The sequence below is a fragment of the Alcanivorax sp. REN37 genome (genome assembly GCF_041102775.1).
Classification (GTDB): domain Bacteria; phylum Pseudomonadota; class Gammaproteobacteria; order Pseudomonadales; family Alcanivoracaceae; genus Isoalcanivorax; species Isoalcanivorax beigongshangi.
The window spans coordinates 1,377,575-1,492,917 of sequence record NZ_JBGCUO010000001.1 but is presented as its reverse complement, the minus strand read 5'-3'; the positions used below and the strand labels follow the sequence as shown (position 1 = coordinate 1,492,917).

Annotated in this window: 102 protein-coding genes and 2 tRNA genes (1 of these 104 cut by a window edge); 29 read left to right on the top strand and 75 right to left on the bottom strand. The window is 62.8% G+C overall.

The window, feature by feature from the left end; translation table 11 throughout:
• The 6 genes from AB5I84_RS06695 to AB5I84_RS06670 form a co-directional block, all read right to left on the bottom strand.
• A protein-coding gene (locus AB5I84_RS06695) for a thioesterase family protein (protein ID WP_369455084.1) crosses the window boundary here: on the bottom strand, positions 1-33 show its 5' portion. It extends 738 nt beyond the left edge of the window; only the first 33 of its 771 coding nucleotides appear in the window; it begins with the start codon at positions 31-33; its stop codon lies off the left edge, out of view.
• 72 nt (positions 34-105) lie between these two features.
• Positions 106-369 carry an acyl-CoA-binding protein gene (locus AB5I84_RS06690; RefSeq protein WP_369455083.1) on the bottom strand — a complete coding sequence of 88 codons (264 nt, stop codon included), beginning with the start codon at positions 367-369 and terminating at the stop codon, positions 106-108.
• Positions 366-1,010 carry a lysophospholipid acyltransferase family protein gene (locus tag AB5I84_RS06685; RefSeq protein WP_369455082.1) on the bottom strand — a complete coding sequence of 215 codons (645 nt, stop codon included), beginning with the start codon at positions 1,008-1,010 and terminating at the stop codon, positions 366-368. The genes AB5I84_RS06690 and AB5I84_RS06685 overlap by 4 nt, the downstream gene beginning before the upstream one ends.
• Positions 1,011-1,134: 124 nt before the next feature.
• Entirely contained in the window at positions 1,135-3,609 is a 2,475-nt protein-coding gene (hrpB, locus tag AB5I84_RS06680) for an ATP-dependent helicase HrpB (RefSeq protein WP_369455081.1), read from the bottom strand.
• On the bottom strand, positions 3,599-4,861 hold the full coding sequence (locus AB5I84_RS06675) for a TIGR03862 family flavoprotein (RefSeq protein WP_369455080.1): 1,263 nt from the start codon (positions 4,859-4,861) through the stop codon (positions 3,599-3,601). The genes hrpB and AB5I84_RS06675 overlap by 11 nt, the downstream gene beginning before the upstream one ends.
• Positions 4,862-4,894: 33 nt before the next feature.
• Positions 4,895-5,824 carry a LysR family transcriptional regulator gene (locus tag AB5I84_RS06670; RefSeq protein WP_369455079.1) on the bottom strand — a complete coding sequence of 310 codons (930 nt, stop codon included), beginning with the start codon at positions 5,822-5,824 and terminating at the stop codon, positions 4,895-4,897.
• A gap of 112 nt (positions 5,825-5,936) precedes the next feature.
• Between AB5I84_RS06670 and AB5I84_RS06665 the strand changes: the two genes are divergently transcribed.
• Both AB5I84_RS06665 and ycaC read left to right on the top strand, forming a co-directional pair.
• Complete coding sequence (locus AB5I84_RS06665) at positions 5,937-6,872, top strand: pirin family protein (protein ID WP_369455078.1); 936 nt, start codon at positions 5,937-5,939, stop codon at positions 6,870-6,872.
• Entirely contained in the window at positions 6,869-7,489 is a 621-nt protein-coding gene (gene ycaC / locus AB5I84_RS06660) for an isochorismate family cysteine hydrolase YcaC (RefSeq protein WP_369455077.1), read from the top strand. Before AB5I84_RS06665 ends, ycaC begins: the two co-directional genes overlap by 4 nt.
• Before the next feature lie 14 nt (positions 7,490-7,503).
• On the opposite strand, the gene AB5I84_RS06655 is transcribed toward ycaC, so the two are convergent.
• The 13 genes from AB5I84_RS06655 to AB5I84_RS06595 all read right to left on the bottom strand — a co-directional run bounded on the left by AB5I84_RS06655 (position 7,504) and on the right by AB5I84_RS06595 (position 21,596).
• Positions 7,504-9,417 carry a transglutaminase TgpA family protein gene (locus AB5I84_RS06655; protein WP_369455076.1) on the bottom strand — a complete coding sequence of 638 codons (1,914 nt, stop codon included), beginning with the start codon at positions 9,415-9,417 and terminating at the stop codon, positions 7,504-7,506.
• Positions 9,414-10,379: a DUF58 domain-containing protein gene (locus tag AB5I84_RS06650; protein ID WP_369455075.1), complete on the bottom strand. Its 966-nt coding sequence runs from the start codon at positions 10,377-10,379 to the stop codon at positions 9,414-9,416. Before AB5I84_RS06650 ends, AB5I84_RS06655 begins: the two co-directional genes overlap by 4 nt.
• A complete protein-coding gene (locus AB5I84_RS06645) occupies positions 10,376-11,284 on the bottom strand; it encodes an AAA family ATPase (RefSeq protein ID WP_369455074.1) in 909 nt (302 codons plus the stop codon). The genes AB5I84_RS06650 and AB5I84_RS06645 overlap by 4 nt, the downstream gene beginning before the upstream one ends.
• 44 nt (positions 11,285-11,328) lie before the next feature.
• Complete coding sequence (locus AB5I84_RS06640; RefSeq protein WP_369455073.1) at positions 11,329-12,543, bottom strand: O-succinylhomoserine sulfhydrylase; 1,215 nt, start codon at positions 12,541-12,543, stop codon at positions 11,329-11,331.
• A gap of 33 nt (positions 12,544-12,576) precedes the next feature.
• Positions 12,577-14,106, bottom strand: a complete 1,530-nt coding sequence (purF, locus tag AB5I84_RS06635; protein ID WP_369455072.1) for an amidophosphoribosyltransferase — start codon at positions 14,104-14,106, stop codon at positions 12,577-12,579.
• A gap of 38 nt (positions 14,107-14,144) precedes the next feature.
• Entirely contained in the window at positions 14,145-14,645 is a 501-nt protein-coding gene (locus AB5I84_RS06630; protein ID WP_369455071.1) for a CvpA family protein, read from the bottom strand.
• 90 nt (positions 14,646-14,735) lie between these two features.
• Positions 14,736-15,368, bottom strand: a complete 633-nt coding sequence (locus AB5I84_RS06625; protein ID WP_369455070.1) for an SPOR domain-containing protein — start codon at positions 15,366-15,368, stop codon at positions 14,736-14,738.
• Positions 15,352-16,596: a bifunctional folylpolyglutamate synthase/dihydrofolate synthase gene (locus AB5I84_RS06620; RefSeq protein WP_369455069.1), complete on the bottom strand. Its 1,245-nt coding sequence runs from the start codon at positions 16,594-16,596 to the stop codon at positions 15,352-15,354. The genes AB5I84_RS06625 and AB5I84_RS06620 overlap by 17 nt, the downstream gene beginning before the upstream one ends.
• A gap of 77 nt (positions 16,597-16,673) precedes the next feature.
• On the bottom strand, positions 16,674-17,561 hold the full coding sequence (accD, locus tag AB5I84_RS06615) for an acetyl-CoA carboxylase, carboxyltransferase subunit beta (protein WP_369455068.1): 888 nt from the start codon (positions 17,559-17,561) through the stop codon (positions 16,674-16,676).
• Between the two features lie 2 nt (positions 17,562-17,563).
• Positions 17,564-18,373, bottom strand: coding sequence for a tryptophan synthase subunit alpha (gene trpA / locus AB5I84_RS06610; RefSeq protein ID WP_369455067.1), 810 nt, complete (start codon positions 18,371-18,373; stop codon positions 17,564-17,566).
• A gap of 9 nt (positions 18,374-18,382) precedes the next feature.
• Entirely contained in the window at positions 18,383-19,594 is a 1,212-nt protein-coding gene (gene trpB / locus AB5I84_RS06605; RefSeq protein ID WP_369455066.1) for a tryptophan synthase subunit beta, read from the bottom strand.
• A gap of 2 nt (positions 19,595-19,596) precedes the next feature.
• Entirely contained in the window at positions 19,597-20,241 is a 645-nt protein-coding gene (locus AB5I84_RS06600) for a phosphoribosylanthranilate isomerase (RefSeq protein WP_369455065.1), read from the bottom strand.
• Between the two features lie 221 nt (positions 20,242-20,462).
• Positions 20,463-21,596, bottom strand: a complete 1,134-nt coding sequence (locus tag AB5I84_RS06595) for an aminotransferase class V-fold PLP-dependent enzyme (RefSeq protein WP_369455064.1) — start codon at positions 21,594-21,596, stop codon at positions 20,463-20,465.
• 150 nt (positions 21,597-21,746) lie between these two features.
• On the opposite strand from AB5I84_RS06595, the gene AB5I84_RS06590 reads away from it, so the two are divergent.
• Positions 21,747-22,190: a YchJ family protein gene (locus AB5I84_RS06590; protein ID WP_369455063.1), complete on the top strand. Its 444-nt coding sequence runs from the start codon at positions 21,747-21,749 to the stop codon at positions 22,188-22,190.
• Positions 22,191-22,220: 30 nt separating this feature from the next.
• Here the strand turns inward: AB5I84_RS06590 and AB5I84_RS06585 are convergent, their stop codons facing one another.
• From AB5I84_RS06585 to AB5I84_RS06570, 4 genes are read right to left on the bottom strand one after another with little or no spacing between them, the layout of a single operon-like run.
• Positions 22,221-23,345 carry an acyl-CoA dehydrogenase family protein gene (locus AB5I84_RS06585; RefSeq protein ID WP_439650190.1) on the bottom strand — a complete coding sequence of 375 codons (1,125 nt, stop codon included), beginning with the start codon at positions 23,343-23,345 and terminating at the stop codon, positions 22,221-22,223.
• On the bottom strand, positions 23,345-24,523 hold the full coding sequence (locus AB5I84_RS06580) for an acetyl-CoA C-acyltransferase (protein WP_369455061.1): 1,179 nt from the start codon (positions 24,521-24,523) through the stop codon (positions 23,345-23,347). The genes AB5I84_RS06585 and AB5I84_RS06580 overlap by 1 nt, the downstream gene beginning before the upstream one ends.
• 10 nt (positions 24,524-24,533) lie before the next feature.
• Positions 24,534-25,301 (bottom strand): 3-hydroxyacyl-CoA dehydrogenase, encoded by a 768-nt coding sequence (locus AB5I84_RS06575; RefSeq protein ID WP_369455060.1) that lies wholly within the window; start codon positions 25,299-25,301, stop codon positions 24,534-24,536.
• Positions 25,302-25,309: 8 nt separating this feature from the next.
• The gene (locus AB5I84_RS06570; protein ID WP_369455059.1) at positions 25,310-26,977 is read right to left on the bottom strand and encodes an acyl-CoA synthetase; all 1,668 of its coding nucleotides are present in this window, start codon (positions 26,975-26,977) and stop codon (positions 25,310-25,312) included.
• A gap of 135 nt (positions 26,978-27,112) precedes the next feature.
• Here AB5I84_RS06570 and AB5I84_RS06565 point away from each other — a divergent pair, with 135 nt between their 5' ends.
• Positions 27,113-28,105 carry an AraC family transcriptional regulator gene (locus AB5I84_RS06565; RefSeq protein WP_369455058.1) on the top strand — a complete coding sequence of 331 codons (993 nt, stop codon included), beginning with the start codon at positions 27,113-27,115 and terminating at the stop codon, positions 28,103-28,105.
• Between the two features lie 718 nt (positions 28,106-28,823).
• Positions 28,824-29,765 (top strand): DMT family transporter, encoded by a 942-nt coding sequence (locus tag AB5I84_RS06560; protein ID WP_369455057.1) that lies wholly within the window; start codon positions 28,824-28,826, stop codon positions 29,763-29,765.
• Here AB5I84_RS06560 and murB read toward each other — a convergent pair.
• From murB to AB5I84_RS06520, 8 genes are all read right to left on the bottom strand, one after another.
• A complete protein-coding gene (murB, locus tag AB5I84_RS06555; protein ID WP_369455056.1) occupies positions 29,734-30,789 on the bottom strand; it encodes a UDP-N-acetylmuramate dehydrogenase in 1,056 nt (351 codons plus the stop codon). The genes AB5I84_RS06560 and murB overlap by 32 nt on opposite strands.
• Positions 30,786-31,289 (bottom strand): low molecular weight protein-tyrosine-phosphatase, encoded by a 504-nt coding sequence (locus AB5I84_RS06550; protein ID WP_369455055.1) that lies wholly within the window; start codon positions 31,287-31,289, stop codon positions 30,786-30,788. Before AB5I84_RS06550 ends, murB begins: the two co-directional genes overlap by 4 nt.
• Positions 31,286-32,056, bottom strand: coding sequence for a 3-deoxy-manno-octulosonate cytidylyltransferase (gene kdsB / locus AB5I84_RS06545; protein ID WP_369455054.1), 771 nt, complete (start codon positions 32,054-32,056; stop codon positions 31,286-31,288). The genes AB5I84_RS06550 and kdsB overlap by 4 nt, the downstream gene beginning before the upstream one ends.
• Before the next feature lie 28 nt (positions 32,057-32,084).
• Positions 32,085-33,080 (bottom strand): tetraacyldisaccharide 4'-kinase, encoded by a 996-nt coding sequence (gene lpxK / locus AB5I84_RS06540; RefSeq protein ID WP_369455053.1) that lies wholly within the window; start codon positions 33,078-33,080, stop codon positions 32,085-32,087.
• A gap of 2 nt (positions 33,081-33,082) precedes the next feature.
• A complete protein-coding gene (gene msbA / locus AB5I84_RS06535; RefSeq protein WP_369455052.1) occupies positions 33,083-34,822 on the bottom strand; it encodes a lipid A export permease/ATP-binding protein MsbA in 1,740 nt (579 codons plus the stop codon).
• A gap of 9 nt (positions 34,823-34,831) precedes the next feature.
• Entirely contained in the window at positions 34,832-35,254 is a 423-nt protein-coding gene (locus AB5I84_RS06530) for an ExbD/TolR family protein (protein ID WP_369455051.1), read from the bottom strand.
• The gene (locus tag AB5I84_RS06525; protein WP_439650189.1) at positions 35,251-35,880 is read right to left on the bottom strand and encodes a MotA/TolQ/ExbB proton channel family protein; all 630 of its coding nucleotides are present in this window, start codon (positions 35,878-35,880) and stop codon (positions 35,251-35,253) included. The genes AB5I84_RS06530 and AB5I84_RS06525 overlap by 4 nt, the downstream gene beginning before the upstream one ends.
• A gap of 63 nt (positions 35,881-35,943) precedes the next feature.
• Positions 35,944-38,163 (bottom strand): DNA internalization-related competence protein ComEC/Rec2, encoded by a 2,220-nt coding sequence (locus AB5I84_RS06520; RefSeq protein ID WP_369455049.1) that lies wholly within the window; start codon positions 38,161-38,163, stop codon positions 35,944-35,946.
• A gap of 158 nt (positions 38,164-38,321) precedes the next feature.
• On the opposite strand from AB5I84_RS06520, the gene AB5I84_RS06515 reads away from it, so the two are divergent.
• Complete coding sequence (locus AB5I84_RS06515; RefSeq protein WP_369455048.1) at positions 38,322-38,870, top strand: DUF2062 domain-containing protein; 549 nt, start codon at positions 38,322-38,324, stop codon at positions 38,868-38,870.
• 43 nt (positions 38,871-38,913) lie between these two features.
• On the opposite strand, the gene lolD is transcribed toward AB5I84_RS06515, so the two are convergent.
• A complete protein-coding gene (gene lolD / locus AB5I84_RS06510) occupies positions 38,914-39,606 on the bottom strand; it encodes a lipoprotein-releasing ABC transporter ATP-binding protein LolD (RefSeq protein ID WP_369455047.1) in 693 nt (230 codons plus the stop codon).
• Positions 39,599-40,834 carry a lipoprotein-releasing ABC transporter permease subunit gene (locus AB5I84_RS06505; protein ID WP_369455046.1) on the bottom strand — a complete coding sequence of 412 codons (1,236 nt, stop codon included), beginning with the start codon at positions 40,832-40,834 and terminating at the stop codon, positions 39,599-39,601. The genes lolD and AB5I84_RS06505 overlap by 8 nt, the downstream gene beginning before the upstream one ends.
• 151 nt (positions 40,835-40,985) lie before the next feature.
• Between AB5I84_RS06505 and AB5I84_RS06500 the strand changes: the two genes are divergently transcribed.
• The 3 genes from AB5I84_RS06500 to AB5I84_RS06490 all read left to right on the top strand — a co-directional run bounded on the left by AB5I84_RS06500 (position 40,986) and on the right by AB5I84_RS06490 (position 43,441).
• Entirely contained in the window at positions 40,986-41,426 is a 441-nt protein-coding gene (locus AB5I84_RS06500) for a hypothetical protein (RefSeq protein ID WP_369455045.1), read from the top strand.
• 83 nt (positions 41,427-41,509) lie between these two features.
• Positions 41,510-42,532, top strand: coding sequence for an agmatine deiminase family protein (locus tag AB5I84_RS06495; protein ID WP_369455044.1), 1,023 nt, complete (start codon positions 41,510-41,512; stop codon positions 42,530-42,532).
• Between the two features lie 15 nt (positions 42,533-42,547).
• A complete protein-coding gene (locus tag AB5I84_RS06490; RefSeq protein WP_369455043.1) occupies positions 42,548-43,441 on the top strand; it encodes a carbon-nitrogen hydrolase in 894 nt (297 codons plus the stop codon).
• A 75-nt stretch (positions 43,442-43,516) separates the two neighbouring features.
• On the opposite strand, the gene AB5I84_RS06485 is transcribed toward AB5I84_RS06490, so the two are convergent.
• Positions 43,517-43,927, bottom strand: a complete 411-nt coding sequence (locus AB5I84_RS06485) for a GreA/GreB family elongation factor (RefSeq protein ID WP_369455042.1) — start codon at positions 43,925-43,927, stop codon at positions 43,517-43,519.
• A 480-nt stretch (positions 43,928-44,407) separates the two neighbouring features.
• Between AB5I84_RS06485 and AB5I84_RS06480 the strand changes: the two genes are divergently transcribed.
• The 3 genes from AB5I84_RS06480 (at position 44,408) to AB5I84_RS06470 (ending at position 47,143) form a co-directional block, all read left to right on the top strand.
• Positions 44,408-44,764: a helix-turn-helix domain-containing protein gene (locus tag AB5I84_RS06480; RefSeq protein ID WP_369455041.1), complete on the top strand. Its 357-nt coding sequence runs from the start codon at positions 44,408-44,410 to the stop codon at positions 44,762-44,764.
• A 323-nt stretch (positions 44,765-45,087) separates the two neighbouring features.
• Positions 45,088-45,978 carry a LysR family transcriptional regulator gene (locus tag AB5I84_RS06475; RefSeq protein WP_369455040.1) on the top strand — a complete coding sequence of 297 codons (891 nt, stop codon included), beginning with the start codon at positions 45,088-45,090 and terminating at the stop codon, positions 45,976-45,978.
• Between the two features lie 403 nt (positions 45,979-46,381).
• Complete coding sequence (locus tag AB5I84_RS06470) at positions 46,382-47,143, top strand: glycerophosphodiester phosphodiesterase (protein WP_369455039.1); 762 nt, start codon at positions 46,382-46,384, stop codon at positions 47,141-47,143.
• Here the strand turns inward: AB5I84_RS06470 and AB5I84_RS06465 are convergent.
• The 12 genes from AB5I84_RS06465 to AB5I84_RS06410 form a co-directional block, all read right to left on the bottom strand.
• Positions 47,079-48,335, bottom strand: coding sequence for a patatin-like phospholipase family protein (locus AB5I84_RS06465; RefSeq protein WP_369455038.1), 1,257 nt, complete (start codon positions 48,333-48,335; stop codon positions 47,079-47,081). The two genes, AB5I84_RS06470 and AB5I84_RS06465, sit on opposite strands and share 65 nt — an antisense overlap.
• Before the next feature lie 7 nt (positions 48,336-48,342).
• Positions 48,343-48,579, bottom strand: coding sequence for a (Na+)-NQR maturation NqrM (gene nqrM, locus AB5I84_RS06460; protein ID WP_369455037.1), 237 nt, complete (start codon positions 48,577-48,579; stop codon positions 48,343-48,345).
• Positions 48,579-49,508 (bottom strand): FAD:protein FMN transferase, encoded by a 930-nt coding sequence (locus AB5I84_RS06455; RefSeq protein ID WP_369455036.1) that lies wholly within the window; start codon positions 49,506-49,508, stop codon positions 48,579-48,581. The genes nqrM and AB5I84_RS06455 overlap by 1 nt, the downstream gene beginning before the upstream one ends.
• 115 nt (positions 49,509-49,623) lie before the next feature.
• Positions 49,624-50,847 (bottom strand): NADH:ubiquinone reductase (Na(+)-transporting) subunit F, encoded by a 1,224-nt coding sequence (gene nqrF, locus AB5I84_RS06450; RefSeq protein WP_369455035.1) that lies wholly within the window; start codon positions 50,845-50,847, stop codon positions 49,624-49,626.
• 15 nt (positions 50,848-50,862) lie between these two features.
• On the bottom strand, positions 50,863-51,471 hold the full coding sequence (gene nqrE / locus AB5I84_RS06445; RefSeq protein WP_369455034.1) for an NADH:ubiquinone reductase (Na(+)-transporting) subunit E: 609 nt from the start codon (positions 51,469-51,471) through the stop codon (positions 50,863-50,865).
• A gap of 13 nt (positions 51,472-51,484) precedes the next feature.
• On the bottom strand, positions 51,485-52,153 hold the full coding sequence (locus AB5I84_RS06440; RefSeq protein WP_369455033.1) for an NADH:ubiquinone reductase (Na(+)-transporting) subunit D: 669 nt from the start codon (positions 52,151-52,153) through the stop codon (positions 51,485-51,487).
• Between the two features lie 11 nt (positions 52,154-52,164).
• The gene (locus tag AB5I84_RS06435; RefSeq protein WP_369455032.1) at positions 52,165-52,938 is read right to left on the bottom strand and encodes a Na(+)-translocating NADH-quinone reductase subunit C; all 774 of its coding nucleotides are present in this window, start codon (positions 52,936-52,938) and stop codon (positions 52,165-52,167) included.
• The gene (locus AB5I84_RS06430; protein WP_369455031.1) at positions 52,938-54,185 is read right to left on the bottom strand and encodes an NADH:ubiquinone reductase (Na(+)-transporting) subunit B; all 1,248 of its coding nucleotides are present in this window, start codon (positions 54,183-54,185) and stop codon (positions 52,938-52,940) included. The genes AB5I84_RS06435 and AB5I84_RS06430 overlap by 1 nt, the downstream gene beginning before the upstream one ends.
• Positions 54,186-54,187: 2 nt before the next feature.
• Positions 54,188-55,537 carry a Na(+)-translocating NADH-quinone reductase subunit A gene (locus AB5I84_RS06425; protein ID WP_369455030.1) on the bottom strand — a complete coding sequence of 450 codons (1,350 nt, stop codon included), beginning with the start codon at positions 55,535-55,537 and terminating at the stop codon, positions 54,188-54,190.
• Positions 55,538-55,744: 207 nt separating this feature from the next.
• Entirely contained in the window at positions 55,745-57,184 is a 1,440-nt protein-coding gene (locus AB5I84_RS06420) for a glyceraldehyde-3-phosphate dehydrogenase (RefSeq protein ID WP_369455029.1), read from the bottom strand.
• Between the two features lie 70 nt (positions 57,185-57,254).
• Complete coding sequence (locus AB5I84_RS06415) at positions 57,255-57,854, bottom strand: uracil-DNA glycosylase family protein (protein WP_369455028.1); 600 nt, start codon at positions 57,852-57,854, stop codon at positions 57,255-57,257.
• On the bottom strand, positions 57,799-59,016 hold the full coding sequence (locus AB5I84_RS06410; protein ID WP_369455027.1) for an aminotransferase-like domain-containing protein: 1,218 nt from the start codon (positions 59,014-59,016) through the stop codon (positions 57,799-57,801). Before AB5I84_RS06410 ends, AB5I84_RS06415 begins: the two co-directional genes overlap by 56 nt.
• An 81-nt stretch (positions 59,017-59,097) precedes the next feature.
• Here AB5I84_RS06410 and AB5I84_RS06405 point away from each other — a divergent pair, with 81 nt between their 5' ends.
• Positions 59,098-59,532, top strand: coding sequence for a MarR family winged helix-turn-helix transcriptional regulator (locus AB5I84_RS06405; protein WP_369455026.1), 435 nt, complete (start codon positions 59,098-59,100; stop codon positions 59,530-59,532).
• Positions 59,533-59,540: 8 nt separating this feature from the next.
• Here AB5I84_RS06405 and AB5I84_RS06400 read toward each other — a convergent pair whose 3' ends face one another.
• On the bottom strand, positions 59,541-60,410 hold the full coding sequence (locus AB5I84_RS06400) for an acyl-CoA thioesterase (protein ID WP_369455025.1): 870 nt from the start codon (positions 60,408-60,410) through the stop codon (positions 59,541-59,543).
• Between the two features lie 139 nt (positions 60,411-60,549).
• On the opposite strand from AB5I84_RS06400, the gene mfd reads away from it, so the two are divergent.
• Positions 60,550-63,987 (top strand): transcription-repair coupling factor, encoded by a 3,438-nt coding sequence (gene mfd, locus AB5I84_RS06395; RefSeq protein WP_369455024.1) that lies wholly within the window; start codon positions 60,550-60,552, stop codon positions 63,985-63,987.
• A gap of 49 nt (positions 63,988-64,036) precedes the next feature.
• Here mfd and AB5I84_RS06390 read toward each other — a convergent pair whose 3' ends face one another.
• From AB5I84_RS06390 to topA, 9 genes are all read right to left on the bottom strand, one after another.
• Complete coding sequence (locus tag AB5I84_RS06390; RefSeq protein WP_369455023.1) at positions 64,037-65,221, bottom strand: BaiN/RdsA family NAD(P)/FAD-dependent oxidoreductase; 1,185 nt, start codon at positions 65,219-65,221, stop codon at positions 64,037-64,039.
• 10 nt (positions 65,222-65,231) lie between these two features.
• The gene (locus tag AB5I84_RS06385) at positions 65,232-65,969 is read right to left on the bottom strand and encodes an S-methyl-5'-thioinosine phosphorylase (protein WP_369455022.1); all 738 of its coding nucleotides are present in this window, start codon (positions 65,967-65,969) and stop codon (positions 65,232-65,234) included.
• On the bottom strand, positions 65,966-66,529 hold the full coding sequence (locus AB5I84_RS06380; protein ID WP_369455021.1) for a hypoxanthine-guanine phosphoribosyltransferase: 564 nt from the start codon (positions 66,527-66,529) through the stop codon (positions 65,966-65,968). Before AB5I84_RS06380 ends, AB5I84_RS06385 begins: the two co-directional genes overlap by 4 nt.
• An 8-nt stretch (positions 66,530-66,537) precedes the next feature.
• A complete protein-coding gene (gene nagZ / locus AB5I84_RS06375; protein WP_369455020.1) occupies positions 66,538-67,548 on the bottom strand; it encodes a beta-N-acetylhexosaminidase in 1,011 nt (336 codons plus the stop codon).
• Between the two features lie 36 nt (positions 67,549-67,584).
• On the bottom strand, positions 67,585-68,061 hold the full coding sequence (locus tag AB5I84_RS06370) for a L,D-transpeptidase family protein (protein ID WP_369455019.1): 477 nt from the start codon (positions 68,059-68,061) through the stop codon (positions 67,585-67,587).
• Entirely contained in the window at positions 68,058-68,693 is a 636-nt protein-coding gene (locus AB5I84_RS06365; protein ID WP_369455018.1) for a TetR/AcrR family transcriptional regulator, read from the bottom strand. The genes AB5I84_RS06370 and AB5I84_RS06365 overlap by 4 nt, the downstream gene beginning before the upstream one ends.
• Positions 68,694-68,765: 72 nt before the next feature.
• Positions 68,766-69,437 (bottom strand): LOG family protein, encoded by a 672-nt coding sequence (locus tag AB5I84_RS06360; RefSeq protein WP_369455017.1) that lies wholly within the window; start codon positions 69,435-69,437, stop codon positions 68,766-68,768.
• A 28-nt stretch (positions 69,438-69,465) separates the two neighbouring features.
• Positions 69,466-69,885: a hypothetical protein gene (locus tag AB5I84_RS06355; protein WP_369455016.1), complete on the bottom strand. Its 420-nt coding sequence runs from the start codon at positions 69,883-69,885 to the stop codon at positions 69,466-69,468.
• Positions 69,886-69,887: 2 nt separating this feature from the next.
• A complete protein-coding gene (gene topA / locus AB5I84_RS06350; protein ID WP_369455015.1) occupies positions 69,888-72,653 on the bottom strand; it encodes a type I DNA topoisomerase in 2,766 nt (921 codons plus the stop codon).
• Positions 72,654-72,909: 256 nt separating this feature from the next.
• On the opposite strand from topA, the gene AB5I84_RS06345 reads away from it, so the two are divergent.
• Positions 72,910-73,356, top strand: a complete 447-nt coding sequence (locus AB5I84_RS06345; protein ID WP_369455014.1) for a universal stress protein — start codon at positions 72,910-72,912, stop codon at positions 73,354-73,356.
• Between the two features lies 1 nt (position 73,357).
• Here the strand turns inward: AB5I84_RS06345 and AB5I84_RS06340 are convergent, their stop codons facing one another.
• Positions 73,358-74,011 (bottom strand): cyclic nucleotide-binding domain-containing protein, encoded by a 654-nt coding sequence (locus AB5I84_RS06340; protein ID WP_369455013.1) that lies wholly within the window; start codon positions 74,009-74,011, stop codon positions 73,358-73,360.
• Between the two features lie 286 nt (positions 74,012-74,297).
• On the opposite strand from AB5I84_RS06340, the gene lexA reads away from it, so the two are divergent.
• Both lexA and AB5I84_RS06330 read left to right on the top strand, forming a co-directional pair.
• Positions 74,298-74,909 (top strand): transcriptional repressor LexA, encoded by a 612-nt coding sequence (gene lexA, locus AB5I84_RS06335; RefSeq protein WP_369455012.1) that lies wholly within the window; start codon positions 74,298-74,300, stop codon positions 74,907-74,909.
• A gap of 17 nt (positions 74,910-74,926) precedes the next feature.
• Entirely contained in the window at positions 74,927-75,790 is an 864-nt protein-coding gene (locus AB5I84_RS06330; RefSeq protein WP_369455011.1) for a TatD family hydrolase, read from the top strand.
• Here the strand turns inward: AB5I84_RS06330 and AB5I84_RS06325 are convergent.
• Positions 75,755-75,982 (bottom strand): glutaredoxin family protein, encoded by a 228-nt coding sequence (locus tag AB5I84_RS06325; RefSeq protein WP_369455010.1) that lies wholly within the window; start codon positions 75,980-75,982, stop codon positions 75,755-75,757. The two genes, AB5I84_RS06330 and AB5I84_RS06325, sit on opposite strands and share 36 nt — an antisense overlap.
• Positions 75,972-78,119, bottom strand: a complete 2,148-nt coding sequence (rlmKL, locus tag AB5I84_RS06320; protein ID WP_369455009.1) for a bifunctional 23S rRNA (guanine(2069)-N(7))-methyltransferase RlmK/23S rRNA (guanine(2445)-N(2))-methyltransferase RlmL — start codon at positions 78,117-78,119, stop codon at positions 75,972-75,974. Before rlmKL ends, AB5I84_RS06325 begins: the two co-directional genes overlap by 11 nt.
• A 462-nt stretch (positions 78,120-78,581) precedes the next feature.
• On the opposite strand from rlmKL, the gene rmf reads away from it, so the two are divergent.
• On the top strand, positions 78,582-78,782 hold the full coding sequence (gene rmf / locus AB5I84_RS06315) for a ribosome modulation factor (RefSeq protein ID WP_369455008.1): 201 nt from the start codon (positions 78,582-78,584) through the stop codon (positions 78,780-78,782).
• A gap of 138 nt (positions 78,783-78,920) precedes the next feature.
• Here rmf and AB5I84_RS06310 read toward each other — a convergent pair whose 3' ends face one another.
• The 14 genes from AB5I84_RS06310 to AB5I84_RS06245 all read right to left on the bottom strand — a co-directional run bounded on the left by AB5I84_RS06310 (position 78,921) and on the right by AB5I84_RS06245 (position 95,423).
• A complete protein-coding gene (locus tag AB5I84_RS06310) occupies positions 78,921-79,922 on the bottom strand; it encodes a quinone-dependent dihydroorotate dehydrogenase (protein ID WP_369455007.1) in 1,002 nt (333 codons plus the stop codon).
• A gap of 91 nt (positions 79,923-80,013) precedes the next feature.
• The gene (locus AB5I84_RS06305) at positions 80,014-82,380 is read right to left on the bottom strand and encodes an efflux RND transporter permease subunit (RefSeq protein ID WP_369455006.1); all 2,367 of its coding nucleotides are present in this window, start codon (positions 82,378-82,380) and stop codon (positions 80,014-80,016) included.
• A complete protein-coding gene (locus AB5I84_RS06300) occupies positions 82,377-83,408 on the bottom strand; it encodes a WD40/YVTN/BNR-like repeat-containing protein (protein WP_369455005.1) in 1,032 nt (343 codons plus the stop codon). The genes AB5I84_RS06305 and AB5I84_RS06300 overlap by 4 nt, the downstream gene beginning before the upstream one ends.
• Before the next feature lie 108 nt (positions 83,409-83,516).
• Positions 83,517-84,920: a DUF1329 domain-containing protein gene (locus tag AB5I84_RS06295; protein ID WP_369455004.1), complete on the bottom strand. Its 1,404-nt coding sequence runs from the start codon at positions 84,918-84,920 to the stop codon at positions 83,517-83,519.
• Between the two features lie 50 nt (positions 84,921-84,970).
• Positions 84,971-86,971, bottom strand: coding sequence for a DUF1302 domain-containing protein (locus tag AB5I84_RS06290; protein ID WP_369455003.1), 2,001 nt, complete (start codon positions 86,969-86,971; stop codon positions 84,971-84,973).
• 463 nt (positions 86,972-87,434) lie between these two features.
• The gene (gene pepN / locus AB5I84_RS06285) at positions 87,435-90,041 is read right to left on the bottom strand and encodes an aminopeptidase N (protein ID WP_369455002.1); all 2,607 of its coding nucleotides are present in this window, start codon (positions 90,039-90,041) and stop codon (positions 87,435-87,437) included.
• Complete coding sequence (locus tag AB5I84_RS06280) at positions 90,034-90,330, bottom strand: YeaC family protein (RefSeq protein ID WP_369455001.1); 297 nt, start codon at positions 90,328-90,330, stop codon at positions 90,034-90,036. Before AB5I84_RS06280 ends, pepN begins: the two co-directional genes overlap by 8 nt.
• Positions 90,331-90,364: 34 nt before the next feature.
• On the bottom strand, positions 90,365-91,252 hold the full coding sequence (locus AB5I84_RS06275) for an NAD(+) kinase (protein WP_369455000.1): 888 nt from the start codon (positions 91,250-91,252) through the stop codon (positions 90,365-90,367).
• A 104-nt stretch (positions 91,253-91,356) separates the two neighbouring features.
• Positions 91,357-92,307, bottom strand: coding sequence for a cyclic nucleotide-binding domain-containing protein (locus AB5I84_RS06270; protein ID WP_369454999.1), 951 nt, complete (start codon positions 92,305-92,307; stop codon positions 91,357-91,359).
• Positions 92,308-92,399: 92 nt separating this feature from the next.
• Entirely contained in the window at positions 92,400-93,620 is a 1,221-nt protein-coding gene (locus tag AB5I84_RS06265; protein ID WP_369454998.1) for a hypothetical protein, read from the bottom strand.
• Between the two features lie 607 nt (positions 93,621-94,227).
• Positions 94,228-94,304 (bottom strand) — tRNA-Asp (locus tag AB5I84_RS06260).
• A gap of 45 nt (positions 94,305-94,349) precedes the next feature.
• Positions 94,350-94,425: transfer RNA gene (locus tag AB5I84_RS06255), tRNA-Val, on the bottom strand.
• A 167-nt stretch (positions 94,426-94,592) separates the two neighbouring features.
• Positions 94,593-94,802 (bottom strand): hypothetical protein, encoded by a 210-nt coding sequence (locus AB5I84_RS06250; protein WP_369454997.1) that lies wholly within the window; start codon positions 94,800-94,802, stop codon positions 94,593-94,595.
• 24 nt (positions 94,803-94,826) lie between these two features.
• Complete coding sequence (locus AB5I84_RS06245) at positions 94,827-95,423, bottom strand: TetR/AcrR family transcriptional regulator (RefSeq protein ID WP_369454996.1); 597 nt, start codon at positions 95,421-95,423, stop codon at positions 94,827-94,829.
• 204 nt (positions 95,424-95,627) lie between these two features.
• Between AB5I84_RS06245 and AB5I84_RS06240 the strand changes: the two genes are divergently transcribed.
• The 11 genes from AB5I84_RS06240 (at position 95,628) to AB5I84_RS06190 (ending at position 113,271) form a co-directional block, all read left to right on the top strand.
• Positions 95,628-97,433 (top strand): acyclic terpene utilization AtuA family protein, encoded by a 1,806-nt coding sequence (locus AB5I84_RS06240; protein WP_369454995.1) that lies wholly within the window; start codon positions 95,628-95,630, stop codon positions 97,431-97,433.
• 1 nt (position 97,434) lies between these two features.
• The gene (locus tag AB5I84_RS06235) at positions 97,435-98,307 is read left to right on the top strand and encodes an SDR family oxidoreductase (protein WP_369454994.1); all 873 of its coding nucleotides are present in this window, start codon (positions 97,435-97,437) and stop codon (positions 98,305-98,307) included.
• Between the two features lie 11 nt (positions 98,308-98,318).
• Positions 98,319-99,935, top strand: a complete 1,617-nt coding sequence (locus AB5I84_RS06230) for an acyl-CoA carboxylase subunit beta (protein ID WP_369454993.1) — start codon at positions 98,319-98,321, stop codon at positions 99,933-99,935.
• Positions 99,936-99,952: 17 nt separating this feature from the next.
• On the top strand, positions 99,953-101,113 hold the full coding sequence (locus AB5I84_RS06225) for an acyl-CoA dehydrogenase family protein (RefSeq protein ID WP_369454992.1): 1,161 nt from the start codon (positions 99,953-99,955) through the stop codon (positions 101,111-101,113).
• A gap of 45 nt (positions 101,114-101,158) precedes the next feature.
• Positions 101,159-101,968 carry an enoyl-CoA hydratase/isomerase family protein gene (locus tag AB5I84_RS06220; protein WP_369454991.1) on the top strand — a complete coding sequence of 270 codons (810 nt, stop codon included), beginning with the start codon at positions 101,159-101,161 and terminating at the stop codon, positions 101,966-101,968.
• Entirely contained in the window at positions 101,968-103,923 is a 1,956-nt protein-coding gene (locus tag AB5I84_RS06215; protein WP_369454990.1) for an acetyl/propionyl/methylcrotonyl-CoA carboxylase subunit alpha, read from the top strand. The genes AB5I84_RS06220 and AB5I84_RS06215 overlap by 1 nt, the downstream gene beginning before the upstream one ends.
• 132 nt (positions 103,924-104,055) lie before the next feature.
• Positions 104,056-105,888: a long-chain-acyl-CoA synthetase gene (locus tag AB5I84_RS06210; RefSeq protein WP_369454989.1), complete on the top strand. Its 1,833-nt coding sequence runs from the start codon at positions 104,056-104,058 to the stop codon at positions 105,886-105,888.
• Between the two features lie 587 nt (positions 105,889-106,475).
• The gene (locus AB5I84_RS06205; RefSeq protein WP_369454988.1) at positions 106,476-107,000 is read left to right on the top strand and encodes a sigma-70 family RNA polymerase sigma factor; all 525 of its coding nucleotides are present in this window, start codon (positions 106,476-106,478) and stop codon (positions 106,998-107,000) included.
• The gene (locus AB5I84_RS06200) at positions 106,997-107,962 is read left to right on the top strand and encodes a FecR domain-containing protein (RefSeq protein WP_369454987.1); all 966 of its coding nucleotides are present in this window, start codon (positions 106,997-106,999) and stop codon (positions 107,960-107,962) included. The genes AB5I84_RS06205 and AB5I84_RS06200 overlap by 4 nt, the downstream gene beginning before the upstream one ends.
• 169 nt (positions 107,963-108,131) lie before the next feature.
• A complete protein-coding gene (locus AB5I84_RS06195; protein WP_369454986.1) occupies positions 108,132-110,816 on the top strand; it encodes a TonB-dependent receptor in 2,685 nt (894 codons plus the stop codon).
• Between the two features lie 31 nt (positions 110,817-110,847).
• The gene (locus AB5I84_RS06190) at positions 110,848-113,271 is read left to right on the top strand and encodes a PKD domain-containing protein (protein ID WP_369454985.1); all 2,424 of its coding nucleotides are present in this window, start codon (positions 110,848-110,850) and stop codon (positions 113,269-113,271) included.
• 162 nt (positions 113,272-113,433) lie between these two features.
• Here AB5I84_RS06190 and AB5I84_RS06185 read toward each other — a convergent pair whose 3' ends face one another.
• Both AB5I84_RS06185 and AB5I84_RS06180 read right to left on the bottom strand, forming a co-directional pair.
• Positions 113,434-113,883 (bottom strand): phasin family protein, encoded by a 450-nt coding sequence (locus AB5I84_RS06185; protein ID WP_369454984.1) that lies wholly within the window; start codon positions 113,881-113,883, stop codon positions 113,434-113,436.
• Between the two features lie 190 nt (positions 113,884-114,073).
• The gene (locus AB5I84_RS06180) at positions 114,074-115,303 is read right to left on the bottom strand and encodes a DUF445 domain-containing protein (RefSeq protein ID WP_369454983.1); all 1,230 of its coding nucleotides are present in this window, start codon (positions 115,301-115,303) and stop codon (positions 114,074-114,076) included.
• Between the last annotated feature and the right edge of the window lie 40 nt (positions 115,304-115,343).

Below are 115,343 nucleotides of genomic sequence, written 5' to 3'. Positions count from 1 at the left end.
CTGCACCGTGGCGAGAATCTCATCGAAGGTCATCGGGTTGTGCTCTCTCGGGGCCGCCGGGCGGCAGCGGGGAAGCCGGCGAGCAACGCCCGCCGGCGGCAACCATCAGCGGTGGCTGGCGAGCAGCGCGCTGACTTTGGCAATGTAGCGCTGGCGCGCGTCTTGCTGGCCAACACCCTTGAGCTTGGCCCAGGCGTCGTACATGGCACGGCCTTTCACATCCAACATGCCCGGGCGCTTGCCCTGCACGTCGCCGACACTGCCTTGCTTGTAGTGGGCGTAGAGATACAGCAGGTCGTCATTGCTAGGACGTTTGGTCAGGGTGCCCACATCCTGTTTCGCCTGTTCGAAAGCTTGTATGTCACTCATGGCTGATTCCTTGTGGCAGTGTTGATGTCGGTCTCACTCAGCGCTTTCAAGGGCGCGGACAAGCGTGCCGGGTGACGGGGTGTCACATGGCGATAATGCTCAAAAATGCGTACGAAGTCGGCCTGTTGATCGCCGCTGGGCACGAAGCAATCGGCAAACCGCAGCTCTTTGCGCCCGTAATCGATCACCGCCACCACGATTGGCAGCTGGCCCTGTTCGGCAATGTGATAGAAACCCGAGCGGAAAGCCGTGGCAGCATGGCGGGTACCCTCCGGCGCCAGGCCCAAAAACAATTGCGGGTGGGCATCGAACGCCGCCAGTGTCTGCGCCACCACCCCTTCGCGGCTGTCGCGCCGGATCGGAATGCAACCAAGCCAGCGCACCAGCGGCCCCAGCGGCCCGCGGAACAGGCTGCTCTTGGCCATCAAGGTAATGCGCACCTGCAGGGCCAGAATCACCCCGGCCGCCACTATGCCGTCGTAGTTGGACGTATGCGGCGCCCCGATCACCACCGCCTTGGGCACATTGGGCAACTGCCCGACAATGCGCCATCCGATCAATTTAAGCAGCCAGATCCCTAGCCAGCGTGTCAGTCCGTTGCCACGGCGCGGCACCTGCGCGCCGATTACAGGCTCGGTCATAAAAGCATCTCGTTGTTCTTGTCTGGTGCGGACGACAGCGTCCGCGCGCCGCGCATCATAGCAGCGTTGGCGAGCAACTTATTTACCATCTGACTGAATGGTCAGGGCATTGCGGCCACTGTGCTCACGCGCGTGGCCGTGCCCGTGCTGTGGCCTGCGCGGTAAGCGGATCCTCGGGCCACGGATGACGTGGGTAACGCCCCCGCAGGTCCTTGCGCACGGCGAAGTAACCGTCACGCCAGAAGCCAGCCAGATCCTGGGTGATCGCCACCGGACGCCCAGCCGGCGATAACAGATGCAGCGTCACCGGCAGCCGACCCTGCGCCAGCACCGGCGTCTGTTGAAGGCCGAACAACTCCTGCAGTTTGGCCGCCAGTACCGGTCCTGCCGCGGGCCGATAATCGATGGCGGCAGTGCGGCCACTGGGCAACGGCCAGCGCTCTGGCAACCATTGCTGCAACTGCTGTTGCTGCGTCCAATCAAGCCGCGCCGCCAGTGCTTGGGCCACTGGCAGCGCCTGTACTTGCGCCCAGCGCTGGGCACTGCCAAGCCAGTTTCCGAGCCAGCTTTCCAACTGCTCCAGCAGCACTTCATCGCTTACCGCTGGCGCCTGTTCCGGCACCAGCCGGTGTAGCCAAGCTTGGCGCGCGCGCAACTGCTCGGCAGCCTCGTCCCACGGTAATGCGGCGATACCGCGTCGACGGATTTCCGCCGCCAGCGCGGCGCTACGCATGGCGGCGGTGAGGGTTGCCAGCGGCCGCTGGGCCAGTACCAGCGCGCCCAAACGCAGTTCCTCCACCGCCTCCAACGCTTCGGTGCGGGGGTTCCAGTGGCAGCGCCCCTGCCATGCCAACTGCGACGCCAATGCCTGCTCTAACACCGGTTGGGTGATCGGCGCCGCGAGATAGATGCGGCTCTCGCGCGGATCGCCGTCCAGCTCCGGCACCACCAGCCACGGCTCGGCGGCCAGCGGATCCTCCTCTGCCAACCAGGCTCCGCGGCCGTGACTGAGACGGAACCGGGCGGCATCACCGGGCCGACGCTGGGCGATCCGGTCCGGCCAGGCTTGGGCCAGCAACGCGGCCACGGCATCATCTTCCACCGTCTGCAGCGGCGTCGGCGACAACCGCCGCGCCAATGCTCGCAGCGCCGCCAGGCGTCCGGCATCGGCAGCGCTGGCCGGGGTGGCGCCGGTCAGCAAACCGAGCCGGGTAGCAATACGGGTATCACGTTGGCGCAGCGGATCGGCCTCCGACAGCAACGCCGCCAGCGCCGCGCCCAGCGCCGGCTGACGCTGCTGCTCGGCACACAGCCACAGCTGGCCAGCACGCAGTCCCAGTGGCAACTGGTGCAGCCGGCGACCGTGGTCGGTGACGCGGCCGTCGGCCGCTATCGCGCCGAATTGGGTCAACAGTCGGCGCGCAGCGGCCAGCGCCGGCGCTGGCGGCAGATCCAGCCACACCAGTGCAGACGGATCGTGGCACCCCCACACCGCCAGCTCCAACGCCAGCTCCGACAGCTCCTGGCACAGCACATCCGGCGTGCTGTAGTCCGCTAACCGCTCGGTTTCTGCCCACAGCCGATACGCCACCCCCGGCCCCAAACGGCCGGCGCGGCCACTGCGCTGTACCGCACTGGCCTCAGAAACCCGCTCGGTGACCAGACGCGTCGTACCGGAAGCCGGGTCGTAATGGGCACGGCGTTGGTAACCGGCATCCACCACCACACTGATGCCTTCGATGGTGAGCGAGGTTTCTGCGATGGCGGTGGCCAACACCACTTTGCGCTGCCCGGCTGGCGCCGGCGCCAGCACCTGGTCCTGCTGCGCGGCAGACAGATCACCGTACAGGGCATGCAGCGATACGTCGGCCGCCAGCCGGCCGGCCAAATCACGCTGCACGGCGCGGATTTCCCGCTGGCCGGGCAAGAACACCAGCAGCGACCCCGCATGGGCGGCGAGGGCCTGTAACACCGCCGGCGCCACCTGCCCGAGCCACGGCTGACTGCCGGGCGCGCGATAGTGGACTGTGACCGGGTATTGGCGGCCGGCGCTGCGGATCACTGGCGCCGGCGCCAACCGCTGCGCCAACCGTTCGCCGTCAAGCGTGGCCGACATCAGCAGCAAGCGCAGATCCGGGCGCAACGCCTGCTGGCTTTCACGCGCCAGCGCCAGGCCCAGATCGCCATGCAGCGAACGCTCATGGAATTCGTCAAACAGTACCGCGCCGTAGTCGGCCAACTCTGGGTCGGCTTGCAGCAAACGTGTCAGCACCCCTTCGGTGACCACTTCGATGCGGGTGGCTGCCGACACCTTGGTGTCCATGCGGGTGCGGTAGCCCACCGTTTTCCCCACCGGCTCGCCGAGGCACTGGGCCATGTAACGGGCGGCACTGCGCGCCGCCACTCGGCGCGGCTCCAGCATGAGGATGCGGCGTGCCGCCAACCAGTCAGCGCTACGCAGTGCCAGCGGTACGCGGGTGGTCTTGCCCGCACCGGGCGGTGCTTCGAGGATCACGGTGTTGTGGTCGGCCAGCGCGGCCAGCAACTGCGGCAATACCGCGTCAATCGGCGCCGGCGGCAAGTTCGATTCAGCGCGCATGGTCAGTCAGCCACGCCAATACGCCGGCCGCGGCCACCGCGCCGCTGGCAAGGCAGGCACTGAGCAGGTAGCCGCCGGTGGGGGCTTCCCAGTCGAGCATTTCGCCAGCGCAGAACACACCCGGGCAGGCGCTGAGCATCAGCTGCGGAGTCAGCGCCGCGCGCGGCACACCACCGGCGCAGCTGATCGCCTGCTCCAGCGGTGCCGGTTGCTGCAATGGCACCGGCAGTGCTTTAAGGGCGGTAGCCACCGTCAGTGGGTCGGTGCTGGGCGGCGTCAGCTCACGCAGCAGTGCCGCCTTCACCGCATCGCCTTGCAGCACTTTGCGCAGATGGGTGCTCCAAGAGCGCTTGCCGCGCGGCGCCGCCAGCTTTCCCACCAGCTGCTCCCGCGTCAGGTGCGGCAATAGATCCAGCGTCAGGATGCCGGGCAGCTGACGACGCAGATCCGCAGAAGCGGCATAAACCAGCGATCCCTCAATACCGTCGGCACTGACCACGGCTTCACCGAGGCGACGCTGAGGCTGACCGGCGTAATCCTGCCACAGTGCGGCCACATGCTTCAGCGGCGCACCGGCATGCTGGTCGCGGAACCCCGCACTCCACGGCACCCGGAAGCCACAGTTAGCCGGCTGCCACGGCGCCAGTGTCACACCGCGCTGCTGCAACCACGGCACCCAGCTGCCATCGGCGCCGAGTTGCGGCCAACTCGCAGCCCCCAACGCCAGCACTGTGGCACTAGGGCGGCATTGCAGTGCGCCGGTCGGCGTTTCGAACCGCAGCGCGCCCTCTGCGTCCCAGCCACTCCAACGGTGACGCACTTGGGTGCGTACCCCCTGCCGCCGCAATTGCTGCAACCAAGCGCGCAGTAGCGGCGCGGCTTTCATCTGCTGCGGAAATACGCGGCCAGAGCTGCCCACAAAACTGTCGATGCCCAACGACTGCATCCACGGCTGCAAGGTTGAGGGCGGTAACGCCGCTAGCCAATGCGCCACCCACGGCGCGGCCTCGCGGTAGCGCTCGATGAACTGCGGCAACGGCTCGGAATGGGTGATGTTCATGCCGCCGACGCCGGCCATCAGGAATTTACGACCGAAACTGGGCATGCGGTCGTACAGCACCACGGGCACACCGGCGGCACTGAGGTGCTCCGCTGCTTTCAGGCCGGCCGGCCCGGCGCCGATCACCGCCACCCAGGGTGACGTGGGCTGCTGCTCCATGGGGTTCTCGCTGGCAATCAAAACGGGCGCCATTCTCGGCGCCCGGCTTTGTGGTTGTCCATTGCTTCAGTCTTCATCAATGGCGGCGAACTCGGCGGCAAGGAAATCGATCAGCTCTCGTACCGCCGGCAACTGTCCACGCCGCGACGGGAATACCACATGGATCAGCTCGCGGCGTGGTTCCCACTGCTCTAACACCGGCACCAAGCGGCGCTCGGCAAACTGTTCGCTGACCAGCAACCGTGGCAACTGCACCACCCCAAGCCCTGCTTCTGCCGCACGTCGCAGTGCAATCTGGTCGGTGGTCACCAGGCGCGGCTCGAAACGCACCTGACAACGGCGGCCATCCTGATGCAACAGCTGCCATTCAAACTCAGTCTGGCCGGGGTGGGCGCGCGCCAGTCCCGGCCAATCCGCCAACGCCTGCGGATGGCTCGGCATGCCGCGCTCCGCCAGCAACTCAGGACTGGCCACTAGGCACTGGCCGCGATCGGCCAGCACCTTGAGCACGAGGTCACTGTCTTCCAGCGGCGGCGGCCGCACCCGAATCGCCAGATCCAGCCCCTCGCTGAGTACATCGACGCGGCGGTTGGTGGCATCGAGCTGGATCGACACCTGCGGGTGACGCTGCAAAAACGCCGCCAGCATGGCGCCGACATGGGCATTGAGCAGTGTGATCGGGCATGACAGCCGCACTTGGCCGCGCGGCGCAGCGCGCAGGCTGTCTACCGCATCGCGCGCCGCCTCCGCTTCCACCAGCATGGCGTGACAATGGCGGTAGAACAGCTCGCCGACATCGGTGACGTGAAAGCTGCGGGTGGAGCGCTGTAACAGCCGGGCATCCAACTGCTGTTCGAGCTTGGCTACGCGCCGGCTGAGGGTGGACGTGGGCACTCCCAACGCGCGCCCGGCGGCAGCAAAACCGCGATGACGCACCACCTCGGCAAAGTAACGCAGGTCATTCAGGTCCAAACCATGCAAACGCAGTTCGGGCATTTCAGCGCTCCATTGTTCCACCAGTGGAAAAGAGTACTGCATTTTTACCGTCTACTGCGGTCTTCATTGCAACGATAACCTGCTCCTACTCTCGGCCTGATCTGGAGACGGCATGAAAGCGTTGCGTTCCATCCACTCGGCGCCTGCCCCGCATTGGGTTGGCAACGGTTTTCCGGTGCGCACGCTGTTCAGCTACCAGGCTGATGCCGAGGCCATCAGTCCGTTCTTGTTACTCGACCACGCCGGGCCGCTGGACTTTCCGCCGCAGACCCCGCCACGCGGTGTCGGCGTGCACCCACATCGTGGCTTTGAGACCGTCACTTTGGTGTACGACGGCGATGTAGCGCACCGCGACTCCAGCGGCGGTGGCGGCTTAATCGGTGCCGGCGATGTGCAGTGGATGACCGCCGGCGCCGGCATCCTGCACGACGAGTTCCACGGTCCGCAGCTCTCCGACCATGGCGGCCGCTTCGAGATGGTGCAGTTATGGGTGAACTTACCGCGTGCCGCCAAGCTCACTACACCGCGTTACCAAGCGCTGCGCGCTGCTGATATCCCGCTGCAACAGCTCGACCCGCTCGGCAGCACGCTGCGGGTCATTGCAGGCAACGCTGGCGGCGCTTACGGGCCAGCCCGTACCCACAGCCCTCTGGCGCTCTACGATATGCAGCTGATAGCCGGCGCGCGCCCGCAATTAGCGCTGCCAGCCGGCTGGACCACACTAGCAGTGCTGCTGCGCGGCGCGGTGCGAGTGCAAGGCACACTGCTGACCGATGGCCAGGTGGCCCAGCTCGGTCGTGCTGGCGAGCAGCTGCTGCTGCAAGCCGACCAGGACAGCCGGCTGCTGGTACTCAGCGGCGCCCCACTCAACGAACCCGTGGCTGGCCGCGGCCCGTTCGTGATGAATCACGCCAGTGAATTGGATCAGGCCGAACTGGACCTGCGCCAAGGCCGCTTCGGCCGCTGGCCCCCGCGCTCACCGCAAGGCTCCACCGGCGTCGGCAAGGACGCCCTCCCCCCACTGACCCCCAATGAGGTATCACCATGAGCTATCGCTATAACCGACTCGACAAAGACCAAGCCGCCGTACTACTGGTCGACCACCAAACCGGCCTGCTGTCACTGGTGCGCGACATCGACCCGGACAAGTTCAAGAACAACGTGCTGGCGCTGGCGGACTTGGCGAAGTACTTCAACCTGCCGACCATCCTCACTACCAGTTTTGAAGACGGCCCCAACGGCCCGCTGGTGCCGGAACTGAAAGAGATCTTCCCGGATGCGCCCTACATTGCCCGCCCGGGCCAGATCAACGCCTGGGACAACGAGGATTTCCTCGCCGCAGTGAAAGCCACCGGCCGCAAACAGCTGGTGGTGGCCGGGGTGGTCACCGAGGTGTGCGTGGCGTTCCCAGTGCTGTCAGCGCTGGAGGAAGGTTATGAAGTGTTCGTGATCGCCGATGCCTCTGGCACCTTCAATCCGATGACCCGCGACGCGGCCTGGGAGCGCATGAGCGCCGCCGGTGCCCAGATGCTGACCTGGTTCGGCGCTGCCTGCGAATTGCATCGCGACTGGCGCAATGATGTGGAAGGTCTCGGACAGCTGTTCTCCAACCACATCCCCGACTACCGCAACCTGATCCACGGCTACCAGCGCGCCTCCAGCTAAGGCGGTTGCGGCGCCTAGATCCGGCGCCGTAACCGGCGCAAGGTGGCCAGTTCGACCGCGCTATCGTCGCCGTAGGCGAGTGCTTCATAGTGCGCCACCCAGCGCTGCAACCGCGCTGCCGCGGCGGTGTCCGGCATCTGTGCCGGCCACTGCCGCACCGGCAGCCCATCAGCGATGGTCACGCCATGGCGTCGTAAACGCCGTTTGAGGCGCTGCGCTTCGCGCTGCAGCGGCGCCGGCCGCGGTGCTCCGCGACGTAGCCACAACACCATCGGCAGCAACACCAACAACCCACTGACACCGATGATCAGTGCCCACTTGCGCAAATCCAGATCACCGAACCAGCGCTGCAGCAGTGCTTCCTGCTGCTCAGTGCGGTAGTTGAGCACCCATTTCTGCCACAAGTATTGCAGGTGTTCAGCGCTGTCCAGCAACGCCTTCAAACCCGGCAACCGCGCGCCGGCCTGCAGCATCAGCGCCGCCTGCGGCTGCTGTTGTAGACTGATAGCGCCCATCTCGATACGGTCCGGCGCTACCGCTGCGGTGGGATCGAACAGCACCCAGCGCCGCTGCGCGTCATCCCAATACTCCACCCAGGCATGAGCGTGGTACTGGCGCACCCGCAGGTGGCCGCCTTGCGGGCTCGGATCACTGCCTTGATAACCCCCCACCACTCGCGTCGGAATGCCGGCAAACCGCAGCAGCACCGCCGCCGCCGAGGCGTAGTGCTCGCAGTAGCCGCTGCGCTGGTCGAACAGGAACTCATCCACGCTGTGCCGCCCCAAGGCCGGCGGCGCCAAGCTGTAATGGAAAGGTTGCTCGCGCAGCCAGGCGGCCATCAGCGCCACCAACTGCGCCGGGGTGCGGTCAGCGCTCCACTGCTGGGCGAGCGCTTCGGTGCGTGGGTTGTAGTGCGGCGGTAGCGCCAGGTAATGACGGCGCTCGCCCTCCGACAACGCGCCCGGGGCGGCCACTGTGGTGCGGACTTGGTAACGCAGTACATCCTGCAGCGGCATGCGGTATTCCAGCCGGCGGTCATCCCAGTGGCGCACTCCGGAGGTGGTACTGGCGGCGTGATCAAGGCTATAGAGCCAGCTTTGGCCACTTGGCTCCATGGTGACGTGGTAGCCGGGCGCGCCACTGTCCGGCCCGGCCGGCCGCAATGGCCGGCTCGGCCCTGGCCGCCAGCCGCGGCCGTCGAACTGGCTGTAGGTGAGACCGCGCCAATACTGCTGCGACGCCGGCGGCGGCGGGCCATCGAACTCCACCCGGAACGCCAGCGCCGCGGATTGCGACAGCTGACTGACGTCGCCCGGCGCTAGATGGTCAGTCATACCGGTACGCGCGCTCTCCGGTTGCGGCAGCCCCCAAAGTGGACCCAGCCGCGGCACCAGCACAAACAACACCACCAGCAGCGGCAGCGCCTGCAGCAGCATCAGCACGGACAGCCGCAGATGGTCACGCGCGCGCGCCAAAGGTTCCGGACGTTGCAGCGCCACCAGCGCAGCGGTGAGTAGCACCAGCGCCAGCAGCGCCCCACCCGCGCCCAGCAGCCCCTTGGCAAACAGAAAACCAGCAGCGGTGACGAAGTAGCCCATCACCAGCACCACATAGGCATCGCGCTGGCGCTGCATTTCCAACAATTTCACCGCAAACGCGGCCAGCAGCAGCGTAGTACCGGCTTCAGGGCCAAGCACGGTGCGGTGACTGGCGAGAGTGCCGGCCAGCGCGACCAACGCCAGCGCGGCACGCAGCCAGCGGCCCGGCGCCGGCAGTCGCCGACGCTGGATCAGCAGCCGCCACACCACCACCACCGGCAACAACAACTGCAGCCACAGCGGTGCAAACCACGCTAACGACGCCGACGCTGACACCGCCCCAGCCAACAGCAGGCCGACGCCATGGTGAGGGACTTGGTAGCCACTCATGATGGCGCTCCAAATTCTGCCAGCCGGGTCAGAGCCGCCTCGGCATGCTGTGGACCTTGCCCCAACGGCAGCTCACCATCCGGCAGACGCAGGCCGAACCGCTGGCCGCGATCGCGCAGCACCAACACCCAATGGGCCAGCCGCGACAGCCGCAGCTCGGTATCCAGCCCGGCCAGCGCGTCCCAGTCGAGCCACTCACCACCGCTGTCCGGTGCCTCGCGCTCCATCACCAGCAGGCCCCGGCCCCGGGCATAGGCGCGCCAGTCCACATCGCGCAAGCGGTCGCCCTCGCGGTAGCGGCGGTGACCGGCAAACAGCTCATTGGCGTCCGCGCGCTGAGTGGCGTCCTCGCGCTGGCCGCCGCCGGCGCCGGGGTAATCGGAACCGGCCAGCGGTTGTGGCCAGGCCAAGCAGCGCTGCTCCAGCCGTATCCAGCTCCAGGCTTGCAGCAACCCGAGTGGGTAACGGCTGCTGACGCGCAGCCTCGGCACCGGGTGCCAGCCGCGCCGTGGGAGCGCCATCGGCAGCCACGCAGTCTGTTGACTGCCGGCGGGCAGCGACAGCGTCACCGGCGCACCGGCGGTGCTGACCAGCTCCAGACTCCAGTGAGCACGGCGATCACCGGCCTGCAGCTGCACGCCGAACGCGCCGCTAGCGTGGGCAAAGCCAGATTGGCTGCCGCCATTGCGCAGCGTCAGGCCGGCCAAGTTGCGGTAGGTGTGAACGATGGCCACCACGAACAGGCTCACCAGCAGGAACGCCAGCCCCAGCATGAGGTTGTTTTCGTAGTTGATACCGCCGAGGAAAATCAGCAGCGCCACGCCGAGGAACAGGCCCCCGAGCCGGGTCGGCAAGATGAAAATACGGCGCTGGTTGAGTTGCTGTTCGGTACGGGCGGGAAAGCGGCGGGCCTGCCACGCCTGCCACCTCTGCTGCAGTGCGTGGGGCCGGCGGCGGCTCACGGCACCACCGCCACCGCATCCAGCAACCAGCGTCCCGGCGCGGTCAACCCGCTGCCGGACACCGGCTGCAAACGGTGCTCCACCACCGCGCAGAACACCGCCTGCACATCATCGGGGATCACATAATCTCGGCCTTCCAGTAACGCCCAAGCCCGTGCAGCGCGCAGCAGCCCGAGGCCAGCGCGGGGCGACAGCCCGGCCACGAAGCGGCCGCACTGGCGGCTGTGGGCCAGCAGCCGTTGCACGTAAGCGATTAACTCGCTGCTGGCGCGCACCTGCGACACCTGCTCCATCGCGGCCAGCAGCCCGGCACCATCCATGCTGGATGCCAGCGCCGCCACCGCCGGACGACGGTCGCCGGCAGCCAGTAGTGCCCGCTCCACCTCGTCGGAGGGATAGCCGAGGCTGAGGCGCATCAGAAACCGATCCAGTTGCGACTCCGGCAGCGGGAAGGTGCCGCCCTGCTCCAGCGGGTTCTGGGTGGCAATCACGAAGAATGGCTGCGGCAACGCGTGGGTGGTGCCATCGAGCGTAACCTGCCGCTCTTCCATGGCTTCCAACAGCGCGCTCTGAGTGCGCGGCGAGGCGCGGTTGAGTTCGTCCGCCAGCAGCAGCTGGGTGAACACCGGTCCCTTACGCAGCACGAATTGCTGGCGTTCGGCATCGAACAGATTGACGCCGACCACGTCCGCCGGCAGCAGATCGCTGGTGCATTGCAGTCGTTGGAACGACAGCGACAGCACCCGCGCCAGCGCATGGGCGAGCGTAGTCTTGCCCAGACCCGGCACGTCTTCGATCAATAGATGGCCACCGGCCAACAGGCCGGTGAGTGCGAGACGGGTGCTGGCGCTCTTGCCCAACACCACCGAATCCAAGGCAGCTAACACCGCCTGAAGTGAGTGCATCAATGGTCCCCCGACGACATGAGTGCTCCCCCCGGAGCAGGCACTCAGCGGTGACCTAGCGCCTGCAGCCCCCGCTGCAAGTCCGCTTTCAGATCCGCCAAGCTTTCCAGCCCCACCGCAATCCGCACCAGGTTCTCGGTAATGCCAGCGCGCTGCTTTTCTTCAGCCGCGACACGTCCGTGGGTGGTGCTGGCCGGGTGGGTAATGGTGGTTTTCACGTCACCGAGGTTGGCGGTGATCGACAGCAGCTGCATGGCATCAATGAAACGCCACGCCGCTTGGCGATCGGCGTTGCCATCGGCATCCACCAGCTCCAGTGACAGCACCGGACCATAACCGGATTGCTGGGCAGCAGCCAGTGCATGCTGGGGATGGTCATCGAGACCGGCATAATGCACCCGCGCAACGCCGGCTTGGGCGGCGGCCCATTGCGCCAGCGCCAGCGCGTTGTCGGAGTGGGCTTTCATGCGCAGCGGCAGCGTTTCCAGCCCTTTCAGGAACACCCAGGCGTTGAATGGACTGAGGGTGGCGCCGGTGGAGCGCAGGAAAGCGAAGATTTCTTCCAGCGGCTGGTCACGGCCAACCACCGCCCCGCCGAGGCAGCGACCCTGCCCGTCCAGGTACTTGGTCGCGCTGTGAATCACGTAATCGGCACCCAGCGCCAATGGCCGTTGCAGCGCCGGGGTACACAGGCAGTTGTCGACGATCAGCTCGGCACCGTGCTCATGAGCCAACGCCGCCAGCGCGGCGATGTCGCCAACTTCGGCGAGCGGATTGGACGGCGTTTCCAGATACAAGAAGCGCGTTTCGGGACGGATGGCCGCACGCCACGCATCGAGATCAGCCAAATCCACCAGCGTGCTGAGCACCCCGAACTTCTTCAGGTAACGGTCAAAGATGACGTTGGTGGTGCCGAACAAGCTGCGCGAGCTGACCACATGATCGCCGGGCTTGAGCAAGGCAAAGAAGGTGGCAGTGATGGCCGCCATGCCGGACGCGAACGCCACACAGCGCTCCCCCCCTTCCAGCGCGGCCAGCCGCTGCTCAAAAATGCGCACCGTCGGGTTAGTGAACCGCGAGTAGACGTTGCCGGGCTCTTCACCGGCAAAGCGCGCCGCCGCCTGGGCGGCGTTTTCATAGACGAAGCTGGAGGTCAGGAAGAGTGGTTCCGAGTGGGTCATCTGCTCGGTACGCAATTCGCCGGCGCGGATGGCAAGACTCTCGATGTCCAGGTCGGCCGGCAACTGCCGTTCACTCATTACTCTGTCACTCCTGAAAAAGTCAGCAGCGGATTACTCCGCGTTATGCAGGTCGATCACTTCGTTTTCAGCCAGCGCTGCGAGGCGCTCCATGTCGTTGCTGCGCTGCACCGCATCACTGCGCGAGCGCTCGAGATCGCCCAGGTAGGCGGCGTCGATGTGGCCGGCCACGTACTGGCCATCAAACACGGAACACTCGAAGCGGGAAATGTCGGCATTGCCTTCACGGCAGGCGTCCACCAGATCGTCCAAGTCTTGGTAAATCAGGCGGTCGGCGCCGATGATGCGGCAGATCTCTTCAACGCTGCGGCCGTGGGCAATCAGCTCCGACGCAGCGGGCATATCAATACCATAAACGTTGGGATGGGTCACCGCGGGCGCAGCTGAAGCGAAGTAGACCTTGGCGGCGCCGCAGTCGCGCGCCATCTGGATGATCTCGTTGCAGGTGGTGCCGCGCACAATGGAGTCGTCCACCAGCAGCACGTTCTTACCGCTGAACTCCAGCTCGATGGCGTTGAGTTTCTGGCGCACCGATTTTTTGCGTTGCTGCTGCCCCGGCATGATGAAGGTGCGGCCGATGTAGCGGTTCTTGATGAAACCTTCGCGGTACTTCACATCCAACCGGTTGGCCAGCTCCAGCGCCGAAGTGCGGCTGGTATCGGGAATTGGGATCACCACATCGATGTCGTGATCCGGCCACTCGCGCAGGATCTTATCCGCCAGCTTCTCGCCCATGCGCAGCCGCGCTTTGTAGACCGAGATGCCGTCCATAATCGAGTCCGGACGCGCCAGGTAAACATGCTCGAAGATGCACGGGTTCAACTGCGGATTATCCGCGCACTGCTGGGTGAACAGCTCGCCTTCGGCAGAAATATACAACGCTTCACCGGGCGCCAGATCGCGCTCCAGATGAAAACCGAGGCCGGACAACGCCACGCTTTCGGAAGCCACCATGTATTCCGGGCCGTTCGGCGTCTCGCGGCGGCCGAAGCACACCGGGCGCACGCCATGGGGGTCGCGGAAGGCAAGGATGCCGTAGCCGGTGATCATCGCCACCACCGCGTAGGCGCCCTCCACCCGGCGGTGCACGCGGCGTACTGCTTCGAAAATATCCTGCGGCTGCGGCAGCAGTTTGCCGAGGCTTTGCAGCTCGTGGGCAAACACGTTCAGCAGCACTTCGGAATCAGAGTTGGTGTTGATGTGGCGCAGGTCAGCGCGGTAGATGTCTTCCGCCAGCGATTCGGAGTTAGTCAGGTTGCCGTTGTGCGCCAGCGTGATGCCGTAGGGCGAGTTGACGTAGAACGGCTGCGCTTCGGCGGAACTGGCCGAGCCGGCGGTGGGATAGCGCACATGGCCGATGCCCATGTGACCGATCATGCGGCGCATGTGGCGGGTGCGGAACACGTCGCGCACCATGCCGTTGTCCTTGCGCATGAACAGGCGATCGCCATCGCAGGTCACAATGCCGGCCGCGTCCTGCCCGCGGTGCTGAAGCACTGTCAGTGCATCATAGATGCTCTGGTTGACGTTGGAGCGCCCAACGATGCCCACGATGCCGCACATGCTCGGTACCTCTCGGTTTCTGCAATGATCAGATCTGATCAGACGTCCGCGTCGCCGACGCCCATGATCCAGACGAAAATGTCGTGCGCCACATCCCGTGACCAGTCTTCCATCATGGAAAATTCCGGCACCAGCAACGAGGTTTGCCACCACAGATCTTCTTCGAAGATCGGCCGCGACAGCACCACCAGCACCAACACCAGCAGCGCGCCACGCACGGCGCCAAACACCATACCGAGCAGGCGATCGGTGCCGCTCAGGCCGGTGACACGAATCAATTCGCCCAGCACATGGCCGAGCAAGGCACCCACGATCAGGGTGGCCAAAAATAACGCACCGAACGCCACCGCCAGGCGCACGCTCGGCATTTCAATGGAGGGCTCCAGCATCACTTCAAGGCCGGGGCCGAACAGACGCGCCACCACAAAGGCAGCGACCCAGGTAACCAGCGACAACGCCTCGCGCATGAATCCGCGCCGCACGCTGATCAGCGCCGACACGGCAATAATGAACAAGATCGCGCCGTCTGCGGGATTCATAGGCCTACCAAAAGATGAGGGGGCGCATGGTAACAGAGCGTCTCCCCGCCCCGCCACCACCGCCCCCGGCGTGACCGAAAAAAATCCCGGTCACGGCGCCAGTGACACCACTAGGCCGGATACGCCGTTGGCACCGAGGCGGGTATCGGCCGCCAGCCGGTCACGCAGCGCGATGGCATCAGCGCGCTGCACGTCCGGCCCGGCATAGACCCGGTGCAGCGGTTTGCCGTCGCCGCTGACGGCGGCACGGGTAAAGGCACGGTAGCCCTGGTCGCGTAGCCGCTGGGCTTCGCTGGCGGCACGGTCGGGCTGGCTGAAGCTGCCGATTTGCACCGCCCACCCCGACAGCGCGGGCTCTGGCGCCGGAGCAGGCTTCGGTTCGGGTGCGGGAGCGGGCGCTGGGGTCGGCGCCGGCGCCGGTTCCGGGGCGGGCGTGGCCACTACGCTGGGCGGTTCGTCCTGCCCCGCCTGCTCGTTATAACGCTCGCCGGCAGCGGCCAGTGTGGCGCGGTCGTGCTCAATCTGCTCGGTCACTGCTTGCTGTTGGCCGCTGGTGATCACCGGCTCCAACACCATCTGTGTAGACTCCGGCGCCGGCGGCACCTCCAGATCCAGCGCCACCCGCACTTGGTCCGGGGTGCGCAGGGTCAGCGGCACCAAAATTGCGGCCACCAGCAGCAACAGCAATGCGCCCACCAGACGCTGTTTAACGGTTTTGTTCACACTCGTCCCCGCCGGTCAGGAAGTTCTGGGCATCGGCCACGGTGTAGAAAGAGCCACACACCAGCACCCGATCACCGGGCTGGGCAGCGGCGGCTGCAGCGGCCAGCGCGGTCTGCACGCAAGGATAGGCGTCGAAACTGCCCGGCGCCAGCAGCGCTGCCAGGCGCTCGGCATTACCCGGCCGCTGCCCGGCGCTGAGGGGCGCCAGCAACCACCGCTGCACCTGAGGCACCAGCGCCAAGATGGCCTCGGCGGGCTTGTCGCCGAGCATGGCGCACACCGCAAAGGTGCGCCCGGCGCTGGCGGGCACCCGGCGAGCGAAGCGCGCCATGGCCTCGCGGTTGTGGCCCACATCCAGATACCAGTCGACGCCGTTGCGGCGGTGATGTTCACAGCGTCCTGGCAAGGTGCGGGCGGCGGCCTGCGCCAGCGCGGCGGCAGACGGCGCTCGCAGCGCCAACGTCAGCGCCTGCACCGCGGTGGCGAGGTTGTCTTCGCCCAGCGCGACCGTCGCCGGCAATGGCCACGCGCCACCCTGCCAATACAGCTCGCCGGCGCGACTGCCGAATTCGCGGCCCTGCCGCAGCAGTGGTAGCTCGCCGTTGTCCAGCGCGGCGATGCTGTGCGGCACATCGATCTCGCCATACAGCAGCGGCCGCCCAGCGCGACGAATGCCGGCCTTTTCCATGGCGATCAGCTCACGGGTGTCGCCCAACCAATCGGTGTGATCAAGCCCCACCGACGTGATCACCGCCACGGTCGGATCAATCAAGTTGACCGCATCCAGCCGACCACCGAGGCCCACTTCCAGAATCAACAGATCCAGCCCCGCACGGCAGAACAGCCACAATCCGGCCAGTGTGGTGAACTCAAAATAAGTCAGCGCCACCTCAGGGCTGCGGCAACGGGCGGCATCGACCGCTTCGAACGCCTCCACCAAGGCGGCATCCTCCGCTTCCGCGCCGTCGATGCGCACCCGCTCGTTAAAACGCAGCAGGTGCGGCGACGTATAGAGCCCGGTGCGCACACCATCGGCGCGCGCCAGGGTGTCGAGCAAGGTGACGGTGGAGCCTTTGCCGTTGGTGCCGGCCACGGTGATCACCGGCCCTGGCCACGGACGTAGCGCCAAACGGTCGGCCACAGTAGCGAGGCGCTCCAGCCCCAGCTCGATTTCAGCAGGATGGAGGGATTCGATGTGCGCAAGCCATTGCGCGAGGGAACGAGCCATGCAGGGCACCCCGGACCGTAAGGAAGGAGCGCATGATAGCGGCCCCCGGGCCAAGCTTCACCCGGGGGCGCATGGGGTCAGGCGGATTCGTCTTCCGGCTCGACCGGGGTGCGGGTCAGGCAGGCCAGCATCCGGTGCACGGTGTCGCGCATCTCATGGCGGTGAACGATCTGATCGATGGCGCCGTGCTCCAGCAGGAACTCACTGCGCTGGAAGCCTTCCGGCAGTTTCTGGCGCACCGTTTGCTCGATCACACGCGGGCCGGCGAAGCCCACCAGCGCATGGGGCTCGGCCAGATTGATGTCGCCCAGCATCGCCAGCGACGCGGAAACGCCGCCGTAGACCGGATCGGTCAGCACCGAAATGAACGGCACGCCGGCAGCACGCAGGCGCTGCAAGGCGGCGCTGGTCTTGGCCATCTGCATCAGCGAGAACAGGCCTTCTTGCATGCGCGCGCCACCACTGGCAGCAAAGCACACCAGCGGAATGCGCTGCTCGAGCGCCATGTCGGTGGCGCGCACAAAACGCTCGCCCACCACCGAACCCATGGAACCACCAATGAAGTTGAACTCGAACGCCGCAGCCACCAGCGGTAGCTGCTTGAGGCTGCCACGCATCACCACCAGTGCATCCTGCTCGCCGGTGTCTTTCTGCGCCGCCGCCAAGCGGTCTTTGTACTTTTTCGAGTCACGGAACTTGAGGATATCCACCGGACCGATGTCGGCACCGATTTCGGCCTGACTGCCCTCGTCGAGGAACAGTTTGAGGCGCTTGCGCGCCCCGATGCGCAGGTGATGCTCGCACTTGGGGCACACTTCGAGATTGCGCTCCAGCTCCGGCAGGTAAAGCACTCCGTCACACCGCGGGCACTTACGCCATAGTCCTTCCGGTACGGAGGACTTGCGTTCCTCGCTGCGGCGAATGGCCGGGAGAATCTTTTCCAGCCAGCTGCTGTTACTGCTCATGCTCAGTCGCTCTCGTCCATGGCGGCGCGCATTTCGGACAGAACCTGCGCCACCTGTGTGGGAATGTTGTCCGGCTGCGAGGCATTGTCGGCCACGCGCTGTACCAGCGCGCTGCCCACCACCACCGCATCCGCCACCCGAGAAACGGCCCGGGCGGACTCGGCGTCTTTGATACCAAAGCCCACACCGATCGGCAATTGCGCATGTTTGCGAATTGTTTCCACCTTGGCGCGCACTTCCTCCGTATCGAGGGTGGCGGCGCCGGTGACGCCCTTCAGCGACACGTAGTAGAGGAAGCCACTGCCGGCGGCAGCAATGCGCGCCATACGGGCTTCAGTGGTGGTCGGCGCGATCAAGAACACTTGATCTACACCGTGGCTGCGGAAGATATCCGCCACCGGTTCACTTTCCTCCGGCGGCAGATCCACCAACAGCACACCGTCCACGCCGGCGGCGGCGGCACGTTCGGCAAACGCCTCGTAACCCATGGCTTCCACCGGGTTCAGGTAGCCCATCAATACCACCGGGGTGGTGGCGTTACGGGTGCGGAATTCACGCACGATGTCGAACACCACGCTCAGCGAGGTGCCGGCGGCCAGCGCGCGCTCACAAGCCAGTTGGATCACCGGGCCGTCAGCCATCGGGTCGGAAAACGGTACGCCCAACTCGATCAGGTCGACCCCAGCCTCGACCATGGCGTGCATCAGCGGCACCGTCACCGCCGGTGACGGATCACCGGCGGTGACGAACGGGATCAGTGCCTTGCGGCCCTGGGCGGCCAGGTTTTTGAACGTCTCTGCAATACGGCTCACAGCGGCTCCTCAGAATTCGATGCCGTCGATGGCGGCCACAGTATGGATGTCCTTGTCGCCGCGTCCGGACAGGTTGACGATGATGCTCTGCTCCGGCGACAGCGTCGGTGCCAGCTTCTTGGCGTAGGCCACCGCATGGGACGACTCCAGTGCCGGCATGATGCCCTCCACTAGCGTCAACTCGCGGAACGCAGCCAGTGCCTCGTCGTCGGTGATATTGACGTACTGCGCACGGCCGACGCTGCTCAACCAGGCGTGCTCTGGGCCCACGCCCGGGTAGTCGAGGCCGGCAGACACCGAGTGAGTCTCGATGATTTGGCCGTCGTCGGTTTCCATCAGGAAGGTGCGGTTGCCGTGCAGCACACCGGGGCGACCGGCGGCAATCGGCGCCGCATGACGACCGGTGTCGATGCCATGACCACCGGCTTCGACGCCGTACATCGCCACGCCGTCATCATCGAGGAACGGATGGAACAGGCCGATGGCGTTGGAGCCGCCGCCGACACAGGCCACCAGCGCGTCCGGCAGCTTACCGGTTTGCGCCAGATGCTGGGCGCGGGCTTCGCGGCCGATCACGCGCTGGAAGTCACGCACCATCATCGGATACGGGTGCGGACCGGCCACAGTGCCAATGATGTAGAAGGTGCGGTCGACGTTGGTGACCCAGTCGCGCATCGCTTCGTTCATGGCGTCTTTAAGCGTGGCAGAACCGGCGTGCACTGGAATCACTTCCGCGCCCAGCAGGTGCATGCGGTACACGTTGAGCTTCTGCCGCGCCACGTCCTCGGCACCCATGTAGACCTGGCATTCCAGGCCCAACCGCGCCGCCACCGTGGCGGTGGCCACGCCGTGCTGGCCGGCCCCGGTTTCAGCGATGATGCGGCGCTTGCCCATGCGCTTGGCCAGCAACGCCTGACCAATGGTGTTGTTCACTTTGTGGGAGCCGGTGTGGTTCAGGTCTTCGCGCTTGAAGAACACCTGGGCACCGCCCAATTCACGGCTCCATCGTTCGGCTAGGTAAAGCGGTGAGGGGCGACCCACATATTGGGCCAGGTCCTGGTCGAACTCGGCCCAGAACGCCGGGTCATCGCGCAGGGCACGGTAGGTCTGTTCCAGATCCTCCAGTGCGGCCATCAGTGTTTCGGACACGAAGCGTCCGCCAAACGCGCCAAAGTGGCCGCGTGCGTCCGGAAACGCAGCATAATCGGGACGGTCTGACACCCTCAGCTCCTCAAGTTGCGTACATGCTCGATCAATGCCGCCATGGCGGCGGCTGATTTGATTCCGGGCCGTTTACGGCCCTGGTCATCGATGGCTTCCACACCGCCGCTGACATCCACGCCCCAGGGCGCAGCGCTGTCGATGGCAGTGCGCACATTGTCGGGCGTGAGCCCACCGGCCAGGATCACCGGCAACGGCAGCGCCGGCGGGATCAATGACCAGTCGAATCGTTCGCCGGTGCCGCCCGGCACACCGGGCACATAGGCGTCCAGCAGCAGCGCCTGGGCGGCAGCGTAGTGTGCAGCGGCCGCCGACAAATCCAGCCCCGGCCGCACCCGCAGCGCCTTCCACCAGGGCCGGCCGAAGCGGGCGCAATAGTCAGCGCTTTCGTCGCCGTGGAATTGCAGAACATCCAGCGGCACCTGCCCCAGCACCTGCTGCACCTCTGTCGCAGCAGCGTCTACGAACAGTCCCACCGTGGTCACCATCGGCGGCAGGGCCGCCACAATGGCGCGCGCCTGCGCAACGGTCACCGCACGCGGGCTCGGCGCATAAAACACCAGCCCGATGGCGTCCGCACCCAAACGCGCTGCCGCGAGGGCATCGTCCACTTGGGTCAGGCCACAGATTTTCACGCGTACGGACACAGCAGCCGGCTCCAGACCGCATTGCCAACAGCCGACAGCGCAACAGTGTTTGCGGCCGGCAGCGGCGAAGACAAAAAGTGAAGGCGCATCCTAGCAAACAACGCTGCCCACGCGTGAGGCCGTAAAGCCCCCGCGCGTTGCAGTCGCAGGAAATTGGGAAACGAATGGTTCACCCTACTCCCGCCTCCGCCGCTTGACAACGGTGGCGACGGGTTCTTGGTTCAGCCCGCCAGCGCGCTGTCCAGCGCTTGCGTCAGCACCGCCACGGTGCCGTCCACGTCGGACAGTTTGTCGAGCCCGAACAGGCCGATGCGGAAGGTGCGGAACTCCGGCCGCTCGTCACACTGCAGCGGCACCCCGGACGCGGTCTGCACGCCCTCAGCCATCAGGCGCCGGGTGTTGTGCAGATCCAGTTCATCGGTGTAGCTGACAATCACACAGGGCGCTTGGAAACCAGTGGCCGCCACACTCGGCAGCCCCTTGCTTTCAAGCAGCGCGCGCACTGCGCGCCCCAATGCCCATTGCTGCTCGCGGGCTCGCTCAAAGCCGAATTGTTCGGTCTCCAGCATCGCATCACGCAACGTCACCAACGCATCGGTGGGCAGCGTGGCGTGGTAGGCGTGGCCGCCTTGTTCATAGGCCGCCATGATCTGCTGCCAACGCGCCAGATCACAGGCGAAGCTGGTGCTGCGAGTCTCCGCCAGCCGCGCCATGGCGCGCTCACCGAGCATCACCAATGCGGCACAGGGGGACGCGCTCCAGCCTTTCTGCGGCGCGCTGATCAGCACGTCTACGCCGGTGGCGCGCATGTCGACCCACAATGCACCGGAGGCGATGCAGTCGAGCACCAACAGACCGCCCACTTCTTTCACCGCCGCACTGACTTCGCGCAGGTAGTCATCCGGCAGCAGAATGCCGGAGGCAGTCTCCACGTGCGGCATGCACACCAACGCCGGTCGCTCGGCGCGGATGCGGGCCGCCACCTCAGCCGCCGGCAACGGCGCGAACGGCGCTTTGGGCGCGTCGGACAGCTGCGCGGCTTTCAACACAACTTCCTCCGACGGGATACCGCCGGCGGCAAAAATCTCACTCCAGCGGAAGCTGAAGAAGCCGTTGCGCACCACCAGACAGCGCTGGCCGCTGCCGAACTGGCGCGCCACCGCTTCCATGCCGAAGGTGCCGCCACCGGGCACCAGCGCCACGCCGTCGGCGTTGTAAAGCGTGCGCAGGACGCGGGAGATATCCCGCATCACTTGCTGAAAACGTTGTGACATGTGGTTCAGGGACCGATCGGTGAACACCACCGAGAACTCGGCCAGCCCGTCCGGATCGACGGCAGAAATGCTTGTGGACACGGGTGATCTCCCAACGCTGGAGGGGAATTGCCTGCGCTGTGTTATAGAGCATCCACCGCAGCCGCGAAACCTCTGTGACGCCACAACTCTTAACAGCCGGTGATTTGTGGCGTACAACCGACGCCCTGCCCCTGCTGATCGAGCTCGACCATGTCCCAGCCCTGCCCGTGCAACCCGGCCCACACCTACGCCAGCTGCTGCCAACCATTGCACCACGGCGCTGCCGCCGCCGATCCGCAAGCGCTGATGCGCTCTCGCTACAGTGCGTATGTGCTGGGGCTGGTGCCGTATCTGCTGGCCAGTTGGGATGCCAGCACACGGCCACTGGAACTGACGCTGGAACCGGCGCTGCAATGGTTGCGGCTGGAGCTGTTGTCGCAGCACGAAGAGGGCGACCAAGGCCAAGTGCATTACCGCGCGCACTATCGCCACGGCACGCACTGGGGCGTGTTAGAAGAGCAGTCCCGTTTCCGTCGCGACCACGGCCACTGGCGCTATGTCGATGGCGCCGTGCAGGACCACCCGGTGAAGCCCGGCCGCAACCTGCCCTGCCCCTGTGGCAGCGGGCGCAAGTTCAAGCAGTGTTGCGGCTAAGCCCGGGCGGTAGCGCCCGGGGTACCGAGTTCAAAGATGACGCGCGATGACCAACCGCTGCACTTCGCTGGTGCCTTCGTAGATCTGGCACACCCGCACATCGCGGTAAATACGCTCCACCGGGTAGTCAGACAGGTAACCATAGCCGCCGTGAATCTGAATGGCGCTTGAGCACACCTGCTCGGCCATTTCCGATGCGAACAGCTTGGCCATGCTGGCTTCCACCAGACAGCTCTGACCGGCTTCACGCAGGCGCGCCGCGCGCAGCACCATTTCCCGTGCTGCATCAATGCGGGTGGCCATGTCCGCCAGCTGGAACGCCACCGCCTGGTGCTCGATGATCGGCCGGCCGAAGGTCACCCGTTCGCGCGCATAGGCAAGCGCCGCCTCATAAGCGCCCCGGGCCATGCCCACTGCTTGGGCGGCAATGCCGATGCGCCCGCCTTCCAGGTTCGACAGCGCGATGCGGTAACCCTCGCCCTCCTCACCCAGCCGGTTGGCCGCCGGCACGCGCATATCGGTGAACGCCAAGGCACAGGTGTCCGAGGCGTGTTGGCCGAGCTTCTGCTCCACCGTGGTCACCTCGTAGCCGGGCGTGTCGGTGGGCACGATAAACGCGCTGATGCCTTTCTTGCCCGCCGCCGGATCGGTCACTGCAAACACGATCACCACCTGGCCGTGTTTGCCGCTGGTGATGAACTGCTTGGCCCCATCAATAACGTAATGGTCGCCGTCACGGCGCGCACGGGTGCGCAAGCTAGACGCATCGGAGCCGGCGCCGGGTTCGGTCAGCGCAAAGCCGCCAATCCACTCTCCGCGTGCCATCTGCGGCAGAAAACGCGCTCTCTGATCTTCGTTGCCAAAGCGCAGGATCGGCACGCAACCCACCGAACTGTGCACCGACACAATGGTGCTGGTCGCGCCTTCAGCGGCGGCAATTTCTTCCAGTGCCAGCGCATAAGCCACCATGCCAGTGTCGGAACCGCCATATTGCTCCGGCACCAGCATGCCGAGAAAACCGAGCGCACCCAATTCCGCCAGTTCGGCGGCCGGAAACGCATGGTCGCGATCGCGCTGCGCGGCGCCGGGCGCCAACCGCTCGCGAGCGAACTGGCGAGCGGCGTCGCGGATCTGCTGCTGTTCTTCGGTCAACATCACAACCGCTCCACCGCCAGCGCGGTGGCTTCACCGCCGCCAATGCAAAGCGTGGCGATGCCGCGCTTGAGACCGTGGGTTTCCAGTGCCGCCAGCAGCGTCACCAGCACCCGCGCGCCGGAAGCGCCGATCGGGTGGCCCAGCGCACAGGCGCCGCCGTGGATGTTCACCTGTTCATGGGAAAGCCCCAAATCACGCATCGCCGCCATCGCCACCACGGCGAAGGCTTCGTTGACTTCGAACAGGTCATAATCCGACAGCGCGCTACCGGTACGGGTCAGCAAGTTGCGGATGGCACCGATCGGTGCGGTGGCAAACTGGCTCGGCTGGTGGGCGTGGGTGGCGTGGCCGATGATGCGCGCACGCGGCACCAGACCGCGCCGTGCCGCTTCCGAGGCCCGCATCAGCACCAGTGCCGCGGCGCCATCGGAAATCGACGAGCTATTGGCGGCGGTCACGGTACCGTCGGCGCGAAACGCCGGGCGCAGGGTCGGGATCTTGTCGAGCTGAGCTTTGCCCGGTTGCTCATCAATGCTCACTTGGTGTTCGCCACGGCGATCGCTGACAGTCACCGGAGTGATTTCGCTGTTGAAATAGCCCGCTGCAATCGCTTTTTGCGCCCGTAGCAGTGACTCCACCGCGAAGGCATCCTGCTGCTCACGGGTGAAGCCGTAGGCTTGCGCGCAGTCTTCGGCAAAGGTGCCCATCAGGCGGCCTTTGTCGTAAGCGTCTTCGAGGCCGTCGAGGAACATGTGGTCCAGCACACTGCCGTGGCCCATGCGCATACCGGCACGGGCCTTCGGCAGCAGGTACGGCGCCAACGACATGCTTTCCATACCGCCGGCCACCATCACCTCGGCAGAGCCGGCGTGCAGCAGGTCGTGGGCGAACATCACCGCTTTGAGCCCGGAACCGCACATTTTGTTGATGGTGGTGGCACCGGCCGACAGCGACAGCCCAGCGCCCAGCGCGGCCTGCCGCGCCGGCGCCTGGCCTTGGCCAGCGCTGAGCACGCAACCCATGATCACTTCCTGCACCGCCTCGGCCGGCAGTTCACCCAGCGCGGCACGGATGGCGGTGGCGCCCAATACTGACGCGTCCACCGACGACAACGCGCCCTGGAAACCGCCCATTGGCGTGCGGGCATAACCGGTGATGACAATCGGATCTTGTTCCATCATCTGTTCCTCAGCGGGGGGCCATGCGCAGTGCGCCGTCGAGACGGATCACTTCGCCATTGAGCATGCTGTTCTCCACCACGTGGCGTACCAGCGCAGCGTATTCTTCCGGCTCACCCAGCCGCGACGGGAACGGCACCGTGGCCGCCAGGCTGTCCTGCACCGGTTGCGGCATGCCGGCCATCATCGGCGTGGCAAAAATACCCGGCGCAATGGTCACCACACGCACGCCATGGCGCGCCAATTCGCGGGCCGCCGGCAGCGTCAGCGCCACCACTCCGCCTTTGGCGGCAGCATAAGCGGCCTGACCAATCTGGCCGTCGTAGGCAGCGATCGAGGCGGTGTTGATGATGACGCCGCGCTCACCGCTGTCGCCGGGCGCATTGCGGTCCATGGCCGCCGCCGCCAGCCGCAGCATGTTGAAAGTACCAATCAGGTTGATCTGCACCGCGCGGCTGAAGCTGTCCAGCTGGTGCGGACCATTCTTGCCCAGGATTTTTTCGCCCGGTGCGATGCCGGCGCAGTTGACCATCACATCCACTTGACCGAACTGCTCGATCGCCGCCTGCAGCGCCGCTTCGCCCTGCTCGGCGCTGGTGACGTCGGTCTGCACAAACAGCGCAGCGGCGCCTAGCGACGCGGCCATGGCGCGGCCCGCTTCCGGATTGATATCGAGCAGCACTGCTTTAGCGCCGGCATTGACCGCCATGCTGGCCACCGCCGCACCCAGGCCGGAGCCGCCCCCGGTGATCAGAAATACTTTGCCTTCCATCTTCATGGTGCTGGTCACTTCCCGCTTTGTTTGTTGATTTCCGCTTGGCGGAGGATGAAACGCTGAATCTTGCCGCTGGGTGTTTTCGGCAGTTCACTGACGAATTCCACCAGACGCGGATAGGCGTGGGCGGACAGCCGTTTTTTGACATGCTGACGCAGAGTTTCTGCTAGCGTGTCGTCGCCCTCAGTGCCTGCCGCCAGCACCACAAAGGCTTTCACCACCTCGGTGCGCTCCGGATCGGGTACTCCCACCACCGCCGCCTCAATCACCGCCGGATGTTCCAGCAGCGCGCTTTCCACATCGAACGGACCAATGCGGTAGCCCGATGAGGTAATGACATCATCGGCGCGGCCGATGAAGCTGACCGAGCCGTCCGGCTCTAGCTCCACGCTGTCGCCGGTACGGTAGTAACCGTCGGCCAGGATGTCGTCGCCCTGATTCAAGTAGCCGTGGAACCACATCAGTGGCGAGTTGTTCATGTCGATGGCGAGCACGCCGGGCTGGTTGGCGCCGAGTTCGTTGCCCTGCTCATCGAGCACCGCCACCCGGTAACCGGGCATTGCCAAGCCGGCAGAGCCAGGATGGAACGGATGCATCAGGCCGTGGTGATTGTTGACGCACATGCCCATTTCGGTTTGGCCGTAATGGTCATAGATCGGCACATCCAGCTGCTCGTCGAACCAACGAATAATCTCCGGGTTCAGCGGCTCACCGGCGGAGCTGACCAAGCGCAACTGGCCGCGCAGTTGCTGCGCCACCTCGGGGCCAGCAGCCATCAGCAAGCGGTAGGCCGTGGGCGAGCCGGCCAAGCTGGTGACTCCGAGTTTGCGGATCACACGGCAGGTGGTGTCAGCGTTAAAACCGCCCTCGAAGAACAGCGTGGCGTGGCCTTGGAACAGCGGCCCGGTGACGGCGTAGTACAGGCCGTAAGCCCAGCCCGGATCAGCCAGATTCCAAAATACATCGTCTGGGCGCAGGTCCACCGCCAGCCGCATGTAGGTGTCGAACGCCAACAACGCCCGCAGTGGCACCGGCACGCCCTTTGGCAACCCAGTGGTGCCAGAGGTGGACATCATCATGAACAGGTCGGTGCCGCGACGTAGTACCGGCTCGCACTGATCAGACGCGGCCGCTAACGCCGTCTCGAAATCCACATCGTCGGGGTGCTGCGGGTCGCCAGCACCGCCGACAGTGACCACCACTGGGCAGTCGGCAATCTCGTCCAGCTTGCTGCGCTGCGCCACATTGGTGACCACCAGCTTGGCGCCGCTGGTCTGCAACCGGTACTCGATGGCCTTCGGACCGAAGGCGGTGAACAGCGGCTGATATACCGCACCCAAACGCCAAGCCCCGAGTACCGTGACCACCAACTCCAGACGCCGCGGCAGCAACCCCGCCACCACATCGCCGGGGCCGACACCGCACTGGCGGAACACGTTGGCGGCGCGCGCGGACAGCTCGCGCAGTTGCTCAAAGGTGTATTCGGTGAGGGTTTCGTCTTCGGCGACGCACTGCAGCGCCACCTTGTTGCTGCCGCAATGGCGGTCGCAACATTCCACGCAGGCGTTCAGCCCGGTGGTGAGATCGCCCTGCAAGCGGGACAGCAGATCCGCCATGCGGAAGCCGGACAGGAACTGCTCATAGCTCGGGCGCGCCACCGAGCGCGGGTTGTCAGTCATGCCTTGTTCTCCTTAATCGTCGCCGGCACTGCGGCGTTTCTGATTGGCATCGACGATTAGGGTAGCGCCGGCAACATTGCAAACAATGCCATCGAACGCCAAAATCGACGGCTGTTTTTGCCATAGAGGCCCATTATGGAGCGCCCGACCATCACGCCCGGATTTGTCGAAGATGCGCTGCAATGCCTGCATCGACAGGGTTTCGACCCGGCGCCGGTACTGCGTCAGGCGGGCATCGATCCGGCGCTGGAGACGCCGGTCACCCACCTCCAATACGGCCGCCTGTGGTTGGCGATTGCGCAGCAGATTGATGATGAATTCTTTGGGGAAGCGGCACGGCCGATGCGGCCCGGCAGTTTCAAACTGCTGTGCCAAGTGGTGCTGCACACCGACAATCTGGAGCGGGCATTACAGCGGGCACTGCGGTTTCTCACAGTCGTGCTCGATAGCCCAGCTGGCGAGTTGCGGCTGCGCGACGGCCAGGCGGAGATTCTGTTGCACGACCGCGGCCAGCCGCACAGCGCCTTTGCTTACCGCACCTACTGGCTGATCTTGCTCGGCGTCTTGTGCTGGTTGATCGGCCGGCGGATTCCGCTGACGCGGGTGGACTTCGCCTGCCCGGCACCGGCCAACCGCCGCGACTACCACCAGTTCTTTGGCGCTCCGGTACATTTCGACCAGCCGCGCAGCTGCCTGCGCTTCGCCGCCAACCATCTGGCGTTGCCGACCATCCGCAGTGACAAAGCACTGGCGGGCTTCCTGCGCGGGGCGCCAGCCAATATCCTGCTTGGCTACCGCCACGACCAAGTGCTGTCGCTGCAGATCCGTGAGCGTCTGCGACGTGTCAGCCCCGATGCTTGGCCGTCGTTCGAGCAGCTGGCGCAGGATTTGGAGTTGTCTCCCACCACCCTGCGCCGACGGCTGCGCAGTGAGGGCCAAGGCTACGCCGCCATCCGCGCCGGGCTACGGCTGGCGCAAGCCCAGCAGCTACTGCAAACCACTGATCTGAGTGTGGCGGAGATTGCCACCCGGCTCGGTTACGACGAGCCCAGTGCGTTCTACCGCGCGTTCCTGAAGGCCAACGGCACTACCCCGGCGGTGTACCGGCGCCGCCTGTCCGGGCCCTGAGGTGCGCGGGCTTGGCAGCCGTGCTTGAAAAGGCGACGTGGGCTGCGGATTAGAGGGTTAGAGGGTTAGAGGGTTAGTAGTGTGGTGCGATGGGCCGATGAGTCGAAGAGCCGGAACCTCTTAGCCCAGCAAGCCGGTAAGGACACCCTAACAACATGGTGGAGCGCCCTCCTCCGCTGCCGCCGTTCCTCGGCCATCCGGGCGCACAGGTTTCGTGGCCGGCTCACGGCCCGTCCCGCACTATAAAGAACGTCCACAACAATATTCTGCCGATGTTCAGACCACTTCTTTCACGCCTTCCCTGAGATCAGCTCAGCACACCCAAATGCAGTGCAGGCAAGAGCAGGCCGCCGTCCGCCTTGTTGGAAACCAAAACCACCACGCCCTGCCGGCTGCCCGCCGCACAGCGGCTCAAGTAGCTCGCGGTGCCGGTTTTATCCAGCCGTGGCGCCTGCCGCAGCCCTCTAGCCGTCGCACTGCAAGAACTGTCTGGGAAACCCAACCACCTGATCGTTCACGGTTTTTATGTCCAACCGTTCCATGGCGCGAGCGCCAACCGCTTCAGCTGTTCAAATGCACCCCTCCCATTTCCCGAGCCCCTCGTCGACGCACTGTGCCGATAGCTACCGGGGTCGTTTTCAGCAGGCGCTGTGCTAGCATGGCAAGCCGTCAAGACCGCTCGGTCAAGCTTCCTTCCCCGCCAGCCAGGATGTGTCTCTTGCCTCTTTCCCGCTCCGCTCAAGCCGACCTGATCATGGTGCTGGTGACGCTGTGCGCCGCCCTCGGCTGGATCTTCTCCCGCGAGGCGGTGACAGACATGCCCGCGCTAATGTTCATGTCGATCCGCTTCTTCACCGCCAGCTTACTGTTGGCGCTGGTGGGTTGGCGTCAGTTGCGGCGCATGAGTGCCGGCCAGTTCAGCCGCAGTCTCGGCGTCGGCGCGGTATTCGGCATCGGCATGACGTTGTGGGTATTGGGCCTGCGTTCCGGTACGCCATTGGCGGAAGGGGCCTTCATTGCCAGCCTGTCGGTGGTGATGGTGCCGGTGATCGCGCGCACGGTGTTCCGGGAAACGGTGCCAACCAGCACTTGGGTGGCTATTCCGGTGGCCATTACTGGGCTGGCGTTCTTGGCGTTTGCCAACGGTGTGCGCCTGTCCGGTGGACAGCTGTATTACCTGGCTTCAGCAGCGTGCTTTGCGGTGTTCTTTAACCTCAACACCCGCGCCGCCAGCCAAGACAGTCGGCCACGCCGCGATGGGCGGGCCGGTGCCGCACGGGTGCCGGTGATCGGCTTGACCGCCATTGCGCTGGCGATGGTGGGGGTGTGCACCACGTTGCTGTCGGTGCTGTACGGCGAGCGCTGGCAACCGACGCTCGACACTATGTCGCTGGCGCTGTTCGGCTGGATTGTCGCCAGCGTGGTGATTGCCACCGCCGCGCGTTTTCTGCTGCAAACGGTGTCGCAAAGCATGGCGGCGCAGAGCAACGGCGCGGTGATTCTGATCCTCGAGCCGTTGTGGGTGACGCTGTTTGCCGCCTATTGGTTCAGCGAGTATCTGAATGGCGCCCAGATACTCGGCTGCAGCCTGATTTTCGCATCACTGTTGATCAACCGCTGGCAGCTGATCAGGCGGGTGTTGAAACAGCATCTGGGCTGAGCACCTGCCCCAACGCGATCGGCTCTTGCTCCAGCCCCACGCCGAAACGGGCCATTACATCGGCGGCCACCTGTGCTGCCAACCGGCGCACCGCCGCGCCATCCGCGCCGCCATGGTTCACCAGCACCAACGCTTGGCGGTCATGCATGCCCACCGCACCCAGCGCGCGCCCTTTCCACCCGGCCTGTTCGATCAACCAGCCTGCCGCCAGCTTAACGCTGCCGTCGGCCTGGCGGTGACCGGGAACACCCGGGTATTCGGCTTGCAAGGCATCAAAGCGTGCCGCACTGACCAACGGATTCTTGAAGAAACTGCCAGCATTGGGCAGCTGCGCCGGGTCTGGCAGCTTACTGCGGCGCAATGCGCACACCAGTTCGCGCACGCCGGCGGCGTTCTGCTGAGCGCTCGGCAAGGCGGCAAAGCGGGCGGCCAGATCGGCATAGTGCAGCACCGGTTCCGCCTGCCGCCGCAGCGCCAGACGCACACTGACGATAGCGAACCGCCCCGGCGCTTCACGCTTGAAGTAGCTGTCGCGGTAACCGAAATGGCACGCAGCGTTGTCGAACGACTGCAGCGTGCCGGTGCGCAGATCCACTGCCTCCAACGACACCAGCCGCTCGCACAATTCCACGCCATAGGCGCCAATGTTCTGCACCGGCGCGGCACCCACAGTGCCAGGAATCAGTGACAGATTTTCCAAGCCGGACCAGCCCTGAGCGACGGTATAGGCCACTAAGTGGTCCCAGTCCTCACCGGCGCCCACCGTCACATGCAGGCCGCTGCCGTCGTCCTGCTCCACCCTGATACCGCGCAGTTGCGGTTGGATCACCAACCCCGGCAGCGTGCCTTCAAGCACCAAATTGCTGCCACCACCGATGACGGTGCGCGGCAGTCCCTGCCATGCTGGGTCCTGCACCAGCGCTTGCAGCGCCGCCACTGACGCCGGCTGCGCCCACCACTGCGCGCGCGCCGGCAAGCGCAAGGTGTTGTGTGCGGTCAGATCGTGGTCGGCGGTGACCTTCATGGACGCGCGGGCAACCGGTAGCGGTCGGCCAGATGAGCCAGCAGCCCGTCGCAAGCGGCCTCGACCAAGTCCAGCACCTGCGGGAAACCGTGCTCGTCGCCGTAGTAAGGATCCGGCACCTCTTCCGGAATGCCGTCCGCACCGCGGCGCGGGTGAAAATCGAGGAACAGACTCAAGTGGCCGGTGTACTGGGCCGGACACATGGCGCGCAAGGCATCCAGGTTGCTGCGGTCCATCGCCAGCACGTAATCAAACGCGGCGAAATCCTCGGCACTGACTTGACGCGCACGCAGGCTGCTGAGGTCATAGCCGCGTTCGCGGGCGGCAGCGGTAGAACGCGGATCCGGGCCTTTACCCAGATGCCAGTCGCCGGTTCCGGCACTGTCCACGCGCACCACATCGGCCCACCCGGCTTCCGCGATACGTTGGCGCAATACGCCATCAGCGGTGGGTGAGCGACAGATATTCCCCAGGCATACAAACAACACCGATACCGTCATGGCTTGTCTCCAATCAGGGCACGCATACGTGCCAGGTCCTCGGGGGTGTCGACGCCGCCAGGTACTTCAGCGCAGGCCGGAGCCACATGGATCGGCACGCCGTGATACATGGCACGCAGTTGTTCCAGCGATTCCAGTTGCTCCAGCGGCGCCGGCGGCCAGTCGACATAACGATTAAGCAGGCTGACACGATAGGCATAAATGCCAATGTGACGCCACCACTGGCCTGTTTTGAGCGGCGCATCGGCCGCCGCCGGGGTGCCGAATTCACTGCGATCCCAAGCGATCGGCGCACGGCTGAAATACAGCGCGCGCCCGTGCACGTCGAACACCGTCTTGACGATGTTGGCATTGAACAGATCAGCGCGACGTTCGATCGGCTCACACAGCGTGGCAATACCAAATCCTTCGTGGGCGGCCAAGTTGCCGGCCACTTGGTCGATCACCGCCGGCGGAATCAGCGGTTCATCGCCCTGCACGTTAACGAGGATGTCTTGGTCGCCGCAGCCCAGCAGCTGCGCCACTTCCTGCAGCCGGTCGGTGCCGGATGGATGATCGCCACGGGTCATCAGCACCTGGCCACCCGCAGCGGCGACTACGTCATAGATGCGCTGGTCATCGGTGGCCACCCACACTTCATCAGCGCCACTGAGCAAACATTGGCGCCGCACGCGTTCCACCATCGGCAGCCCGCCGATGTCGGCCAACGGCTTGCCGGGCAGCCGGCTGGCGCTGAAACGGGCGGGAATCACGACCTTGAAACTCATCGCAGTGCTCACTGTTCAGGGGTGGAAATCAGCCGGCCGCACGGGCCAGCGTGGTGTCGATGATGATGCCGGCGAGGCCCTGCGGTAGGCGCGCGATCACCGGCGCTACCCACACTTCCGCTATCGCCGCCAATTTAACCGCGTCTTTTTCCGTGACCACGCACGGCAACGCCGGTTCCCGCGGCAAGTCCTCGGCGCGGTACTGGTGATGGTCGGCAAAGGGGTGTTCTAGGACGTCCAGTCCCAGCGTGCGCAGCTGACTGAAAAAGCGCTGCGGATTGCCGATACCCGCCACCGCATGTACACGGGGATGCCGGGCGGCAAACTCCGTCGGCGACAAGCACTCACCCGTGCTGCTATGGCGGAATCCAGAAAATTCGAGCGCTAAAGTCTGCACCGGCAGCGCTAGCGGCTGCCGTAACGGCCCGTTGCTGACAATCCAGTCAACCTGCTGTAGGCGTGTGGCCGGCTCGCGCAGCGGCCCGCACGGCAGGCAGCGCCCGTTACCGAGTCCACGGGCGCCGTCCAGCATTACCAGCTCGGCACTGCGCGGCAACGCATAGTGCTGCAGGCCGTCGTCGCTGATCACCAGATCCGGCTGTAGCGCCTGCGCCGCCGCCAATGCGCGGGCGCGCTGCGGGTCAATGATCACCGGCACGCCGGTGAGCTGTGCCAACATCAACGGCTCATCGCCGCAGGCAGCAGCATCCTGCTCTGATGTTACGATCCACGGCCACGCCGGCGGCTGGGCGCCGTAGCCACGGGAAATGATCACTACTTTTAGTTGCCGGGCGGCGGCTTCCGCGCACAAGGCGGTGACCATAGGTGTCTTGCCGGTGCCACCGACTGTAACGTTGCCCACCACCAGCACTGGTAGCGGCGGGCGCTGGGCGGCGACGCGGAAGCGTCTTAGCCGCCGCGCGGCCACCTTGGCGGTGAGCCACGACAGCGGACGCAGCCAGGTCAGCCCCGGACGGCCTTGGTACCAGACCGCATCAAGATACCGGGACAGACGCGCTTTCACCGTCAGGAGCCTGCGAAGTTCATGCTGTGCAATTGGCTGTAGAGGCCGCCACGGGCCAGCAGCTCGTCGTGGGTGCCGCTTTCCACCAAGCGACCTTGATCCAGTACCAGGATGCGGTCGGCTTTTTCAATAGTGGACAACCGATGCGCGATTACCAGCGTGGTGCGGTTGGCCATCACCTGCTCCAGCGCCTGCTGGATGTAGTGCTCGGACTCGTTGTCCAGCGCCGAGGTGGCCTCGTCCATAATTAGCAGCGGCGCATCTTTGAGCAGCGCGCGAGCAATCGCCAAGCGCTGGCGCTGACCGCCAGAAAGCTGGGTGCCATCCTGTCCGATCTGGGTATCAAGCCCTTGCTCCAGTTCTTCAATGAAGTTCCAGGCATAGGCGTCACGGGCGGCAGCGATGATCTGCTCGTCACTGATGCCGCGCAGCTCGCCGTAGGCAATGTTGTTGCGCACGTTGTCGTTAAACAACACCACCTTCTGCGTGACCATCGCAATCTGGCGGCGCAAGTCCTGCAATCGGTAGTCAGTGAGCGGCTGACCATCCAGCAAGATCTCGCCCTGGTCGGGGTCATAGAAACGTGGGATCAAGGTGGCGATGGTGCTCTTGCCGGCCCCGGAACGCCCGACCAGCGCCACGGTTTCACCGGGTTTGACGGTAAACGACAGGTCCTGCACCACCGGCGCATCCGGGCTGTAGCCGAAGGTGACGTTGCGAAATTCCAGCGCGCCTTGGGCACGTTCCAGCGGCCGCGTGCCGGTATCCGGCTCTAGCGGGCGGTCCATCAGCTCAAAGGTGGACGCCGCACCGGTGACGCCGCGCTGAATCTTGGCATTGACGTCAGTGAGCTGCTTGATCGGTTTCTGAATCAAGGCGACCGCCGCGATGAAGGCGAGGAATTCACCCACCGAAATGGCCTCACCCATAACGCGGATGTAGAGATAAGTGATGACGCCAATGCCCATCGACACCACGAACTGCACGGTGACGGTGCTGGTGACCTTGCTCACTTCCAGCTTCACGTGCTGCTTCTGGAACCGGCGACTGGCGTACTCGAAGCGCTCTTCTTCCAGCTTTTGGCCGGAGAAAATCTTCACCGCCTGGTTGCCTTCGATGGCTTCGCTAAGGAACTGAGTGATACTGCCCATGCTGGTCTGGATGCGGCGGCTGATGGCACGGAACCGCCGGCTCATGTAGTTCACCAGCAACCCAATGATGGGCCCGACGGTGAACAGGATCAGCGTCAACTTCCAGTTGCTGTAGAACAAGTACGCCAGTAGCCCGACCACCGTCAGCCCTTCACGCAGGATCACGGTCACCGCATCTGTGGCAGCCGCCGTGACCTGTTGCGCGTCATAGGTGATCTTCGACAATAAGTGGCCAGATGAGGACTTCTGGAAGTCGCGGGTGGGCAGCCGCAGCACATGCTGGAAGGTTTCGTTGCGCAGGTCGTAGACAATGCGCTGCCCCACCCAAGTGAGGCAGTAGTTGCCGAGGAACTGGCCAATGCCTTGGATCACCGTGAAGCACACGGGCGCGACACAGATCACCAACACCATCACCGGCGTCGGATTGCTGATGGTCTCGGTGATCACACGCATCATTTCCGCCATCAACGGGTTCATGGCGGAATAGAGCGCGTAGCCGACCACACTGCCGAGCATGATCCACCAATGCCGACGGGTGTACTGCAGCAGCCGTTTATAGGTCTGCCAGGTGGTGTCCTGTGAATCGCTCATTGATCTGGGTTACTCCCCGGATGGTTCCTGAGTGGTGATGCGCAGGCGTGTGAAGCCGAGCTGGCCGGCCACATCCATCACCCACACTACCGCTTGGTGGCTGGCTTCGGCGTCCGCGGTGAGCGTCAGCGCCGGCGGCACCGCGCCCTCCTGCACATGGCGCGCCAGTGCGTTACGCAGGGCACCACGGTCCGATTGTGGCAAGGTTTCGCCGTCAAGCCGGTACTGGCCATTGGCGGTCACCACCACTTCAATGCCCTCCACGTCCGCCGTAGCAGCTTGGCCATCGGCTTCCGGCAGGATCACGCCGAGCCGTGTTTCGCGGGTGAAGGTGGTGGCCACCATGAAAAAGATCAACAGCAGAAACACCACGTCGATCAAAGGCGTCAAGTTGATCGACACCTCGTCCGCCCGTTGGCGGCGGAACCTCATGATGCGGCCCCGTGCTCCGGCCCGGAGCGATCAAGCCAATCCAGCAGCGCGACGGCATTCTGCTCCATGCGCACCGCAATTTCATCCACTCGGCGTAGAAAGAAGCGGTAGAAGAACATCGCCGGAATTGCCACGATCAGGCCAGCAGCGGTAGTGATCAGCGCTTCAGAAATGCCACCAGCCAGTTGCCCGGTGTCACCGCTACCGTGGAGCATGATCGCAGAAAACACCGCGATCATGCCGAACACGGTGCCCAGCAAACCAAGCAAGGGCGCAATGTTAGCCACAGTACCGAGCACGTTGAGGAATTTTTCCATGTCATGGATTTCTTGGCTGGCGGCCTCCTCCATGCGTTCCTTGCGCTGCTGACGGTCCGCCTGCGGCGACGCCAGCGCTGCCGCCAATACCCGGCCGAGGGCCGAGTTGCTGCGCAGTGCCTGCAGGTACTGAGCACCGGACTCCGGTCGCCAGCTGGCCTGTACTTCCCCAAGTAAGCCAGCCGGTGCCAACTGGCCCGGCCGCAAACTCCAGAACCGTTCCCCGACAATGGCCATGGCCAGCGCCATGGACAACAGAATGGGGGCCATCATCCAGCCCCCGGCAATGACGATCTCCAGCACGTGCATCCCCCTTTGTCATGCGTGTGCGCTGCCGTGGCAACCCGGTCGCATCCCGACATGCAGAGACGATCACGACTCCGGCAGGCGCCACGGCGGGGCGGACAGCGACCGCCACAGCAATGGCGCCGGATTATGGGAGCCGCGTAATCGAAACTCAATCATGCCGTGGTCGGCGGTATTCCACAGCGGTATGCCCAGCTGATGGTAGCGTTGTTGCACCTTCGCAGCCGGATGGCCATAGCGGTTGCGATGACCGGCGCTGACCACCGCAGCCTGCGGCGCCAGCGCCCGCAGCAGTGTATAGCTGGAGCTGGTGGTACTGCCGTGATGCGGCACCAGAAGTACCGAAAATACCGACCGAGTGTGTGATGCAAGCAGCGCCGCCAACTGGTACTCCACTGGTTTGGGGATATCGCCGGTAAGCCAAGCATCGCCATGACGACCACGCACGCGTACCACACAGCTGGCACTGTTGGTGCTATCGGGAAGCCAACCCGGCGGTGGCCAGAACACCTCAAAGCGAACACCATCTTGTTGCCAACGTTGCCCTGCCTCGCACCGCCGACTGCCAGGCAGCTGTTCCGGGTTGCCGCCCCACAGTGGCCCGTGCAGCCGCGGCGCCAGCGCCGGCCAGCCACCGGCATGATCCAAATCGGCGTGGCTGATCCAAGCGGCGGTCAGCGACAAGCGCTGTTGTCGCAGCCAGGGCGCCACCACTTGCGCACCCAGACTGCCCCACGGCCCACCCGGTCCGGCATCGTAGAGCACCGCGCCCGAGGCGGTGCGGATTGCCACCGCTTGCCCCTGCCCCACATCAAACACGATCAAGTCGAAGTCTCCCGGTGCCGGGCGCGACAGCGCTGGCCACCACCAAGGCAGTAACAAGCACAGCGACCAGTAACGCGCCACTGGGCCGGGCGGTGCCCACAGCACCAACCCTGCCGCTATCAGTGCCAGCAGCTGCGATGCCCGCACTGGTGCCGGCAGCAGCACGTTGGCGCGGTCGAGCCCCTGCAGCAGCCACTCAAGTAAATCCAACACCCCGGCTGCCGCCCCCAGCAGCGACTCCGCCCCGGGCACCAGGCTGCCCAGCAAGGCCAAGGGCACCACCAACATGGTGAACACCGGCACTGCCACCAAATTCGCCAACGGCGCGACCAACCCCCATTCGGCGAACAGCCATGCCGCCAGCGCACCTACGCCCCAAGACAACTGCCATTGCAGCGCCACCAACCGCCGCACCCCCAGCGCGTGGCTTTGCAGCAGCAACGCCACTGCGCCGAACGACAACCAGAAGCCATATTCAAGGCCGGCGCGCGGATGCCACAGCAGCACCAACGCCGCTGCGCCGCCGAGCACCTGCCACGACGACGCGCGCAGCCGCAGTAGCTGGGTGCCCCACAGCGCCATCCCCATCAATACGGCACGGGTCACCGGCACCGCATAGCCGGCCAAATCGGCATACATCCACGCTGCTAATGCCGCTGGCCACACCGCCCAGTGCTGAGCCAGTTCTCCCCGGCCAGCGCGTACACTGGCCAAGCGCCGTGCCAGCCACCACACCGCACCGGCAATCCAGCCCACATGCAGCCCGGAGATCGCGAGCAGATGGGCGGTGCCGGTGCGCTGCATCAACAACCAGTCGGCCTCGGTCAGCGCGCGGCGATCTGCCACCACTAACGCCGGCAAGATACGCTCACCGAAACTAATGCCGGAGCGCTGCCTGAGTTGGGCTGCCAACTGCGCTCGGGCAGCAAGGTGTTTACCAGGCTCCACTGCCGTCACCGTCAGCAAGGTGCCACGCGCATGGATGTTGCGCGCGGCATCCAGCTGAGCGCTATCGCGGCTGCCGGCATTGACGCGCCCACGCGGTGAGCGCAACCGGACGCTGCCATGCAGCAGCTCACCGCCCACCAGCTCTAGGGGTTGGTAGGACGTCAGCTGTAGTCGCCGGGTACCCCGCCACGCCGAGGAGCGCGCCTGCTCCAACACCAGCCGAGTCACCGGTGGCGTGCCGGGCAGATGCTCTGGCCACAGCGCAATGGTGCCACTCACCGCCACCACCGCCCCGTCCTGCTGTGGCGGCCAGCGCGCCTGCAGATAGTGGTGCCAATCCAGCGCCGACCAGCACAGGCCCGCTACGATTGCTGCCAGCAACCACCCTTGACGCCGCCACAGCAGCCACACCGTTACCGCCCCGGCCGCCGTCGATAACTGCCAAGACCAATGGCCGGGCCCACCAAGCCAAGCACCGCACAGTAGCCCCGCCACCAGGCTCCATACCGCCATTGCCGCCTCCTTGCGCACAGTTCAGGGTCGCGGCTGACGGGGTGGCGCGTCATCGGGCCATGGCTGAAGAAACCGTAAGCGAAGGCGGACCGAGGTAGCACTGTCACGCATATCGCGCATAATGCGCTCTCGTTTTCCGTCGTGTGCCCGCCTTACCGATGCCCAAAAGACTTTTCAAAAAGTATTTGCCGTCACCGGAAAAGATCCGCCAAACCAAGGGGTTGGGCGCCTTCGCCGAGATCCTGGGCAATCCCCATCTGTGGCACGTAAACCGTCGTGCGCTGTCCGGCGCCATGTTCATCGGTATTTTCTGTGCCTTGCTGCCAATGCCATTCCAGATGCTGCCGGCATTGCTGCTGTCGGTGTATTTCCGCTGCAACTTGCCGCTGACGCTGGTGATTGTCTGGCTCACCAACCCGTTTACTTACGTGCCGGTGTTCTATTTCACCTATCGGGTCGGAGCGACGCTGCTGGGAACGCCGGTGTCACCGCCCAGCCCGGTGACCTTCACCTGGCTGGCAGAACAGATGGTGCCGTTGTGGTTCGGCTCGGTGTTGTGCGGTTTGGTATTCGGATTGGCGGGGATGCTGATTACGCGGTTGTTGTGGCGCTACTCCATCGTGCGTGCCCTGCAGCGCCGTCGTGAACTCCGCCGCGCCCGCAAAGCGGCCAAGAACGCTGGGTCGGACCCGGATTCACCAGCATAAAAAAAGCGGGCCTCAGCCCGCTTTTTTTATGCTCTGTCCTCATCTAGGCACCGCGTGAACGCAGCTGCCCGTCATGCAGTTCCAACTGTTGCTGGCACACATCAGCGAAACGCAGGTCGTGAGTCACAATCAACAAGGCAATGCCGAGGCGCTGGTTGAGCGACAGCATCAGTTCCTGCACTTGAGCGCCGGTGCGCTCGTCGAGGTTACCGGTGGGCTCATCAGCCATCACCAGCGCCGGTTCCGTCACCAAGGCCCGGGCAATCGCCACCCGCTGACGTTCGCCACCGCTCAAGGCAGCCGGCTTGTGGGTCAGCCGATGCCCCAGCCCCACCGCCTCCAGCATGGTGGTTGCACGCTCCGTGGCATCGCGGGGATGGGTGTTACGGATCAGCAGCGGCATCGCCACGTTTTCAAGCGCGGTGAACTCCGGCAGCAAATGGTGGAACTGATAAACAAAGCCTAACTTGGCATTGCGCAGCTTGCCGCGCTGACTCTCGCTGGCGGACGACAACGGCACACCGCTCACAGCGACCTCACCGCTGCTGGGCACATCAAGGCCACCGAGCAGGTTCAGCAACGTGCTCTTGCCGGAACCAGAGGTACCGACAATCGATAGCGTCCGCCCCCGGGCCAGCGTCAGATCGATGCCGCGCAGCACTTCAACGCGAGCGGCCCCGTCCTCATACACTTTGGTCAGCCCGCGGGCGTGCAATACTGGCACATCATTATTCATAGCGCAGTGCCTCCGCCGGCTGCACACGGCTGGCCCGGAACGACGGGTACAGCGTGGCGCTGAAACTGATCAGCATCGCCATGGCGGCAATCATCGCCACATCACGCCACTGCAACGCAGACGGCAGGTAATTGACGAAGTAGGCCTGCAGCAGGTCACGGTTCAACACCCGTTCGATGAAGTGGCCAATGTCGGAAATATTCAGCGACAGCAATACCCCGAGCAGTACGCCCACCGCGGTACCGATAGCGCCGATCAGCATCCCTTGCACCATGAAGATGCGCATGATGGTGCCCGGCGACGCACCCAGGGTGCGCAGCACGGCAATATTGGCGCGCTTTTCGGTGACCAGCATCACCTGACTGGACACAATATTGAACGCTGCCACCGCCACGATGAACGACAGCAACAGCCCCATCATGGTCTTTTCCATGCGGATGGCTTGGAACAGGCTGCCGTGGGTACGGGTCCAATCGGTGGTGTAGTAACCAGCGCCGATACGGTCGAGCAACTGCTGTGAGGTGCGCGGCGCGCTGAACAGGTCATCGAGCCGCAAGCGGAGCCCTTCCACCCGCCCGGCCATGCGGGCCAGACGCGCGCCATCGTCCACATTGACGTAGGCGAACATGCTGTCCACCTCAGCCCGTACTCGGAAGATGCCGCTCACCGTAAAGCGTTTGAAGCGGGGTGTGACACCCGCCGGCGATACGGTCGCCTCCGGCAATACCAAAATCACCTGACTCCCCACCTCGGCACCGAGCTTACGCGCCAGGCCATAACCGAGCACCAGATTGAAGCTGCCGGGGGTGAGACTGTCGAAGTCCCCTTCCCAAATGTAGTCGCCGACGATCGACACATTGCGCTCCGCTTGCGGATCCACGCCGTTGACCATCACCCCGGTCACCGCGCCGCGATGGGTGAGCATGCCCTGCAATTCCACGAACGGGGCCACGCCTAGCACGCCGGGCTGTTGCTGCACCCGGTCGGCCAGCGCCTGCCAGTCGTCCACCGGCTCGCGCCCGTGCACCGACAGGTGGGTCACCATGCCGAGGATGCGGGTCTGCAATTCGCGCTCGAAGCCGTTCATGACTGACAACACCGTGATCAGCACTGCCACGCCCAACATCAGGCCCAGCGCGGAAATCAGGGTAATGACGGAAATGAAGCTGTTGCGGGACCGGGCGCCGGTGTACCGCACACCTATAAAGAGGGAAAGAGGTCTGAACATGGCGCGCATTTAAGCATCAATCTCGGATCGGGAGCTAGGCCTTTGTGACCACGGCCCAGGCACAGGGTTCAGTGTCATGATTGAATCCGCTGTCGGGGATTTCTACCATCCGCACCCAACTATAACTGCAGCAACATCGGGGGATTTGCTCATGTCATCTTTGTCTTGGCGCCGCTTGGCGCGCCTGCTTCCAATCGCCGTCCTGGCCACCGCCGCTGCCGCCCACGCCCTGGAACTGCCTGTGCGCGGCCAAACCCAAGCCATGGTGGCACAGCAATTCGGTGAGCCGCTGACCCGCCATGCCGCGGTCGGCCAGCCACCGATCACACGCTGGGATTACGCTGAGTTCTCAGTCTACTTTGAGCACCAGCACACCCTTCACGCCGTGCCCCATGACCAGCCGCTCGGTGAGTTGGCGATCCAGTCGGGTCACACCGTGCGCGCAGCGGTGCAAGTGGCGGCGGAGCCTGTTACCGATGCCGCCGAAGACGCAACGATTGACGCCGCTGCCGAGGCCACACCTCCGTCACCAAACAGCGACCCAGCGCTGCGCTTTGACGGCGCCAAGGGGCGCATTGTGCTCGACCGCTGAGGGCGGCGGCGCAGCCCTTGCGCCAGCGCCCTGTTGCCTTATGCTTGCCGCCTGCAAAACCCTGGCCTGGATGAGGATCGACAATGGCGCTGGAGCGAGTGCTGCTGCCCGAATGGACCCCGCAGTGGGGCGTACTTTTGGCATGGCCCCATGCGGACACCGACTGGTGTGATTTGCTGGATGACGCTGAAGCCACCTATGTGGCATTAGCCTGCGCCATCTTGGCGCGCCAGCACCTGCGCGTCATTTGCCGCGATGCAGAGCACAGCGCCCATATCCGCACTCTGCTCACCCAAGCTGGCGCCGAGCTCGCCCGGCTGGAGTTGCTGGAACGCCCCTACAACGATACCTGGGCGCGCGACTTCGGCCCGATCGCGGTCACCGAGAATGGTGCGCTGACGCTGCAGGACTGGCGCTTCAACGGTTGGGGTGGAAAGTTCGCCGCTGACGCCGACGACGCTCTCAACCAGCAATTGCCTTGGGATGTGCCGCTGCGCCGTTTCGATCTGATTCTGGAAGGTGGCGCCATCGACACTGATGGCCGCGGCAACCTGCTCACTACCAGCAACTGCCTGCTCAACCCGAACCGTAACCCGCAACTCGACCGCGCGGCGGTGGAAGCGCAACTGAAAGAGGCGTTCGGGCTGCGCAATATCTGGTGGCTGGAGCACGGCTATCTGGAAGGTGACGACACCGACGCACATGTGGATACCCTCGCCCGCTTCTGCGATGAGCGCACCATTGCTTATGTGCAGTGCACCGACCGGGACGATGTGCATTACACCGAGCTGCGTGCAATGGAGCAGGAGCTGGAACAATTGGCCGCACGCGAACAGCTCAAGTTGGTACCGTTGCCGATGACACCGCCGCTGTTCGACGACGACGGCGCGCGCATGCCGGCCACCTACGCAAACTTCCTCATCATCAATGGCGCGGTACTGGTGCCCACCTATGGCTGCGACACTGATGCCGCTGCGCTGGCACAGCTGGATGCCGCGTTCCCGAACCACGACGTGATTGGCATCCATTGTCTGCCGCTAATCGTCCAACACGGCAGCCTGCACTGCGTCACCATGCAGCTGCCCACCGGCTCGGTGCCGGTTTGACCTAGGAGATTGACCATGCGTGTTGCTGTGATCCAGCAGGCCAACAGTGCCGACCTCCGTGCCAACCAGGCGCGCTCCGAAACGCTGATCCGACAAGCTGCCGCTGAAGGCGCTGAACTGATCATGCTGCAGGAGCTGCACAACAGCCTGTACTTCTGTCAGAGCGAAGACGTGAACTGCTTTGACCTGGCGGAAACCATCCCCGGCCCGTCCACCGACTGGCTCGGCAAGCTGGCCGCTGAACTGTCGGTAGTGATTGTCGGCAGCCTGTTTGAAAAGCGTGCCACCGGCCTTTATCACAACACCGCGGTCGTGCTGGAACGTGACGGCAGCTTGGTCGGCTGTTACCGCAAGATGCACATCCCGGACGATCCGGGCTTCTACGAGAAGTTCTACTTCACCCCTGGCGATGCCCAGTTCAACGACGGTCGCTGCGGTTTCACGCCGATCCAGACCTCAGTGGGCAAACTAGGCCTGCTGGTGTGCTGGGACCAGTGGTACCCGGAAGCCGCGCGGCTGATGGCGCTGGCCGGCGCCGAGTTGCTGCTCTACCCCACCGCCATCGGCTGGGACCGCCGTGATGATGAAGGCGAAAAGCAGCGCCAATGCGACGCCTGGATCACGGTGCAGCGCGCCCATGCGATTGCTAACGGTGTGCCGGTCATCGTTGCCAACCGCACCGGCTACGAAGCGCCGCCAGAGGGCGATGTGGGCATCCAGTTCTGGGGCCACAGCTTTATCGCCGGCCCGCAAGGTGAATTCCTAGCCCTCGCCGATGCCGACACCGAACAAGTTCTGCTGGCGGACATCGACATGGAGCGCAGCGAGAATGTGCGCCGCATTTGGCCTTACCTGCGCGATCGCCGCGTGGATGCCTACGGCGACTTGACCAAGCGCTACCGCGACTGACTATGGCGCCCGCGCAACAAAAAACGCCCCGGCATCGTTAATGCCGGGGCGTTTTCATTGGCTGCCAAGTGCCGATCAGGCGCGTCGGATACGCACGACCTGCATCGGCTCTTCGATGAACAGCGTTTTGGCAATCACCTGCTCGCCCTCTGCAGCGCCCAACAGCGCCAACCCCAAGGGTGAATAGACCGAGATGCGACCGCGTGCCGGTCGGGCATCGCCGGGCTCGCACAACGTTAAGGAGAGCTCCACTGCGGAGCCCGCTGCCTTAACCTCGACAACATCACCCACGCCGGCACGCAGGGCTTGATCCTGGGGCTGGACATCATCCAGCTTCGTCACCAGCGACCACAGTGATTTGACCCCCGGTGGAACAAACCAGGGTGCCGTCAACATAAAAAATGAGAACCGGGACGGCCTTGCTACAGCCACCCCGGTCGCGCGTACATCAGCCATAATCGCCTCCTCGCGTAACAGGGTGAACACTCACCGCCACAATCCTTGCCGCCGGCGCCCCGCAAGGTAGGCATTGTCGCAACCGGCTTACATTTTTTTGCAGCGATGTCTATGACCATAGCGTCCATAAATAATTTTGCAAGTGCGTCAGCTACTTAGCGCGATTATCTGACAACGATTTACGCTTTCGACGCAGGCCGGCTCTTCTGCTCTCCACTAGCATTGATCAGACCCTTTTCATTTGCATTAACGCCATTGGCGCGGTTAATGCCACTTATTCATCACCACTCAGGAGGATTTCCTGCTTTTTTGTCTTCCCGGCAAATATATTCTTCTGTCATTTTTGATTAACATCGCACTCCTGTACCGCACCGATCGCCGCTTCCCCCTTGCACCGGCGCACAGTTTTCACCACTTGCGCAGGATTTGGCAGGAACGCCACGCAAGGCGGCAGCATGGACCGCGCATCGGAGCAGCCGTTTCCACTGCAAAAAACAAAGATGGATTCCCATGGATATCGGACAAGCATTGAAGCGCCGTCGCGAAGCACGCGGAGACACTCTGGAAGAAGTGGCCTACCGCGCTGACACGGATGCCAGCAACCTCTCCCGCATCGAGCGGGGCATGCAACAACCTTCAGTCCTGCTGCTGCAGAACCTCGCCCGCGCACTGAATACCACAGTGTCGGAGATCTATCGCGAGCTGGAATCCGGCCGCCCCGGCGACCCAGCCGACCCGCTGTTCAGTGACATGGCCAAAATGCAGCGCTATTTCCGCCAGCTGAGCTCGGAAGACCGCACTGTGGTTCTGGAAATGACCCAGATATTGCGTCGCCGTTACCGCCAGGCCCACAAAGCGGGCCTTTAGTCTCGGCACTAGCCCTCGGCCCCACCTTGCGTCCGCAGGTGCCAATGCGCTGTCCTCATCGGCCCGGTTGCGTCCCACATTGACGCGGCCGGGTGATGGCATTCTGCCAGCACTTGGCAAAGCCCAAGCAAAGGCGTAATAGTGTTACAGCCATGTCTGGATGGCATATAAAATAGGAATAAAATCATAGCTTTAATATACGAACGTCGGTTCCAGAGTGGGTCGGCAGTTGGCGCGGTAAGGATGTACCCGCCTGTCCCCTTCTGACGTTCAACGTCTAGAAAAAAATAAAGCGTTCTCCATCAGGATGGGAAAAGCACGCGATGAACTCGGTAACAGACCTGAACATTTTTGTGGGTGTGGTCAAGGCAGGCACCATTTCAGGTGCCTCGCGCCGCTTGGGACTTTCGCCAGCGTCAATCAGTAAACGCCTGGCTCGACTTGAAGAAGATATTGGCGTCCGACTGGTCAACCGCAGCTCGCGCGCCATGAGCCTTACCGAAGAAGGCAAAACCCTGTACCAGAAGCTGCTGGTGATCCTCGATGATCTCGATGATGCCGTGGCGTCCGTTTCCAATGCTGGCGATAACGCCCGCGGCACGCTAAAAATCGCCTCCACCAGCGGACTTGGAAAAAGCCGCATTGCTACCCTAATCGCCGAATTTGCCACCTACCACCCAGACCTGATGATCCAGCTGTACCTCGGTGACCATCAGACGGACTTCATCCGCGAAGGGTTTGACGTGGCCATCACCATCGGGCAGCCGTCCGACTCCACCATGATTGCCAAGCGGTTGATGAAGAACCGCTGCTACGTGTGTGCCTCACCGGAGTACTTGGCCAACCGACCACCGATCCGTAAGCCGGCTGACCTCAAGAAACACGACTGTTTGATTCTTGATACCGCCGGCTCCTTCCGTGATCTGTGGCCGTTGGTGGGGCCCAACCATCGTGAAATGGTGCGCGTCTCCGGCAGTTTGGTGACCGACAACAGCGAAACGCTGCGCAATTGGGTTTTGAGCGGTTATGGCATCGCCATCAAGAGCGAATGGGATGTCCAAGCAGAACTCCACAACGGTCGTCTGGTGACACTCCTAGAGGGTTATACGGTGCCGAACATGGACTTCTATGTGATCTACGGCAGCCGCAAAAACCTGCCGGCCAAGACACGCAGTTTTGTGGATTTCATCGAAGAAAATATTCTTACCGCTTGAGGCAACCGATTGCGCCCCCGGATCCAAGCCATTGAACAATGGGACATTATTGAAAGAGAATGCGTATCGCTCGGCGTGCAACAGCACGACGCTTGACCAGAATCACAAATCGAGAAAAGTGTATATCTTGAAACACAGCTTTTCGTAGCCTTCACTTTCAAATTCTGCAAAAGATGACTAATATTGGACCCGAGTGCTCGTTGTCACGACGAGCGCTCGCGCATATTTCTATGCGTTTCCTGATATTTTGGTGTGTGCTACATCAGTCCCGCCCCCCGGCGGGTTTTTTTCCACTCTCCTCAATAATGTCATCCTGCACTGTCACCCTTTGCAGGGCACTGGACCCGTTCCGGGTTCGGTTCCATAGTGTTGCCCGCCCTTTCACCCGTGTCGGAAACCACGCATGAACCGCACTGCCCTGCCCTATCTTGTCGGCCACCGCGGCGCCCGCGGCGAGGCCCCGGAGAACACCCTGCCCAGCTTCCAGATCGCTATGGATGCTGGCTTGCGGGCCATCGAGTTGGACGTAAGGCTGACCCGCGACGGCACACTGGTTGTGCTGCACGACGCTAGTCTGCAGCGCACCACTGGCGCTGCCGGGCTGGTTCGCAATCTGGAATATGCCGCACTCGAACAGTTGGACGCCCGCCAAGGCGGACCGGGCTGGTCGGTGCCCGTGAAAATCCCAACGCTGGACCAAGTCGTGGCACAGTGCCATCCGGATACCGAATTCCAGTTTGAGGTGAAAGGCGGCGAATCCAGCGCCTATCTATCTCGGGTGGCAGAAAATCTGACCGACCTGATTCAGCGCCACAGTATGGCGGCGCGCACTATTGTTACCTCCAGCGACAGCCAGTTCCTACGGCTGATGGCGCAGGTATCGCCACGACAAAGCCGGGGGCTGGTGTGCGAAGCACGCTCGTTTAACCCGGTAGGCCGCACCCGTGCGTTGGGCTGCCAGTGGCTGATTCCGCATTACTCGCTTGTGAAAGCAGGACTGATGCGCCGTGCCCGTGACGCCGGACTGAGAGTCTCGGTCTGGACGGTGAATGACCTAGTAGAGGCAGAACGCTTGGCAGGGTTAGGTGTGGACAGCCTGATCACCGATTTTGCCAGTGGCTTTGCGGCCCATTTTGCGGCGCGCATGCAGCGACGCGGCGACTAACCTCCTCCAGCGCCGGCGCCAGGAACTCCCGCAGCTCATCGCTGCGGGCCATGGCATCTTTGTAGCCAAGATCCATTAGTGCCTTGCAGAACTCCGGGTCAAACAGCAGGTAACTGAGCGCGGAGGCCCCCGCGCCACCGCCACCAGGCCCACGCAGCAGTGCCCGCAAGGTGCGCGGCAGACGGTGGGCGTACTCCGCGGCGAGGCCATCAATGGACGCTGACGGCGCGATGTGCAGCACCTCCACCGGTCGCAAACCGATCCCGGCTCGGCTGCGCTGAGCGGGAGTCATCACTTCCAGCGTGCTGTTAATCCGCTGCAAGCGCTCCAAATCCACTTCCAACGTGTCGACGAACACGCTGTTCATCACGTGCCCAAGCACCTGCGCCATGGACGGGTACTGAGCGCCACGGTCATCCGGACCACCCGGCCGCGCTTCTGCCACACCGACCACCAGCACCCGCTGGGCACCGAGATGCAGCGCCGGGCTGATCGGCGCCAATTGCCGTACCGCCCCATCGCCGAAGTAGCGTCCCCCGACTTTCTGCGCCGGAAACAGGATCGGGATCGCTGACGACGCCAGCAGGTGCTCTAAGCCGATGCGGCTACGCTGCCCGCGCCGCCGAGCGCGCTGCCACTCCTGCACCTCTTCCAGCGCTTGGAAAAACGCCACCGATTCACCGGTGCCGTAGGACGATGCGGTAATGCTCAGGGCACGCAGATGGCCGGCATCCAGCGACTGTTGAATACGGTCGAAATCAAACACCACGGACAACAGCTTGCACAGCGGCCGGTTATCCAGCAGCGCGCTGCGCACCGGCGTCGAGGCGGTCAGATAAGCGGGCAGCGCCCAGCGCAGGATGGAAGTAATAAAAGCGCGGAAGTCAGTGCGGTACACCTGGCTTGGCGTGAGGTTGCGCCAGACCCGCTCCAGGGCGCGGACGGCAAAGCGGAAATGGTGGGCATTGACTGCCAGCGCCGTGGCGTTGAGGGCACCGGCTGAGGTACCGCAAATCACTGGGAACGGATTGGGGGCACCGCGCGGCAGCAGGTTCGCTACCGCCATCAGTACACCCACCTGATAAGCGGCGCGCGCGCCGCCACCGGATAGAATCAACGCGGTACCGGCATCCGGGTTACTGGGATTAGTGTGGCCCCAGCGCAGCCCGGACCACCACTGGCTCGGCCCCATGGCCGACTCAGCGCCGCAGCGCGTCGCGGCCCAGCTCGGCTGCGCGAGCCGACCCACCGTTGCGACTGTTTTCCTCGCACTTGCCGCGGTCGCCGCCGCAGATGTCGCAGCCTTCTTTCATGCCCAGTGCAGCGAGACCGCCGCAGGAGCCCTTGATCGGCTTATTGGCAAGGATCACGCCGACCGCCATGGCGGCACTGAGCACCAGCAGCACAGCAACTGACAGCACAATGGTGGGCAGCATTATTGATCTCTCCCTTGCATCAAATGGTGGCGGAAGGCGGAGGTCATCAACTCCTTGAAGCCATCGCCCTCGTGCACGATGAAGAGTACCGCCAGGTTACGCGCCTCAGCAAACGCCATGCCTTCTTCCGCGCCCATCACCGTCAGCAGTGTGGCGAGACCATCGGCTTCCATACACTCTTGGTGCAGCACCGACACTGACGCTAACTGGTGCGACACCGGTCGGCCGGTACGCGGGTCTATGGTGTGAGAAAACCGTTGGCCGTCTGCTTCAAAAAAGTTGCGATAGTCGCCAGAGGTGGCCACCGCCAGATCGTGGATTTCCAGCACGCTGTCAATTTCACGGCGCCCAGCCAACGGCCGCTCGATGGCAATCCGCCACGGCACACCGCCGGGCTTGCTGCCCCGCGCACGCAGGTCACCGCCGATGTCCACCAGCCAGTTGTGGATGCCGAGTTGATCCAAGTAAGCACCCAGCGCATCCACCGCATAGCCCTTGGCGATGGCAGACAGGTCCAGATACAGGCCACCAGGCTGGACGATCAGATCGGCGTCTACGCTGGCCTCCAACTTGCGGTAACCAATACGGGCGCGAGCCTGCTCCAGATCCGCCGCCGAAGGGGGGGTGCCGCTGCGCGCCGCCGGGCCGAAGCCCCACAAGTTGACCAGCGGTCCGACGGTGGGATCGAACATGCCACCACTTTCACTCGCCATCACCAACGCCGAGCGCAGCACCTGTGAAAACTCTTCCGGCACCTCGAAACGCGTGCCAGCAGGCGCCTGATTAAAGCGCGAAATAGCGGAGTCGCTGATGTAGGTACTCATCAGCTGGTTGATCTCCAGCAGCCGCTGCTCGATGCCGTGCTGGACTTGCTCCAGCTTCACGCCGTCCGGCAGCTCCGCCAGCCGCACCGTCCACAGCGTGCCCATGGTCGGCCCGCTCAGGCTGTGCACCTGCGGCGCCGGACTGCAAGAGAGCAGCAATGCCAGCAGCCCAAAAAGACACAGGGCACGAAGGCCCTGTGAAAGTGGTGAGTGGCGCAGATCAGCCACCGAAGTCGTCCAGCATGATGTTCTCGCGTTCCACACCCAGGTCTTCGAGCATCTTGATCACCGATGCGTTCATCATCGGCGGACCGCACATGTAGAACTCGCAGTCCTCCGGCGCCGGGTGGTTCTTCAGGTAGTTGTCGAACAGCACCTGGTGGATGAAGCCGGTTTTGCCGCTCCAGTTATCCTCCGGCAGCGGATCGGACAACGCCAAATGCCACTCGAAGTTGTCATGATCGGCCGCCAACTGGTCGTACTCATCGACGTAGAACGCCTCGCGCATGGAGCGGGCGCCATACCAGAAGCTGATCTTGCGCTTGGAGTCGAGCCGCTTGAGCTGATCAAACAGGTGCGAGCGCATCGGCGCCATACCGGCACCACCGCCGATGAAGATCATTTCGGCGTCGGTGTCCTTGGCAAAGAAATCACCGAACGGGCCGTACACCGTCACTTGGTCGCCGGGTTTGAGGTTGAATACATAGCTCGACATCAGGCCGGCCGGAATGTCGGTGCGCCCTGGCGGTGGTGTGGCGATACGGATATTGAACTTGAGGATGCCCATCTCTTCCGGATAGTTGGCCATGGAATAGGCACGGATCACCTCCTCCTTGTTCACTGCCTGGATGTCGAAGAACTTGAACCGCTCCCAGTCGTCGCGGAAGCGCTCAGGGATGTCGAAGTCAGCGTAATTAATGGTGTACGGCGGCGCTTCCAGCTGCACATAACCACCGGCGCGGAACGCCACGTTCTCACCTTCGGGCAGCTTCAGCGTCAGCTCTTTGATAAAGGTGGCGACGTTAGGGTTGGACACCACTTCACAGACCCACTTCTTGACGCCGAACACCTCCTCCGGCACCTGGATCTTCATGTCTTGCTTAACCGGCGTCTGGCACGACAGCCGGTAACCAGCCCGCACCTCGCCCTTAGTGAAATGGGATTCCTCGGTGGCAAGGATGTCGCCACCGCCCTCCATCACCTGACACTTGCACTGTGCACAGGTGCCGCCGCCGCCGCAGGCAGAAGACAGGAACACGCCTTGTGAGGCCAGCGTACCGAGCAGCTTGCCACCCGCTGGCACCACCAGTTTCTTTTCACCGTTGATTTCGATGGTCACATCACCGGCCGACACCAGCTTGGCGCGGGCCAGTAGGATGGTGGCCACCATCAGCAACATCAGGGCGGTCAGCACCACCACTGCAATGACTATCTCGAATGCCATGCGCTTTCCCCTCGATTACAGCTGCACGCCGGAAAACGACATGAACCCCAGTGACATCAGGCCGACAGTGACAAAGGTCACCCCCAAGCCTTCCAGACCGCCGGGCACATCGCTGTACTTCAGCTTTTCACGGATTGCCGCCAGCAACGCGATCGCCAGCGCCCAGGACACGCCGGAGCCGACGCCGTAGACCACACTTTCCGTGAAGTCGTAGTCGCGCTGCATCATGAACAGCGAGCCACCGAAAATGGCGCAGTTTACGGTGATCAAGGGCAGGTAAATGCCAAGCACGTTGTAGAGTGCCGGCACGTACTTATCGAGCACCATCTCAAGGATCTGCACCACCGCAGCAATGACACCGATATAGGCGACAAAGCCGAGGAAGCTCAGGTCGACATCGGGATAGCCCATCCACGCCAGCGCGCCATCTTTGAGGAAATAGCTGTACAGCAGGTTGTTAAGCGGCACCGTGATGGCTTGGATCACCACCACCGCAATACCGAGGTTGACGGCGGTGGACACCTTCTTGGAAATCGCCAAGAAGGTGCACATGCCGAGGAAGAACGCCAGCGCCATGTTCTCAACGAACACCGCGCGCACGAATAGGCTGATGTAATGTTCCATTGCGTGCTCTCCCTCAACCCATCTCGACCGGGCGCGTGTTCGGCGCGATCCGGAATTGCGGTTGCTCCTGCTGGTCACGCTTCCAGGTGCGCAGCGCCCAGATGAACAAACCAATCAGGAAGAATGCCGACGGCGGCAGCAACAGCATGCCGTTGGGCAGATACCAACCACCGTTGTTGATGGTCGGCAGCAGCGTGTAGCCAAGAATGGAGCCAGAGCCGAGCAACTCGCGTACCACCCCAAGTGCTACCAGGATGACGCTGTAGCCGAGCCCGTTGCCGAGCCCGTCGAGGAATGACGGCACCGGCCGGTTGGACATGGCGAACGCTTCAGCGCGGCCCATCACGATACAGTTGGTGATGATCAGACCAACAAACACCGACAACTGGCGGCTGATCTCGTAGGAGAACGCCTGCAGCGTTTGGTCCACCACAATCACCAGCGCCGCGATCACCATCACCTGCACGATCATGCGGATGCTGTTGGGGATCACATTGCGGATGCTGCTGATGAAGAAGTTGGAGAATGCGGTCACCAACGTCAGTGACACCGCCATCGTCAACGCCGTGCTGACTTTGGAGGTCACCGCCAGCGCCGAACAGATACCGAGCACCTGCAGCGCAATCGGGTTGTTGGCGAACACCGGCTGGAACAGGATGTCCTTGATCTTCATGTCAGACATGCTGGGGCTCCTTATTCGCTCACCGCGCCACTGCGCAGCCGTGACAGATAGGGACCGAACGCCTGCTCACCCACCCAAAAACGCACCAGCTGGCTGACGCCCTGGCTGGTGAGGGTGGCGCCGGACAGGCCATCCACTTTGTATTGCGCAGTGCTGGAGGAAGCATCGACACTGCCCTTCACCACTTCGATCTGCACTCGACCATTACTGTCAGTGAGCGTTTTTCCAACCCACTGGGCGCGCCAGGCAGGATTGTCGACCTCGCCCCCCAGACCCGGTGTTTCGCCGTGATCGTAGAACACCAAACCGGCCACCGTGTTGGCATCCGGCTCCAGCGCCAAATAGCCGTAAAGCGTGGACCACAGCCCATAACCGCTCACCGGCAACACGATGGAGCGCAAGCTGCCATCGTCATTGCGCAGGAAGAACACTTCCGCCACATCCGGCAGTCGGCGAATGCCTGCAGGATCCACCGCCAACGCAGTGCTCTGCTCCGGGTCCGCGGCGGCCTTGGCCTGATCGTAGCTGTCCGGGCGTTCCACCTCGGTGCCACTGGCAAGTTCGACAAAGCGGCGCTCGACGCGCTCGAACGCCTGTTTCACGTCCATACCAGGCTGGTAAGCATTGGCGGCGATGAGCACGTTTTTTTGCCGGTCCAGCGCGCGGTTTTCGTTCTGCATCGGGCGCAGCATCACCGCGGCCACCGCGACGATCACGCCGCACACTAAGCAGATAATGAAGGCGGCCAGCAGGGTGCCGCCGGTGCTGTCTTTATTGAACGCCATCAGCGCTTCCCTCCTGCCAGACGCCGCTCACGGCGGCGGATGTTGGCCTGCACCACAAAGTGGTCGATCAGCGGTGCACACAGGTTGCCGAACAAAATCGCTAACATCATGCCTTCCGGGAATGCCGGGTTGACCACGCGGATCAGCACCACCATCACGCCGATCAGGATGCCGAAAATCCACTTACCGACATCGGTCATCGCCGCCGACACCGGATCGGTGGCCATGAACACCAGACCGAACGCCAGACCACCCAGGGTCAGGTGCCAGTACCAGGGCATGGCGAACATGGCATTGGTATCGCTGCCCACGGCATTGAACAGCGCCGACAGCGCCACCACCCCGACCAGCACCCCGGCCATAATGCGCCAGGAAGCAATGCGGGTGATCAGTAACAAAGCGGCGCCAAGCAGGATTGCCAGCGTTGAGGTTTCACCGATCGAACCTTGGATGCCGCCGAGGAAGGTCTGCATCCAGCTCAGGTTGACGTCACCGATACCGGCATTGGCGCCCAGCGCGGCGCTGAAGTCCAACTGCCCGGACGCTGCCAGCGATAGCGGCGTCGCGCCGGAGAAGTTGTCCACCGCCGTCCACACCAGGTCACCGGACATTTGCGCCGGGTAGGCGAAGAACAGGAAGGCACGGCCCACTAGCGCCGGATTGAGGAAGTTTTTGCCGGTGCCGCCAAATACTTCTTTGCCGATCACCACCCCGAACGAGATGCCGAGGAACACCTGCCACAACGGAATGGTAGGCGGCACGATCAGCGTGAACAGAATGCCGGTCACGAAGAAGCCCTCGTTGACCTCATGGCCACGGCGCCAGGCGAACAGCCCTTCCCAGATGAAGCCGCCGACATAGACGGTAATCAGGATCGGCACGTAGAACACCGCGCCGTGGAGCATGTTCGACCACAGGCTGCCGGGATCAAATCCGGCCAGCATCGCCACCAGCGCCGTGCGCCAGCCTTCGATCGGCGCATGGCCAAACTCGGCGATTTGCAGGTTGGCCTGGTAACCGGTGTTGTAGAGCCCGAACAAAATCGCCGGGAAGGTGGCGAACCACACCGTCATCATCACGCGCTTGAGGTCGATGCCATCGCGCACGTGGGAGGCTGTATTGGTCACCGAATCCGGCGAATACAGCATGGTGTCGAACATTTCGTAAAACACGTAGTAATTCTGCAGCCGCCCGCCTTCGTGGAAGTGCGGGGCCACCTTGCGGTCAAGGTAATGCCTCAAGCCCATGCTCAGCCCTCCAGTTCGATGCGGGTCAGGTTGTCACGCAGGATCGGACCGTACTCGTACTTGCCCACGCAGACGTAGGTGCACAGCGCCAGATCTTCTTCCACCAGTTCCAGTGCGCCCAGGGCCACCGCGGAATCGGTATCACCCACCGTCAGTGCACGCAGCAACTGAGTGGCAAGGATGTCGAGCGGCATCACCCGCTCATAGTTGCCGAGCGGCACCATGGCGCGCGGGCTGCCGTTGGTGGTGGTGGTGAAATCGAACTTACGGCCCGGCAGCAGCTTGGACAGGTAGATATTCATCACCGAGTGGCGCTTCAGTCCCGGCGACAGGTAACCGAACATTGGCCGCTCACGGCCTTCGCGCAGCGCGGTCACCTGCACTGCCGTGCGGCTGAGGAAGTCGTAAGGGCCGGCAGCCTTGTGGCCATTCCAGACCGAGCCAGACAGCACTCGGGTTTCGCCGTCCTTCAGCTCACCTTGCAGCAACTCGGACAAGCAGGCGCCGACACGGGTTCGCACCAGGCGCGGCGCACGGACCTGCGGGCCGCCAAGGGCCACCACCCGGTCGGTGTACAGCTCACCGGTGAGGAACAGCTGGCCAAACGCGATCACGTCCTGATAGTTCAGCACCCAGACCGTCTTGCCCATGCCCACCGGATCGAGGTGGTGTACGTGGGTACTGGGGTTACCGGCGGGATGTAGCCCACCGAACGTGTGCACACTGACCTGCGGCAACGACGGCAGCGGCAGCTTGACGCCCTCCGCCTGGCACACGAACAGCTTGCCGTCGGTGAGACGGCTGAGCACGCTAATGCCCGCCTCAAACGCCTGCGGCTGCTCGGCAATCACCGGCGCCGGATCTGCACTAAGCGGATTGGTATCGATGGCAGTTACAAAAATAGAGCTCGGCACGCTGCCTGGCAGCGGCACCTTGCCATAGGGACGGGTACGCAGCGCGGTCCAGAGACCGGACTCCACCAACTGGGCCTGCACAGCAGCACGGTCCAGGGTTGCCAACGCGGCAGCCGGGTGGGCAGCAAAACGCAGCGCATCATCTTCTGACGCTGCGATCTCGATCACCACCGATTGCAACACACGGCGCGCGCCGCGGTTGATGGCGATGACAGTACCGGATGCCGGCGCGGTGTAGCGCACACCATCGGTCTTCTTATCGGTGAACAGGACCTGGCCTTTACGTACCCGGTCGCCCTCTTGGACTTCCATGGTCGGTTTCATGCCGACATAGTCCGGGCCGAGCACCGCCACGCGGGTCACCGGAGCGCCGCCGTCGATGTCTTGGCGCGGCGCGCCCGTGATGGGCAGGTCGAGTCCCCGTTTGATTCTGATCATAGTCTCTCGCCCACGTTCGGAACCTCTTCCCCGGCATCTGTGCACCAGTGAAAGCATGCGCAGCGGCCCTGTCCAACCGCGTCACCGCGTGATGGCCGCACAACGCTGGGCCGCTGTGCCCGTCCTTGGTGGTACCCCGCGTATGCGGCACCCCGAAGAGGAGGTTTCCCTACCAGCAAAAGGCCCGCGCGAGGCGGGCCAGTGTTATCACTGCTTTGGATACACCGGGAATTCCACCCCGGAGATCTGCTGCAGGATCCGCATTACCTGACAGCTATAGCCGAACTCATTGTCATACCACACGTACAGAACGCAATGGCGACCATTTACAATTGTTGCTTCCGCATCGATCACCGAGGCATGGCGGGAACCGACAAAGTCTGTGGAGACCGCATCCGGGGAGCTGATGAAGTCGATCTGGCGCTGCAGCGGGGAATGCAGGGACACCCAGCGCAGGTAGTCGTTGATCTCTTCCAGCGTGGTTTCTTTCTGCAGCGTGATGTTCAAAATCGCCATTGACACGTTCGGCGTCGGCACCCGAATCGAGTTGCCGGTGAGCTTACCGGCCAGTTCCGGCAGTGCTTTGGCGGCAGCAGTGGCGGCACCGGTTTCGGTGATCACCATGTTCAGCGGTGCGGCACGGCCACGACGCGGACCCTTATGGAAGTTATCCAGCAAGTTCTGGTCGTTGGTGTAAGAGTGCACCGTCTCAACGTGGCCATTCTCGATGCCGAACTTATCATTCAGCGCCTTCAGCGGCGGCACGATGGCGTTGGTGGTGCAGCTGGCTGCAGACAAAATCAGGTCGCTGTCTTCGATCAGGCCGTTGTTCACACCGTGAACGATGTTCTTCAGCTCACCCTTACCCGGCGCCGTCAGAATCACGCGCTGGATGCCTTTGGCCTTCAGGTGCTGGCCGAGGCCTTCGCTGTCGCGCCATTTGCCGGTGTTGTCGATCAGCACCGCGTTGTTGATGCCGTAAGCGGTGTAATCAACGGTGGCAGGATCGTTGGAGTAGATCACGTTGATGAAGTTGCCGTTGGCGATGATGGCGTTGTCGTCTTCATCCACCGCGATGGTGCCGGCGAAGGCGCCATGCACGGAATCACGGCGCAACAGGCTGGCGCGCTTTTGCAGGTCGCCCTTGCCAGACTCACGCACCACGATGGCACGCAGACGCAGACCGTTGCCGGAACCGGCTTTCTCGATCAACAGGCGTGCCAAGATGCGGCCAATGCGACCGAAGCCGTACAGCACCACATCGGTGGGCTGCGGATCGGCAACCTTGTTGGTCAGCGCTTCGGCCAGCTCGGCCTTGACGTAGTCCGCCACGGACAAGCCACGGCTGTCGTTCTTGTAGTCCACCGCCAGCTTGCCGATATCAATGCGGCACGGGCCCAGATCCAGACGGGTAACCTCTTCCAGGATCGGGAAGGTGTCCACGACAGACAGCTCAGTGTCTTCGATCTGCTTCACAAAGCGGTGGCTTTTGAGGATCTGGATCACTGACTTGTTCACCAGGGAACGGCTGTAGACCGTGGTGGTCACGTTCTTCTCACGGTACAGCTTGCCGATCATGGGGATCATGGATTCGGCGAGTTCTTCGCGGTTCTTCCAACGTCCGAAGTGGTCTTCCTGCTTACTCACGGGATAAGGCCCTCTAGGGTGGCGTGTTAAGGCAAAATTGGCGCGCGCATTCTAGCCGCTCGGCCGCGCTTTATCCACCGGACCCGGGCGCCGCAGCCAGCGCCGTGGCGACCCGGTCACGCAGCGCCGGCACCACCTCCTGCTCGAACCAAGGGCGCTCGCGCAGCCAGCGCTGGTTGCGTGGACTTGGATGCGGCAGCGGGAAGTAGCGCGGCCCGTATTGCGGCCATTGTGCCACCCGCTGCGACAGCGTCTGTCGGTCTTTCAGGTAGTAGCGCTGGGCATGGTCACCGATCAGCAGCACCAATTGCACTGCTTGCAGATGCGCCAACACCGGCGGATGCCAGGTCGGCGCGCAGCGCGGCATCGGTGGCAGGTCGCCGCCGTTGCCACGACCGGGATAACACAGCCCCATTGGCATGATGGCAATGCGGGCCTCGTCATAGAACTGCTGGTCAGTGATGGCCAGCCACTGGCGCAGACGGCGGCCGGAGGGGTCATCCCAAGGCACGCCACTGGCGTGCACCTTGGTGCCGGGCGCCTGTCCGATGATCAACAGCGTGGCGGTGCTCAGACCACGGATCACTGGCCGTGGCCCAAGCGGCAACTGGTCTTCACACAGCCGGCAGGCGCGCACTTGCTCCAGCAGCGGTATCAGTGGATCGGTCACTCTTGCCTCCCTCGGCAGCGGCGCGGAATACACCCGCCAACCGCGCCACGCCCTCTTCCATCAGCTCGGGCGGTACGTGGCTGAAATTCAGACGCACATAACCGGGGTGGGCATCGGGATCGACGAAGAACGCCTCGCCCGGCATGAATGCCACGTCCTGCGCCAGTGCCTGCGGCAAAAGTGTACGGGTATCCACCGGCTGACGCAGCCGCAACCAGAAGAACAAGCCGCCGGCCGGCGTCTGCCACTCCGCTAGGTCGCCGAAGTGGCGGCGTAACGCGGCGTCCATGGCATCGCGACGGTCGCGGTAGAACACTTGCAATTCGGCGATGTGCGCCGCCAGCGCCGGCGTACCCAACCATTGCAGCGCCTGCCATTGGCCGATGCGGTTGGTGTGCAGATCCGCCGCTTGCTTCAGCCGCAGTAGGTACGGGAACAGCTTGGGGCTGGCAATCAGATAGCCGATGCGCAGCCCCGGCAGCAGCGTTTTCGACAGCGTACCGGTGTACACCCAGTCGGCGCTGCGCAGCTGAGCCACCAACGGCTGCGCCAGTTGGTCGTCGTAGACCAACTCGCGGTACGGTTCGTCTTCCACCAACACCACATTATGGCGATCAAGCAATTCGGCGACGCGGGTACGGACCTCGGCGCTGTAGCGTACCGCCGACGGATTTTGGAAGGTCGGGATCAGGTAAGCGAACGCCGGACGCTCTTGCTCCAGCCGCGCTGCCAGCTGCTCCAAATCCGGGCCATCGTCGTTCAGTGACACCGTCACACAGCGGGCGCCGAACAGCTGGAACGATTGCAGCGCGGCAAGGTAGGTCGGCGATTCCACCAACACCGGGGTGCCGGGATCAATGAACAGCTTCGCCACCAGATCCAGCGCTTGCTGGGAGCCCGCCGTCACCAATACCTGTTCGGCACTGCACTCAATACCCAGCGCGCGGGCCTCGGCGGCAATGCGCTGGCGCAGCTCCGGCTCGCCTTCACTCATGCCGTATTGGCCGAAACCGGCCGGCAACGCCGACCAGTCCACCGCCGGCAACATGCTTTCCGCCGGCAGTCCGCCGGCAAATGACATCACCCCCGGACGCTGGGCAGCGGCCAGGATTTCACGGATCAGAGAGCTCTTCAGACGGGCAACACGTTCGGAAAATGCCATGAATGGTGCAGACCTCGGGCGCGGGCAGAGATACGTCAAAAAGGTTGACTCACGTTACGCGGCCCGGTTAGATGCGTCAATATGATTGACTTTTCATCCCCCGCCACCCAACACGAAGCACTGGCCGCCTTCTTCAAGGCCTACCAGGCCTTCACTGCGCGCCCGGACGACATGTTGGCCCGGCGCGGCTTGTCGCGGGTACACCACCGCATCCTGTTCTTCATTGCCCGCTCACCGGAGCTGTCGGTGTCAGAGTTGCTGGCGCGGCTGAAAGTCAGCAAGCAGGCACTTAACGTGCCGCTGCGACAGCTGGTGCAAATGCGGTTGGTGGACAGCCGCACCGACGCCGACGACAAGCGCAAGCGCCTGCTGGTACTGACCGCCGATGGACTGAAGCTAGAAGCAGCGCTGCGCAAGGAACAGATCCGTTTGCTACGCCAATGTTTTGAACAGCTGGATGACAGCGCCGTGGCGGGCTGGCTGGAAGTGAACCTCGCCCTCGCCCGCCACTGGTAAGCGACGGCTCAGTCGCCCAGTTCGCTGACCCGCACCAGACCTTCCTGCATCACTGAGGCCACCAATTGGCCATCTGCGGTGTAGATGCTGCCGCGGCTGAGACCCCGAGCGCCGGATGCAGACGGGCTGTACATGTCATACAACAGCCATTCGTTGACCTTAAATGGCCGATGGAACCACATGGCATGGTCGATGCTCGCCATCATCACCCCCGGCGAGAAATAGTTTACGCCGTGGGGCAAAGCACTGGTGCCCAGCAGCCAGCAGTCGGAGCAGTAGGCCAGCAGCGCGCGGTGCATGGCAGCATCGACGTCAAACTCGCCCGGCACCCGGAACCAGAACGCGCGGTGGGCCGGCTTGGCATTGAAGTCGAACGGATCATCCTGGCGCACCGGACGGATTTCCACCGGTCGCTCCTGCATGAACGCATCGACCTTGCCGATCGGGAAGCGGTCGCGCCAGACTTCACGCAGCTCTTGTTCCGACTGCAGGCTTCCTGCCGCCGGCGCCTCCGGCATCGGTGCCTGATGTTCCATGCCCCGCTCAGCAACCTGGAACGACGCTTCCAAGCAGAAAATAGCGCGACCATGCTGGATCGCTGTCACCCGCCGGGTGGTGAAGCTGGCCCCATCGCGGATGCGGTCAACGTCATAAATCACCGGCACGGTGTGATCGCCGGGACGCAAAAAGTAACCGTGCAGGGAATGGGCAAGCCGGTCGTCGTCGACGGTGCGGCTGGCAGCCATCAACGCCTGCCCGGCCACCAGACCGCCGAAAATACCGCGCTGGTGGGTGTTGCGGCTGGGGCCACGGAACAGGTTCTGTTCCAGCCGTTCCAGCGCAATCACTTCCAGCAAATCTCGTACGATATCCTTCATGAACTTTGATACTCGGGCCGCTGCAAACGCAGCATCATAGCAGCGCCATCCACTGGCGGGCACCCATTGCAAACGTCGCCTCGCCCGTCCGCCACCGGGCCGCTACAATGCCGTCCGTCGCAACGTACAGACCCTCATCATGACGCTATTGCCTGCTTCGCCGCTGTTTCCCACCGGCCCCGATCATTACCGCCTGTGGTGCGGCCTCGATACCGGCGCCCTGGCGCCGGTGCTGGCCGAACTCGCGCGCCAGCAACAAGGGCTGCTGCTGGTGGTCACCCGCAGCTCCGCCGAGGCGCGCCAGCTGGCGCACAGCGTGGCGTTCTACCTGCCCGATACCGAGCAGGTGCCGGTGCTGAACTTTCCCGGCTGGGAAACGCTGCCCTACGACCTGTTCTCGCCGCACCAGGACATCATCAGCGAGCGCATCGATGTACTGCACCGACTGCCAACCACACGCAGTGGGCTGCTGATCACGCCAGTCAGCACCTTGATGCAGCGACTGGCGCCGCGCGCGCACTTGGCCGCCAGCCACTTTGCGCTGAAGCCGGGCCAGCGTTTCGACATGGAGCTGACGCGCCAGCAGCTGGTGGCCAGCGGCTACCGCCAACGCGACAACGTCTACGAGCATGGCGAGTTCGCAGTGCGCGGCGCGATCATGGACATCTATCCGATGGGGGCTGAGCAGCCGCTGCGCATTGAGCTGTTCGACGATGAAATCGAGTCGCTGCGGCTGTTCGATGCCGAAAGCCAACGCTCCACCACCACGCTAGAGCAGGTGAACCTGCTGCCGGCGGCGGAATTCCCGCTCAGCGAAGCCGGCATTCGCCATTTCAAGCAGGCATTCCGCGATCGCTTCGATGTTGACCATCGGCAGTGCAGCCTTTACCAGGACGTGTCGGATGGTATCGCCAGTCCTGGCTTGGAGTACTACCTGCCGCTGTTCTTCGACGACACTGCGTCACTGTTCGACTACCTGCCCGAGGTGGTGCGGGCGGTGCAGCTGCCCGGCTGCGCTGACGCCGCCACCCAATATTGGCAAGAGATCCAAGCCCGTCACGAAGACCGTCGCCACGATATCCGCCGGCCCATTTTGGCGCCGACCGAATTGTTCCTGCCGGTGGAACAATTGAATCAGCAGTTGCGCACGCTGCCGCTAGCACGCCTGAACGGCAGCGAAGGGGTCGATTTCGGTTTCCGCGCCCTGCCGCCGCTGGCCGCTGGCCGCGACAACAACCCGTTCGCCGCGCTCAAACAGCAGGTCGGCCTGGAACAACCCGCACCCCGGGTGCTGGTCTGTGCGGAAACCCCCGGCCGGCGCGAAGCGCTGCTGGAACTCATGCAAAAGCAAGGCATTCAGCCGAGGCTGGTGGCCGACTGGGATGCGTTCCAGCAAGACGATGCCGACTGGAATTTGACCGTCGGCGAGCTGGACCTGGGATTCTGGTCACCGGCCAACGGCTGGCTGGTAGTGGCCGAAAGCCAATTGTACGGCGAGCGCATCATGCAGCGCCGACTTCGCCGCAGCGGTCAGGAAACCTCTGCCGAGCAAGCCTTCCGCTCACTGGGCGAGCTGACCCCAGGCACGCCGGTGGTACACATCGACCATGGTGTGGGCCGCTATCAGGGCCTGACTCACATGAAGGTGGACGGCCAGCAACATGAGTTCTTGCTGCTGGAGTACGCCGGCGGCGACAAGATCTACCTGCCGGTCTCCTCACTACACCTGATCAGCCGCTACGGCGGCAGCGATCCGGAACATGCCCCACTGACCCGACTCGGGTCTGATCAGTGGGCTAAAGCCCGGCAGAAAGCGGCGGAAAAAATCACCGACGTGGCCGCCGAGTTGCTCAATACCTATGCCCGCCGCGAAGCTCGCGTCGGCCGCGCCTTCACGCTGCCGGCAGAGGACTACGCGCGCTTCGCTGACGGCTTCAATTTCGAGGAAACACCAGATCAGGCCGCCGCCATTGCCGCGGTGCTGCGCGATCTGCAAGCTGACCGGCCGATGGACCGACTGGTGTGCGGCGACGTCGGCTTTGGCAAGACCGAGGTGGCCATGCGCGCCGCCTTTGTCGCCGCCCAGAACAACACCCAAGTGGCTGTGCTGGTGCCGACCACCTTGCTGGCCCAGCAGCACCATGAGTCGTTCTGTGACCGCTTTGCCGATTGGCCGGTGACCATCGAGGTGCTCAGCCGCTTCCGCAGCCAAAAGGAAAAAACCGCGGTGTTGGAACGGTTGCGCGAGGGCAAGGTGGACATCGTGGTTGGCACCCACCAGCTACTGCAGGAGTCGGTGCAATTTCGCGACCTGGGGTTGGTGATCGTCGATGAAGAGCACCGCTTCGGCGTCAAGCACAAAGAGCGCCTGAAAGAAATGCGCGCCGAGGCCGACATCCTCACGCTGACGGCGACGCCGATTCCGCGCACGCTGAATATGGCGATGTCCGGCATGCGCGATATCTCCATCATCGCCACCCCACCGGAAAAGCGGCTGTCGGTAAAAACCTTCGTGCAGCAGAAAGACCCGGCACTGATCAAGGAAGCAGTACTGCGCGAGCTGCTGCGCGGCGGCCAGGTGTACTACCTGCACAACGATATCGAACGCATGGCGCGCACCGCCGAGGAACTGCAAGCGTTGGTGCCGGATGCCCGCATCGGCATCGCCCACGGCCAGATGCGCGAGCGCGATTTGGAACAGGTGATGTCGGAGTTTTACCACCGCCGCTTCAACGTACTGCTGTGCACCACCATTATCGAAACCGGCATCGACGTGCCGTCGGCCAACACCATTTTGATCGAGCGCGCCGACAAGTTCGGCCTGGCGCAGCTGCACCAACTGCGTGGCCGCGTCGGCCGCTCCCACCATCAGGCGTATGCCTTCCTGATGACGCCCTCGCCAAAAACATTGACCAAGGATGCGGTGAAACGGCTGGAAGCGATCGAGCAAGCCTCCGAACTCGGTGCCGGCTTCACCCTCGCCAGCCACGATCTGGAAATTCGTGGCGCCGGCGAACTGTTGGGCGAAGAGCAGCACGGCCACATCGAGACCATCGGCTTTACGCTGTACATGGAAATGCTGGAGCAGGCGGTGGACGCGCTCAAACGCGGCGAGCAGCCGGACACCCAGAAACCGCTGTCCGGCGGCCCGGAGATCAACCTGCGGGTGCCGGCACTGATTCCGGACGACTACTTGCCGGATGTGTTCTCGCGCCTGACGCTGTACAAGCGCATCGCCAGTTGCAAGAGCAGCGACGGCCTCGACGAGCTGAAAGTGGAAATGATCGACCGCTTTGGGCTGCTGCCGCCACAGGTGAAGAACCTGTTCCGGCTCACTGCCCTGCGCCAGCAAGCAGAACGGCTCGGCATTGCCCGCATCGATGCCGGCGCCGAGTCTGGCCGTATCGAGTTTGCCGAGCGCACCCAAGTGGACCCGCTAAAACTGGTGCGACTGGTACAGACCTTCAGCGGCCGCTACAAGCTGCAAGGGGGCAACATGCTGCGCTTTGAAGTGGTATCGGAGGAAGTGGAAAAGCGCTTCGAAGAAGTGGAAAAGTTGCTGGCGTCGCTGGCGTGATCATTGAAGCGGGCACCAGGCGGCGCGCCCTGACGCGGGCTGCCGGCGGCTACACCACCTCACCGGCGCAGTAGCCGGACGACCACGCCCACTGGAAGTTATGACCGCCCAGCTGCCCGGTCACATCCAGCACTTCGCCGATAAAATACAGTCCCGGTACCGTATTTGCCTGAAAATTACGCGACGACACCTGCCGGGTATCGACACCGCCGAGGGTGACCTCGGCGGTCCGGTACCCTTCGGTGCCGGACGGCTTGACGGTCCACTGACGCAAGCTGCTGTCGAGCTGCTCCAACGCCATCTGGGAAAAGTGCTGCAGCGGCTGGTCCCATTGCTGCCACGCGCAAAACTGCTGCGCCATGCGCTTCGGCCAATACTGCTGTAGCACCTGCTCTACTCTGGCTTCCGGGCGCTGGCGTCGCAGCTGCTGCCAAGCGGCCAGATCCAACCCTGCCTCCGGCAGTAAATTAATCTGCAGCGCCTCACCCGGCTGCCAGTAGTTGGACAACTGCAACATCGCCGGCCCAGACAAACCGCGATGGGTGAACAGCATTGGCTCACGGAAGGTCTGCCCGCCGGCCTGCACCGACACCGGCACCGCCACCCCTGATAGCGGCGTCAGATGCTCTTTTTCCTGCGGCTGCAGCGTAAACGGCACCAGCCCAGCACGGGTCGGCAAGACCGTCAGACCGAACTGTTCGGCGACCTGGTAACCGAAGCCGCTGGCGCCCAAGGTCGGAATCGACAGGCCGCCAGTGGCTATCACCAGCGACTCGCAGCTGATTACGCCGCTGCTGGTGTGCAGCCGAAACCCCTGCCCGTGCTGCTCAATGCGCTGGATCGAGGTATTCACCTGCACTTCGGCACCGGCCCATTCGCACTCGGTCAGCAACAGATCAAGAATCGGCTGGCTGCTATGCACGCAGAACAATTGGCCCGGCCCCTTTTCGCACCAGTCCACGCCATGGCGCTCTGCCAGCTCAAAAAAGTGCTGCGGGGTGTAGCGCTTCAGCGCTGAGATGCAGAAATGGGGGTTAGCGGATAGGAAGTGCTGAGGCGTGCTGTTGAGATTGGTGAAGTTGCAGCGGCCTCCGCCGGACATCAAGATTTTCTTGCCCGGCCGGTTGGCATGGTCGAGCACCCGCACCCGCCGCCCGCGGTAGGCGGCGGTAGCGGCACACATCAGCCCGGCGGCGCCGGCACCCACGACCACCACATCAACCGAAGATGCCATCAGCCAGCCTTTAGCTCCGTGCTACCAAGGTTGCCAGCAGCTCGCACACAGCGCCCATGCCGGCATGGATCACGGCTTCGATCTCGGCCATGGTGATCTCGGTGTGGCTTTTGCCGGCCGCCGGATTCACCACCAGCGACAGCATTGCGTAGGGCAATTCCAATTCGCGCGCCAGCACCGCTTCCGGCATAGCGGTCATGCCGACGATGTCACAACCGTCCCGCTCCATGCGGGCGATCTCAGCGGCGGTTTCCAGTCGCGGACCTTGGGTGGCGCCGTACACGCCGGACTCCAGTCGCGGCAGATTTGCTTCACGCAACACCGCCAACAGCCGCTCGCGCAAGGCGCGGTCAAACGGCCAAGAGAAATCCACGTGGGTGACCGGGCCGTTGCGCTGGTCGAAATAGGTGGTTTCTCGGCCATGGGTGTAGTCAATGATCTGATCCGGCACCACCACCACGCCGCTCTGAGCAGCGGAGTGGATGCCGCCCACCGCGTTCACTGCCACGATTTCGGTAGCCCCCGCTTGCTTCAGCGCCGCCATATTGGCGCGGTAGTTGACCTGATGCGGCAGCAGCACGTGGGGATCACCATGGCGCGCCAAGAACAGCACCGGGCGACCGCTCAGCTCGCCACGCACCACCGGCGCCGCAGGGCGGCCCCAAGGGGTGTCCAGCTCCAGTCGCTGGTGCTGGATCAGGTTCTGCATCTGCGTCAGGCCGGTGCCGCCAATGAAAGCTAGGGTCATGCGTTATCTTCCACTGCAAAGATACCGGGGGCGTTACGCCAATAGCCTTTGTAATCCATGCCGCCACCGAACAGGTAAGCGTCTTCGGTTTCGACGCCGGTGAAATCTGCCTTGAGGCCTGGCTCTGCCTTGCGGTCGTGGACCTTGTCCACCAGCACCGCGGTGGCCACCGACAAGGCGCCCTGCTCTTCACAGGCCGCCGCGATCGCCAGCAACGTGGCCCCCACGTCGAGGATGTCATCCAGAATCAGCACATGACGGCCCGCCAGATTGGTGCCCGGCGACACTCGCCAATGCAACGTGCTGCCAGTGGTGGCAGCGCCGTAGCGGCTGGCATGCAAGTAGTCCACTTCCAGCGGAAAATCCAGCTCTGGCAGCAACCGGCCGGCAAATACCACGCCGCCGTTCATCACCGTCAGCAGCAGCGGATTCAGGTCGGCGTAACGCGCGGTGATCTCGGTCGCCATGCGCCGCACTGCGTCGTCGAGCTGAGCTTGGCTATAGAGCAGCCGCGCCTCGGCGCGGACTTTGAGCAGTTCCTGTTTGAATTCCGGGGTCATCGCAGCAATCACTGGTTGAACGTTTCAATGAGTCGGGCAGCCAGCGCTTGCGCTTGCTGCCGTTGTGCCGCCGTCATCGGCGACTGTGGGGCGGCGCGCAAGCCACTGGCCGGCACCCGTGCGGACGGTTGCAACGCGGTGACCGCATCCAGCACTTGCAGTGCCGCCGCGCGCTGGTTGCACACCAGCACCATGTCGCAGCCGGCGTCCAACGCGGCAGCGGTACGGGCGGCGTAATCGCCAGCGGCGGCGGCGCCTTCCATGGTCAGGTCATCGCTGAAGATCACGCCGGCGAAACCCAGTTGCCGGCGCAGTAACTCCAGCCATATACGGGAGAATCCGGCCGGCTGGCTGTCCACCGCGTCGTACACAACGTGGGCCGGCATGATGCCCTGCAAGCGCTGAGACAGTGCCGCGAACGGACGCAGGTCGGCCGCCTCCAGCGCCGCCAACGGGCGACTGTCGCGCGGCAGTTCAAGATGGGAATCGGCTTCGACAAAACCGTGGCCGGGGAAATGTTTGCCGGTGGCGGCCATACCCGCCGCCGCCATGCCGTCAATCCAAGCGGCGGCCAAGGCGGTCAAGGTATCCGGGTCGGCGTGGAAGCTACGATCGCGGATCACGCTGCTGACGCCATAGTCCAGATCCAGTACCGGCGCAAAGCTGATGTCCACATCGCAGGCAATCAGCTCTTCCGCCATCAGCCGGCCCAGCTGGCGGGCACCGTCCAATGCGGCCTCCGGTGACTGATCGTGCCAACGCCCCAGTGCTGCCATCGGCGGCAAACGGGTGAAGCCGTCACGAAAACGCTGCACCCGGCCGCCCTCTTGATCGACGGCGATGAGGATATCCGGACGCTCAGCCCGAATCGCGGCAGTCAGCGCCATCAGCTGGTCGCGATTCTGGTAGTTACGGGCAAACAGGATCAGGCCGCCCACCGCAGGGTGGCGCAGCACATCGCGGTCGCTGGCGTCCAGTTCGGTACCGGCCACATCCAGCATGACTACAGCAGCGGTCATAGGAATGATTCCAAGCGGGAATTGGAGCGTGCCGGATCAATCGATGCAGACGCGGGTGCCGGCCGGCACCAGGTCAAACAGTTCGATCAGGTCATCGCTGTGCATGCGGATGCAACCGTGCGAGCGCGGGACGCCCAGCGGCTCGGTATCCGGCGTGCCGTGAATATAAATGAAGCGCCGCATGGAATCCACGCGGCCACCGCGATTGCGGCCTGGCTCCTCGCCGCACAGCCAAAGGATGCGGGTAAGAATCCAATCTCGCTGCGGATGGGCAGCGGCCAAGGTCGGCGTCCAGATCTCACCGGTGGGACGGCGGCCGATGAACACGCTGCCGCGCGCCATGCCGGCGCCAATACGGGCGCGCACTCGGTGCGCGCCACGCGGCGTACAGCCACTGTCCATTTGCTCACCGGGGCCATTGAGTGCGGTGGAAATTGGATAGCAGATCGGTGCCAGCCCGGGACGTTCCAGCGTCAAAGACTGCTCGGCAATCGACACCAGCAGGCGGGTCATGACGGCATCACCGGCGCGCGAATGCCTCCGATTATGAACGGCAGCAGACGCTGGTTGACGTCTGCCACCGACAGCGTGACACCGAAATCGCTCTTGCAGATCGCCCGCAGCGGCTCCATGCCGGACATCGCGAACACGATGGCACCGAGCCCAAAGTGCACTCGCCAAAACATTTCCATCGGTGGCACATCCGGCGCGGCCACACTGAGCAGCCGCAATACGCGGGCAAATACCGCGCCGTAATGCTCTTGGAAAAAGCGCCGCAGGTGACCCTGGGCCTGGGTATAGGCCAGCCCGGACAGACGGAAGAACAGCGCCACCCGGTGCGGCCGCTGGCCCTGGGGCCCAAGCGCCGTGCCCGAGATCAATGCCAGCAACTGTTCAAGGCTGACCTGCTGACCGTCCAGTTCATCCAAGGCAGCGTCGAGACTGGCGCAGAACGGGCCGAGAAAACGCTCGAACACCGCTTGGATCAGCGCTTCCTTGGAACCGAAATGGTAGTTGACCGCGGCGAGGTTGACCCCGGCGCGGCTGGTGATGGCACGCAAGCTAGTTTCCGCGAAGCCCTTCTGGGCGAACAGTTCTTCGGCGGTGTCCAGAATGCGCTCAACGGTGCCGCTTCGTTCCGACATCGGGTTCTCCTCGCTGCACAGTGACGGCAAACATATGTTTCAAACAGTTGTATCGTCAAGGCAGCGACGGGATCACATGTGCTCGGGCAAGTTGTCGCGACGACGGTTTTCGCGGGCCGCCACCGCTTTGTGGACAATCGAGAACGCCTCATCCACCGAGTCGGTCACCTGCATCAGATCCAGATCGCCTGGGCTAATACAGCCTTCCGCCAGCATCCGGTCACGCAGCCAATCTATCAGCCCGCTCCAGTAATCACTGCCGAACAGTACAATCGGGAACGGTTTGATCTTGCCGGTCTGCACCAGCGTCAGCGCTTCGAACAGTTCGTCGAGGGTGCCAAAACCACCGGGGAACACCACGAAACCCACGGCGTGCTTAACGAACATCAGCTTGCGCACGAAGAAATAGCGGAAGTTAATCGCCAGATCCTGATAGCGGTTGGCGCTTTCCTCGAACGGCAATTGAATGTTGAGGCCGATGGAACAGGCGCCCTTGCCGAAAGCACCTCGGTTGGCGCCTTCCATGATGCCGGGGCCACCGCCGGTGAGCACATTCAGGCCGACGCGGGAAAACCGCTCAGCCAGTGCTTCGGCGCTTTGGTAGTAAGGAGACTCTTCGCCCAAGCGGGCACTGCCGTAGAGGGTCACTGCCGGGCCAATGTCGCCCAGCCGTTCAATACCATCCACCAACTCAGACTGGATGCGCAGGACTCGCCAGGCTTCCAAGGCACGTGTTGCGTCCATTCGTTTTCCTTCAATGGCCAAGACCAGATCATTCCTCTCGATCTTGGGACTGCAAATGTTGCAGCCTGATGGCCAAGCCCTCGATCACCTCCGCCATGGCGGCCCGTTCGGCCAATCCCAACGGCAGTGCCGACGCCGCAGCAATCAGGTTGCGTGTTTCCGGCGCCGCTGCGGAACGGGTCAGCAACGTGTCACCCAGCAGGTGCTGCCAAGCATCCTGCCACCAGGCCAGCGCGGCACTGGGGGGCAGCGCCGCAGCGGCAGCCAACGGGTCACGGCCACCGGGCTGTCCCAGTCCCTGGATCACCGCTGCCAGCTGTACTAACAGCGCGCCACGCAGCACCCATTGCTCTGCTGGCGGCTGTTCTTGCTCCGCCGCCTGCTCACAGAGACGGAACGCCTGACGTGCCAATGCCAACCGTTCCGCCACCGCTCGCAGCTGGCCCATGCTCAGTCCTCAGCGGGAGCTGGCTTGGCCGCCGCTTTCTTGGCGGGCGCTTTCTTGGCAGGCGCTTTCTTGGCCGCCGCTTTTTTCGCCGGTGCCTTCTTCGCAGGCGCTTTCTTGGCCGCCGGCTTGTCTTCAATCACCCAGGCACCATCGCGGTAGAACGCCGCCCAACCGGTGGCCTTACCGTCCACTTCGGTGGTGACGTACTGCTCTTTGCTCTTGCGGGCATAGCGCAGGATCGCCGCGTTGCCGGCGCTGTCATGAGTCGGCGCGTCAGCCAAGTACAACAGCTTCGGATCCAGCTGCTCGCGCACACTGCGCACTTCTTCCACCGACGGCGCCCGAGTCTCGCGGTTGCGCGGGAACTGGCTGGCGGCGAGGAACAGACCAGAGGCACCGTCACGCAGCAGATAGTAGTCATCCACTTTCTGACAGCGCAGATGCGGCATCGGGATCGGGTCGGCGCGGGGTGGCGCCGGCTCGCCGCTGCGCAACAGCTTGCGGGTATTGCCGCAGGCTTCGTTGGTGCACTTGAAGAACTTGCCGAAACGGCCGGTGCGCAACTGCATTTCGCTACTGCACTTTTCACATTCCAGCACCGGGCCGTCATAGCCCTTGATGCGGAACTCGCCCTGCTCCACCACGTAGCCGGCGCAATCGGGGTTGTTGCCGCAGATATGCAGTTTGCGGCTTTCGTCCAGCAGGTAGCTGTCCATGGCGGTACTGCAAATCGGGCAGCGCTTTTTCAGACGCTGCTCCAGCGCTTCCGCTTCGGCATCGTCGGCACCAACTGCCTCGTCGCCGGGCAACAGGTTGAGCGTGGCCGTGCAGCGTTCTTTCGGCGGCAGGCTGTATCCGGAGCAACCGAGGAATACCCCAGTGGAGCCGGTACGAATTTGCATCGGACGCCCGCAAGTAGGGCACGGAATATCGGTGTCGGTGGGTAGGTTGGCACGCATGCCGCCCTGCGCCAGCTTACCGGCGCCGTCGCCTTGGGCCGCTTCCAACCGCTTGCGGAAATCGCTGTAGAAATCATCCAGCACCTGGCGCCAATCGAGTTCGCCAGCGGCGATCTTGTCGAGCGTTTCTTCCATGCTGGCAGTGAAGCCGTAGTCCATCAGGTTGGGGAAATTTTCCACCAGCCGGTCGGTGACGATGTCACCCATTTTCTCGGCATAGAAGCGGCGGTTTTCCAACCGCACGTAACCCCGATCTTGGATCGTGGAAATGATTGCCGCATAGGTGGACGGCCGACCGATGCCGCGCTTCTCCAATTCGCGCACTAAGCTGGCTTCGGTGAAACGGGCCGGCGGTTTGGTGAAGTGCTGCGTGGCCACTACCTCGTTGACAGTCAGCTTCTGACCGGCTGACAAATCAGGCAGCACCACGTCTTCTTGGCCCTTGCTGCGCGCCGCCGGTGGCAGCACGCGGGTCCAACCGTCGAATTTAAGGATGCGGCCCTTGACCTTCAGCTCGTAATCACCGGCGGTGGCGGTGATGGTGCTGGCTAGGTATTCCGCCGGCGGCATTTGGCAGGCGATGAATTGCAGCCGGATCAGTTCATACAGACGGCGCGCGTCGCGCTCCATGTCCAGCAGCAATTCCGGCTCGCGGGTGACATCCGAGGGACGGATCGCCTCGTGCGCTTCCTGCGCGCCTTCACGGCTGGAGTAGTTCGGCGCTTGCTCTGGCAGGTAACGGTCACCGAGGTTGCTGCCGATCCACGCCCGACACGCGGCCACCGCATCTGCCGACAGGTTAGTGGAGTCGGTACGCATGTAAGTGATGTGACCAGCTTCGTACAGGCGTTGGGCCAGCGTCATGGTCTTCTTCACGCTGTAGCCAAGGCGGGTGCTGGCGGCCTGCTGCAGCGTGGAGGTAATGAAGGGTGCCGACGGCTTGGAGCGAGTCGGCTTGTCCTCACGCCCCTGCACCGTGAGAGCCGCAGCATCACGCAGCGCCTGCTGGTGGCGGCGCGCATCGGTTTCGTTATCCGGCCGGAACGCCACACCTTGGAAGCGGGTGACGTCCATACGCACGTCGGTGCCCTGCTCGGCTTGGGTATCGGCGTAGATTTCCCAGAATTCATCCGGCTGGAAGGCACGAATTTCCCGCTCACGTTCCACCACCAGTTCCACCGCCACCGACTGTACTCGGCCGGCTGACAGCCCCCGGGCAATCTTGTCCCACAGCAGTGGCGACACCATGAAGCCTACTACCCGGTCGAGGAAGCGACGCGCCTGCTGCGCTTCCACACGCGGCATGTCGAGCTTGCCGGGCTCTTCAAAGGCAGCTTGCACCGCCTTGCGGGTGATCTCGTTGAACACCACCCGGCGGTAACGGTCGTCATCGCCGCCAATCACTTCCCGCAGGTGCCAAGCGATCGCTTCCCCTTCGCGGTCAAGGTCGGTGGCGAGATAAATGTGGTCGACTTTGCCGGCCAGACGCTTCAGCTCATCAATGACTTTTTCTTTGCCGGGCAGCACTTCGTAGTGCGCGCTCCAATCCCGCTCCGGGTCCACGCCCATACGGTTGATCAGCTGTTCGTGTGCCTTCTTCTTTTTGTAGCGTGCCCGCTCTTCGGGCGGCAGCGAGCGAGTGTAGGCTGCTTCTTTGGCGCGCTCAGCCGGCGACGACTTCGCCCCACCGCTGACCGGCAGATCGCGCACATGCCCGACGCTGGATTTGACAATGAAATCATCCCCAAGGAACCGGTTGATGGTCTTGACCTTGGCAGGCGACTCCACAATGACAAGCGATTTGGCCATTCTTTTACGTACTCGCTGTGCGGTGATCAGTAGCGGTTGCAGACCGCTGCCGGGGGTGCCCGGCGCTCATGAGGCCGCTATTTAGGCAGGCGGCCATCCTAAAGGTCAAGGACGGTCCTGCGTTCGGTGCCTCTGCCGCCCTCACCGGCGCCTTATAACATTGGTCGCCCAGGGCACCGCAAGCAGAGCGATTGTGGACAGCAGCAAAAAGCAGGCGCCATCATAGAGCCCCGAATCCATCCAAGGGAGCCCAGTCATGAGCAACGAATACAAGGACGTGCTGGTCGCCATCGACGGCAGCGAAGAGTCCCAGCAGATTCTGGAACGCGCCCGCTCGGTGTGCTGTGGTACCAGCGGCCGCCTGCACCTGCTGCATGTGATCGAGCCGCTGGCACTGGCCTACGGCGCCGACATTCCGATTGATGTCACCGAGCTACAGACCGGCATCATGGATCAAGCACGCACCAGCGTGCGCCGCTATGCGGACACCTACGGCATCCCTGCCGAGCGGGTGTATGTCGAGATGGGCTCGATCGAGAAAACCATTCAGGAAAAAGCCGAGGCGTTGGACGTCGACCTGATCGTGGTCGGCAGCCACACCCGCACCGGCCTCGCCATTCTGCTCGGCTCCACAGCCCGAGGCGTGGTGCCCGGCGCGCGCTGCGACGTGCTGGCGGTGAAAATCCAGAAATGCCGTAACTGATTCAGAGGTGCTGGGGTGTCGCGCGCAGCGGCACCTGGTGCCACTGGCACAGCAGGTCGGCCAGTGCATGAGCCTGCTCATGCAGCGCCAATAGCTCCTGCTCGGTACCGCGCGGGCCGCTGTACAGCGGCAGTTTACGCATCGCCGCCGCCACTTCATGCTGTGGATCGCTCATGCGATACACCTCCAGCGTCCAGCGGATGTTGTGGACCAGCATGCTGTAGAACGCCAGCCGAGTTTGCAGATCGAAGCGCCCACGCTGCTGTAGGTCTTGGAATGGCGCGTAGTCGAGCCGCGCTAGCACCGCTTCGCGGGTGCTGTCGTCCACCCGTACCGTGGCACTGCGCGGCGTCCCGCGCAGCATCGCCAGCGCCCCGAACACCTCACCGGGTGAAATATAGTTGAGTACTTCAGCGGTCACGCCGCTATGCCCGGTCACCACCAGCTGTCCACGCAGCAAGAAGTACAAAAACGGCTCATCCTGCCCGCGCTGAATCACGGTGTCCCCCGGCCCCGCCACCCACAGCTCACATTGCCCCAACAGCGCTTCAAATTGCGCCAAGTCGCGGTGCCTGACCTCGTTGAAAAATGGAATGCCGGAAACCAGTTGGCGGATACGCTCCGCCGAAAACGCTTTAGCGTCGGCCTGATGCATGCTGTAGATCCCCGATTAAAATAGAGTGCGGCCGTCCGCCTTGGCCTGACGTGCAAGGAGTCCGGCGCCCCCACGCCGAACGAATGGCGGCATGCTGCAATGCCGCTGCGGCGATCTCAAGCCACTATCGCCGCGGATGTTGATCCAGCGCAGTCATCCGCACACCGATGACCCGACCAACGCCAACCTGCAGCCGACCACAGGCAAGGCCTCGAACTGACCAAACAACACTGTTCATATCGACAGTGCCTGTGCTAGCATCGCGTCAGTCAATGAGGACAGAGCCATGAGCGAGAAACTGACAGCCCGGCAACAACAGGTACTCGATTGCATTCGCCAGTTCAAAGCCCGCACCGGCATGGCGCCAACGCGCGCTGAATTGGCCGAATTGATGGGCTTCCAATCCAAGAATGCCGCCTCAGACCACTTGCGCGCGCTGGAGCGCAAGGGCTGCATCCGCCTCTATAACGATCGCTCGCGTGGTATCCAATTGCTGCAGCAGGACAACGCTGCGGCCGACGACGAACTGCCGGTGATCGGCCGAGTCGCCGCCGGGGTACCAATCGAAGCGGTGGAGAACGTGGAGCGGTCGGTTCCGGTGCCGGCCGGCATGTTCCGCCAACGCCCCACTTACCTGCTGCGGGTGCAAGGCGACAGCATGAAGGATGCCGGCATTTTCGACGGCGACCTGATTGCCGTGCGCAAGAGCAGCGTGGCGCGCTCTGGCCAGATTGTGGTGGCCCGGCTCGACGATGATGTCACGGTGAAAACGCTGCGGCTGAACAATCGCGGTGCCACTTTGCTACCCGCCAACGACGCTTATGAGCCCATTGAAGTGGAAGCCGATCGGCTGGTGATCGAAGGTATTTTCGTGGGACTGATCCGCGACGCCGGTTAACCGTTGCGGGAGCGGCCGTGTACACTGCCGGCCCGTTCCCGTTGCAAGGTGACTGTTCCGTGCTGGCCGATATTGGCGTCAACCTGACCGATTCCCGTTTCGCCGCCGACTTGGACGCTGTCTTAGCCCGCGCCCGTGATGCCGGTGTGCGCTGGCAGTTAGTCACTGGCACCGACGCCGACAGCAATGCCGCTGCGCTGGCTCTGGCACACGCTCACCCCCAGCTGTTTGCCACTGCCGGGCTGCACCCCCATCACGCCCGTGAGGCAACCCCGTCGTTCTGGTCTGAATTGGCAGCCATGCTGGCCGATCCACGCATCCGCGCAGTCGGTGAGGCCGGACTGGATTTCAATCGCGACTTTTCTCCCCGCCCGCAGCAGGAGCAGGCGTTCATCCGCCAGCTGGAGTTGGCGGCACAGAACGGCAAACCTGTGTTCTTGCATGAGCGGGATGCCCACGAACGCTTTCTGCCGATCCTGCGCGATTTCCGCGACCACCTCAGCGGCGCCGTAGTGCACTGCTTCACGGGCAGTCGCGAGGCACTATTTGCTTATCTCGATCTCGATTGCCACATCGGCATCACCGGTTGGATTTGCGATGAGCGGCGTGGCCAGGCGTTGCAGCAGATCGTGCATAACATTCCCGACGCGCGCTTGTTGGTAGAAACCGACGCACCCTACCTGCTGCCGCGCACTCTCACCGACAAGCCACCGCAACGCGGCCGCAACGAGCCGGCACTGTTGCCTTGGGTGGTGGCAGAAGTGGCGCGCCACCGCCACCAGAGCAGTGCCCAGGTGGCGGCCTGCAGCTACGCCAACAGCGTGGCGCTGTTCGGCATCGACGAGTCAGCGCTGAACCAAGCGCTCGCGCACATCCAGTAATCCGAACGGCCACGCCAGCTCATGCCCTTGGTAACGCAGTACCGGTATGCGCTCGCCGTAGTCGGCGATCAGTGCGTCATCTTCGGCAATGTCGATCCGCACCAGCGTCGCCTGCGGCCAAGCTTGCAGCACCAATTGCTCGGCCCGTTCGCACAGATGGCAGCCCAGAGTAGTGAGCAGCTCAATCTCCATGGCTGATCCGGAAGCAATAGTGAATGCGCTCGTTGCGCTGGAAATCCGGCGGGATGCTCCAACGACTGATGTCTTCAACCTGATACCAGCGGCTGATCTCCGCGTCCATTTCGAAGCGGCGGAAGTTGCAAGAGAAGTACAACGCGCCGCCCGGGGCCAAGTGCTTCATCAAGTTGCGAATCAGCTCGGCATGATCGCGCTGCACCACGAAATCGTCGCGGCTCTTGTTGTTGGAGAAGGTCGGCGGGTCACAGAAAATCAGATCGAACTCATGGTGATTTTCTGCCACCCACTGGCGCACATCGGCACGCACCAATTGATGCTGCACTGAGCCAAAACCGTTCAGCGCCAGGTTGCAGCCAGCCCAGTCCAGATACTTGCGTGAAGCATCCACGGTCACGGTGCTGCGCGCGCCGCCAGCGGCAGCATGTAGCGTGGCCGCGCCGGTATAACCAAACAAGTTGAGGAAGCGCGCCCCGGCAGCCTCTTCACCCAAGCGCAGCCGCATCGGGCGGTGGTCCAGGAACAGACCGCTGTCGAGGTAATCGCGCAGGTTCACCAGCAACCGTACATTGCCTTCTTGGACCACTTCGTAATCGTTGGCTTGATCGAGTTTCTGATACTGGCCACGGCCGCGCTGCTGAGCGCGGGTGCGCAGGAACACTTGCTCACGGTGAGCCCCCAGCGCTGCCCGCACCGCAGTGACCGCCCAAGTGCGGCGTTGCGCCGCTGCGGCTTCATCCACCGACTTCGGCGGCGCATATTCCTGCAACAGCACTTTGTCGCCGTAGATGTCGATGGAGAAGTTGAATTCCGGCAAATCGCGATCGTAAAGCCGGTAGGCCTGCACCCCAGACTGATCCAGCCATTTGCGCAGTTGGCGGCTGTTCTTGCGCAACCGATTCACCAGCGCCACCGCCTGTTCCGGCGGCTCGAACGCCAGCTCGCCGATCACCTGCAACGGTGCCGGCAGCGGCCGGCGCACCGGGCGCATGCGGCGCAAGTAAACCGTTAACGGGCCGTTGCGCACTTTCCAATGCGCGTCCGCCTCCATGCCGCTGCGGTCGAGCATCTCCGCCTTGCTGGCAATCACCAGCGCCGTCCAGTCAGGAACGCAGCGCAGCATCACCTGGCCCAGCGCCTGGCACAACCAACCGGCCCGCTCTTGCTCTTCCAACCGCTCGCCCCACGGCGGGTTGGTCACCACCAACCCTGTGCCAACGGCGTCACGGGCAATGAAGTCACGCCGCCGCAATGCACCCAGCTCGCGGCGCTCAAAGTGAATCAAAGCACCGAGCCCAGCTCGCGCCGCGTTGGCATGGGCGGCCGCCAAGGCGCTTGCGTCAGCGTCAAAGCCTTTCAGCGACAGACCCGCCGGTGCACTGCGGCGGGCATCCTGCGCCTGCTGACGCAGTGTTTGCCACTCTGCTTGCGGCACCGGCGCCCAATGCAGCAAGCCAAACTCGGTGCGCCCGAGCCCCGGTGCGATGTTCAGCGCTAACGCCGCGGCTTCCAGCAGCAAGGTGCCAGAGCCGCAGAACGGATCCACCAACCGCGCCGGCTCTTCAGCCTGCACCCGTGCCGGCCACTCCGCCGCCTCCAGCACCGCAGCCGCCAAGGTTTCCCGCAGCGGTGCGGCACCACCATCGAGTCGGTAACCACGGCGCTGCAACGGCTCACCGCTGAGGTCGACACGAATTTCACTGCGCTCTGCACCGAGCGCCAAATGCAGACACAGACTGCCTTGGCTGTGTTCACAGGAGCGAGCATTGGGCGGCAAGCAGCGCAGGAAGCGGTTGCGGGTGACGCGGGTATCACCGCGCAGGCCGCGCTCATGGTCCACCTTCAAGTGCACTTGGCCGCCGACGCCGAGCTGCTGCGGCCAGTCGATAGCGGCGGCAAGCAACTCCGGCGCCTCGTCGGGCGCGCCCTCGTGGATTGCCAGCGGGTACAGCACCCGCTCCGCCAGCCGTGACCACAGACATACCGTCAAGGCATCGCGCATCTGTTGATCAGATTCGGCGGCGTCCAGACGCACTGCGGCCAACCCCTCCGGCGTCGACGGCACACCCAAGCGCATCAGCTCCTGGGCCAGCAGTGAAGCCAGACCCGGCATGCAGGTGACGATGAAGCTCATGGCGGCAGTCCTTCTGGGAAAGTGGGCGCGCAGTGTAAACAAAGCCGGCGCGGCAATCTCGTTTTGCGCGGCAGGATTGGCGTTGCTGCCCCGCTGCGTTGCTATCTCTGACGCCCAACTCAAGCCGGATTGTTCCGGAAAGTAACCCCGCGATACCGGCAAGAGGCGCCCGGTCAGATCAGGACAGCAGAGCGACCATTGATAATAATCAACCACTTATGCTTTAAAACATGATTCGGAACGGGCGCCCCAGCGGCCCTTGCACGCCAGCACGAAAGCATGCAGAGTCGGTGACAGGGTTGTGAACTTTTGCCAAACCAGCCCTCTAAATTCTCAGCGGCTGGCGGCCACCAGCCCCCGCCGCTGAAGTATCCACTACACAGGAGCTTTCATCACGAATGATGCGCAAGTACCTATGACTTGCGCCCAAGCAGCCGATATCCATCCAGGAGAATCGTAGACATGAAGAGACAGAAACGAGATCGGGTCAGCCGTGCCTTCTCCCGAGGTTACCACGCCGGATTATCAGGAAAGTCCCAGGATCTGTGTCCATTCGATGCCCTTGACCACCGAGCAAGCTGGATCAACGGGTGGCGCGAAGGCCGCACCGATCATCTCCATGGCTACCGCGGTATTGCCAGCATTCAACATCTGAAAGTGTGATTCCGGAACAGGAGACCCGAATCGAATAGTCCGATCCCACAGAGGAGAGCCGACTGTTTTGAACAACCTGCCAAGTTCCATCTGAAGCGCTTCGGCGCCGTCCAGGGCCCCTCCAGGGCCCTTTTTAATGCGCGTTGTTCAGCGCCAGCCGTCCACCGCATCTTTGATCAGCGCCGGCCCCTGATAGATCAGGCCGGAGTAAAGCTGCACCAACGCCGCGCCGCGCTGCTGCTTGTCCGCCGCGTCGGTGCCGCTCTGGATACCGCCGACGCCAATCACCGGCAGCGCGCCATTGAGCGCCGATACCACCGTAGATAGCGCCTGGTCTGCCAACGGTTTCAGCGGCGCCCCACTAAGACCGCCCTGCTCTTTGCCGCGCGCCAGGTGGCCAACCTGCGGTCGTTCGATGGTGGTGTTGCTGACGATGACGCCGTCCATGCCATGGCGCACGAAAGCCTCTGCCATCGCGCCGAGGGTATCGGCATCGTTGTCAGGAGCTATCTTGATCACCAGCGGCACACGGCGGCCGCTGCGTTGGTCCAGTTCGGTCTGCCGTGCACGCAGGGTTTCCAGCAACCGCTCCAGTGCATCGCCGTGTTGCAAAGCTCGCAGCCCAGCGGTATTCGGCGAGGACACGTTCACCACGACATAGCTGGCTTCGGCATGGACCCGCTCCAGGCAATATAGATAGTCGTCCACCGCTTGCTCCACCGGCGTGCTAGCATTTTTGCCGATATTGATGCCGAGCACGCCGTCAAACCGGCGCCGGCGCACCGCCGCCAGTAGATAGTCGACGCCTTTGTTGTTGAAACCCATGCGGTTGATCAGTGCCTGCGCTTCCGGCAACCGGAACAGCCGCGGCTTCGGATTGCCGGCCTGCGCGCGCGGCGTCACGGTGCCGACCTCGATAAAGCCGAAGCCCAGTGCTGCCAAGCCATCAATGCAATCGCCGTTCTTGTCGAGACCGGCTGCCAAGCCGACCGGATTGGGGAACCGCAGCCCCATCACCTGCACCGGCTTGTCCGCCACCGCCGGGGCCAACAAGCGGCCGCCGCCTTGGCGCAACAGGGTCAAGGTAAGGTCATGCACGGTCTCTTCCGGCAACGCGAACAGCAACGGACGGGCGACGCGGTACAGCATGAATCAGGCTCCAAGGATCAAAGGTGGCACGCATTATAAACAAGAACGCCCCGGCATCACTGCCGGGGCGCCCAGTCCGAGCGAGGGGCGGTTAGCCCGGCTGGCGCTTGAGCAGGAAGCGCGCCAGCGCCGGCAGTAACCAGAGGGCGCCGATCATGTTAAGCAAGAACATGAAGGTCAACAGGATGCCCATGTCGGCCTGGAATTTGATCGAGGAGAAACTCCAGAACACCACCCCGACCGCCAGCGCGATACCGGTGAACGCCACCGCCTTGCCCGTGGTTTGCAGGGTGTTGCGGTAGGCTTCCTCGAGCGGCTGCCCTTCACGCAAGAAGCCGGCCAGGCGGCTATAGATGTAGATGCCGTAATCGACCCCGATGCCGACCCCCAGTGCCACCACCGGCAATGTCGCCACCTTCACGCCGATATTCAGCCACACCATTAACGCTTGGCACAGCACTGACGTCAGCCCCAGCGGAACAATCACACACACCACTGCCCGCCAGTCACGGAATCCGATCAGGCAGAACAGGATCACCACCCCGTACACCAGAAGCAGCATCGGGTACTGACTGGCCGCGATGGTCTCGTTGGTGGCGGCTTCCACGCCAGCGTTGCCGGATGCCAGCTTGAACTCGATGACTTGCGGATCATTGTGCTGGGCCGCGTAACCGGCCACCGCAGCGGTCACCGATTGCAGAGTGCCGGCACGGTGATCATCGAGGAACACGTACAGTGGCGTGACACTGCAGTCCATGTTGTACAGCGCATCCGGCATGAACATCATGGCGTTGTTCAGTGCCAGCTGGTCACGGGCGATGGTCGCCCACTTCAAGTTGCCCTCGTTGGTGTTGGCACTGATCAGTTTCGCGGTGGAGGCAATGGTGGTGACATCTTGCACTCCCGGTAGTTGCAACAAGTGGGCAGCCAGGTCATCAACTCGCTGCATGGCGCGGTAGCTGTTGCACTGCTCCGGCGGCGTCACGCCGATCACCACCAACACGTCAGCACTGACGCTGTAATGATTGACCAGCTGATTGACGTCGTGGTTGTACTGGTAACGCCGCTCCGGCACGTAACCACGGGGGCAATCTTGGCTATCGCAAGGATCTGCCCACAGTTCCGGCGCCCCTTTTTCCAAGTCACCGATCTGCGCATCGCGCGCCACATAGAGGCCACCGGCATACAGCAGCCCAGCCACCAAGATGGATGCCAGCGCCCACGGCGTGCGGGTAAAGCGGGCGAAGAAACTGGCCAGCCCATGGGCACTGTTGCGACGCTTCTGCGCCCGCTGCACCGCCCGCTGCCCGACACCGACGTACGACAGCACCAGCGGCACTATCACCAGGTTGGTGAGGATGATCACGCCCACCCCGACACTAGTAGCAATCGCCAACTCGCGGATCACACCGATGTCGATCACGTACAGCGTCAGCAGCCCGAGGCCATCACTGACCAGTGCGACGATACCCGGCACCGCTAGCGCCGCAAAGGTGCCACGGGCCGCAGCCAGTGGCGCCAGCCCATCGCTGCTGCGGTGGATCATCTGGTTGATCATCTGCACGCCGTGGCTGACGGCAATGGCGAATACCAAGAACGGCACCAGCATCGAATAGGGATCAATAGTGAACCCCAGCAGCCGCACCAAGCCGAGCTGCCAGAACACCGCCACAAACGAACACAGCACCACCACCAGTGAGGCACGCAGACTGCGGGTGTCGATCAGCAACAGGATCGCTGTCACCAACAGCGTGACGAAGAACAACCGCGCCACATCCGCAGCCGCTGACATCACATCGCCGGCCATTTTGGCCGCGCCGACAATATGCACCCGCACCGAGGGGTACTGCGCTTGATAGCGTTCACGGATCTCGTCCAGCGCCCGCGACAACGTGGGAATATCCACATCTGAGTCTGCCGCCAGCACGTCCATCAAGTGAGCGTGGATGATGGTGGAGCGGAAGTCGTCAGCCACCAGGCTGCCGACATAGCGCGAGCGCAGCACGTTGGTGCGCAGGTCTTCCAGACTCTGCGGAGAGCCGTCGTAATCCGGCGGCACGATCTCGCCGCCTTCAAAGCCATCTTCAGTGACTTCCGCCCAGCGCACGTTGGGTGTCCACAGCGAGCTGATGCGAGAGGGATCCACCCCTTGCAATGAAAAAATATCGTCCGTGATTTCAGACAATGCTTGCAGGTAGGTGTCGTTAAAAATGTCGTCCTGTTCTACTTCGGCCACGATCACACGAATGTCATTGCCGAGCGACACGTCCTCACGGTGAGCGAGGAAGTTCTGGATATAGGGATGGGCCAGCGGCACCATCTTGCGCACATCCGTGTTGACCTTGATGCCGATCGCCTGCCAACCCAGCAGCAGCGTCAGCAGCGTGAACACCACCAGCAGCGGCGCCCGCACTGCAAACAGCCGCTGCGCCAGCGTCTGTGAAAAGCCTTGGCTCATGGTTGCGACTCCTGTGCTGCAACAATGTGGATACCGCCCACTCCAGCGACCAAATAGCCGCCATCACGCCGCGCCAGCACGGCCGACAGATTCGGCCGCCCCGGCAGGTGACGTAGCGTGAAACTGCGGCCTTCATCACGGCTCTCCAGCAGCACTCCGGCGTTCCCCACCAGCGCCACCCGGCCGCGCTCCAGCAGCAGACCGCTGTTGATACCGCTGCGAATCGGCAGTGCTACACGCTGCCACGAGATGCCACTATCGACACTGCGCCATAGGTTGCCCTGCAGGCCGAACACCAGCAGTCCATGGTGGCGCGATGCCAAACCGCCGAAGAAGGTCCCGTCGTAGGGACTCTCCAGCGGCTCCCAGTGCCCAACGCCATCTCGGCGGTAAAGGCTGCCCTTCTCACCAACCAGATAATCAGGCCCGCCGGCTTGCAATACGTGTTGATACAGGTGCCAGCCTTCAGCGTCCGGCAAGGTTTCACTGCTTGGCTGCCAATGCAGGCCGCCATCGGCTGTCTCAAGACGCAGACCGTAAGCGCCTACCGCAGTAGCACTGCGCGCTGACAGGCACTGGACATCTAGCAGCGGCGCTCCAGCAGCCGCTTCGGCGGGACTGTTTTCATCCCAGTCCTCGTCATCCCAATCTTCATCATCGAGGTCGTCGTCAGACACTTCTTCAATGACATCGCCGACATCCTGATGCTGGAGTTGCCAACTGCGGCCGCCATCGCTGGTGGCCAAGATGGTGGCGTCATGGCCCACCGCCCAACCTTGGCGATCGTTGGCGAAACAAACGGCGGTCAGCAACACACCGGTGGGAGTCGTAGCACGCTGCCACTGCAGCCCGTCATCGTCGGAGAACAACACCGTGCCACGATCACCAACAGCCACCACCCGGTCACCCGCGCGCGCCAGATCAGTCAAAGTGGTGTGACGCAATACCGACGTGGGCACGGTGCCCTCCGCCAACACCGATCCGGCCAACCCCAGGCCCAAAGTGATGGTCAATATTCTTATTGTCATGGAAGGCTCTCAGCCGAATGCAAGGCACCCGCACCCCGGCCCTGACGGCACCGAGGTGGGGCACATGGATGAGGCCCGGGCACTGGGCCCGGGCCAGTGGGCACGGGATCAGCGTCCGCGACGACGCAGCCCGGCCGGAGTGAAGTACTGGTCGCCCGGTACCGGTTGGGAGAAGTCGAGGCTCGACGGCTCCTCGTTGGCCAACAGCTGAGCGTGGTAGCGCCGGGCCCGCAGATCGTGGAACACATCCAAGGCGGTCCACTGGGTCGGTACCTCATAGTAGTTCTTGATGAACGCCAAGCTCACCCGCCACAGCTCACCACGGCGGTCATACTGATCCACCGCAGCGATCTGCCAGGAGTCCGCATCGATGTAGAACGTACGGCGCTCATAGGCATGGCGCTGGCCCGGCTTCAGCGTGGCTTCCACCACCCAAACCCGTTGCAGTTCCCAACGGGTGATGTCCGGGTTGACGTGGCCGGTCATCAGCACGTCCTTGTACTTCAGTGAGGTATCACCGACCCGGTAGTTGTTGTACGGGATGTACATTTCCACCGGCTGCTCATGCACCAGCTTCCAGTTGTAGTAATCCGGCGAGCCGTTGTACATGTCGGTGTCATCGGCCGTACGCAAGCCATCCGCCGCCGCGATCGGCGTGTCGTAAGCCAAGTTTGGCGAGCGCTGCACACGGCGGGTACCGGCGTTATAGCCCCAGGCCTGGCGCGGCAGTTTCTGCTGGTCGAGGGTCTCATGCACCAACACCGCACCGCCCGCCAACCGCGCCGGCGCGGTGGTAAAGGACAGGTAGTAGAAGATGATGTTATCGAGCTTATCTTCTGACAGTTGCGGATCGTAGTAGCGGAAGTAAACCTCCTGCTGCGAGGTCACCAGTGAGTAGCTGCCATTACGCTGTACTGCCACTTCCGATGCACGGCGCACCACATAGGTACCGCGCCAGCGCAGGATGTGGTTCCAGATTGCTTGGCGTGCCTTCTCTTCGTTGCTGCCGCTCAAGATCGGGAACGGCGTACCGCCGAAAGCACCGGTGACGCCGGTATCGCCCAAGCGAGCACTGGTGGCATTGCGACGGGTGTTGTCATACACCCACTGCGGCGCAGCGGTGGTGCGACGGCTCTGGTAAACGTTCAGGTGGAAACTGTCTGGGTAGGTATTGATCAGCGCCTGCACACCCGCCGGCACCTTGTCTTGATAACGGGCTAAGTTGGCGGCATTGATGGTCAGCAGCGTTTTGTCAGCAGCAAACGGATCAGGATGGTGCTGGCCAGGTTGGGTGTAGGCGGCCGGGATCGCGCTCTTGTCGAATCCCGTCCACGCTGGAATGCCATCCGGTGAGGATGGGTCCTTGCCGTTGCCAGCCATCGGTGCGCCGAGCGGTGTCAGTGACGCTCCCAGCTTGGCCGCATCCTGCGCCGAAACTGCAGCTTGAGCCGCACCGGCCACCGCCAGGGACAACGCCAGCATACTGCCCAGAGTCGTTATTTTTTTCAGCATGTCGCTCTCCGAAAACTGAGCGGCGCGGCCTTGCCGCGCCGCCGGGATGTTTAGAACGCGTATTTCACCGATACCGACGCATTGTCACGGTCGCGTAGCTTGTTGCTGTAGCCGGCGCCCCAGAAGCTGGTGCCCTGCACGCCCACCTCAAGGTTGTTGCGATAGACGAAGTTAACGCCCAGCGTCGCCGCCTTGCGGTCTTCCATGAAGTTGCCACCCATCACCGAGTTGCCTTCCACATCGTGAGCAAAGGTCAGCGTCGGATGCATCGACACGCCAGCAAAGACGTTGTTGTAATCCGCCCGCAGTGCGGCGCGGTAACCCCAGGAGAAGCGGTCAAGGTAGGTGCTGTAGACGTTGTTGGGGCTCTGGATACGGGCCTCAGTTTCGTTGATTGCCGCGGTGGAGCTGTAATACAGCTTGGTGCCGTCGGCCGCATGGCGCGGTAGACCGCCGGCATGCTCGGCACCCAACTCCATGATGAACATGGTGCCGTCGGTACCCAGTCGCGGCCCGAGGTTGAAGATGCTGACCAGCGACACGTTGGTCATCTTCGCTTCTTCATAGAAGTAATACATCTGTCCGGCATGGACCGCGTCGCCGGCGCTCAAGCAACTGCCGCCGATGCGATCACGCACGCAGTGGGAGGTCAGGTTCTTCACCGTCGGCGCCTGTCCCGCCAGCCCAGCTTGGGCGGCAATGCTGGCCAGGTTCTGGATCAGGTTGTCACCCACTTCGTTGATGATCGGCTGCTTCGGCCGGTAGGCCACTTCGCCGGACAACGCCACGGTGCCGATATTGGCGCTGAAGCTCATGCCAAACATGTCGATGTCTTCGCCGTACACCATGTTGTACTGAGTGTCGTCGATCATCTGTGCGGTCGCCGCCGCGCCACCACCGATCATCAGCTGATCTAGCCGGGCGCCCACATACGGCAGCTTGGCGTGGGTGCGGGTGTAGTAGAAACCGAACTCGGTGCCGTTGAGCCGATCGGAGAAGTAGCGCGCCGCCAGACCGAACTGCCCTTGATCCTTGGCATCACGATCGCGACCGCGGTCCACCGTCACCTGAGTGTTTTCGAAACCGTAATCGTTGCCGTAACGCAGCGCCGTGTACTGGGCAAACGCATCGGCCAACTGCGGAGCACCGGCGCTCAGCGCGATCAAACGGCCATCAACAATAACGTGTTCGGCGCCCTTGCCGGGAAACGCGTCATGAGTGGAATAATAGGTGCCGACCGGCGCATCTTCAGTGTTTTTCCACTCCCATTGATAGAACGCTTCAGCAGTCAGGTTGCTGGTCAGCCCATAGGAAAAGTACAGCGATCCGAGCGGCAGCAGCGCTTCTTTGATCTCGGCGCCGGGCTGACGCAACGCCGCCAAGTCGATGTAGTTGGCCGAGTTGATACCGTTCTGCAGGAACAGCGCCTCACCCCAGTTGATCACCTGACGGCCGGCACGCACCATCAGCGGCCGGTCGGCAAGATCGAACTCGCCCCATACGTAGGCATCCAACATGCGTGATCGCTGGCCCGAGTTGCGGCGCGCGGAATCGCTGAAGCGGCTACCCAGGCCGTTGTTGGCGTAGTCGGAATAGGTAGCGTAACGGTTGGTGCCCCCCAGACTTGGGTTGGGCCCGCTGCGCATCAAGCGACCGCCGTCATGGCCGGAGTCCATGATGACGTGGTCGTAGAAGCTGGTGCCGCGCAGGAACACCCCGTATTGCCCGTTGAAGTCCACTGCCAGCTCGGAGGTGATCTTGCCCACCAACGACGCCAGCCCCGGATCGAAGTTGTTGTTGGCATCGTTGCGGTTGATCTGGGTGCCATAACCGTTCATCTGCATGTAAACGATGTCGTCGGTGGCCGCCAGCATCCGGTCACGGCTTTCTGTACGCCACAGCGCACCCAGACTCAGTGAAGTATCTAAACGACCAGACAGTGCCGGTTCATCAAATTGCAGTTCAAACGCATGAACGGGAAAAGACAGCGCAGCAGTGGCCAGCGCCACTGCCCAGGGCAGGCGTTTTTTCAACAGACTCTGAATGTGCATTGGAGCACTCCGTGATGACGTTGTTATCAACGCGTCCGCGTTTTTATTATCTGAGCAGCGAAAAGGGTTTCGCCGTCGAGTCTTTTTACCAGAAATGGATGGGGGTGTGTCCAGTCCCATAGGCAATGCCACAAAAGCGCCAGACAAAGGGCATCTCAGCGTGGGTGACTGGTGTGTTCTGTTAACTCGGCCACCCCAGGTGATGTGAAATAAAGTTACATCAACGGTAACACCAGCAAATAAAAGACACAGTTAGAACAGCATCTTATAGAACAGTTGTTTAGCCAATCAGCCAAGAGACAGCGAAGACTGGCACGGTTTTAAATGTCAAATGCATTAATCGCTGTCCGCTTTTGTACCTACCTCGTCCGCGCTTAATTAGTTTCCGGATGCCACCACATAGGTGAGCGCAAACACGCACAAAAAAAGCGGCGCATGCGCCGCTTTTTCCATCTTGCCCCGCTCACGCAAGAATCCGCGTCAGCACCTCATCGAGGTTGCCAGACAGCGGCTGTCGCACCAGCTGCTGCAACGCTTCGCGCAGCGCATGTTGCTGAACCGCCGGCAGGCGACCAAGGCGGCCGCAAGCACCCGCCAAGCGAGCGGCCATTTGCGGATTGAGCTGGTCGAGACGCTGCAATGCAGAAGCAAACAGGCGATAACCACTGCCGTCAGCACGGTGGAAGGCTACCGCATTAGCATTGCTGAATTGCCCCAGTACCGAGCGCACCCGATTGGGTGTCGCCCAGTCGAACCTTGCATCCTCCAACAGCGCCTCAATACCGGCGGCGGTTTGCCAAGGCGCGCTGGCCTGCACACCAAACCACTGATCCATCACCAGCGGCTCGTGCTGCCATTGCCGCGCAAAATCTGCCAACGCTGCGTCAGCGCCCTGCAAGCGCTCATGAACTAACAGCCGCAACGCACCGAGCTGGTCAGTCATGTTGTCCGCTTCAGCGAAGCGGCGCACCATAACGTCACCGATCTCCGGCTGGGCGGTGGCCGCCAAGTAGGAGGCCGCTTGCTGGTACAACGCCCGAGCGCCGATGTCAGCGGCCACTGGCTGGTATTCACCCACCGGTGCCCAGCGCTCCAACACCTGCCACCAATCCGTAGCCAGTGCATGACCGAGCGCTGCTGCCAGCGCGTCATGAGCTTGCTGTACTGCGGCGATATCAAACTCGGGTAAGGAATCCGCCAGTTGGGTAGCGGAAGGCAGCGCCAGCAGCAAGGCGGCCGCGGCCGCATCCTCCCCAGCACCAGCCAACACCGCTTTCATTGCCGGCGCCAATTGAGCCGCTTCTTCTGCGGCACGCCCGGTCGCGTCGACCAAGCGTAGGATGGCGGCGCGGTACAGGCGCTGAGCGGCATCCCAGCGGCAAAAACCGTCATCGTCGTGAGTCAGCAGGTGACGCAGTGCCGCCTCGCTATCTTCACCAGCCAGCATCACCGGCGCGGAGAAACCGCGTAGCAATGATGGCACCACCCGCTCTACTCCGGGCGGCAACGCAAACTCCCATTGCTGTTGCGGCTCCGTGAGCTCCAGCAGTAATTCGGTGTCGCCTTGAGCGTTGAGCGGCAGGTGATGGCCGGCACCATCCAGCAGCGCCAGCCGTAGCGGAATCAGCAGTGGCTGCTTATCGGGCTGGCCCGGTGTCGGCGGTGTCTGTTGATGCACCGACAGTCGATAACGCCCGCCCTCCAACTCACCGGAAACAGTCACCTGCGGAGTGCCAGCCTGGCTGTACCAGCGCTTGAACTGGGCCAGATCACGCCCAGACACCTCTGCCATGCAGGCCACAAAATCATCGGTGGTCACCGCTTGGCCATCAAAACGCTCGAAGTACAGATCGCTGCCACGGCGGAAGTCATCCGCCCCCAGCAGGGTGTGCAGCATGCGAACAATCTCGGCGCCTTTTTCGTAAATCGTCAGCGTGTAGAAGTTGTCGATCTTCTGGTATGACTGCGGCCGTACCGGATGCGCCATCGGCCCTTGGTCTTCCGGAAATTGATGGGCACGCAGCATGTCCACGTCTTCAATACGCTTCACCGCCGCGGAGTTCATGTCGGCTGAGAAGCATTGGTCGCGGAATACTGTAAAGCCTTCTTTGAGGCTCAACTGGAACCAGTCCCGACAGGTGACGCGGTTGCCACTCCAGTTGTGGAAGTACTCGTGGGCGATCACCGACTCCACCCGCTGAAAACCGGCGTCGGTGGTGGTTTTCGGGTGCGCCAGCACGCAGGAGGTGTTGAAAATATTCAACCCCTTGTTTTCCATGGCGCCCATGTTGAAGTGGCTCACCGCGACAATCATATAAATATCGAGGTCATATTCTCGGCCGTAGGCTTGCTCATCCCACAACATGGATGCCTTCAGAGACGCCATAGCGTGATCGAGCTTGTCCAGGTCCTGCGGCTCGGCGTACAACCGCAGTGCCACCTCGCGGCCGGAACCGGTGACATAGCGGTCTTCCTGACAGGACAGGTCACCCGCTACCAGCGCGAATAAGTAGCTCGGCTTCGGGAACGGATCTTCCCAAGTCACCCAATGGCGGCCGCCTTCCTCGCCTTGGGCAATCGGATTGCCGTTGGAAAGCAGCACCGGATAACGCACGGCATCGGCACGCACGGTGGTAACAAACCGGCTCAGCACATCAGGCCGATCCGGATAGAAGGTGATGCGGCGGAAGCCTTCCGCTTCACATTGAGTGCAAAACATGCCATTAGAGCGGTACAGGCCTTCCAGCTCAGTGTTCAACTGCGGCGCCAAACGCACCACGGTAGCTAAGACGAAACGGTCCGGAACGCCCTCCAGCGTGAGCACTTCACCATCGTAATGGTAGTGGGTGCTTGGCCAATCGGCGCCGTCCAACTGCAACTGCTCCAGTGTTAAGCCAACGCCATCTAACCGGCACGGCGCGTCGGCCGCGCCGCTGCGCTGCATCGCCAAGGTGGCACGCACTATGGCGTGGTCTTCATACAAATCCACATCCAGTGCCACACGCTCGACACGGAAATCCGGTGCGCGGTAATCCTGCAAATGGATGGCGCGGGCCTGACCATCACGCATGGTCGTCATCTCCTTTGGCAGGGCGCAGCGTCAAAATCTGTTCCAGCGAATGGATGTGGTCGGACTCGCAGTCCGGGCGCGGCACGTGGCCGGTTCGCTCTCGCTCCGGCACTTGGTTGCGGGCCTCCCAGGCCAGCACCGCCTGCAGGCTGAGCGCCCGTTGCTCGACGCTGAGCACCCGGCCATCCGGCCATTTGCCCAGCTCCACCGCGCGGCGCATGTTCTCCCACACCTCGCGGCTCATGCTGTCGACCAGCGCTTCAAAACTGGAAAAAGAAGGTGAGTCCATTGCTGTCACTCCCCGGCAGCACCATGTGCTGCCGTCATTGTTCACCCAGACGGTTGCTCCACCCCAGTTTGGAGCGGCATGCCTCATAGAAGTTGTGCCCCGGCGGGTGAAGCAATTTCAGCCGCTGCGGAAGCTTAGTGATGCGGATTTCGTCGTTTAGCTGGACCCGGAAACCATCCTGCCCATCGCAGCTGACCAGTGGGTTGAGCCGGTGGGTAGTCACGCGCAGACGGATGTCGCTGTTGGCATCTACCACCAACGGGCGGCTGGTCAAGGTATGAGGATTTAGCGGCACCAATACCACCGCATCGAGGCGCGGATGCATGATCGGGCCACCCCCGGCAAGCGCGTAGGCGGTGGAACCGGTGGGGGTGGAAATGATCAACCCATCGGAGCGCTGCTTGTAGACAAACAGGTTGTCGATGAACAGCTCGAATTCCACCATGTGCACGCTGTCGCCGGACAGCAGCACCACATCATTGAGTGCGCTCCCCTGTGTCAGCAAGGTGCCTTCGCGGCGCACCTGCATGTCCAGCAGGAAGCGGTATTCCACCTCATAATTGCCGTCCAGCACTTGGTTGACGCGGGTTTCTATTTCCGAAGGCAGGATGTCGGTGAGGAAGCCAAGTCGGCCGCGGTTGACACCAAGCAACGGCACGTCGGAGCCGGCAAACGCCCGCCCTGCCCCGAGCAGTGAACCATCACCGCCGACCACGATCACCAGATCGCAACAAGAACGAATCTGTTTGGTGCTGCCGCCTTGCAACTCCGGCGCTTCCAGCGCCGCGAGCAGGGACTTTTCCACCACCACATGGCAGCCGCGCGCTTGCAGCAGATGGATCAACTGACGAATGGAATACAGCGCCTGCTCGCTGCGCGAGCGCGCCACCAAGCCAATATTGCGGAATGCATCCCGTGCCACGATCACCCCTGTAGGTCGATGTTCCCGGCGGAAGCCATGCCTCCGCAGTCAGGGCGGCATCATACCAGTGTCGGGCCAAGGCTGTATTGCAGTGCTCCCAACGATCACTGCCGAGCCATCAAGCCGCCTCGCAACAAGCGGGCATTCAACCCCGCCTGACGCAACAGGAACACCGCTGTGGTGCTGCGACGGCCGGTATCGCAGTACACCAAATAGGGTCGATCGCTCTCAAGTAATGGCGTTTTTTGTCGCAGCTGGGAGAGCGGCACATGCAGTGCACCCGGCAGCGCACCAGTGCCGAATTCGTCGAACGTACGCACATCCAGCCACCGGGCCCCTTGAATTACGGCTTGCTCGGCCTCCGGCGTGGCCAGTTCCACCACCAGCGACTGCTTCAGCAGCCGCTCGAAGTCCTGTTGCGACCAGATCAGCAATACCCCATCAGTGGCCATAGTGACTGAGGCATTACGTGGCAATTGGTTCAACAACCCCTCTTCGCCAAAGCTATCGCCGGCGCCCAGCTCCACCACCAGCGCCCCGCCCGCCTGCACGGTGCAACGGCCGGACTGGATCAGGTAAAAACTGTCAGCCAGATCACCTTCGGTCACCACCGGCGCGCCGGCAGGCATCGCTATACTGCGGGCATGGCGCAGCAGTTCAGCGCGCTGTTTACCGCTCAGACACTGCAGCAAACCACCCCTGCCGACAGCCGGCTGGTCGGTTATAGCCAGAGTTGTTTGGGCCTCCGACCACGACAGCACCGCATCCAGCTGCTCGCTGTCAAAACTGAGCACCGTTACGGCTGATAACGCTTTTAACTGGCGGCAATCGGCACCCACCAACGGGTGCCAGGATCGGGCATCTCCTGCCCCGAAGCGGTGACAGCCTCCGTCACCCTGATCACGCAGCACCTCGCCTTGCAGCAGGTACAGTGTACGACCGGATAACGTCAGCAGATCGGTGCCAGCGGCATGGACGTCCACCTGCTGGATCGCCAGCAGCCGCTCCAACGCCTCGCCTTCCAACGCATTCAGCGGCACAAAAGCCTGCAACAAGGACCTGTCCACAACACTTCCTCTCTGAAAACCGGCGCGCCCGTCAGTACGAGCGGTCCTGCCTGCACAGCAGCTTTCGTGCCAACGGCGGCTCAGCGGAAGCGCAACGCGCTGTCCATCAGTGGTGGTTGGCAGTTAGCACACTGGACCTGCTGAGGATCTTGGGGTCGGAATTGCTGCGGATGATCGATGCGGGGAATACGTTGCCCGCAAGGCGCATTATTGGCACCAAGCGCTTGGCACACCGGCTGCTGGTAGTGGTCAAGCCAAGCACGGTAGTGGCTTTCGCTGACCAAGCATTTTTCAGCGGCGTAGCGCAGCGGATTATCCATATAGGAAGCCAGATCACCCGCGGCAACAGCCACATGCCCGACACCGGCATGGAACGCAATGAAACGCAGGCCTTGCTGCTGCAGTCGCTCCAGCGTTTGCTGAACGCTCGCACCTGACCCGGCCATCGCCTCCTTGGCGGACTGCGCCTGCTGATGCGCACTGTCCAGCTGCTGTTCACGCTCGATCAAGCTCAGCTCCAAAGTGTGAAGCTGCTCTTGGTACTCGGCCCGCGCCTGCTCCAGCTGCTGCGCTAAGGTGCGGCGGTACTGCTCCTGCAGCGATTCCAGCGCGTGGTCGCGCGATTGGCTGGCAGCAGACGCCTCCGCAAGCGCCCGAGATAGCGCATCTGCCTGTTCCCGCAGCGATTGGTTCTGATCCTTCAGGGCTTGGTTTTGGGCTTTCAGGGCCTTGAATTGATGCAGCAGTTTTTCCAGCTGCGCGCTGAGAATGGCCTCTCGCTGCTGCCCGGCGAGGCGCGCTTTGGCCAGCTCTTCTTGCTGAGAGGCCGTCAGCGTGCGGACCTGCAAGCGCAGGGTTTTGAGCTGTTGCGCCAGAGCGAGGCGCTCATCGGGATTGACCTCGTTCGGCGGCGGCGTGGCGGCCAAGTGCAGCCCCATCTTCTCGCCGCGCTCACGCAGGTTATCGCGGATGAAAATGAAGTCATTGCGCCCCGGTACCATGCTCGGATCCCACAGCTGGTCACGGTGCCAACTGACTGGGCACTGGCTGCGGCACACCAGCCGAATCGGCCCGGCGCCCATATCCGGCCCCGAGCGAGCCTGCTCGGCCAGATGGCGCAGTGGCAGGTTCCACTGGTGGTCCGCCATGCCATCGTCGTCAAACTCGAGCAGAAACAGCACCAACGCCAGCGCCTGCAACTGACCGTTCACCACGGCATAAACACAGCGCAATTCCTGGCCGGCATATTCAGGCACGCCCACCATGCCGTCCAAGATGGCTTCAAAATCTGAATGGAGCATGCTTTTGCTGATTCCGTGACGGTCGAAAAACAGCACCGCTTCGGATGTCACCGCAGATCCCTGCATGCGTGGCGCCCTCCCCCATTTTTGTCTGGATCGTGCCGCCCCATCGGCCGATCCTGCGCTGGATTATAGACAGGCGCGGAAGCGGCGATGTGATGTGGCTGGCAGTTGCAGGACAAACAGGGGCCGTCCGTCGCCCTGTCCTTTTCTCGGGGCCGAGCCCGGAAAAGTGTCAGGGAGAGGAACTGGGGTGGATCAGTGGAGGGTAGAAAGGTGGATCAGGAAGGGAGAGGAAACTGTTGCTTCAGAGTAATGCAGAGTGATCAGAGTTCGAAACCGTCATCCACATCGTCGTCATCAAACAGGCCTTCCAACAGCAGACGCTCTTCCAAGCGCTCGTCGATGATTTCATCCATTGTGTTGCTCCTTTTTTGTTGTTGAAACATTCCAGTTGCGTGCCGGGACACGCCGTCCGCAGATGCGGCTTCCGACACAGCATCACCCGAGACTATGACAAATGTGTGAAGGTGTGAATCCGGAAAAGTAAAAAAAGCGCCACGTCTTTCGACGTGGCGCTTGAGTTGACCCAAAACAGGTCATGTAGTGGCGGAGCGGACGGGACTCGAACCCGCGACCCCCGGCGTGACAGGCCGGTATTCTAACCGACTGAACTACCGCTCCGCGTAACTTGCATCACCGATCCGGGGTAAGGACCGGTGCAATAATTGGTGGGTGGTGACGGGATCGAACCGCCGACCCTCTGCTTGTAAGGCAGATGCTCTCCCAGCTGAGCTAACCACCCCGTGTGGAGTGGGCGCCATTCTAGGGAATCCGCCGGGGGTGTCAACGCTTTTCTGGGAGAAAGTGAGAAAAACATGACAATTGTGTTCAAGTGTTCAGTTTTTACGCTAAGTGCGTGTAAAGAATAGACAATTTGATCAATCCGGCATCAGCCAAGGTACCCGCACTCTATTCCGCCGGCGGCGCGTTGCGCGTCTCCAAGTCCTCAATATAGGCGCGCGCCACCTCCAGACTCGGGAACAGCTGATCGATCGGCTCCCCTGAGCGGTCTGCCACCAAATAATGGCGCACCCGCAGACTGTGAGTAGCGGGATCGAGCTCCCCTTCTTCCAGAATCGTGAAACCTGATTGCCCCCAGGGGTACACGTTGCCAATCATACTGCGTTCACCTTCCAACCAATTTCAGGATTCACCGATCACCCGCCGCACAATAATGGCGGCTAGGTCGTCCAATGCCAGGCTGCCGTGCTGGTCGAACCAGGTATTGGTCCAACTGGCCATGCCGGTAATCAGCCGACGCATGACGAACGGATCATCGGTGAAGTAGCCGGCCCGCTGCAACGCACGCAACTCGGCCAACCACAGCTCTTCATAGATGGCGCGCAATTCCAGCGCCTCTTGCTGCTTCTGCGGCGACAAGCAGCGCCATTCATACACCAGCACGCTCATTGCTTCGCGGGTGTCGCCAATGATCGACAGCAGCTCCCCTCGCACCAAGGCATGCAGCCGCTCAGTAGGCGCTTCGAGCCCATCCAGCATGCGCTGCAAGCGCTCGGTGTTGAAGCGAATCACTTCCACCATCACTGCGAACAGGATGTCTTCCTTGGTCGGGAAGTGATGGAAGATGCTGCCGCTCTGGATCCCCACTGCGGCAGCGATATCACGCACTGTGGTGCGATCGAAGCCTTTGTCACGGAACAGGCGCGCCGCCGCACTCAGCAGCTTGCCGCGTGGTGAATCGTCCATGCCATATATCTGGGCTTTGTCCTGCACTGACATTGCATCTCTCCACATCCGGCCGCGCATTATCGGAACTCCACCTCGGCACGCAAGCACTCCCGCTGGACTGACCTGATCGCTCAACACTGTTGCGACCGGTCATCGGGGCGATTGCAAAACCAAGCGCTTGCTTGGTAGTTTGGCTGCTGATTCCGATCCTGTATACGGCGACGCCGCCCGAGCGGCCCCATCAAGGAGCAATCCATGACATCCACACCGATCCGTATCGGCTGCGCCGCCGGCTTCTGGGGTGATACCAATAGCGCTGCGTTCCAACTGGTCCACCACGGACAGTTGGATTACCTGGTGTTCGACTACTTGGCGGAAGTTACGCTGTCGATCATGGCCGGAGCGCGGATGAAGGACCCGGCCATGGGCTACGCCCACGATTTCGTCACCCAAGTGATGGCACCGCTGGCCAAAAACATCCGCGATCGCGGTATCAAGGTGATCAGCAATGCCGGTGGTGTGAACCCGCGCGCTTGCCGCGATGCGCTACAGGCCGTGTTCAAGGCCGCTGGTGTGGATCTGAAAATCGCCTTAGTGGAAGGCGATGACATCAACAGCCAGCGCCAACAACTGGGCGCCCTCAGCGGGCTTGAGGATGGCGCCCCACTGCCGCCGTTTACGCTCACCATGAATGCCTACCTCGGCGCTCTACCGATCAAGGCAGCCCTAGATGCCGGCGCCGACATTGTGCTGACCGGCCGCATCGTCGACTCCGCACTCGTTCTCGGACCATTGATGCATGAGTTCGATTGGCAAGCTGACCAGTACGACCTGCTGGCTCAGGGCAGTCTCGCCGGTCATATCCTCGAATGTGGTGCACAGTGCACCGGGGGTAACTTCACCGACTGGGAGCAGGTGCCAGATTTCCACAACATGGGGTTCCCGATCGCCGAGTGCCACGCTGATGGGCACTTTGTAGTGACCAAGCCGGACGGCACCGGCGGGCTGGTGAGCACCGCCACTATTGCCGAGCAGATCGTTTACGAGATCGGCGATCCGCGCGCCTACATCCTGCCGGACGTGGTGTGTGACTTCACCCAAGTACAGCTCAGTGCGGACGGCAATAACCGCGTGCGCGTGTCCGGCGCCCGTGGCCACGCACCGACGCCGGATTACAAGGTGTCGGCCACCTACCCTGACGGTCACCGCATCACTGCCACTTTTCTGATGGGCGGTCCGCGCGCAGCAGAAAAAGGCCAGCGGGTGGCCGACGCCATCCTCACTAAAGTACGCGGCCTGTTCAAACAGTTGGGCATGGCCGACTTCCGCGACAGCTCGGTGGAGCTGCTCGGCACCGAGACCACTTATGGCGCTCAAGCACGGCAACAGCACAGCCGCGAAGTGGTGGTGAAAATTGCTGCGCTGCACGATGACAAAAAAGCGCTTGGCTTGTTCGCCCGTGAAATCGCCCAAGCCGCCACCGGTATGGCGCCAGGCATCACGGGCATTGTCGGCGGCCGGCCGAAACCGGTGCCGCGCATCCGCCTGTTCTCCACCTTGGTGGACAAACAGCAACTGCCAGTGACGGTAGACATCGACGGCGCCCGCCTGCCGATCGAGATTCCTGCCGGCACGCCGCTGGATCCGGCTTCACTGCCAGCCGATCAGTATCCGCCGCTACCGGACGATATCGGCCAGCATCGGCTGCCGTTGCTGGCGCTGGCCTGGGCACGCAGTGGCGACAAGGGCAATCACGCCAACATTGGTGTTATCGCTCGCGATCCCAGCTACCTGCCCTATCTGACCGCCGCCCTCACCGCCGAATCTGTCGGCCTATATATGCAGCACGTGTTCGATAACGGCCAAGCTGATGTCCAGCGCTGGGCACTGCCGGGCCTGAACGGCATGAATTTCCTGCTGCGCAATGCCCTCGGCGGTGGCGGCATCGCCTCGCTGCGCATTGATCCGCAGGGCAAAGCGTTTGCCCAGCAACTACTGGATTTCCAGGTGCCGGTTTCCGACGCCCTCTACCACCAACTTTCCGCACAAGGACAACACTGACATGGGATACCGCTCTGTTTTCCGCCCCGGCTTGTTTGATGGCCGCACCGTGATCGTGACCGGCGGCGGTAGTGGCATCGGCCGCTGCACCGCCCACGAGCTGGCCAGCCTCGGCGCCCAAGTGGTGCTGGTAGGCCGCAGTGAAGAAAAGCTGAAAGTGGTGCAAGCCGAAATCGAAGAGGACGGCGGCAAGGCGCTGGGCTTTGCTTGTGACATTCGCGAGGAAGACGCCGTGCGCGCCACCGTCGCCGCGATCTACCAAGCTACCGGACAGGTCCACGGCTTAGTCAATAATGCCGGCGGCCAATTCCCGGCACCGCTGGCGCTGATTTCCCAAAAGGGTTGGGAAGCCGTGGTCCGCACCAACCTTACCGGCGGCTTCTTGATGGCTCGGGAAGTGTTCACCCAGGGCATGAACCGCAACGGCGGTGCGATCGTCAATATCGTGGCCGACATGTGGGGCGGCATGCCCGGCATGGGCCACTCCGGCGCCGCGCGTTCCGGTATGGAAAACTTCACCCGTACCGCCGCCTATGAATGGGGCTGCACCGGTGTACGTGTGAACGCGGTGGCACCCGGCTGGATTGCCTCCAGCGGCATGGACACCTATCCAGAAAGCTTTAAGGCCACCATCCGCACTCTGCGCAGCGCGGTGCCGCTAAAGCGCATGGGCGAAGAAGCGGAGGTGTCGGCCGCAATCTGTTTCCTATTGTCCGACGCCGCCGCCTTCATCAGCGGCGACACCCTGCGTGTCGACGGCGCCGCCTCGCAGGGCAACGTGGCGGTGTTCCCACTGCCGGACCACCACAACAGCCAGCCGTTCGAAGGCTTCCACCGCGCGGTGCGGCCAGCGCTGTTCGACACTGACGCTTAAGGAACAACGCCATGGCGATCATCGAATCCGAACTGGACCCACAAAGCGCCGAGTTTGCTGCTAACCGCGACGCCATGCTGGCGGCGGTGGACGAGTTCCGCGCCATTGAGCAAAAGGTGCTCGATAAGTCCGAAAGCCAGCGCGCCAAGTTCGAGCAGCGCGGCAAAATGCTGCCCCATGAGCGCGTCACCACGCTGCTCGATGCCGGCGCCCCGTTCCTGCCGCTGCACACCCTCGCCGGCTACATGATGCACGACGATCGCGACGGCACCGAAGCCGGCGGCGCTGGCATTGCCGGCATCGGCTATGTCTCTGGCGTGCGGGTGCTGGTGGCGGCCAGCAACGCGGCGATCAAGGGTGGCACCATCACCCCGGCCGGGTTACAGAAATCCCTGCGGCTGCAAACCATCGCCGCAGAAAACAAATTGCCGATCATCTCGTTGTCCGAGTCCGGCGGCGCGAACCTCAATTACGCTGCCGAAATTTTCGTGGAAGGCGCGCGCAGCTTTGCTAACCAAGCCCGACTGTCTGCCCAAGGCATTCCACAGATCACCGTGGTGCACGGGAACGCCACTGCTGGCGGTGCTTACCAGCCGGGGTTGTCGGACTACTGCATCATGGTGCGCGGCAAAGCCAAGATGTTCCTCGCCGGACCGCCGCTGCTGAAGGCAGCCACCGGCGAAGTCGCCACCGATGAAGAGCTGGGCGGCGCCGAGATGCATACCGGCATCGCCGGCACCGCCGAATACCTGGCCGAGGATGACCGCGACGGCATCCGTCTCGCCCGCGAACTGGTCGCCAGTCTCGGCTGGAACGACACGTTGCCGCCGGCCGCCACCAAGTCATTTCTGCCGCCGCGCTATGACCGTGAAGAATTGCTCGGCGTGGTGCCGAGCGAAGCGCGCAAGCCCTACGACGTGCGTGAAGTCATTGCCCGCATCGCCGATAACTCCGAGTTCCTCGACTTTAAACAGGAATGGGACAGCGGCACGCTGTGCGGATGGATGCATCTCGAAGGCTACCCAGTGGGCGTGATCGGCAACAACGGCCCGATCACGCACCAAGGCGCGGCCAAGGCGGCGCAGTTCATCCAACTGTGCGACCAGACCCAGCGGCCACTGCTGTTCCTGCACAACACCACCGGTTTTTTGGTCGGCACCGAGACCGAGCGCGGCGGCATCATCAAGCACGGTTCGAAGATGATCCAAGCCGTGGCCAACGCCCGCGTGCCGAAAGTCAGCATCCTGATCGGCGGCTCCTATGGCGCTGGCAACTACGCCATGTGCGGCCGCGGGCTGGATCCGCGCTTCATCTTTGCCTGGCCCAATAGCCGGGTGGCGGTGATGGGCGGTCAGCAAGCCGGCATGGTGCTGCGCATCGTGGCCGAGCAAAAGCAGCGCGCCATGGGCATTGAGCCGGACGAAAAAGTGCTGGAGCTGCTGCAGCAAAGTACCGCGCAGAAACTCGACAGCCAGTCCAGCGCTCTCTACGGCACCGCCCGGCTGTGGGATGACGGCCTGATCGACCCCCGAGATACCCGCCAGGTCGTGGCCTTCGTGCTCGACCTGTGCCGCGAGGCGGCACGCCGCCCACTTAACCCCAACACCTTCGGCGTTGCCCGCCTTTGATTGCCAGGAGAACGATGATGTTGTTCACCCCCGATCACGATGCCATGCGCAAAACCATGCGCGATTTCATCGAAAAAGAACTCAACCCGCACGTTAACGAATGGGAGCGTGCTGGTGCCTTCCCGATCCACGAAGTGTTCAAGAAAATGGGCGACCTCGGGCTGCTGGGTGTCACCAAGCCGGTGGAGTTCGGTGGCCTTGGTCTCGACTACTCCTACGGCCTGGCCGTGGCGGAAGAGCTTGGGCTATGTCAATGCGGCGGCGTGCCGCTGTCGATCGGTGTGCAGACCGATATGGCCACTCCGGCACTGGCGCGCTTCGGCTCCGATGAATTGCGCCGCAATTACCTGACCGGCGCTATTGCCGGCGAGCTGGTGGCGGCGATTGCGGTCAGTGAGCCCCACGCCGGTTCCGACGTGGCGGCGATCAAAACCACCGCCGTGAAGGATGGCGACGACTATGTCGTCAACGGCACCAAAATGTGGATCACCAACTCGCCCAGTGCCGACTTTTTCTGCCTGCTGGCCAACACCTCCGACGGCAAGCCGCACTTGAACAAGTCGCTGATCGTGGTACCGCGCGATGCCGGCGGCATTACCGTGGACACGCCGCTGGACAAGCTCGGCATGCGTTCGTCGCAGACCGCGCAGGTGTTCTTCGATGACGTACGGGTGCCGCAGCGCAACCTGATCGGCGCCGAAGGCATGGGCTTCATGATGCAGATGATGCAGTTCCAGGAAGAACGTCTGTGGGGCTCGGTGTCCGGCCTTAAGGGTTACGACAAGCTGATCGACGACACCATCGAATATGCCCGCCAGCGCGAGGTGTTCGGTATGCCACTGCTTGACAACCAGACCGTGCACTTCCGTCTTGCCGAGTTGAAAACCGAGGTGGAGCTGCTGCGTTCGCTGATTTACCGCGCCTGCGAAGAATACGTCGGCGGCCGCGATGTGCTGCAACTGGCCTCCATGGCCAAACTCAAAGCCGGCCGGCTGTCGCGCGAAGTGGCCGACAGCTGCCTGCAATATTGGGGCGGCAACGGCTTTATGTGGGACAACCCGGCCTCGCGCGCCTGGCGTGATGGGCGGTTGGCGTCGATTGGCGGCGGCGCCGACGAGATCATGCTCGGCATTATCTGCAAGACCATGAACATCCTGCCCGGCAAGAAAAAGAACTGATCCCGATGCGGGGCGCCACGCGCCCCTTTGATTGACGGAGGCCCTATGGCCCTGCCCGATACCGAGCACCTGCTCCTGCGCCGCGACGGCGGCGTGCTTCATATCACGCTCAACCGCCCAGCGGCCCGTAATGCCATGAGCCTGACCATGGTCAGCGAATTGCAACGCAGCTTCGACGCCGTGGCGGATGATCCGACCCTGCGCGCGGTGGTACTGCGCGGCGCCGGCGGCCATTTTTGCGCCGGCGGCGACATTAAGGATATGGCCACCGCCCGCGCGCAGGCCGCCGCAGGCGATGCCGACGCTTACCTGCGCTTCAACCGCCAGTTCGGCGCCATGCTGGAGCAGGCCAACGCACTGCCCGCAGTACTGATCTGTGTGCTGGAAGGCGCCGTGCTGGGCGGCGGTTTCGGCTTGGCCTGCATCGCGGATGTGGCCCTCGCCGCTGACGATGCCCGCTTCGGACTGCCGGAGACCAGTCTTGGCATCCTGCCGGCACAGATCGCACCCTTCGTGGTACAGCGGGTCGGGCTGACTCAAGCACGCCGATTGGCGCTCACCGGCGCCCGTTTCGACGGCCGCAAGGCTGCCCACTGGGGGCTGGTGCACGAGGTGGCCACCGCCGCCGAGCTCGACACGTTGCTGACGGAAACACTCGACGCTCTCCGTCACTGCGCACCGGCGGCCAACCGCGCCACCAAGGCGCTGCTGCTTAAAACCTTAGTGCAGCCGCTGGATCAGGTGCTCGATCAAGCGGCCGCCGACTTTGCCGCGGCGGTGACCGGCGATGAAGGCGCCGAAGGCACCCTCGCCTTTATACAAAAACGGGCCCCGCGCTGGGCGGAGGAAATCTGATGAGCACCCTGTCTGCTCCCCGCTTTGAACGTATCTTGGTGGCCAACCGCGGTGAGATAGCCTGCCGCGTGATCCGCACTGCCAAACAACTCGGCTACCGCACGGTGGCGGTGTACTCGGAGGCCGACCGCGACGCCTTGCATGTGCAATTGGCCGACCAAGCGGTCTGCATCGGCCCCGCCACGGTGGCGCAGTCGTACCTCAGTAGCGCCGCGATTCTCGATGCCGCACGCCGTACCGGCGCAGATGCCATCCATCCCGGTTACGGGTTTCTGTCGGAAAATGCCGAGTTTGCGGCCGCTTGCGAGGACGCCGGCATCACCTTCATCGGCCCGCCGGCGGCAGCCATCCACCTGATGGGCTCGAAGCGACTGTCGAAAATCGCCATGCAGGACGCCGGCGTACCGTGCATTCCTGGCTATCAAGGCGCCGAACAAGATGACGATACGCTTGCCCGCGAAGCAGAACGCATCGGCCTGCCATTGATGATCAAAGCCTCCGCCGGGGGCGGCGGACGCGGCATGCGCGTGGTGACTGATACTGCCGAGCTGCGCGAGCAATTGCGCGCCGCACGCAGCGAAGCCCGCAATGCGTTTGGCAGTGATGAGCTGATTCTCGAACGCGCGGTGCTCGCACCGCGTCACGTCGAAGTGCAGGTGTTCGGCGATCAACACGGCAACATCATTCACCTCGGTGAACGCGATTGCTCAGTGCAGCGGCGCCACCAGAAAGTGGTAGAGGAAGCGCCCTGCCCGGTGATGACCGAAGCACTGCGCAGCCGCATGGGCGACGCCGCAGTATTGGCTGCCCGTGCTTGCAACTATGTGGGCGCCGGTACCGTGGAGTTCTTGCTCGACCGTCACGGCGACTTCTACTTCCTCGAAATGAACACGCGGCTGCAGGTGGAACACCCCGTCACCGAGTTGATCACCGGCCAAGATCTGGTGGCGTGGCAGATCCAAGTAGCCCAGGGTGAGCCCTTGCCGCTGACACAGGAGCAGATCACCCTGCACGGCCATGCCATGGAAGTGCGGCTGTACGCCGAAGACCCCGCCCAGCAATTTCTGCCGCAAACCGGCCCGGTGCTGTCGTGGGCACCGGCGGGCGGCGACGGCGTACGCATCGACCATGGCCTGCGCCAAGGCTTTGCCGTGGGCAGCCATTACGACCCGATGCTGGCCAAGGTCATTGCGTGGGGACGCACCCGCGACGAAGCGCGGCGGCGTCTGATCCGAGCGGTGGAAGACACGCGGCTGTTGGGCGTGCGCAGCAATCAGAGCTTCCTCGCGGCGATCCTGCGTCACCCGGTGTTTGCTGCGGGCGACGCCACCACCGCGTTCATCGCCGATGACTTCGCCGAGGATGCCAGCCTCCGCCCGCGGCCACCCAGTTCCACCACATGGGCATTAGCGGCGGCGCTGCGCTGTCAGCCAGCGCAAGCCACAACGGGCCCCGCCAGCCGCGCAGCGCAGCGCCTACTGTTGGCCCACGGCGAACAGGACTGTGCCGTCACCATTACCGCCGATGCCGAGCACTGGCTGGTACAAGTCGGCGAGCAGCGGCACCGCGTGCAATTGCTGGACGGCGCCGCCGAGATCGATGGCGTGCGCCGGCCCTATTACGCCGAGCGCCACAGTGGGCAGTGGTGGTTACAGCATGATGGCTGGCAAGGTGCGTTCGAAGATCACAGCCACCGCGCCAGCGCCGCCGCGCACAGTAGCGGTTCCGGCCGTATCCGCGCGCCAATGGACGGCGCGGTGCTGGCGTTGCAGTGTGCTGTCGGCGACAACGTGCGCAAGGGCGAGACGCTGGTATTGCTGGAAGCGATGAAAATCGAGCACAGCCTGAAAGCGGATATAGACGGCATCGTGGAGGCAATCAGCATCAATGTCGGCGACCAGGTCAAAAGCCGGCAAATCCTGCTGACTATCCGTTCGAATGAGCCAGACTCCTAAACTCACTTGCCCGCCAACAGATCAAAAGTTAAGGTTGGCGTCCCTTTACAGTTGCGTTTTTTCTGGTGCTCGGAGTCCGTTTCAGCGTGCTCCGGGCTGTTTTTGTTGCAGACCCACAATAACGGAGATCCCATGAGCAACGCCGACCTTATTACGTTGCCCAAGCTGCTTGCGCGCGTACCAACCGTGGTCGCCAATCTGCCCGGTCTCATCAAGGGCTCCAAGATGAGCAAGACCTCGGACACCACCAAGCCGCTGGGGTTGGCACTGGGCATCCAGCGCGCCACCGAGATGAATCCCAATGGGGTGGCGGTGCTGTACCAGGACATGCAGCTGACCTACCGTCAGTTCAACGCTTGGTCCAACCGCGTTGCCGACTTTCTGCTGTCCATGGGTCTCAAGAAAGGCGACAGCATCGCCGTCAATATTGAAAACCGCCCGGAACTACTGGCCACCGTGGTCGGCGCCGCTAAGATCGGCGTTTGCTCAGCGCTGATCAACACCTCCCTGCGCGGCAAGGTGCTGGTGCACAGCTTCAACTTGGTACAACCGAAGGCCGCCTTCATCGGCGCTGAGCTGGTCGACGCAATCGAAGAAGTGCGCGACGAGTTGGAGCTGGCCGGCGAGCGGTTCTACTGCTGGGCTGACACCAACACGCTGGAAGACCCGTCCACCGTAGCGGCGGGCTACCAAAACGCCGCTGAAGTGATCCGCGACTGCTCCTCGGAGAACCCGGAGCAAGCCAGCCGCATCTTCCTCAACGACCCGCTGTTCTACATTTATACCTCCGGCACCACCGGCCTGCCGAAAGCGGTGGTATTTACTAACGGCCGTTGGGAGCGCGCTTACGGCGCCTTCGGTTACGCTGCCGTACGCCTGAAGAAGCACGACCGCCTGTACGCCACGCTGCCGTTCTACCATGCCACCGGCATCGTCGTGTGCTGGGCATCGGTAATCGCCGGCGGTGGCGGCTTGGTGCTGGCACGCAAGTTCTCCGCCAGCCGTTTCTGGGATGACATTCGCAAGTACAACTGCACCGCCTTCGGCTATGTCGGCGAGCTGTGCCGCTACCTGTTCGAAGTCCCGGCCAGCCCCAGCGACCGCGACAATAATGTGCACGTGATGCTGGGCAACGGCCTGCGTCCGAGCATCTGGGAGGCATTCAAAAACCGCTTCGGTATCGACCGGGTGGTGGAGTTTTACGCGTCCTCAGAAGGCAACGCCGCCTTCACCAATATCTTTAACTTCGACAACACCGTCGGCTTCTCCCCGATCAGCTACTCGATCATCAAGTACGACAAAGAGCGTGATGAGCCGGTGCGTGGCAAAGACGGTTTCTTGGTGCGTGCCGGCAAGGGCGAACCGGGTCTGCTGATCGGCCAGATCACTGCCCAGACGCCGTTCGACGGTTACACCGACAAGAGCAAGACCGAGAGCAGCATTCTGCGCGATGTGTTTGAGAAGGGCGATTCCTGGTTCAACACTGGCGACTTGATGCGCGATATCGGCTTCCGCCACGCCCAGTTCGTGGACCGCCTCGGCGACACCTTCCGCTGGAAAGGCGAGAACGTGTCCACCACCGAAGTAGAACAGATCCTGGATGCCGCGCCGGGCGTGGTCGAGTCAGTGGTCTATGGTGTCGAGATCCCCAACACCAACGGTCGCATCGGTATGGCTGAGATCCGCGTTGACGGCGATCACCAGCAGCTCGACTGGCATGCCATCACCGAGTACCTGAAAGGTGCGCTGCCGCACTACGCGGTACCGGGCTTCCTGCGCATCGCCACGCAGGCGATGGATACCACCGGTACCTTCAAGCACCAAAAGAACAAGCTGAAGGAGCAGAAGTACGATCCGACCCTGCATGACGATCCGGTTTACGTCCTGCTGCCGGGTGAAACCTGCTACCAGTTGCTGAGCCGCGAAATGTTCGACGCCGTCGAGCGTGGCGACTACCGCTTCTGAGTGCTGTTGCCAACAAAAAAACCGGGCCTAGGCCCGGTTTTTTTGTGCCTGGCCGCTTGACATCAAAGCTGGGGATGAAATTGGATGGATTCCTCGCCACCCTGTGGATAATTCTGTGGAATCATTCTGAACAAGCTGACCGTAACCTTAGTGTCACCAAATTCCCCGCAGTGATACCAATGTACCCATTAATTATTTAATCAACAATTTCAGCTACTTATCTATCTATCTTTGAGCAGGTAGGCAGCTTTAGTCATTAACCGGCTATCCCAAGCGTCTGCTTCCAGCACTGTGAAAAACTTATTTTCCGGTACGAAATCTTCCACTGTTGTCCACAGAATCTGTGGACAACTTTGTGAATAACCAATGACCAAATCCGTGGAACCATCATCACTGTGGACTCCCCCGCTGCTTGGTTCTTTTTTGACCAAACCGTGAGTAGGATGTGCCCTCCCCCGTCACCCTCGCCCACGTGGTTGCGACACAGGCGCCCCCTATAGCCTCCAGCTCCAATCAGGATTGCGCTTGAAGTTACCGAAACGAGATAACTATAATTGATAATTATTCTCATTTCATGGCTTGAGACTGTGTCCGACCACTCTCCATCCTCACCCGATTTCGAGTCCCTTTATGTCTCACACCATGGATGGTTGGTGGGCTGGCTGCGCCGGCGTTTACAACGCGAGGCCGATGCTCCGGATCTGGCGCAGGATACGTTCCTACGCATCCTGCGCCGCAGCGAAGACAGTGGCATGCCGGTCCTGCGTGAGCCGCGCCATTATCTGGCCACCGTTGCCAAGCGGGTAATGATTGATCACTTCCGTCGTCAGACTCTGGAACAGGCTTGGCTGGACGCGCTGGCGCTGGAGCCAGAACCGGAAGCCTTGTCTCCGGAAACACTGTCGATCTTGCTGGAGTCGCTGCGCGAGGTAGACGCCATGCTGCACGGCCTCGGCACCAAAGTGCGCCAAGCCTTCCTGATGAGCCAGCTGGACGGCACCCCGTACGCACAGATTGCCGAGCAGCTCGATGTATCAGTCAGTTCGGTGAAGAAATACATGGCTAAAGCCACCGAACACTGCCTGTTGTACCGACTGGAGACCGGCCAATGAGCGCCCAAACCACGGTGCTCCCGCGCCAAGCACTGTCGGACGCTGCCCACTGGCATGTTCTGTTCTGCTCCGGCGATGCCACCGATGCTGATCATCGGGCTTGGCAGCAATGGCTGGCCGCTGATAGCCACCACCAGCAAGCGTGGCAAGCACTCGAGCAACTACAGCAACAGTTTCGCGCACTACCTCCCCGGCTGGCGCGCAACACTCTCGGCCACGCGCAATTGCAACGGCCTGCGATCAACCGTCGCAGCGCACTCAAGGCGCTGGCGTTGCTGACCGTCACAGCTGGGCTCGGTTGGAGTGCCCGTGAGCAATTGCTGTGGCGCGGCGACTACCACACCGCCATGGGCGAACAGCGCCAGCTACTGCTGCCGGACGGCAGTCAACTGACGCTCAACACCGACAGTGCCGTAGACGTGCACTACAACGGCACCGAGCGCCGACTGTCGCTGCGGCGCGGGGAGATCCATATCCGCACCGTGGCCGACCCACAGCAGCGGCCATTCCTGGTCGACACCGTGGCCGGACGCCTGCAGGCACTCGGCACCCGCTTTTTGGTGCGTCAGCAAGACCACAACCAAGTGCGGGTGACAGTGCTGGAATCCGCAGTCCAGGTGCAGCCGGCGATCGCTTCAACGCCGCTGATCTTGAACCGCGGGCAGCAGGTGCTATTCAGTGCCCACCACCTCGGCACGCCTCAAACCACGGATGAGTTGGCCGCCGCCTGGACGCGCGGCACGCTGATTGCTGTTGACTGGCGCCTTGATGACCTGCTGTCGGAGCTGGGCCGTTACCGCCCCGGCTGGCTGCTGTGCGACCCCGCCGTGGCCGCGTTCCGTGTGTCTGGCGCTTTCCCGCTGCACGACATCGATCAAGCGTTGACCTCACTGGAGCAATCGTTCCCGGTACAGCTGGAACGCCGCACTCGCTACTGGTTGCGGGTGCGCGCCCGCAGCTGAAGTCTCCGGCGCACTAGAGCGCCGGCCTTCCTTGGATCACTCCCCCGGCCAAAGCACCGGCACTGCATTGACGACTTTCCCCATACGCGAATGATTTTCAATTGTACTTTTGCGGTTCTCGTCCGACCCCTCATGCAGACACTCTGCCTTTTCTGAGGATGCATCCCTGATGGTGACGCTGATCACACGGCGGTTATTGGCTGCCGCCCTGCTGTTTCTTGCCACACTACCGCCGGCCAACCCGGCTTGGGCCAACAGCGCCCGCCAGTTCGACATTCCCGGCGGACCGCTCGGCACCACCCTAAGTCTGTTCGCCGCCGACGCTGGCATCCTGCTGTCGTTCGATGCCGAACTGACCCATGGCAAGCACAGCTCCGGTCTACGCGGTCGCTTCACCACCAGCCAAGGTTTCGACCAACTACTATCTGGACACGGCTTGTCTTGGCGCCAGACCCGCACCGGCACCTTCACGCTCAGCAGCCTACTGCCACTGACGGACCGCGAGACTCGGCAACTGGGGGCAGTGAAAGTAGAAATCCGCGATGACCTAGCCGATGAGGCGTACCGCAGCGCCGGCTCGGTGAATGTGCTGAACCAGCGTCATATCGAGCGTTTCCGCGGCACGTCGGTGGGCGATATGTTCCAAGGCACACCCGGTGTACTGGTGGGCGAGAACCGCAACAGCGGCGGTTTGGATGTAAACATTCGCGGCATGCAGGGCCAAGGTCGAGTGCCCGTTCTGATCGACGGTAGCCGCCAAGAAACCACCGTCTACCGGGGCTACGCCGGTGTGTCCAGCCGCAGCTACATCGATCCTGACCTCGTCGGCAGTGTGCGCATCGACAAGGGGCCGGTGCTCACTGCCCAAGGCACCGGCGCCACCGGCGGCGTGGTCAGCGTCAGCACGCTAACCGCCAATGACGTGATTGCGCCCGGCAAAGACAGCGGTTTACGACTGCGCGGCACACTGATCGGCAACAATTCCTCTGCTCCGACCCCAGGCACCTTCGCCGGCTACTACAGCCCGCGCAACAGCTACCGCACCGACTGCCGCTTTGCCAGCGACTGCACTCCCGCCCTGACCATGCCAGAACGCTTCGCACCAGACGCTGGTATGGACCGTCCGGGGCTGCTGGACCTGCGCGGCCATGCCGCCAGCCTCGCCGGCGCCCACCGATTCAGTTGGGGCGACCTGCTGGTGGCCTACGCCCAGCGCGACCAAGGCAACTATTACGCCGGCCGGCACGGGCCGACACCTTATATGGTGGTAGGCGATCCGCAGTGGCTTTATTACTACAGTGAAGTGGCAGTGAGCCGTGAAGGGGTGTCGCCGTTCCGCGCCGGGGAGCGCATTCCCAACACCCAATACAGCAGCGACTCCTGGCTGGTGAAAGCACGGCTGATGCTGCCGCAGGATCAGGGCTTGGAACTGAGCTATATCCGCTACGACAGCGAGTTCGGCGAAATGATGCCGTCGCAAATCCGGCTGTTCGGACAAGCGCGTCAGTGGTTAGGCAGTGAGGTACTGAACCAGACCTACACCAGCCGCTACAACTGGAATCCCGCCGGCCAAGATCTGATCGACCTGGATTTCAACGTCTGGCAAACCGATGCCGTATCGCGCCTCAACACCCCCGCCGCCGGCTCGGTGGACCTCGCCAGCAACACCTTCCGCAAGGACGATTACCAGCGCTACGGCACTGACCTGTCCAACACCATGCATTTTTATCCGTTCGGTGAACTGCGACTGGACTACGGCGTGGCGATGCAATGGGAGCGCATGACCACCGACACCCCGGATCCACAGGGCTTTTACGCCGGCGCCCGCAGCGGCAAGCGCGACGAGTTCAGTGCCTTCACTGCGCTGCGCTGGCAGCCCTGGCCGGCCTGGACGCTGGAAGCCGGCACGCGTTTCACCCGTTTCAAATCCCATGACAACAATGCGCTGACGCTGCTGCCTTACGATCCCGCCTGCCGACCCGACGGCGACGGCGGCTGCCTGCCAGTGTATTACCGCAACCGTCACTCTGGCAGCGCGCCGATCGCCGCGCTGACCTGGGAGCCGTTGGACGGCTTGCAATTCTATGCCCGCTATGCCGAAGGGCTGCGCATGCCGAGCCTGTTCGAGAGCACCTCCGGTTGGTCCGTCAGCCCGGTGCTGGATATCCCACTGCGACCAGAACACGCCATCAACCGCGAGTTCGGCACCAGCTATCTACGCCGTGACCTGCTCACCGACGGCGACCAACTGCGGGTGAAACTCGCCTATTTCCGCAACCACACCAAGGACTACCTGACCCGCACCCAGCCCAACGCTTGGGAAGTGGACAAAGGCACCGACTTCTTCCGCATGCGCAATATCGACAGCGCTGATTTCCGAGGTTGGGAACTGAATCTGGAATATGACGCCGGTCGCTGGTTCACCGAGCTCGGCGGCACTCGCTACCAGCACATCGAGGTGTGCAACACCGGCAGCTTCGTGCGCTACCACTGCACCGATTGGGGCCTGCCGCAGAGTTACGTCAACAACATGATTCCGCCCAAGTGGCATGCCAGCGCCACGCTCGGTGTGCGGCTGCTGCAGCAACGATTGGAGCTTGGCGCCCGCGGCACCTTTATGGGCTTACGCACGCCAATCCCGCGTTACAACGCACCGGTCGGTTTCAACCCGCCGGTGCTGTGGCATCGCTACCAAGTGTACGACCTGTTCGCGCGCTACCAAGTCAACGACACCATCGCTCTCGACCTGACCGTGGATAACGTCACCGACCGCTACTACCTCGACGCCCTGAGCCTAGGCGTGGTGCCGGCTCCCGGCCGCACCGCGCGCTTCAGCGCAACCCTGCAATTCTGATTTCGGCCTGTTCCTGATACGGAGAACCTTAATGACGCGTTTCCTCCCCCTGATCGGCACCCTCGGGCTCAGCCTGATGGTGACCGCCTGCGGCAGCAGCAGTAGCAGCAGCTCTGCACCGACGCCGCCGAAGGCAGAAATAACACTGCTGTCACCAGCCGACACCACCTTTTCGCTGGGCCAAGGCCCGGTCACGGTGCAGCTGGACGGCAGTCACAGCAGCAGCCCGCGGGATGCCACGCTCAGCTACAGCTGGAATTTGGTCGCCGCACCCACCCACAGCAACGCACAGCTGGATAACAGCGACGGCACCCTCGCCAACTTCAAGGCTGACCTGCCCGGTGCTTATGTCGCCAGTCTGACAGTGGATGACGGCAGCGCTCGCAGTACCGCCACCCGCATCACACTGGATGCCACCAGTCCTTATCCCACCGCCAGCAGCGCCACCCACTACAGCGTGCGGCTCGGTACCGACAGCCTTGGGCTCGATGCCTCGGCCAGTACGCCACCGACCGGCGAATCCGGCCCGCTGGATTACAAATGGTCATTGGGGCTAGTGCCGGAAGGCAGCGGTGCTTACCTGACCCAAGCCGAGCAGGCGCTGGCAACATTGCATCTTGACCTGGAAGGCGATTACCACCTGCGCCTAGTGGTCAGCTACCAAGGCACCGAAAGCGCGCCGGTTGAAGTGCGGGTGACGGTGTCCTCCGGCAACGCACCGCCGGTGGCCGTAGCCGATGACATCACCATTACTCGCGGCAGCGAAGTGGTGCTCGACGGCAGCCGCAGCTATGACCCGGATGGGGAGCCGCTGGAATATCGCTGGCGTTGGGCCAGCACCGCGACTAGCCCCAAGCACTTACCAATTCCTGAGTTGCAGGGCACCAACACCGACACGCTGCGTTTCACGCCGGAAGCCGTGGGCAACTACTACTTGGTGTTCTCGGTGTTCGACGGCACTTGGAAAAGTGAAGAGCAGACCGTCACGGTGACGGTGCAAAAGCCGGCTGACGCCGACAACCTGCCGCCGGTGGGCGACCTGATCACGGTGGCCTACTTCCCCACCAACAGCGTCAGCAACCAACAGGAAGTGGGGCTGCGCGCCAACTTCGTCTTCGAGGGCTATGATCCGGACGGCGATGCCATTGAAATTATCGACGCCGAGCTGGTTAGCAAGCCGGCCGGCAGCAACGCCACGCTGGATTCGATCGGCGCTTGGGAGCCGCTGGGCCGTAAGATCCAAGTGCTCGACAAGGTCGGTGACTATCAGGTGCGCATGACGTTGTCCGACGGTACCCATACCATCACCCGCGACGCCACCATGACCGCGCTGGTGGGCAACGTGAACCGGCGCCCGGATGCCGGCGGCATCGACATGGCCTCCGGCTCCGTGTTGGTCGGCAACCCGCTGGTCTTCACGGCCACCAGCAAGGACCCGGACTTGGATCCGCTCACCTTCACTTGGGAACTGGTGGACCGACCGGATAACAGTCAGGCCGTGATCGTGCCAGTGCTGGAGCCGGAAAGCCGTGAATACCGCCGCGCCCACGTGGTTACCGATGTGCCCGGGCCGTACCGCGTACGGGTGCAGGTGAAGGATGACCGCGGTCTGGAAGGCATCACTCCGCGCGAAGTCGGCGGCATGGCTAAACTCAGCAACAGTGCTCCAGAAATCCGCTATGTGAGCTGGCAGCGCAACTGGGGTAGTCTCGCTCCAGGCCAGAAGTTTGTGCAGCTGTTGCCCTGCATGTCGCTGCTGTTCCGCCCGGTGGTAGTGGATCTTGACGGTGACAGCTTCGAAACCCGCGAGCAAATGTTGAGCGCGCCGGAAGGCGGCGATTACACCAGCCTCTCTTACGCCCAAGATGCCTGCCCGAACATGCGCGGCAACGGCTTCACTCAGCCCGGCACCTATGTGTTCCGCTACGAAGCCAGCGACGGCATCGACGATGCCAAGCCGTATGATTTCACGGTAGAGATCGAACCGATGGCCAATGCCCGCGGTGTGCTGCTGCGCAACCTCGATGGCGACGGCGACGCACTGCTGCACCCGCTGCCCTACGAGAACCTGCCGCCTTACGGTTACGACTTTGTTGGGCGCCCAGCCCCCGTCACTAAACCGTTGCAGTTGGCTTGGTCACTGGAAGCTCTCGACAGCGACTACACCATCGTTGACGTGGAAACTCGTCACATCAACGGTGGCTTAGCCTCACTGACACCCTGGTTTGAAGGGCTTGAGGAAGGCACCGTGATCCGCCAAGGCGACAGCCTGTCGTTCCAGACCTGGCTGCCGGCGGTGCCCTGCTTGCGCACCGACGACATGGCCGAAGGCTACCACCTGTCGTTCCGCATCAAGGAACTGCCGGACGTGCACTTCATTTATGAGAACTGGATCGGCGGCCGCAAAGGCATTCTTAGCCAATGGCAGGAATGCGCGCCGGGCGAACTGGAGTAATTCCTCGCATGATTCCGGCTGCCATGGCGGCAGCCGGAGCCCTTGCCGCCGGCTGCGGCAGCAAGGCTTTCCAGCGGGCTTATCCGAGGCAAAAAAAAGGGCCTCAGAGGGTGAGGCCCAGAAAATACACCACTAACAGTTAGCGGTGCGCGCTACAACTGATCACCCACGTGAGGGCTCGTCCTGGTCGTCATCGCGCTGTTCAGACTGCGCTTCTTCCAGGGCTGCTGTCAGCTCGCGTACCCGCGCCTGCAACACTTCCATCTCACGCTTGTTGGGAATACCGAGACGGGAAAGCGCTTTGTTGAGGCGTTCATCAAAGGCTTTCTCCATCTTTTCCATGGTCTCGCCGGTACGGCTACGGACCTTCTCCTTGATTTCCTCTACCCGCGCCTCAGAGAGATCACGTGTTTTGGATTCCAGGTCCTTGCCCACATCCACGAGCACATCGAAAAATTTGCTGCCCTCTTCTTCTGCCCGGGCAAAGGCACCCAAGCCAGCAAGCCAGATCTGGTTCGTGTACTTACGCAGATCAATAGCACCGCCGCTGAGGCGAGCCATCTTGGCTTTCTGGTCAAGGGTTTCTTCATCATCGTGCTTGTGATCAGACATATTTCTCTCCGAAACAATGACTTCACAAGCCAATGCAGTACTCACTTACAGGTCGACAGAGTCGAAAAAATAACAAAACAGATCAGCGCAATAACATTCGATCTGGGCGCTACTCTATCGACCTGGTTCACACTGGCTTGTTGTTATCGTCAGACAATCTGACATAAATATGTAAAACGGCGTTTCTTATTCAGCCCAGCAACGATGAGCCGAACACTACGAACAACTGCAACACCCCGGCGGCAAAGCCGAGCCCGCCACCAATCATGATCAGGATCCATTCGTCCTCTTGGAACGCCGGCCGTAACAACGACTGGAATTCCTCTGATGACAGCATCCCCATGCGCTCGCGCATGATCCGTTCGACGATGGCCCCCCGTTCCTTATTGAACTGGGTGTCCTCGAACGGAATCACCGCCAAATCCACAGCTTTCTCTTCCACCGCGCGCTTCAGGTCAGCATAGCCACCCGGGCCCACAGTCAGTTGTGCCGCGGTGCGGACCACGCCGCCTTCCAGTAGCGGCCGCATGTGGCGCTTGATCAGTTGTTTGGTGCGGTCTGCCTTGGGGCCGTTGAGCACCTGATTCATGATGTTGCGCAGTGTCACCACCTCGGTGGTCGTGAGTCGAGCAAAGCTCTCAGCCACGTCTTTCTGACGACGCAAGAACAGACCCTGAATGCGGAATGGCCCCACCCGCACCGGATTCAGCGGGCGGAAGATGATGTTGAGCGCCATCCAGTTGGTGGCCGAGCCAACGATGAAGCCGAATATCGGCACCATCCACGGCTGCGGCACCAGCAGCATCACCGGAATCTGAATCAGGCCGAACATGAAACCGAAGTAAAAGCCGGAATGGATTACAAAGCGGAACTCGGGCTCACCGACTTCGCGGAACATGCGCACCATCAGCGCTCGGTCCTGCTCCATTTGGCTGCCGATCATGTACTTGAGATCCACCAGTTCTTCCACATTTTTACTGATGTCGTCGACCAAGTTGTCCATGATCTCCGGCACCGCGCGGCGGGCGCGGCTGTAAACCCGGCGCCGCACCAGCAGCGGCAGGTTTTCCCACAGCACGGCGTTGCGCTCGGTCATCACCTCGTCGGTGTATTCCTCAATGCGGCCTTGAATGCTCCGAGTCAGGTGGGCAGAAATTTTTTCCGGTTCCATCTGTTGGAAAAACTCGGAAATGCTGCCGATCTTGGACAGCGTCTGGTCTACCAAGATACCGGCCATCTTCACCGCCCGCTTGGGGATGATGCCCTGCCAACCGAGAAACGGCGGGATACCGAAGAACTTCAGCGGGTAGAACGTCATCTGTACCGCGATCCAGTTGGTGAACCACGCGATCAGGCCGGCGATGAACGGCACGCTGACGTATTTCCAGAAATCCGGATGCGAAAAGATCGAACTCAACATGACTGCAGTTCCCCATCCTGAGGATCATTATTGTGGCGCG

Bases quoted from the DNA above. Each gene is read 5' to 3' on its own strand.
- AB5I84_RS06455 (WP_369455036.1), bottom strand. From the start codon at position 49,508: ATGGGCACGCTGTGGACGGTGCGGCTGGCGGAGCTGCCGGACGGCGTG.
- AB5I84_RS06180 (WP_369454983.1), bottom strand. From the start codon at position 115,303: ATGTTGAGTTCGATCTTTTCGCATCCGGATTTCTGGAAATACGTCAGC.
- AB5I84_RS06290 (WP_369455003.1), bottom strand. From the start codon at position 86,971: ATGCACATTCAGAGTCTGTTGAAAAAACGCCTGCCCTGGGCAGTGGCG.
- AB5I84_RS06340 (WP_369455013.1), bottom strand. From the start codon at position 74,011: ATGCATCAGGCCGACGCTAAAGCGTTTTCGGCGGAGCGTATCCGCCAA.
- accD (WP_369455068.1), bottom strand. From the start codon at position 17,561: ATGAGCAGTAACAGCAGCTGGCTGGAAAAGATTCTCCCGGCCATTCGC.
- AB5I84_RS06265 (WP_369454998.1), bottom strand. From the start codon at position 93,620: ATGCTCCATTCAGATTTTGAAGCCATCTTGGACGGCATGGTGGGCGTG.
- topA (WP_369455015.1), bottom strand. From the start codon at position 72,653: ATGGCCAAATCGCTTGTCATTGTGGAGTCGCCTGCCAAGGTCAAGACC.
- AB5I84_RS06585 (WP_439650190.1), bottom strand. From the start codon at position 23,345: ATGTTGACCGAAGAACAGCAGCAGATCCGCGACGCCGCTCGCCAGTTC.
- AB5I84_RS06400 (WP_369455025.1), bottom strand. From the start codon at position 60,410: ATGAAGGATATCGTACGAGATTTGCTGGAAGTGATTGCGCTGGAACGG.
- AB5I84_RS06620 (WP_369455069.1), bottom strand. From the start codon at position 16,596: ATGGCTCGTTCCCTCGCGCAATGGCTTGCGCACATCGAATCCCTCCAT.
- AB5I84_RS06580 (WP_369455061.1), bottom strand. From the start codon at position 24,523: ATGGAACAAGATCCGATTGTCATCACCGGTTATGCCCGCACGCCAATG.
- AB5I84_RS06475 (WP_369455040.1), top strand. From the start codon at position 45,088: ATGAACTCGGTAACAGACCTGAACATTTTTGTGGGTGTGGTCAAGGCA.
- AB5I84_RS06505 (WP_369455046.1), bottom strand. From the start codon at position 40,834: ATGTTCAGACCTCTTTCCCTCTTTATAGGTGTGCGGTACACCGGCGCC.
- AB5I84_RS06665 (WP_369455078.1), top strand. From the start codon at position 5,937: ATGAAAGCGTTGCGTTCCATCCACTCGGCGCCTGCCCCGCATTGGGTT.
- AB5I84_RS06690 (WP_369455083.1), bottom strand. From the start codon at position 369: ATGAGTGACATACAAGCTTTCGAACAGGCGAAACAGGATGTGGGCACC.
- AB5I84_RS06385 (WP_369455022.1), bottom strand. From the start codon at position 65,969: ATGACCCTAGCTTTCATTGGCGGCACCGGCCTGACGCAGATGCAGAAC.
- AB5I84_RS06405 (WP_369455026.1), top strand. From the start codon at position 59,098: ATGATTGACTTTTCATCCCCCGCCACCCAACACGAAGCACTGGCCGCC.
- nqrE (WP_369455034.1), bottom strand. From the start codon at position 51,471: ATGGAACATTACATCAGCCTATTCGTGCGCGCGGTGTTCGTTGAGAAC.
- AB5I84_RS06190 (WP_369454985.1), top strand. From the start codon at position 110,848: ATGACGCGTTTCCTCCCCCTGATCGGCACCCTCGGGCTCAGCCTGATG.
- AB5I84_RS06220 (WP_369454991.1), top strand. From the start codon at position 101,159: ATGGCCCTGCCCGATACCGAGCACCTGCTCCTGCGCCGCGACGGCGGC.
- AB5I84_RS06630 (WP_369455071.1), bottom strand. From the start codon at position 14,645: ATGAATCCCGCAGACGGCGCGATCTTGTTCATTATTGCCGTGTCGGCG.
- AB5I84_RS06305 (WP_369455006.1), bottom strand. From the start codon at position 82,380: ATGAGCCAAGGCTTTTCACAGACGCTGGCGCAGCGGCTGTTTGCAGTG.
- AB5I84_RS06225 (WP_369454992.1), top strand. From the start codon at position 99,953: ATGTTGTTCACCCCCGATCACGATGCCATGCGCAAAACCATGCGCGAT.
- AB5I84_RS06440 (WP_369455033.1), bottom strand. From the start codon at position 52,153: ATGTCTGACATGAAGATCAAGGACATCCTGTTCCAGCCGGTGTTCGCC.
- AB5I84_RS06245 (WP_369454996.1), bottom strand. From the start codon at position 95,423: ATGTCAGTGCAGGACAAAGCCCAGATATATGGCATGGACGATTCACCA.
- AB5I84_RS06530 (WP_369455051.1), bottom strand. From the start codon at position 35,254: ATGAGGTTCCGCCGCCAACGGGCGGACGAGGTGTCGATCAACTTGACG.
- ycaC (WP_369455077.1), top strand. From the start codon at position 6,869: ATGAGCTATCGCTATAACCGACTCGACAAAGACCAAGCCGCCGTACTA.
- AB5I84_RS06550 (WP_369455055.1), bottom strand. From the start codon at position 31,289: ATGACGGTATCGGTGTTGTTTGTATGCCTGGGGAATATCTGTCGCTCA.
- AB5I84_RS06590 (WP_369455063.1), top strand. From the start codon at position 21,747: ATGTCCCAGCCCTGCCCGTGCAACCCGGCCCACACCTACGCCAGCTGC.
- AB5I84_RS06520 (WP_369455049.1), bottom strand. From the start codon at position 38,163: ATGGCGGTATGGAGCCTGGTGGCGGGGCTACTGTGCGGTGCTTGGCTT.
- AB5I84_RS06360 (WP_369455017.1), bottom strand. From the start codon at position 69,437: ATGGACGCAACACGTGCCTTGGAAGCCTGGCGAGTCCTGCGCATCCAG.
- lolD (WP_369455047.1), bottom strand. From the start codon at position 39,606: ATGAATAATGATGTGCCAGTATTGCACGCCCGCGGGCTGACCAAAGTG.
- hrpB (WP_369455081.1), bottom strand. From the start codon at position 3,609: ATGCGCGCTGAATCGAACTTGCCGCCGGCGCCGATTGACGCGGTATTG.
- AB5I84_RS06515 (WP_369455048.1), top strand. From the start codon at position 38,322: ATGCCCAAAAGACTTTTCAAAAAGTATTTGCCGTCACCGGAAAAGATC.
- AB5I84_RS06490 (WP_369455043.1), top strand. From the start codon at position 42,548: ATGCGTGTTGCTGTGATCCAGCAGGCCAACAGTGCCGACCTCCGTGCC.
- AB5I84_RS06565 (WP_369455058.1), top strand. From the start codon at position 27,113: ATGGAGCGCCCGACCATCACGCCCGGATTTGTCGAAGATGCGCTGCAA.
- AB5I84_RS06380 (WP_369455021.1), bottom strand. From the start codon at position 66,529: ATGACCCCGGAATTCAAACAGGAACTGCTCAAAGTCCGCGCCGAGGCG.
- nagZ (WP_369455020.1), bottom strand. From the start codon at position 67,548: ATGACCGCTGCTGTAGTCATGCTGGATGTGGCCGGTACCGAACTGGAC.
- nqrM (WP_369455037.1), bottom strand. From the start codon at position 48,579: ATGCTGCCCACCATTGTGCTGTCAGTTGCTGTGCTGCTGGTGCTCAGT.
- AB5I84_RS06640 (WP_369455073.1), bottom strand. From the start codon at position 12,543: ATGAGTGAACGGCAGTTGCCGGCCGACCTGGACATCGAGAGTCTTGCC.
- nqrF (WP_369455035.1), bottom strand. From the start codon at position 50,847: ATGGCATTCGAGATAGTCATTGCAGTGGTGGTGCTGACCGCCCTGATG.
- AB5I84_RS06370 (WP_369455019.1), bottom strand. From the start codon at position 68,061: ATGACCCGCCTGCTGGTGTCGATTGCCGAGCAGTCTTTGACGCTGGAA.
- AB5I84_RS06240 (WP_369454995.1), top strand. From the start codon at position 95,628: ATGACATCCACACCGATCCGTATCGGCTGCGCCGCCGGCTTCTGGGGT.
- AB5I84_RS06570 (WP_369455059.1), bottom strand. From the start codon at position 26,977: ATGACTGACAACCCGCGCTCGGTGGCGCGCCCGAGCTATGAGCAGTTC.
- mfd (WP_369455024.1), top strand. From the start codon at position 60,550: ATGACGCTATTGCCTGCTTCGCCGCTGTTTCCCACCGGCCCCGATCAT.
- AB5I84_RS06250 (WP_369454997.1), bottom strand. From the start codon at position 94,802: ATGATTGGCAACGTGTACCCCTGGGGGCAATCAGGTTTCACGATTCTG.
- pepN (WP_369455002.1), bottom strand. From the start codon at position 90,041: ATGCGTGATGGTCAGGCCCGCGCCATCCATTTGCAGGATTACCGCGCA.
- AB5I84_RS06525 (WP_439650189.1), bottom strand. From the start codon at position 35,880: ATGCACGTGCTGGAGATCGTCATTGCCGGGGGCTGGATGATGGCCCCC.
- AB5I84_RS06355 (WP_369455016.1), bottom strand. From the start codon at position 69,885: ATGGGCCAGCTGCGAGCGGTGGCGGAACGGTTGGCATTGGCACGTCAG.
- AB5I84_RS06670 (WP_369455079.1), bottom strand. From the start codon at position 5,824: ATGCCCGAACTGCGTTTGCATGGTTTGGACCTGAATGACCTGCGTTAC.
- AB5I84_RS06435 (WP_369455032.1), bottom strand. From the start codon at position 52,938: ATGGCGTTCAATAAAGACAGCACCGGCGGCACCCTGCTGGCCGCCTTC.
- AB5I84_RS06200 (WP_369454987.1), top strand. From the start codon at position 106,997: ATGAGCGCCCAAACCACGGTGCTCCCGCGCCAAGCACTGTCGGACGCT.
- AB5I84_RS06675 (WP_369455080.1), bottom strand. From the start codon at position 4,861: ATGGCGCCCGTTTTGATTGCCAGCGAGAACCCCATGGAGCAGCAGCCC.
- AB5I84_RS06480 (WP_369455041.1), top strand. From the start codon at position 44,408: ATGGATATCGGACAAGCATTGAAGCGCCGTCGCGAAGCACGCGGAGAC.
- AB5I84_RS06655 (WP_369455076.1), bottom strand. From the start codon at position 9,417: ATGAGTGGCTACCAAGTCCCTCACCATGGCGTCGGCCTGCTGTTGGCT.
- kdsB (WP_369455054.1), bottom strand. From the start codon at position 32,056: ATGAGTTTCAAGGTCGTGATTCCCGCCCGTTTCAGCGCCAGCCGGCTG.
- AB5I84_RS06390 (WP_369455023.1), bottom strand. From the start codon at position 65,221: ATGGCATCTTCGGTTGATGTGGTGGTCGTGGGTGCCGGCGCCGCCGGG.
- lexA (WP_369455012.1), top strand. From the start codon at position 74,298: ATGAGCGAGAAACTGACAGCCCGGCAACAACAGGTACTCGATTGCATT.
- AB5I84_RS06500 (WP_369455045.1), top strand. From the start codon at position 40,986: ATGTCATCTTTGTCTTGGCGCCGCTTGGCGCGCCTGCTTCCAATCGCC.
- rlmKL (WP_369455009.1), bottom strand. From the start codon at position 78,119: ATGAGCTTCATCGTCACCTGCATGCCGGGTCTGGCTTCACTGCTGGCC.
- msbA (WP_369455052.1), bottom strand. From the start codon at position 34,822: ATGAGCGATTCACAGGACACCACCTGGCAGACCTATAAACGGCTGCTG.
- AB5I84_RS06295 (WP_369455004.1), bottom strand. From the start codon at position 84,920: ATGCTGAAAAAAATAACGACTCTGGGCAGTATGCTGGCGTTGTCCCTG.
- AB5I84_RS06235 (WP_369454994.1), top strand. From the start codon at position 97,435: ATGGGATACCGCTCTGTTTTCCGCCCCGGCTTGTTTGATGGCCGCACC.
- AB5I84_RS06470 (WP_369455039.1), top strand. From the start codon at position 46,382: ATGAACCGCACTGCCCTGCCCTATCTTGTCGGCCACCGCGGCGCCCGC.
- AB5I84_RS06575 (WP_369455060.1), bottom strand. From the start codon at position 25,301: ATGAAGATGGAAGGCAAAGTATTTCTGATCACCGGGGGCGGCTCCGGC.
- AB5I84_RS06645 (WP_369455074.1), bottom strand. From the start codon at position 11,284: ATGCACTCACTTCAGGCGGTGTTAGCTGCCTTGGATTCGGTGGTGTTG.
- AB5I84_RS06215 (WP_369454990.1), top strand. From the start codon at position 101,968: ATGAGCACCCTGTCTGCTCCCCGCTTTGAACGTATCTTGGTGGCCAAC.
- AB5I84_RS06495 (WP_369455044.1), top strand. From the start codon at position 41,510: ATGGCGCTGGAGCGAGTGCTGCTGCCCGAATGGACCCCGCAGTGGGGC.
- AB5I84_RS06185 (WP_369454984.1), bottom strand. From the start codon at position 113,883: ATGTCTGATCACAAGCACGATGATGAAGAAACCCTTGACCAGAAAGCC.
- AB5I84_RS06300 (WP_369455005.1), bottom strand. From the start codon at position 83,408: ATGACAATAAGAATATTGACCATCACTTTGGGCCTGGGGTTGGCCGGA.
- AB5I84_RS06430 (WP_369455031.1), bottom strand. From the start codon at position 54,185: ATGGGCTTGAGGCATTACCTTGACCGCAAGGTGGCCCCGCACTTCCAC.
- AB5I84_RS06345 (WP_369455014.1), top strand. From the start codon at position 72,910: ATGAGCAACGAATACAAGGACGTGCTGGTCGCCATCGACGGCAGCGAA.
- murB (WP_369455056.1), bottom strand. From the start codon at position 30,789: ATGAAGGTCACCGCCGACCACGATCTGACCGCACACAACACCTTGCGC.
- AB5I84_RS06365 (WP_369455018.1), bottom strand. From the start codon at position 68,693: ATGTCGGAACGAAGCGGCACCGTTGAGCGCATTCTGGACACCGCCGAA.
- purF (WP_369455072.1), bottom strand. From the start codon at position 14,106: ATGTGCGGCATCGTGGGCATCGTTGGGCGCTCCAACGTCAACCAGAGC.
- rmf (WP_369455008.1), top strand. From the start codon at position 78,582: ATGAAGAGACAGAAACGAGATCGGGTCAGCCGTGCCTTCTCCCGAGGT.
- AB5I84_RS06410 (WP_369455027.1), bottom strand. From the start codon at position 59,016: ATGGCATTTTCCGAACGTGTTGCCCGTCTGAAGAGCTCTCTGATCCGT.
- AB5I84_RS06280 (WP_369455001.1), bottom strand. From the start codon at position 90,330: ATGGACTCACCTTCTTTTTCCAGTTTTGAAGCGCTGGTCGACAGCATG.
- AB5I84_RS06425 (WP_369455030.1), bottom strand. From the start codon at position 55,537: ATGATCAGAATCAAACGGGGACTCGACCTGCCCATCACGGGCGCGCCG.
- AB5I84_RS06210 (WP_369454989.1), top strand. From the start codon at position 104,056: ATGAGCAACGCCGACCTTATTACGTTGCCCAAGCTGCTTGCGCGCGTA.
- AB5I84_RS06325 (WP_369455010.1), bottom strand. From the start codon at position 75,982: ATGGAGATTGAGCTGCTCACTACTCTGGGCTGCCATCTGTGCGAACGG.
- AB5I84_RS06465 (WP_369455038.1), bottom strand. From the start codon at position 48,335: ATGGGGCCGAGCCAGTGGTGGTCCGGGCTGCGCTGGGGCCACACTAAT.
- AB5I84_RS06230 (WP_369454993.1), top strand. From the start codon at position 98,319: ATGGCGATCATCGAATCCGAACTGGACCCACAAAGCGCCGAGTTTGCT.
- AB5I84_RS06685 (WP_369455082.1), bottom strand. From the start codon at position 1,010: ATGACCGAGCCTGTAATCGGCGCGCAGGTGCCGCGCCGTGGCAACGGA.
- AB5I84_RS06195 (WP_369454986.1), top strand. From the start codon at position 108,132: ATGGTGACGCTGATCACACGGCGGTTATTGGCTGCCGCCCTGCTGTTT.
- AB5I84_RS06310 (WP_369455007.1), bottom strand. From the start codon at position 79,922: ATGCTGTACCGCGTCGCCCGTCCGTTGCTGTTCGCGTTGCCGGAAGAG.